The organism is Longimycelium tulufanense (genome assembly GCF_014645795.1).
GTDB lineage: Bacteria > Actinomycetota > Actinomycetes > Mycobacteriales > Pseudonocardiaceae > Longimycelium > Longimycelium tulufanense.
This window is the reverse complement of sequence record NZ_BMMK01000007.1, coordinates 115,344-212,789: the sequence shown is the minus strand read 5'-3', so window position 1 is coordinate 212,789 and position 97,446 is coordinate 115,344. Positions and strand designations below refer to the sequence as shown.

Sequence of the window (97,446 nt, the reverse complement as noted above, 5' to 3'; positions counted from 1 at the left end):
GGTTCGCCAACTACATCCTGCCGTTGCAGATCGGCTCCCCGGACGTGGCGTTCCCCCGGTTGAACGCCTTCTCCTTCTGGCTGTTCCTCTTCGGTGGCCTGTTGGTCATGGCCGGGTTTCTGACCCCGGGTGGGGCGGCCGACTTCGGCTGGTTCGCCTACACCCCGCTGTCCGACGTGGTGCACTCCCCCGGCCCGGGGGGCAACCTGTGGATCGCCGGGCTGGCCGTGTCCGGTTTGGGCACAATTCTGGGCGCGGTCAACATGGTGACCACGGTGGTCTGCCTGCGGGGCCCGGGCATGACGATGTTCCGGATGCCCCTGTTCACCTGGAACATCCTGCTGACCAGCCTGCTGGTGCTACTGGCGTTCCCGATCCTGACCGCGGCCCTGTTGGGGCTACTCGCCGACCGCCTGGTGGGCGCCCAAGTCTTCGCCCCCGAGCACGGTGGCCCGATCCTGTGGCAACACCTGTTCTGGTTCTTCGGTCACCCCGAGGTCTACATCGTGGCGTTGCCGTTCTTCGGCATCATCACCGAGATCATCCCGGTCTTCAGCCGAAAGCCCATCTTCGGCTACAAGGGCCTGGTCTTTGCGACGCTGAGTATCACGGCCCTGTCGGTGGTGGTCTGGGCACACCACATGTACGCCACCGGTGCGGTGCTGCTGCCGTTCTTCGCCTTCACCACGTTCCTCATCGCCGTGCCGACCGGGGTGAAGTTCTTCAACTGGATCGGCACGATGTGGCGGGGATCGGTGACATTCGAGACCCCGATGCTGTTCAGTATCGGGTTCCTGGTGACGTTCCTCTTCGGTGGCCTGTCGGGTGTGCTGCTGGCCGCGCCACCCTTGGACTTCCACGTCTCGGACACCTACTTCGTGGTGGCCCACTTCCACTACGTGCTCTACGGCACGATCGCCTTCGCCACCTTCGCCGGCATCTACTTCTGGTTCCCGAAGATGACCGGGCGCATGCTCGACGAGCGGCTGGGCAAGCTGCACTTCTGGACCACCTTCCTCGGCTTCCACGGCACGTTCCTGGTCCAGCACTGGCTGGGTAACGAGGGCATGCCGCGGCGCTACATCGACTACCTTCCCAGCGACGGGTTCACCACGCTCCACACGATCTCAACGATCGGAGCGTTCGTGTTGGGCCTGTCGGTACTTCCCCTGCTCTACAACGTGTTCAAGAGCTACCGGTTCGGCGAGGTCGCCGACGTGGATGATCCGTGGGGTTTCGGCAACTCGCTGGAGTGGGCCACCTCCTGCCCGCCCCCGCGACACAACTTCACCGAGCTGCCCCGGATCCGTTCCGAGCGTCCCGCGTTCGAACTGCACTACCCGCACATGGCCGAGCGCATGCGGGCCGAGGCGCATAGCGGGCTTCGGGGCGCTCGTGCGGAGGCAGAGCACCCGAAGGCTCCTTCCGAGGCTGCCGCCGACGCCGTGACGCCCGACGAGGACGAGGGCAAGAACCCTGGTGGGGACAAGCAATCCGGCGAGAGCTGAGCTGGTCCACTGCGGACGCCTGTCCGCAGCGGACTTGTCCCCGACCGTCAGGCACCCGACCGGCGCCGGTAGGCGCGGAACGCTACGCCGGCTGACACGAGCAGTAGGACCGTGGTGAACGCGCTGCCCTCGATGCCGAACCCACCACCGGTCAGCACGGCAGCGCTGTCCTCGTTGGTGCGGAAGCTCAGCAGCGACGCCTCGAGCTTCAGGTTGGAAACCGGCACGCCGTAGACGTTCCCCTGCATCCAGTTCCACACCGCGTGGAAGGCACACACGCCCCACAGGCTTCCCTCGGCCAGAGCCCACAGTGCCAGCAGCAGACCAACCAGGATAAGGTTGAGCAGCGGGAACAGGGCGAGCCCGCCGTTGAGGGCGTGCAGCACCGTGAAGACCAGCATCTGGACGATCACGGCCGCGACCAGCCCCCACTTCCGGAACGTCGCCTGCAGCAGATAGCCGCGGGTGAAAACCTCCTCGGTACTCGCCTGGATCGTGAAGCCCACCAGGGCCAGCACGACCGCACCCAGTTGTGCGGCGTGGAAAAGACCGCCATCGCTGCTGTCGAAGTGGGCCTGCCCGAGCAGCACGTTCAACAGGACCGGGACGGACATCAGCACGACGGCCACGGCGACGCCGAGCAGGATCGAACCACCGATCCGTTGTGCGGGCAGGAAACCCACGCTGCTGAACGGGCGCCGCTCCTTCCACCGGACCCACACGAACAGCAGGAGGGCGGGCCCCAGGAACGCAAGGGTGAAGGCGAGCTGGTCGGCCAGCGACATCGACCCACCGCCGACCACCCGCAGCTCGGCACCGAGCAGCGGGACGAGGACGATCACCCCGAGCGTCTGCCCGATGACGAAGGCGAGCACCACCACGAGGATCGCCACGATCGGCCCGGTCGGACGGCGGGCCAGGGACATCCCGCGCAGCAGCTCGCTCGGCAGCGGACCGCGAGTCGCGTCGGGCTGGTCGGTGCTCATGATGCCTCCTGGCGGTCGCGGCAGGGACGAACGCGATCGTCACGATGTCGTCGGCTCCGGCGTTCCGCATCCCCGCCACGCCGCAGGACGTGCCACGGAACCAGCAAGATCACGAGGACGGGTGGCGAGGGTGACCGCTGAAGTTCGGCGGGCAGCGCCTTCGGAAGGCACCCGCGCCACACACGGCCCGGCGACCCCGTTCAGCCGCTGACAAACGAGGTCCGATGCGGCCCGTGCATGCGATCGGGAAACCACCGTTGATGTTCGACATTGTCGAATAGATGCCGGCGGTGGCCGCGGACCGGGTGGCTCGCCATCTGACGCGAGGAGGGCTCGCGTTTTGGGGTGCGCTGCGTGTCGGGCCTTCATCGAGAACATCTCCTCTTGACATCGCGGCGCGTCGGACAGAACACTCGTCGGTGCCGATGTTCGACATAGTCGAACAAGGTTCGAATACGTTGGGGGCAAGTCGAACGGTGCGGGCACCTGGGGGAATGGCGGTGCTCCTACGCACCGTGCACTGGGAGGACTTCTGCGATGGCGTTATCAACCGAACTCGGCCTCGGGCACGTCGAGTTCCACGTCGCCAACGTGGCCACCACGGCCGCGTCCCTGATCAGCCAGTACGGCTTCCGTCCCATCGGCTGGGCCGGTTTCCAAGGCACCAGCCGGGACGGCTACTCGCTCGCCCTCCGGCAGGGCGGTATCGACCTGCTGTTAACCAAGGGGCTCACTGACCGGCACCCGGCAACCAGTTACGTCCAGACACATGGGGGCGGTGTCGCCGACATCGCCCTGTCGACACCAGATCCCGGCGCCGCGTTCACCACCGCGGTGGCCCATGGCGCGCAACCGGTCGCCGGGCCGGCCACGGGGCCCGACGGTCGGGTCACCGCCACGATCGCCGCGTTCGGCGACGTCGTGCACACCTTCGTCCAACCGGCGGAGACCGGCACGGCCGTCCCCGCCGGCTGCACCCCGATGCCGGACGCTGACGAACCGGTTGGCCCGGCCCTGTTCACCGGGATCGACCACTTCGCGGTGTGCCTGGAGCCCGGTCAGCTCGAGCCCACGGTGCGGTTCTACGAGCAGGTGCTCGGCTTCCGGATGATCTACGCGGAGCGCATCACCGTCGGCAGCCAGGCCATGGATTCCAAGGTGGTGCAGAGCGAATCCGGCCGGGTCACCCTGACCCTGATCGAGCCCGACACGACCGCCGACCCGGGCCAGATCGACGACTTCGTCAAGGACCACGGTGGCGCCGGCGTCCAGCACGTCGCGTTCGGCACCGACAACATTGTCCGCGCCGTGGGGCTGCTGCGTGACCGCGGCGTGGAGTTCCTGTCCACTCCCGGCGCCTACTACGACATGCTGGACCAGCGGCTGCGGCCGGCCGGGTACGACACGGCCGACCTCCGCAGGCTGAGCATCCTCGTGGACGAGGACCACGACGGCCAGCTGTTCCAGATCTTCACCCGCTCCACCCATCCTCGGCGGACGCTGTTCTACGAGGTTGTCGAGCGTATGGGCGCCCGTACCTTCGGTAGCGGCAACATCAGGGCGCTCTACGAGGCGGTCGAGGCCGAGCGGGTGCGGCCTGCGGAGCTGGCCGGATGAGCCGGATACCGGTCGAGGACGACTCCGCGGTCACCCGGTTCCACCTGGACGACCTGCAGGTCGCCGCCGCCCACGTCCTGCCCTCCCAGGTGTGGGACTTCGTGGCCGGGGGCAGCGGACGGGAACGCACCCTTGCCGCGAACCGGGCCGCACTGGACCGGCTCTACGTCATGCCACGGGTGATGACCGACGTCTCCGCGGTGACCATGGGAACCGAGTTGCTCGGCACGAAGGCGTCGCTGCCGGTGGCGGTGGCGCCCATGGCCTACCAACGGTTGCTCCACCCCGAGGGGGAGCTCGCCTCGGCCGCGGCGGCCGCCGCGGCCGGCATCCCGTTCACGGTGAGCACCCTCAGCAGCTACCGGATGGAGGACATCGCCGCGGTCGGTGGCGTGACCTGGTTCCAGCTCTACTGGCTCCGGGACAGGGGCCTGGTCACCGAGCTGGTCCGGCGGGCCGAGGACAGCGGGTGCCGGGCGTTGCTGGTGACCGTCGACGTGTCCGAGATGGGGCGGCGGTTTCGGGACCTGCGTAACGGCTTCGCGTTGCCACCCGAGGTTACGGCGGCGAACCTCGCACCCCAAAACGCATCCGGGGCGCACGAGCGTGGCGGCACCGGCTCGGCGCTGGCCACCCACACCCGCGCTCTCTTCCATCCCGGTGTCACCTGGGACGACCTGGCGTGGCTACGGGAACGAACCCGCCTTCCCTTGGTGCTGAAGGGAGTTCTCGATCCCGACGACGCCGATCTTGCCGCGACGTTGGGCGTGGCGGGGCTGGTGGTGTCCAACCACGGTGGCCGCCAGCTCGACGGTGCGATCCCCAGCATCGAGGCGTTGCCGGCGGTGCGCGACGCGGTCGCCGGACGCTGTGCACTCCTGCTCGACAGCGGGATACGGAGCGGAGAAGACGTGCTCAAGGCGCTTGCCCTCGGCGCATCCGGGGTCCTGCTCGGCAGGCCGGTGCTGTGGGGGCTCGCTCTCGATGGTGAGTACGGGGTCCGCGAGGCCCTGTCGATGCTGAGTGCGGAACTCAGCTCCGCGATGACCCTCGCCGGCTGCCCCGACGTCCCGACCACCCGGCGTCTCCGCGTGGTCGCCGACTCCCGGCCCGACGGTTCGGATCGATGGGAAGGAATCTGATGAACACCGTGTCCTTCACCCTCTCCGCCGACGAGGTGGAGTTACTTCCCTCCAACGAAGACGTGCTCTTCTACCAGGAACATGGCTGGTACCTCGCCAAGAAACTGCTGACCGACGACGAGGTGAACACGCTCGTCATCGAGAGCGAACGCTTCTATGCGGGGCATCGTGACCGCGAGCTGCCCATCCATCCGCCGCGCATCGCGTACTGGACCCCGGAGGAAGGAGACCGGCAGCGCCACAACGACTACATCCACTACGAGAGCGACGCGATCCGCCGCATCCTGACCAAACCGCTCATCGGTGCCGTCGCCGCGAGGCTCGCCGGTGCGGAGCTGGTCCGTGTGTTCCAGTCCACCCTCATCTACAAACCACCACGGCCCGAGGAGGAGAGCAACATCGTGCCGTGGCACTTCGACAAGCACTACTGGTCCACCAGCACGTCGGACCGCATGTTAACGGCCTTCATCCCGTTCCATGACTGCGACGAGCAGATGGGCACCATCACGATGGTGGATGGCAGCCAACGCTGGCAGGAGATCGGCGCGAACGACACGGTGACCCGGCACTTCGCCGATCGTGACAAGTCCGAGCTGGAGGATCTACTGCGGGAGAACGCCGCGTACAACGGCACCGAGGTGTGCAAGGTCCCGATGATGATTCCCAAGGGACACATGAGCTTCCACCACTGCCGGACCTACCACGGCAGTGGTGCCAACCGGGCAGCCGCGCCGCGGCGCGCCATCTCGCTGCACCTGCAGGACGGGGACAACCGCTGGCGGCGTTTCCCGCTGTCCGACGGATCGACGCTGACCTACAACCACGACTATGTCGTGCGTCGTGACGAGGATGGCGATCCCGACTACACCGACCCGAACTTCTGCCCGGTGGTGTGGACGGAGCGGACAGCGTGACCACGAACGTCGAGAGCCGCCCTGCGCTTCGCCGGGCCGACCTGCACTCCGCGCTCGAGGATCCGGCGTTGCTGTCGATGAACTTCCTCAACGAGGTGGCGAACCGGTTTCCGGACGCGATCTCCTTCGCGCCGGGCCGGCCCTACGAGGAGTCCTTCGACACCGAGGCGTTGCACCGGTACCTCCACGCATTCTGCAACTATCTGGAAAAGGAGCGCGGCCAGGACCCCGCACAGGTGCGACGGACCCTGTTCCAATATGGACGCACCAAGGGGATCGTGCACGATCTGATCGCCCGTCACCTCCACGTCGACGAGGGGATCGAGGTCGACCCGGAGTCCGTCGTGGTCACCGTGGGCTGCCAGGAGGCGTTGTTCCTGGTGCTCCGCGCGCTGCGGCGCGACGAACGGGACACCGTCCTGGCGGTCAGCCCGACCTATGTCGGGCTGACCGGGGCTGCTCGCCTGCTCGACATGACGGTCTGTCCGGTACGGGACTCCGAGGTCGGGGTGGACCTGGACGACCTGGTCGTGCAGATCCGCGCCGCCCGCGCAGCAGGACTGAATCCCCGTGCCTGCTATTTGGTCCCGGACTTCGCCAACCCGAGTGGCGTGACACTGAGCATCGAGGCCCGGCGGACATTGCTCCGTATTGCGGCCGAGGAACAGCTACTGTTGCTGGAGGACAACCCCTACGGATTCTTCCGTGCCAGCGGTGAGCGAGTGCCCACCCTCAAGGCGCTCGACACCGAGCGCCGTGTCGTCTACCTCGGTTCGCTGGCCAAGACCTGTTTTCCGGGCGCCAGGGTGGGTTTCGCGGTCGCCGACCAGCTGGTGGCGCACGATGACGGCAGCACGAGCTTGTTCGCAGACGAGCTGTCCAAGATCAAGAGTATGTTGACGGTCAACACGGCACCGATCAGCCAGGCGATGGTCGGTGGGAAGCTCCTCGAGCACCATGGAAGCCTGCTGCGCGCCAACTGGATGGAGATCGAGGTGTACCGCCGCAACCTCACCCACCTTTTGGAGGGCTTGGAGAAGCGGTTCCACTCGGCACCCGACCTGGGGTGGAACACCCCGAGCGGTGGCTTCTTCGTGGTAGTGACCGTGCCGTTCCGAGTCGATGACACGTTGCTGGAGCACTCCGCCCGTCGACACGGGGTGCTGTGGACACCGATGAGTCACTTCTACGACGGCGCAGGTGGCGAGAACCAACTCCGCCTGTCGTGCAGCGTGCTCACGCCGGAACAGATCGATGACGGGTTGGACCGACTCGCCAACCTGGTCGACGAGCAACGCTGGTGCGTCGGCGTGGATCAGGAAGGCGAACAGGACGGGTGAACGCGATGACGAGCGCGATGACCGCGATGACCGCGATGACAATGATGTGTGAGGGGAGCCGGTCGTGCCGCTGATCAGGGTGTCGATGTTTCCTGGCCGGACCGAGGAACAGAAGCGGGAGCTGGTCGCTGAGCTGACCGAAGCGTTCCTGCGCACCTGCGGTGGGAAACGTGAAGGCGTGTGGGTTGTGATCGACGAGGTGCCCCGCGAGCACTGGGCGGTCGGGGGCCGACTCTCCTCGGAGCCGAGGGACAGCTGATGGGGGTGGCGGTACCGTCCGGGCTGGGCGAGCGACGTGCCACAGCCTGGACGGTCGCGTTGTTCACGCTGGTCGTGCTGTTGTGGGGCTCGACATGGATCGGGATCAAGCTCCAGCTGGGCACGGTGTCACCGGCGGTCTCGGTGGCCTACCGGTTCCTGCTTGCCGCGGCCTGCCTGTTCGCATGGTGTGCGGCACGTCGGCTCCAGCTGCGGTTCCCGGCGGGGGCGCACGCGCGGTTCGCCCTGGTCGGGTTACTCCAGTACTGCACCAACTATGTGCTGTTCTACTACTCGTCCGAGCACCTGGTGTCCGGACTGGTGTCGATCATCTTCGCGTTGTCGGTCGGCTGCAACATCGTCAACGGGTACCTGTTCCTGGGTCGACGGGTGCGGCCGTCGGTCGTGGTGGCGGCGCTGGTCGGGGTTCTTGGCCTGGTGCTGGTGTTCTCCGATGAGATCGGCGTCACCGGGGCCTCTGGTGCGGCTGTTCTCGGGGTGATCCTGGGCGTGGCCGGGACCCTGTCGTTCTCGTTCGGCAACATCGCGTCGTCGAAGAACCAGCAGGCCGGGTTGCCGATCGTGCCCGCCACGGCCTGGAGCATGCTCTACGGCGGTCTTCTCACGACGGTGGGATGTCTGGCGACGGGCCAGGAGTTCACCGTGGAGTTCAGCGTGCGATATCTGGTCGGACTGGCATATCTGGCGGTGTTCGGGTCGGCGGTGGCGTTCGTGGCGTACCTGACCTTGCTGGGCCGGATCGGGCCGGATCGCGCGGCCTTCGCCACCGTGGTGTTCCCGCTGGTGTCGCTGACGCTGTCCACCCTCTTCGAGGGATATTGCTGGACGGTTCTCGCCCTGCTCGGCGTGGCGGTGGTGCTGGCGGCGAATGCAGCGGTCCTGGTGGGACCACAGCTACGGGCAGCGCTCGGCGCTGTGGCCCGGCGCACGTGATGTGGTCGACGGTGGACGGGCGGTTGTGGACCCCCGGTGCACCGGCTGCCGACCTCGGCCACCCGGCCGCACGTCACGGGTGTGGTCCTGCCCGACCGGACCTTGCCCATTAGGGTCTTCACCGGCGTCATACCGCTCGTCCGCTTTGCTGGTTCGCTGGAGTGGGGGAACGCCGCAGCGCAGCCGTGAGCCGCCCCAGCAGGGCCGTAGCAGGCAGTAGGGCCGTAATAGGAGGTAGCCAGTGACCGAGCCCGGGCACGCCGAGGCCGCGGGGACCAGCACGACCACCACCCCCGCACGCGACGCCCAGCTGCTCGAACGCACCGTGTTCGAGGTCAAGCGGGTGATCGTCGGCCAGGACCGGCTGGTCGAGCGGATGCTGGTCGGCCTGCTCTCCCGCGGCCACCTGCTGCTGGAGGGCGTCCCCGGCGTGGCCAAGACGCTGGCCGTGGAGACCTTCGCTCACGTCATCGGCGGCTCCTACGCACGCCTGCAGTTCACCCCCGACCTGGTGCCCGCCGACATCCTGGGCACCCGCATCTACCGGCAGGGCAGCGAGACCTTCGACGTCGAGCTGGGCCCGGTGGTGGCCAACTTCGTGCTCGCCGACGAGATCAACCGCGCCCCGGCCAAGGTGCAGTCGGCGCTGCTGGAGGTCATGGCCGAGCGACACGTGTCGATCGGCGGCCAGACCTTCCCGATGCCCGACCCGTTCCTGGTCCTGGCCACCCAGAACCCGATCGAGAACGAGGGCGTGTACCCGCTGCCGGAGGCCCAGCGCGACCGGTTCCTGTTCAAGATCGTGGTCGAGTACCCCTCGGCCGAGGAGGAGCGGGAGATCGTCTACCGGATGGGTGTGCAGCCCCCGGCGGCCCAGCAGGTGCTCACCCCGGAAGAGCTGACCCGCCTGCAGGGCGTGGCCTCCCGGGTGTTCGTGCACCACGCCCTGGTCGACTACGTGGTCCGCCTCGTGGTGGCCACCCGGTCGCCGAACGAGAACGGGCTGTCCGACGTCGCCTCCTGGATCGCCTACGGCGCCTCGCCCCGGGCCACCCTCGGCGTGGTCGCCGCCGCCCGGGCGCTGGCGCTGGTGCGCGGCCGGGACTACGTGTTGCCGCAGGACATCGTCGACGTCGTGCCGGACGTCTTCCGGCACCGCCTGGTGCTGTCCTACGACGCGCTGGCCGACGGCGTGCCGGTCGACCACATCGTCACCCGTGTCCTGCAGACCGTGCCGCTGCCGCAGGTGTCGGCCCGGCCGCAGCCGGCCTACCCGGGCCAGCAGCCGGCGCCGCACGGCGCGGCGCAGCAGCACCCGGCGCCCGGCCAGGCGGTGCAGAACCAGGCCACCGCGCAGGGCCAGCACGGTGCGGCACCGGCCAACGTCCAGCACCGGCAGTGACGGGGGAGGGGGCCGCGGTGGCACCCGAGGCGACATCCACCGGGCCGGGGCGTGGGGAGCGGCCGTCCCGGCCGTCCTGGGCTCCTCCGGCGCTGGCCGAGGGCCGGATGGAGGCGGCACTGCGCGCCCTGGAGCTGACCGTGCGCGGCCGGTTGGACGGCCTGCTGCAGGGCAACCACCTGGGCTTGGTGCCCGGGCCGGGCAGCGAGCCCGGTGAGGCGCGGGTCTACCAGCCCGGCGACGATGTCCGGCGGATGGACTGGGCGGTCACCGCCCGCACCACCGAGCCGCACATCCGGGAGACGGTCGCCGACCGCGAGCTGGAGACATGGCTGGCGGTGGATCTCTCGCCCAGCCTCGACTTCGGCACGGTGGCCTGCGAGAAGCGGGAGCTGGCGGTGGCGGCGGTCGCGGCCGTCGCGCACCTGACCCGGGGTGGCGGGAACCGGGTGGGCGCGCTGGTGTCCACCGGCGAGCGGATCGAGCGGGTGCCCGCGCGCGGGGGCATGGCGTACGCGCGCGGCCTGGTGCGGCGCATCGCCGAGCTGCCCCGAGCGCCGGAGGGAACCCGTGGCGACCTGGCCGCGCTGCTCGAGCAGCTGCGCCGACCGCCGCGCCGGCGCGGGCTGGCCGTGGTGATCTCGGACTTCCTCGGACCCCTTGCGTGGGAGCGGCCGTTGCGGGCGCTGGCCGCGCGGCACGACATGCTCGCGGTGGAGGTGCTCGACCCGCGCGATATCGACCTTCCCGAAGTGGGCACGGTGGTGCTCGCCGACCCGGAGTCGGGCAAGCAGCGCGAGGTCCGCACCACGCCGCTGTTGCGGCGGGAGTTCGCGGCCGCCGCCGGGGCACACCGGGAGCGGGTGGCGGGCGCGCTGCGCCGGGCCGGCGCCGGGCACCTGACGTTGCGGACCGACTCGGACTGGGTGGCCGACGTGGTCCGGTTCGTGATGTCGCGGAAGCGGCGCTGGTCTGGAGGAGTGGCTTGATGGGCCTGGCCCTGGGCGGTTTCACCGCCCCGTGGTGGTTCGCCCTGCTGTTGGTGCTCGGTGTGCTTGCGGGTGGGTACGTGTGGGCGCAGGTGCGGCGCCGGCGCAACGTCATGCGGTTCACCAACCTGGAGCTGCTGGAGAAGGTGGCGCCACGGAGGCAGGGCTGGTACCGGCACCTCCCGGCGGCGTTGTTGGGCGTGGCGCTGTTGTTGTTGACGGTGTCGCTGGCCGGGCCGACCACGACCGAGCGCGTGCCGCGCAACCGGGCGGTGGTGATGCTGGCCATCGACGTGTCGCTGTCGATGAAGGCCACCGACGTACAGCCCACCCGCCTGGAGGCCGCCCAGGTCGCGGCACGGTCCTTTGTGGACGACCTGACGCCCGGGGTGAATCTCGGACTGGTGACTTTCGCCGGTACCGCAACGGTGTTGGTGTCGCCCACGACGGATCGCGAAGGTGTCCGGCAGGCGATCGACGGGTTGCGGTTGGCCGAGTCGACAGCGACCGGTGACGCGATTGTCGCGTGCCTGAACACCATCGAGCAGTTCGGGAAAGTCCTTGCCGGGGCGGAGGGCCCGCCACCGGCCCGCATCGTGCTGATGACGGACGGCAAGGAGATGACCGGCACCACGACCGCCTCGGCGGCGGCGCGGGATGCCGCCAAGGCACGGATCCCGATCTCGACGATCTCGTTCGGGACGTCGGGCGGCGTGGTGGACATCGAGGGGAAGCGCGTGCCGGTGCCGGTTGACGACGACGCGATGCGGGAGATCGCGGAGATCTCGGGCGGGGAGTTCCACAAGGCGGCCAGCGCCGAGCAGCTGCACAGGGTGTACGACACCCTGGGGGAGCAGATCGGGTACGAGAACAAGCAGATTGACGCGAGCCGGCCCTGGGTTGTGCTGGGGACGTTGAGCGCCATCGTCGCGGTGGGTGCGGCGTTGCTGACCGGAGGCCGGATTCCGTAGTCATACGGGCGCCTCGGCGGGCGTTGGTCGGAGGGTGAGCTCGACCTCGCAGACGCGGATGACGGCGTTGCGATCATCGTCGAGCCGCCACAGGACGATGCGCCAGCGCGGGTTGCCGGAGTCGTGCAGATGCGGGCGGAGGACGAGGAACTCGGTGGCCACCTCGCGGGCGTAGGGCCCGGCCACGTCGGCGAGCGGTTGGCCGCGCTTGCGCCACAGGTAGAAGCCGTGGTCGTTGACGTCTTGGTGAGTGACGAGCTGACGACGTCCCCGCACCACCCGGAAGAACTCCAGACGATGCCAGTCATGGCGGTACATGGCTGCCTTTCACGGAGCTGAAGGATCTGAGACCGATTTCCGAGGTCTTCGGAGGACTTGCAGCAAGCCCTGAACTTGCTGCAAGGCTGCTACCTTGCAGCAAGATCGGCAATGCCACTTTTGGGGAACGAGTGCCGCTCTTACGGGCGGCCTAGGGTGATCGCTATGACAGGCAGCGCACGTGCACGCGGGCTGGGAGCGGAGCTTCGGGAGCTCCGGCGGGCGACTGGGCTGAGCATGAAGGAAGTCGGGGTTCGGGTCGGACTGTCAGAGGCGACGATCAGCCGTATCGAGACCGGCCTTCGCGAGATCACCGAGGCCGAGATCGCCGCCATCCTGGAAGCCCTTCGCGTCGATGGCGACACACGTGACCGATTGCTGGTGCTCGCTCAGAAGGCCGACGAACCGCGTTGGTGGGAGGTCGGCCATCCCGGGCTCCCTACACAGCTCACTGCGTTGATCGAGTTTGAACGGGATGCCGTGCGCATCGAGCACCTCGCCGTTCTGCGGATCTCGGGATTGCTTCAGACCCCGGACTACAGTCGTGCGATCTTGAGCGCTGCAGGGGTGCCGGCCAACGAAGTCGAGCCACTGGTGACCATCCGGCGAGGCCGGCAGACCGTCCTCGCTCAGGAGGAGCCTCCGGAGTTCCGGGTGATCATCGATGAAGCGGTGCTGCGTCGACCTGTAGGCGGTCGCAAGGTCATGGTTGCGCAGTTACGTCACATCATCACCGTCTCGCGGCTACCGAACGTCACGATTCAGGTGGTTCCCTTCGGGTGCGGGGCGCACACGGGTCTCGATGGCGGCCATGTCTTGCTGGAGTTTCCGAAGGCACGACCGATCGTGTACCTCGAACATCGGAGTTGTGGGTTGTTCCTGGATGATCCCGACGATGTTGCGCCGTTCGTTGAGGCCACGGATAGCCTCCGCCGTACCGCGTTGAGCCCTGCCGAGTCGGTGGGGCTGGTAGCTGCGTGCGCTGACGAGATGGAGGACGGATGAGGGCTTCAGGTCGGGCAAAGTGGCGGAAGTCCACCCGCAGCGGGTCCCAGGGTGAGTGCGTCGAGGTGGGGTACTTACGTCGGCCTGGTTGGCGGAAGTCGAGCCGGTCCAGCGGCCAGAACGGTCAGTGCGTCGAGGTGGCCCACTTGGCCGGGGTCGGCTGGCGGAAGTCGAGCCGCAGTGCTGGCAATGCCGCATGTGTCGAGGTCGGGTACTCGCCTGATCATGGCTGGCGGAAGTCGAGTCAGTCCAGTGGCCAGAACGGCGAGTGCGTCGAGGTCGGTGCCGTCGAGTGCTTCACTGCCCTCCGCGACAGCAAGAACCCGGGAGGCCCAGTCCTCCTGATCAACCCCTCCGCCTTCACCTCCCTCATCCGGAGCGTGAAGGCCGGCCGGCTCGATCTCTGATCCCGTTCAGCGTGCCTCGACCTGGGGCAACCTGTCCGTCTCGCTCAGCGTCACGCCGCGCTCGGGCACCAGGCCGAACTGCACCAGGGGCCGCCGGCCCACGCCTCCGAGCAGCCAGTCGGCGGCCACCCGGGCCCGCCCGGACGGCAGCGCGAGCAGGTGATACCCGCGTGCCACCACCCACGCCAACCTGCCCGAGATCGGCACGTGAAACGGATTGGCGACGGCTTGGCCACCCCCGAGGTCGACGACGAACCCGCGCTCGCGGTACCGGTACCGGCCCGACACACCGTGCCCGAGCGAGGCGGCCACGTTCCGGCCGGCCAGTCGCCCCTGACGCTGCGCGTGCTGCGCCGTCATCGGGGTGGGCTCGTCCGGCTTGGCGGGATCGGGCACCGCCGCCGCGTCACCGGCCGCGAAGATGTCCGCCCGCCCCGGCACCGCGAGCCTGCGATCGACTTCCACCCGCCCCTTGCGGGTGGGCAGCCCGAGCGCGTCGACCAGCGGGTCCGGGCGCACGCCGACGCACCACACCGTGGTCCTGGCCGGGATGTCGCTGCCGTCGCTGAGCCGGACGTGGGTCGCCGTCACCTCGGTCACGGTGGTCTCCAGCCGGACGTCCACGCCACGCTCGCGCAGCACCTTCAACGCCGGGCCCGACAACCGCTCGTCCAGGTTGGGCAGCACCCGGGGCGCCACGTCGACCAGCACCCACCGCACCTCGTCATGACGCAGTTCCGGGTGGTGCTGTAGCGCCTCGCGGGTGAGCAGCTCACCCTGCGCCACCACCTCGGTGCCGGTGTACCCGGCGCCCACCGCGACGAAGGTCATGCGGGCGGCACGCTCGGCGGGGTCGTCGGTCATCGCCGCGAGCTCGAGCTGGCGCAGCACGTGGTCACGCAGGTAGATGCTCTCCGCGATCGACTTGAAGCCCTTGGCGTGCTCGGCCACCCCGGGTACGGACAGCAGGCGTGTCACGGCGCCGCAGGTCACGACGAGGCGGTCCCAACCGAGCTGATGCGGCTGGCCGTCGGCGTCGACCATCGTGCAGGTGCGGTCCCGGGTGTCGATGTCGCGGGCCTCCCCGAGCAGCAGGCGGGTTCGCTGGAGGGTGTTACGCAACGGGACCGCCACCCGGCGTGGGTCCAGCACCCCGGCCGACACCTCGGGTAGGAGCGGGACGTACAGCATGTAGTCCGCCGGGTTCACCGCCACCAGCTCGGCGGCGTCAGCCGGCAGCCGGCGCTCGAGCTCCCGCAGGCAGTGGTAGCCGGCGAAGCCCACGCCGAGGACGAGAACCCGCGGACGACGACGTTGCGGTACCCGGTTGATCGTGGTGCCCATGATGTGACCCCCGGCTCGACTGTCCGCTGCCCCCTGTGGGACTACCCGCGGCCGGCCGGGTGCAAAGCGTGCCCGGCCAGGCCGGGCAGCACGCAGACGTCCGGTTCACCGGATCCCGGCAGTGACGGCTCGCACGAACAGCGGCAGGAACTGCCGCTCCAGCTCGCCGACGGGCAGCTCGTCCGGTTCCACGAGGGACTGCAGGATCCCGCCCTCGCGGATCGCCGTGGCCAGCCGTGCCACCATGACCAGGTCCACCGGTGGTTTCGCGCCGATGTGTTCGAACAGCAGCTCGAGTATCCGCACGATCCTGTCGCGCACCTGTGCCTCGTGCTCGGCGAGTCGGGCTGCCGTCTCCGGGTTGCGTGCGGCGTACAGGGAGAACTCGGTGGACACCAGGTACCACCGGCGTTCGTCGGGGTCGCGCACGCTGGCCCACTCCGTCAGTGCCTTGCCCGGATCCGTGGCGTTCGTGGCACGGACCAGTGCCTCGGTCAGATCGTCCAGGGTTTGCTTGCTGTGCCGGTCGAACAGGGCCAGGAACAGTTCTTCCTTGCTCGTGAAGTTCGAGTAGAACGCGCCCCGTGTGTAGCCGGCGCGGTCGCAGATCTCCTCGATGGACGCGCCGTAGAAGCTGCGTTCGGCGAACACGTCCAGGGCCGCGTCGAGCAGCCTGGCCAGCGTCTCTGGACGCCGCTTCGTCGGACCCTTCGGCATCGTCGTCTCCCCGGTTGAGCACGCTGTTCTGGAGCATGGATTCCACGTGAGTGTATCCGATACCCAGTCGTATCGATGCAGGTGGAAGGCGGTTCGCGATCGCTAAGGTGCGGCTTGACCGTTCTCGGTGTGACATGGGCCATTGGCCTCCGCCCGAAGAGAGGGCATACACTCACGTATCCGATACGGAGACGTATTCGTTGGAGTCCCTGCTGTCCCGAGGCGTCGTGGAGCGGTTGACCGCCCGCCGCTACGGGCTCTGAATACGGGTTGTAGGTCAGCCTGGGAGGGAGTGGACCAAGGCTATGGATGCCGATGTCATCGTGGTGGGTGCGGGCCTGGCCGGCCTGGTGGCCACCTATGAGCTGGTGCGGGCCGGTCGGTCGGTGCTCGTCGTGGAGCAGGAGAACGAGAACAACCTGGGTGGGCAGGCGTTCTGGTCACTGGGTGGGCTGTTCTTCGTGAACAGCCCGGCGCAGCGACGGCTGGGGATCAGGGACTCCTACGAGCTGGCGCTGCAGGACTGGTTCAGTTCCGCCGGCTTCGATCGTGAGCGGGAGGATCACTGGCCGCGGCAGTGGGCGCAGCGCTATGTCGAGTTCGCCGCGGGGGAGAAGTGGGCGTATCTGCACCACCTCGGGGTGCGGATCGTGCCCACGGTGGGATGGGCCGAGCGCGGGAGTGGCACCGCGGCAGGGCATGGCAACTCGGTGCCGCGCTTCCACATGGCCTGGGGAACCGGACCCGGTGTGCTGGAGGTGTTCCGCGACCGTGTCCTGGAGGCGGCCCGGGCCGGTCTGGTCTCGTTCCGGTACCGGCATCAGGTGGACGAGTTGCTGGTGACCGACGGAGCCGTCCACGGGGTGTGTGGGACCGTGCTGGAGCCGTCGACGGCCCCGCGAGGTGTGCGGTCCTCGCGTACCCCGGTGGGGACCTTCGAGTTGCACGCGCAGGCGGTTCTGGTCACCTCCGGCGGCATCGGCGGAAACCAGGAGCTCGTCAGGAAAAACTGGCCCAGCTGGCTCGGCACACCACCCCGGAACATGCTGACCGGTGTGCCCGCGCACGTCGACGGGCGGATGCTGGAGATCGCCGAGACCGCGGGCGCCAACATCGTCAACCGGGACCGGATGTGGCACTACACCGAAGGTGTTGCCAACTGGAACCCGATCTGGCCGAACCACGCCATCCGGATCCTCCCCGGCCCCTCCTCGTTGTGGCTGGACGCGACCGGACAACGGCTGCCCGCACCGTACTTCCCAGGTTTCGACAACATGGCCACCTTCAAGTACATCCGTGACACCGGCTACGACCACACGTGGTTCGTGCTGGACCAGACGATCGTCGAGAAGGAGTTCGCGCTCTCCGGCTCCGAACAGAACCCGGATATCACCAGCAAGAGCCGTACTGCGGCGCTCGGCCGCATCCGCAAGGGGGCTCCCGGTCCGATCGCGGCGTTTTTGCGCCATGGGGAGGACTTCGTGGTCCGCAGCACCCTGCGGGAGTTGGTGGACGGGATGAACGCCGTCACCGCAGAGCCCCTGCTGAGCTACGAGCGGGTCGCGCGGGAGGTGCTGGCCCACGACCGCGAGCTGGGCAACAGCTACGGCAAGGACCTGCAGATTGCCGCCATCCAGATGGCGCGGCGTTTCTACAGTGACCGCCTGGTCCGGGTCGTCAAGCCACACCGGCTGCTCGACCCGCGACACGGCCCACTGATCGCGGTACGGCTGCGGCCGCTGACCCGCAAGACCCTGGGTGGCCTGGAGACCAACCTGGACTCCCAGGTCATCCGCCCCGACGGCAGCACCTTCGACGGCCTCTACGCCGCGGGCGAGGTCGCCGGGTTCGGTGGCGGCGGCGTCCACGGCCACAACGCTTTGGAAGGAACCTTCCTCGGCGGGTGCATCTTCTCCGGCCGCACCGCCGGCCGCGCGCTCGCGCGTGCGCTTGCCTGACGGACCGGGGTGGCCGCACGGCCGCGTCCTCGCGCGGCCAGCCCTTCCCAGCATCCGTACCACTGAAAAGGACATCTCATGCAAGCATCCTTCGCTGCCTACCAGCACGAAATCTACGCGCAGGGACTCCAGGGGCACACTCCCGAGATCACCTGTAATCTCGAGGCTCTGGAAGACGCGGCACGCAGCCACCTGGAGCCCGGCCCGTTCGGCTACATCGCCGGTGGCGCCTCCACCGGCGCGACCATGCGGGCCAACCGGGAAGCCTTCGACCACTGGCGGATCGTGCCCCGCATGCTGACCGGCGCCACCACGCGGGACCTCACTACGACCGTCCTCGGCCAGACCATGCCGGCCCCGATCCTGCTGGCACCGATCGGGGTCAACTCCATCGCCCACCCCCACGGGGAACCCGCCGCCGCCCGCGCGGCGGCGAGCCTCGGCATCACCATGGTGATGTCCACGGCGTCCTCATATTCCATCGAGGACGTGGCCGCCGCCGGCGGCGACGGACCACGCTGGTTTCAGCTGTACTGGCCCGACGACGACGCGGTCTGCGTCAGCATCCTGCGCCGCGCCCGGGACGCCGGATTCACCACCCTGGTGGTCACCCTGGACACCTGGACCCTGGCTTGGCGGCCATCCGACCTCGACCAGGCCTACCTGCCGTTCATCCGCGGAATCGGCACCGCCGTCGCCTTCTCCGACCCCGTCTTCCGCACGATGTTGGACCGGTCACCGGAGGAGGACCCTGTCGGGGCGTCGCTGCGCTGGATCCCCATGATCAGCCGCACCTGCCGTGGCTGGGATGAGCTTCCCTTCCTCCGTCAACACTGGGACGGCCCCATCGTGCTCAAGGGCATCCAGCATGTCGACGACGCCCGCCGCGCCGTCGAGGCCGGCATGGACGGCATCGTGGTCTCCAATCACGGCGGCCGCCAAGTCGACGGGGTCATCGGGTCGTTGGACGCCCTGCCCTCCATCGTCGACGCGGTCGGGGACAAGCTGGAGGTGTTGTTCGACTCCGGCGTGCGCACCGGAGCCGACGTCATCAAGGCGTTGGCCTTGGGCGCCCGCGCGGTGCTGCTGGGACGCCCCTACGTCTACGGGCTCGCCCTCGGCGGCGAAGCCGGGGTACGACACGTCCTGCGATCCATCCTCGCCGACCTCGACCAGACCCTCGGACTCGCCGGATACCGCACCCCCACCGAACTGGGCCCCGACGCTCTCATTAGGGCGCCCCGAGCGTGATGGGGCAGGACGGCAAGATTTTCCGCCCCGTGCCGTGGAGGCCGGGGGCACCGGCCGGAAGATCCCCACACGGGACATAGCAGGGCCCCGGAGCGACCGGGGGGCCAAAACAGTCGCTCCGGGGCCCATTTCCACCGCGCCGGCCCGATACCTCTTGGCGCAGGGGGAGGGAGGTGGGCGCGCTCCCAACGAGGGGAGAGCCGGGCCGGCAGCGGTTGGCTAGGGGGAGGGGACGGGTGTGCCGCGGGCCGCCGGGATGCGCGGCTCGGCGTGTCCCGGCGCCGCCTCCGGCTTGCGCCCGGTGATGAGCAGGTGGAAGTCGAGCAGGCCGGACAGCAGGGCCAGTGGGTCCGGAACGGCCCGGGCACACAGGTAGGCGGAGGCGTTGGCGTGCGGCTGGGCCTGGCAGCCATCGGGGCAGGTGCCGGCGTCCAGGGCGCGGATGACCGCCTCGGTGGCCAGCCACGCCGGCGCGCCGACCACGGCCTGGTGCCGCAGCCCCTGCAGGTACTGGTAGGCGTCGCTGACCAGGCAGGTGTGCACCGGGGTGCCGGTCAGCAGCGAGCGTGCCGTCTCCACCGCCTCGACCACGGCGTCCCACCAGTCCCGGGTGACGGCGGTGGGCAGCTGCCGCAGGCACCAGGCCAGCAGTCGGCCGCTCTCGGCGGACCCCGGTGCGGTGCGGTGCCCGGGTCCGGAATCCGGGTCATCGGTGGCGTCGGCCAGCCGGGGCAGCACGGCGCGCAGCCGGTCCCCCTCGGAGTCGGGCAGGACGTCGGCGACCCCGCGGGCCGCGGCGGAGAGCACGGTGTCGGCCCGGCTCGCGGCCGCGAGGTAGTCCGCCCACGGCCCGTCCATGGCGGGGGAGGCCCCGTCGGGGGTGGGGGTGGCCTCGTTCGTCCAGGTGCGGCCCATCGGGGTGGGGCGACGCTCCTGCAGTGCGACGGGGCCGTGGGCGGACAGCGGGGGAGTCATCGCGGGTCCCTGCTGGCGTGAACGGGGGAGGGGAGCAGGTCCCGCGGGTCGGACAGAGGCGCCTCGCACTCCTTGCGCCAGCTCCCGACGTGCACCCACTGCCGGCCCCACGAGTACGTGGCGAGGACCGTGGGCCGTACGCAGCGGTGGCAGGGCTGGGGCGTCGAGTCGATGTACATCTCTGTCACTCCGTCCGGGGTGGGTCCCGGTTAGTGGGGGAGCGGTGTCGGATTCGTCGGTCAGTAACGAGGCTGCCCCGCACTTGGAGTAAAGACATCCGTCAGGTGGCGGAGATACGGGTGGTGACATCACCACGCTCAGTCGTGGGCGGCCGCCTGCAGCCGGGAGACGGTGGCCGCGAGCTCGACGCGGGAGGACAGCCCCAGCTTGCCCAGGATGCTGGAGACGTGGGACTGGACCGTGCGCCGGGACAGGTACATCCGGTTGGCGATGGCCGGGTTGGACAGCCCCTCGGTGACGTAGCGGGCCACCTTGCGCTCGGTGTCGGTGAGCGCCGCCCACCCCGTCTTCGGCCGACGCCGGGGCGCGCGGATCCCGTGCCGCAGGCCGGCGTCGCGGAGCCGGGCCTCGGCGCGGGCCAGGTCCCACGCCGCGTCGAGCTGGGTGTATCGGTCCAGTGCGTTGCTCGCCGCGTCCCGCGCCCGCGCGGTGTCGCCGGCCCGGGCCAGCAGCACCGCCGCGTGCTCGTAGGCGAGGGCCTGGTAGAGCGGGCGGTTGGCGCGGCGGAAGTGGCCGGCCGCGGCCAGCAGCCGGTCCGGGCTCTCCTCGAGCAGGCCCCGGGCCAGCTCGCCGGAGCCGAGGATGCTGGGCGTGCGTTGCCCGGTCGGGTGGTCGTCCAGGGCCTCGGCGACGATGCGCAGCCGGTCCCGGTCGCCCAGTGCCGCGGCCAGCCGTGCCACATCCGGGCTGACGTGGTGTAGCCGTGCCTGGGGCACGCCGGCCACCCCCTGGTGCCAGGCATCGAACAGCTGGTCGAGCGCCTGCTCGGGGTGCCCCTCCGCCTCCAGGGCCAGCCCCCTGGCCCACACCAGCCAGTACTCGTAGAGCCGGCCACCGGTGCCGGTCAGCGGCGCCGCCTCCGCTTCCCGCAGGCAGCGCGACAACATCGCGAGATCACCCCGGTGCACGGCGATCAATGCCTGCAGCCCGTTGATCCCCGCCCGGGTGACGCCGAACAGGTCGAGGGTCTGCCGGGCGGCCTCCAGCTCGGCCACCGCGTCGTCCCAACCACCGAGAAGGTACCGGGCGACCGCCTTGCCGACGTGGTAGTTGGACAGGTAGGTGCCGCCGATCCCGGGGGCGATACGCATTCCCGCCTCGAACGCCTCGTCGGCCTCGGCCAGCCGGTCGCTGTCCCGCAGGGCGAAGCCGAGCACGATGTGCAGCATCAGCAACTGTTCCGGTTCGGTGTGCTCGGGGCTGGCCCGCCGCCGGCACTCGGCCAGCAGCTCGATCGCCTCGTCATAGTGCCCGGCCAGGTAGCGGATGGTGCCCACGCTCAGCAGGGTCTCCGGGATACCCGGCTCATCCCCGTACGCCCGGGCCGTCTCCTGGGCCCGGTAGGCCATCGCCTCCGCGTCCTCGGTCCGGCCGACGGTGTACATCGTGATCGCGCCGTAGGCCTGCAGCCGGGCCGCCTCCACCGGGCCGAGGCGGCCGGAGGCGAGCGCGAGCTCCACCTCGTGTAGTGCCTCCGGGGAGCCCCCCTCGAAGGCAGCACGTACCAGGACCCACCGCAGTTCCGCCTCCAAGCGCGGATCGGTGACGGTGGGCAGGGTGTCGCGTGCCTCCTGCTCGGCCGCCTTGAGCTGACCGCTGGACAGCAACGCGGTGCACAGCTTGACCCGCAGCGCCGCCGCCCGCTCCTCGCCCGCGCCGAACAGGTTCAGCACCCGGCGCAGCAGCTCCACCGCCAGCGCCGGCGCCCGCGCGATGAGCCGGTCCCCCTCAGTCTCCAGCCAGCCGACGATCGCCTCGCCGGGGGAGGCGGTGCCCTGCAGCAGGTGCTCGGCCACCCGTTCCACCGGTGCGCCCGACCCGGCCAGCGCCTGCCCCGCCTGCATGTGCAGCGCGGCCCGCAACGACGCCGGGACGTCGTCGTAGAGCGCGTGCCGGATGAGGTCGTGCCGGAACACCAGGTGCTTGCCGGAGGTGGTGAGCACGCCTGCGGCGATGGCCTCCTGCAGTGGCTCCACCAGCGTCGTCGGCGGGCGGTCCAGCACGGTGGCCAGGTCGGCGCTGTCGAAGGTCGAGCCGAGCAGGGACGCCATCCGCAGCACGTCGAAGGTGGGGCGGGGCAGGAAGCTCAGCCGGTGCAGGATGGCCTCGCCCAGGGAGGGCGGCACCTCCGTGACGGTGGCCTCGACCTGCCCTTGGCGCGGCTCGATCCGGCCGTCCCGGGCCAGCGCGTCGACCAGCTCGGTGATGTAGAGCGGGTTGCCGCCCGCGGTCCGCGCCACCAGGCCGGCGAGCTCGGGGCCCGGTGGGTGGCCGACGAGCCTGGCGATGAGCTCGATGGTGGCCGGCTCGCCCAGCGGTGGCAGGCGCAGCCAGGTGGCGGAGTGGGCCTGCATGCCGCGCCGGAACTGGTCCAGGTCCGGGCTGCGCGGCACGGTCCGGCAGGCGCCGAGCAGCAGCAGCGGGAGCTGCTCCACCAGCCGGCCCAGCCGGTGCAGGATCAGCAGGCTCAGCCGGTCCGCCCACTGCAGGTCGTCCACGGCCAGCACCAGCGGGCCCTCCGCGCACCAGTCGTCCACCAGGTCCAGTACGGCCTCGACCAGGCCGTACTGCGCGTCGGTGGTTCCGCTGTGCCGGTTGCCGGGGCCGCCGCGGAGCAGCCGCTCGATCTCGGCGAGCCGGGGGTCCGGGGAACCCAGGCCGAGGCCGAGCGCGGTCGCGATGGCCCCGAACGGCAGGCGCTGCTCCAGCTCCTCGGCCTGACTGTGCAACACCCGCAGCTCGCGGTCGCGGGCGCTGGCGATCACGGCGCCCAGCAGCGCGGTCTTGCCCAGCCCGGGCTCGGCCTCGATGACACCGGCCCCGCCACGGCCGGACGCCACCCGCTCGACCAGCTCGCACAGCCGCTCGAGTTCCTCGGCGCGGTCCACGAGGGCGACGGGGTCGGGACCGCGGTACGCCTGCCGGTCGATCGTGCCTCGCTCTCCAACAGCTTGGTCGGCTCCTACAGCGGCGACGGAAACCATCCGGCCGAGCAAGCTCCGCCCCGGTGGAGGGCCGAATCGTCGACCTCCCACAGTAGGCCGTAGCCGGCTGATCGGCCCATATTTCGATGACAGGCGCATTGAAACAGTGGGCGGTGACATCCCGGCGCTCGCTTACCACTGGTTGAGAACCCCGTGGTTGAACCCGAAGAAATTTCATAATCCTGTGGTGATTGCCCGGTCGTGCCGGCGGATCCACCAGGCGGCCCCGGCGGTTCCGCACGCCAGGACCCCGGTCGTGCGGTGATCAAGCTCGACAAGGGGTACACCGGGGGTTGGACAGTGCGGGCGGCGGAAGGAGAGCGGCCATGGCTTGGAATACCGGGCTGCACTGGCAGGAGGGCCCGAATCGGAGGTTGTTCCGCGCCGAGGTCGTGGCGGGCCTGCTCGTCCTGGGCTTCTTCGTGGGGTACTGCGTCGTCGCCTGGCAGCGGGGCGAGCCAGCGTTCCCGATCCTGCTGGTGTTCACCCTCGCCCTGGCCCTGACGTTGGGGGCCGGGCTGTGGCACCGCCACCGTGACCCGCGCAGGTCGGTGCACTGGCGTTGAACCCACTGCCTTGGGCCGACCGGGGGCGCCAGCCGGCACCGATACCGAGATGACCTCCGGGCGGTTGCCGTGTGCTGTCCACTCGCGTCGGTCACCAGGGATACCTACCAGCCGCTGTGCCCGGTCGGTGGGGTCGGCGAACGCTCCGGCGAGGACCAAGTCGCCCCGCTCGCTGGGCCCGTCGAGCCAGCTCGAGGTGCTCCTGGCGGTACTGCGCCCGCCGTTGGAGACAGTCCTCGACCACCTGGTATTCCGGCACGAAGTAGGGCACGTCTCCCTCCTCGTCACGGACCTGTCCGGGCCATCGGGTAAGGATGGCAGCATAGTCGTGTCCGATCACGGAGCCGGCGTCTTCCAGATGTGAGCTCAGCGTCCGGGCTGTCCTGACCCCTACCCGCGTCCGTCAAGTGAGGAGTCGGCGGGCGGTGCCGTCATCGATGACCAGGTCGGTGATGAGTCCGCCCTCGAGCGCTGCGCGGAGGCCGGGCAGTTTGTGGTTGCCCGCGGCTACGCACAGCCGGCGGCGTAGCCGTTTCAGCGTGGACAGGTTCGGCCCGCTGGCCCGCTCGTTCAGCTCGATCCCCGTCGAGGAGCCGTCCCGGCGGAAGAACACCGTGGCGATGTCTCCGGCCACGTCCTGCTGTTTCAGCGTTCGCAGTTCGGCCTTGTTCAGGTACCCCGCACGGTAGACGTGGCTGGGCACGTCGCCCGTGGAGCTGCCGATGCTGAACAACGCGACGTCGGCGCGGCGCTGCAGATCGAGGATGCGACGCACCGAGCGCTCCCTCCACAGCGCGCGTTTGGTGTCGGCGTAGTCGAAGAACGCGGGGACCAGGAACTGCTCGATCCGCGCACCGTACGCCTTGCCGAACCGGGAGAGGATCTCGCTGGCGTAGCTGATCCCGGTCGCCTCGGTGCTGCCTGCCCCGTTGAGTTGGACGATCTGGGAGTTGTGCGTGGTCTTGGGTACCAGGCGACGGCTGATCGCCTCGACGGTGTTTCCCCAGGCCACGGCGAGCACCATGTCCGAACCGAACAGGTTGTTCAACACTCGGGCGGCGACCATGGCGGTGCGTTCCAGCCGTTCCAGTTCGCTGACGGTGTCCGGCACCGGAACAACGTGTGCGGTGATCCCGAACTGTGTGCCGATGCGTTGCTCGATGTTGGGCACGTGTTCGTCCGGCAGGTGCAGCCGGAACTCGATCAGCCCGGACTCCCGTGCAAAACTGATCAACCTGGACACCGTCGACCGGGAGACGCCCATCTCCCGCGCGATGGCCTCCATGGTCATGTCCTGCAGGTAGTGCATCCGTACGGCGCGCACGGCGTCTTCCAGCCTGTTCTCCGCCATCCTGGCCTCCCGCACCGTCGTCCCGACCGATTGTCGCACCAGATCTGCACGATCGTGCACCCCCGCGCGTCCCAGCGTCCGCTCGGCACGTTCGGGAGCAGTGATGTCTGCACGTTCGTGCAGAGAGATTGACCGATAGTTCAGAGCAGGCGCACGGTCGACGAGTAACCGAAAGCACCGGAAAGCGAGGGGTGAGCCGAGATGAAGGCGGCCACACTGTCCCCCCAGGCTCGCGCCGAAGCCCTGCGCGCGATGTCGGAGGACGAACCACTCGACGTGCTCGTGATCGGCGGTGGAGTGGTTGGGGCCGGGACCGCGCTGGACGCGGCCACCCGTGGCCTGCGGGTGGGCATCGTGGAGGCCCGGGACTGGGCCAGCGGCACCTCCAGCCGGTCCACCAAGCTCATCCACGGTGGCCTGCGCTACCTGGAGATGTTCGACTTCAAGCTGGTCCGGGAGGCCCTACTCGACCGTGCCCTGCTGCTGCAGAAGATCGCCCCGCACCTGGTCCGGCCGGTGCCGTTCCTCTACCCCCTGACCCACCACGTCTGGGAACGCCCCTATGTCGGGGCCGGGCTGACCCTCTACGACACGATGGGCCTGTCCCGCCGCAATCCTCGCGGGCTGCCGCGTCACCGCCACTACAGCCGACGCGGCGCGCTGGCGCAGTTCCCGGACCTGCGACCGGACGTGCTGGTCGGTGGCGTCCAGTTCTGGGAGGCCCAGGTCGACGACGCCCGGCACACCATGACGATCGTGCGCACCGCGGTCGGCTACGGCGCGTTGGCTGCCAACCGCACCCGAGCCGTCGAGCTCCTGCGGGACGGACGGCGGGTCACCGGGGCCAGGGTGGAAGACCTGGAAACCGGCGCGCAGTACACGATTTCGGCGCGCGTCGTCATCAACGCCACCGGCGTGTGGTCCGGCGATATCGATGCGTTGGCCGGCGGCCACGACAGTATCCATGTCCGTGCCTCCAAGGGCATCCACATCGTCGTGCCCAGGGACCGGCTGGATGCGGAGAGCGGGCTGATCACCCGAACCGAGAAGAGCGTGCTTTTCGTCGTCCCACACGACCGGTACTGGCTGATCGGCAGTACCGACACCGACTGGGATCTGAACAAGGCGCATCCGGCCGCCACCGCCACCGACATCGACTACCTCCTCGGCCAAGCCAACCGGCTCCTGCGACGTCCATTGACCCGGGACGACATCATCGGCGTCTATGCCGGCCTGCGACCGTTGCTGGCCGGGAAGTCGAGCACGACCGCGAAGCTGTCCCGCGACCACAGCGTCACGCATCCGGTGCCGGGACTGGTCACCGTGGCGGGCGGCAAATACACCACCTATCGCGTGATGGCCGCGGACGCGGTGGACGAGGCCGCCCGGGAACTCGGTGAGGTGCCGCCCTCGATCACCGACCGGGTGCCGCTGGCCGGCGCCGAGGGCTATCCCGCACTGCGCAGGCGGGTACGGGAACTGGCCGATGAGCTGGGAACGACGGAAGAGACTGTCGAGCGGCTGCTCGGGCGCTACGGGGACCTGCTGCCCGAACTGCGCGAACTGATCGCCACCGACCCGGCCCTCGCCGAGCCGCTGCCCGGCGGCCCCGGCTACCTGCGCGCCGAGATCGTGTACGCGGCAACCCATGAGGACGCCCGCCACCTCGACGACATCCTCACCCGACGCACCCACATCTCCATCGAGGAACGCGATCGTGGCCGCGCCGCGGCCACGCCCGCGGCCGAACTCGCCGGCCGGGCACTCGGTTGGACCGACGACCGGATCCGCGAGGAGGTCGCGGCCTACACCGCACGGGTGGAGGCCGAACTACGTTCCCAGGAACAGCCCGATGACACCACTGCCGACCGGGTTCGACGCAGCGCCGCGGAGCTGCTCCCGGTGCCGTGACCGCGTGCGCCAACCCACCTTCGAACACCTCGTCGGCAACGGGCCGGCGAGGTGTTCGAAGGCAGCGATGACAGTGGGTGCAGAACACGACCAAACCCGACGGTGGCGGCTTTGGTCCACGACAACAGAACGTGTTCCGAACTCTTTGTCCGGCCGCTGGGTGCCGTCGGTCGAGCGTGAACGCGTGCTGATCCGAGAAGCTGGGCTAGCTTGCCTCCGGGCGCGGAGCGCTTCGTTCGAGGCGTTGTTGCAACGTGTCGGCGAGCCGCAGCAGCTCCATGGGCAATGGGAAGATGAGCGTCGACGTCCGCTCGGCGGCGATCTCGGTCATGGTGGACAACACCCGCAGCTGCAGCGCGGCGGGGTGCCGTTCCAGGACGACCGCGGCCTGGGAGAGCGTCTCGGCCGCCTCCTGCTCGCCCTTGGCGTGGATGACCTTGGCGCGACGTTCCCGCTCGGCTTCCGCCTGCCGGGCCATGGCCCGCCGCATCGCGTCCGGCAGCTCCACGTGCTTGACCTCGACGTGGCTGACCTTGACGCCCCACGGGTTGGTGGCATCGTCGATGATCTGCTGCAGTTGCTGGTTGATTTCCTCCCGGTTCACCAGCAGCTCGTCCAGCTGCGCCCGACCGAGAATGCTGCGCAGTGTGGTTTGCGCGATCTGCGAGGTGCCCACCACGTGGTCCTCGATCGCGATGACCGAGCGCACCGGGTCGACAACGTTGAAGTAGGTGACGGCGTTGACCTTGACCGTGACGTTGTCCCGGGTGATGACGTCCTGCGGCGGAATATCCATCGTGACCGTGCGCAGGGACACCCGGACCATCCGGTCGACGATCGGGATGATGAAGAACAGCCCCGGCCCCTTGGCCGCGATCACCCGGCCCAGCCGGAAGATCACGCCACGCTCGTACTCCGGCACGACCCGGACCGACGCCCAGAACAGCATCAGGAGCACGGCCAAGCTCACGATCAGGGTGACGGTGGGGTTCATTGCTCCTCCTCCTGTCCTGGCGGGAGGGGCTCGACGAGCAGGGTGAGCCCCTGGACCGCGACGACCCGGACGTGCTGGCCAACCTGCAGCCCGCCGTGCCGGCCGCGCACGGTCCACCACGCGCCCTCGACCTGCGCCCGGCCGGTGTCCGCCGAGACGTCCTGCACCACGGTCTCCTGCCCAATCAGGCCCTCGATCCCGCTGACCGGCTTGGACAACCGCGCCCGCAGCGCCAGCCGTCCGGCGATCAACGCCCCGGCGCCGACGATGATGACCACCGGCCACAGCACCGCCGGGTCCACCGCGAACGGCCCGTCGAACAGGAAGAGCCCGGCCAGAAGCAACGCGATCACCCCGCCCACGGCAAACACCCCGACACCGGGGGTGAACAGCTCGGTGACGAACAACGCGGCGGCGAGCAGCAGCAGCGCCACCCCGGCGAGGTTGACCGGGAGCACGCTCAACGCGACCAGACCCAGCATCAGCAGCACGACGCCGACGATCCCGCCGAGCCCGATGCCCGGGTTGGCCAGTTCGTAGAGGATTGCCAGCATCGCGATCGACATGAACAGGAAGGCCAGGTTCGGATCGGCCAACAGCTGCCGCAACTTGGCGAAGGCGCCCATCTCGAACTCGACGACCGGCGCACCCTTGGTCTGCAACGTGACCTCGCCCCCACCAGCCAACGACACCGTGCGGCCATCCACTGCGGACAGCAACGCACCTCGGTCCGGCACCACCAGGTCGACCGCGTTGAGTTCCTTGGCCTCGTCGGCCGGCACCGACCGTCCCTTGCGGACGGTCTCCTCGGCGAAGTCGGCGTTCCGGCCCCGTTGCTCGGCCACCGATCGGGCGTACGACGCCGCGTCATTGAGGATCTTGTCGCTGATTTCCCCACCCTGCGGGTCCACCGGCGTGGCCGCCCCGATGGTGGTTCCCGGGGCCATCGCCGCGATGTGCGCGGAGAACGTGATCAACGCGCCGGCAGAGGCGGCACGACCCCCGGACGGGGTCACGTACACGATCACCGGGACCCGGGCGCCGAGGAAGTTCTTGATGATGTCCCGCATCGAGGTGTCCAGCCCGCCCGGGGTGTCCATCTCGACCAGCAGCGCCTGGTGCCCGCCGGACCGGGCGGCCTCCAGGGCGTCGACGGCGTGCTCGGCGGTGACCGGCGTGATCGCACCGTCCACCCGGGTCGTGAGGATGCTCTGCTGCTGGGCTGGCGCCGGTGCGGCGGTGGTGACCAGGCCGGCCAACCCCAGGGCCAGCAGGCCCAGGAGCAACAGCATCCGTCGCATCCGTCGGCACAGGGCCATGACTCCGGGCTCCTCGCTGCGGCGACGTGCCCCTCATCACTTAGCGTAAACCCGTGGGCCCGATGTTGCGGGACCAACTATCCGCCCGGTCCGGCCGCCGGACGGAGCCGTCGCGGCTGCGGCGCCGGACGTGCGGCACCGGTTCCTCATATCACTCACATAGGTGAAGATCGGGTATCTCGACTCGCGGTGGACGCGAGGGGGCGAAGAGCGCGGATCTTCGGGGTGAACGCGCTCAGTAATACGCTGTTCGGTGGGAAGCCGGCGGCGGTTGTGCCTCGTCCCACCAACCAGATCCGGCTCCTGACGACCGGCGGTGCCGTGGAGCAGGTCGGCCGCGACGGCGCAGCCGACCCGGCACGGTGCTTGGCTCAGGCCACCTTCTCGGCGCCGCGGATGGCCTTCGTCAGCGACCCCAGGGCGGTTGCCGCGCCCTGGTAGGAGAACCGCGGCTCGCTCTGCCACGGCGTCACCTGCCCCGCGCGTGCGGCGGGAAGCTGTGACCAGGTGGGCATCGACGCCATGTCCTCGGGTTTCAACGACCCCGTCCGGCTGTCGAGCAGGATCACGTCCGCCGCGTACTTGTGGGCGTTCTCCCAACTGACGGGCTCCCAGAAGCCATCAGCCTCCGCCTTCTCCGGTCCGACGAACTCCACGCCGAGATCCCGAAAGTAGCTCAGGTCCGCATAGACCTTGGGATCGGAGACATAGAACATGTCGGTCCGGGCGGAGGCAGCCATCACCTTGATCCCGGCCCTCTCCTTGACCGCGGTGCGCAGCGCCTCGCCGGCACTGTCGAACCGAGCCTTGGCCGCGGTGACCTTCTCCGACTTCAGGTCGGCCCCGAGGGCCTCGGCCAGCTCGGCGTAGCGGCGGACGGGTTCGGGCAGAAAGACCCGCGTCGCGGTGATGGCGAGACTGGGCGCGAACTCGAGAACCTTGTCCTTGCTGGCATCCGGTACATACCAGAGAACTCCGGGCTGGAACATGTTCGTCACCAGCAGATCGGGCTGGAGCGCCGCGTATTTCTCCAGATTGAACTCGCCGTAGGTGTTCCCGAGAACCGTCACCCGGTTGACGTCCAGATCACCGGCCTGCGGGTCCGGGCCGCCGTCCTTACCTCTGGTCGGCCCGAACACACCGACGATCTGGTCGGTGACCCCGAAGTCGTGCAACGCGGCGGCCGCACCGATGTAGGCGACCACGCGCGTCGGCCGGCCATCCGCGGTCACCCTCGTGTTCCGGTCGTCGGTGAACGACCAGCCGTCCCCACGCTCTCGCCCCGGACCGCCACGACCGGTACAGCCCGCGACGAGGGCACCAAGCCCCAAGGCACCGGCCGCGGCGAGCAGGCTGCGGCGGGAGAACGGAGCGAAGTGGATCTGTGGCATCGGCGTCCTACCCCCATCTCTAACGACGACAACGCACCTCAGCAAGGAGATCCACTTGAGGTTAGTCTCGCCTAACCACTGTCGTCACGGTGGGGTCCGTCGCGGTACGGCGGTTGCGCGCCGGCTCAGGCGGAGGCGGCGTTGGACAGCTGCTGGCTCAGCTGCTCGGCGGTGCGGCGCATCAGGGGGACGATGCGGTCGACCGTTGCCTTGGTGAGCCGGCCCTCGGGGCCGGAGACCGAGATGGCCGCCCGGGCCGGCCCGCCGGTCAGCGGCACGGCGACGCACCGCACGCCGATCTCCTGCTCGCCCTCGTCCGTCGCGTACCCCTGGCGCGCGACCTGGGCGAGCTGGCGAAGCAGCTTGTCCCGGTCGGTGATGGTGTGCGGGGTGTAGGCGGGCATCCCGGTGCGGTCCAGGATCGCCGCCACCTCCTCGCGGGGCAGACGGGACAACACCGCCTTGCCCACCCCGGTGCCGTGCGGCAGCACGCGCCGACCGACCTCGGTGAACATCCGCATCGAGTGCCGCGACGGGGCCTGGGCGACGTAGACGATCTCGTCACCGTCCAGGATGGCCAGGTTCGCGGTCTCGCCGACCTGCTGGACCAGCTCGGCGAGCAGCGGGCGGGCCCAGGAGCCGAACTGGCGGCTGGCCATCTCGCCGAGCCGGATCAGCCGCGGGCCCAGCGCGTAGCGGCGGGAGGAGTCCTGCCGGACGTAGCCCAACGCGACCAGGGTGCGCACCAGCCGGTGGATGGTGGGCAACGGCAGCCCCGAGGAGGCGGCCAACTCGGAGAGGCCGGCCTCGCCGCCGGCGTCCGCCAGCTGCTCGAGCAGCGCGAAGGCACGCTCCAGCGACTGCACGCCGCCGCCCGAGCCGCGCTCCGTCTTCTGCGGCGCCACGGCCGTCTCCTCTCGCCAGGGCGAACCTTCGCGCGGATTCTAGGGAGTGCGCGCCGACGTGGCGTGCGCTACACCTACCCCACGCGAGGCTCGCCAGCCATTGACTTCCACGATACAAAATCTAAGCTCCGGATAATAGAAGGATGACGCTCGTACTGCTGAGGAGCGGACCGTGAGCGACCACAACGGCGTGACCGTCGTCGGACCATCCGTCGAGCGCGGGGAGGAGGTGCTCACCGCACAGGCGTTGGCCTTCGTCGCCGACCTGCAGCGACGGTTCGGCCCCCGCCGCGTCGAGGTGCTCGCGGCCCGGGCCGGGCGCCGCGACGAGATCGCCCGCAGCGGACGGCTGGACTTCCTCCCGCAGACCGCCGACGTCCGGGCCGGTGACTGGCGGGTCGCCGAGGCACCGGCCGACCTGCGGGACCGCCGGGTGGAGATCACCGGGCCCACCGAGCGCAAGATGACCATCAACGCGCTGAACTCCGGCGCCCGGGTCTGGCTCGCCGACCACGAGGACGCCAACGCACCGACCTGGTACAACATGGTCGCCGGTCAGGTGAACCTGATCGACGCCATCGAGCGCCGCATCGACTACACCGGCCCGGAGGGCAAGCACTACCGGCTCACCGTCGAGCGCACCCCGGCCATCGTGTTCCGCCCCCGGGGCTGGCACCTGGTGGAACGACACGTGCTGGTCGACGGCGAGCAGGTCAGCGCGTCACTGTTCGACTTCGGGCTCTACTTCTTCCACAACGCGCGCCGACTGCTCGACAAGGGCAGCGGCCCGTACTTCTACCTGCCCAAGATGGAGGGGCACGCCGAAGCGCGGTTGTGGAACGACGTGTTCACCCACGCCGAGCAGGCGCTGGGAATCCCGCACGGCACGATCCGTGCCACCGTGCTCATCGAGACCATCACCGCGGCCTTCGAGATGGAGGAGATCCTCTACGAGCTGCGCGAGCACGCCTCGGGGCTGAACGCGGGTCGCTGGGACTATCTCTTCAGCGTCATCAAGAACTTCCGGGATGCCGGGCGCGACTTCGTGTTGCCCGACCGCAACTCGGTCACGATGACCGCCCCCTTCATGCGCGCCTACACCGAGCTGCTGGTGCAGACCTGCCACAAGCGTGGTGCGTTCGCCATCGGCGGTATGGCGGCCTTCATCCCGAGCCGCCGCGACCCCGAGGTCAACGCCCGCGCGCTGGCCAAGGTGGGCGAGGACAAACGGCGCGAGGCCGGGGACGGCTTCGACGGTTCCTGGGTGGCCCACCCCGACCTGGTGCCGGTCTGCGCCGAGGTGTTCGACGACGTGCTGGGGGAGCGGCCCAACCAGGTGGACCGCCAGCGCCCGGAGGTGTCCGTCACCGCGGCCGACCTGCTTGACGTGGCCGCGACCCCGGGTGAGATCACCGAGCAGGGCCTGCGCAGCGACGTCAACGTCGGCCTGCGCTACATCGAGTCCTGGCTGCGCGGCGTGGGTGCGGCCGGCATCCAGAACCTGATGGAGGACGTGGCCACCGCCGAGATCGCCCGGTCCCAGGTGTGGCAGTGGATCCGTAACGGCGTCCGGCTCAGCAACGGCGAACCGGTCACCGTCGAGCTGGTGCGCCGGATCCTCGACGAGGAGCTGGCCGGGATTTCCGACGAGCTGGGTTCGGCCGCCTTCGAGACCGGACGGTTCAAGGACGCCCGTGAGGTGTTCGAGGAGGTCGCGCTCGCCGAGGACTTCGTGGACTTTCTGACCCTGCCAGCCTACGAGCGGATCGACTGATGACGGTACGGATGTCGCTGGACCAGGAGACAGTGCGCGCCACGCTGGCCCAACTGTCCGAAGTGGACGACGCGCGGTCGCGGCGTTACCCCGGTGACCCGGGCGGCCGGCAGCCGGTGCACACCTGCTACGTGCCCGCGGACCAGGTCACCGCCGACCTGCCGTGCCAGTGGGGTAACACGGCGCTGGCCGCGATGGAGGACCACGCAGCATCCCCCGCGGATCTGGCGAACGCACTGGACCTGCCCGTGGAGCTGGCCGAGGTGGTGCACCCGCGGGTACGCAGCAAGCTCGCCCGCGAGCCCGTCGAGGACTTCCGCGTGGACTTCGAGGACGGCTACGGTGCACCGGGGGACGAGCGGGAGGACGCCGACGCGGTCCGCACGGCCGAGCACCTCGTGACCTGGACCGGCTCGAGCCTGTGCCCGCCCTGGTTCGGCGTTCGGGTCAAGTCCTTTGACACGCCGGTGCTACGCGAACGCAGTGTGCGCACGCTCGACGTCCTACTCACTGCCTTGCTGGAGCGCACGGAGGGACGCCTGCCCGAAGGGTTCGTCCTCACGTTCCCGAAGGTGACCGCGACCGCGCAGGTCACGACGTTGGTGAACGTGCTCCAGCTGACCGAGCAGGCTCTGGGGTTGCCGGAAGGCGCACTGCGCTTCGAGATCCAGGTGGAGACGATACAGTCCATCATGGACCATTCCGGTCGCCTTGCCCTACCGTCCTGGATCGAGGCAGGCCAGGGCCGAGTGAGTGGACTGCACTTCGGTACCTACGACTACACCGCTGCATGCGGGCTTTCTGCGGCCCAGCAACACATGGCGCACAGCGCCTGTGACTTCGCCCGGCACGTCATGCAGCTCTCCGCCGCCGGTACGGGGGTACGACTGTCCGACGGCTCGACGAACGTGCTGCCCGTGGGCGAGGCTACCCGGGTACGCCTGGGTTGGCGTACGCACGCGACCCTGGTCCGACGCAGTCTGGTACACGGCTTCTACCAGGGCTGGGACCTGCATCCCGCGCAGCTGGTGAGCCGGTACGCCACCGTCTTCGCCTTCTTCCGCTCCGCCGCCGAGGCAGATGGCACCCGGCTGCGCCGTTACGTGGAGCGCGCCGGGGGAGCGGTGCTCGACGAGCCGGCTACCGCCCAGGCGTTGGCGATGTCGATGCAGCGCGCCGTGGACTGTGGGGCCATGGAACCCGATGAGGTGGAACACCTCACCGGGTTGTCCGCCGCGGGCCTACGCGCTCTCGTCCACCGCGAACCGCTTCCCACCTCCTGACGCTGGCCCGAACCACTGGGTTGGGGTCGAACTGCCTTTGACTCCAACCCAGTTGTGGCTCGCCGCTACACAGTGGTGGTCGGATGATGGAGCTACCGAACCGACCGAACCTCCGTAGCGTCGGGTGAGGGGACGTCGGGATCAGCCACCGAGCTTGCGAACCGCTTCGGTGTGTGCTCGCCCAGCCTCCACCAGCTGACGCCGTTCATCCGCGTTGAGGGTGTCGGCGTAACGACGAAGCAGCGCAGAAACTGACGCCGGTACATCGGTCTCGAGCACGCACTCGCCGTCGGCAACCGCGATCTCGACTTCCCACTGCTCCGGTGCGGTATGTCGTGGAGCGTCGTCAACCCGTGCTCCCACGGTCTGTCGTGCATCTGAAGGCGTCGCGAGCTCGTAGCCACGTGCCTTCATACATTGACTCCATCGACCGACCACCTCGTGGTATACGGGATCAGCCTCGATGCGATCGAGGAGGTTGTTCCGGACCTCCTGCGGGAGGTAGTAGACGAGCGCGGCCTTGGCGGGGCTGCCGTACAACCGTTCGGCAGCGGCTGCCGTGCACCCGTCGGTCGGAAACGAGTACCGCTGGCCAGTGACCAGATCGATCGATGCGTAGTCTTCCTCCCGGCCGAACAATACTTGGTCGTAGCGCGCCCGCTCGCCATCGGGCAGCGCCTCCACGTAGTCGTCCACGGCGGTGCGGGGTGGTGTGGCACCTTGTTTGTGGAAACCGTAACCGTCACGCCGACGCTCAGCCATGTTCGGCCGCCACCAGTAATCGGGAGCGGAATCCGGGCTCGCCACCGGGTAGTCGAATCCTTCCTTCCTCATGCAGCGCTTGGTCTCATCGAGATCGACCGCTGCGAGCCGCTCCCGTTCTGCGGCGTAGGGTTCCTCCATGGTGAGCAGTTTCAGATCGGCTTCGCCGAGCGTGACGTGCGGATCCTCGACGGGTGTGCTTGCTGGTTGCGCGCCCGTGCAACCAGCAAGCACGATGAGGAGTGCCGCCCGCGTAGCCGCCGCGAGGAGTTTGAGACTCGACATTTCGGTCCCTACGGTCGGGCGATGACGGGCGGCCGTCCGGTACTCAGCGGAACCACTTGTTGGAGCTCGTCCGGTCGTTCATCCACCCGAGGCTGGACCGGCTCTGCCCCTTGTAGATGTTGATACCACGTCCCCTGTAGTTGGGGTGCTGATAGAAGCGCACATGGTGGGTACGACCGTTGTTGTATGCGGATGAGGCACAGTTGTCCCAAGTGCCGCTGCGGCAGTACCTTTCCGGGAAAGCCTGCCAGTTGCGGTTGTTGCCGGCCACTTTTCCGCGATGTCCGCGGAAACCGTGCTTGGTCCAGAAGCACACCCATCCTCTGGGACAGGAGGGTCTGGGTTGGGCCGTCACTTCCGTCTCCTGTGCGCCCGGTGCGGCAGCGGGGCGCTCAGCGGCCGCTGCGGTGACCCCGCCTGCGGCCATGACGAGTGCCATCGCGGCCACCGCCGTGCCACGGGCCGCCCTACCAGCCAGTGCCGAACCGACGCCACGGATACCCATGAGATACAGCTCCTCTCGTGACTTTCCAACGTGAACCCGACCGGTTGGACCCGTCATGACACCGGAACATGCGGGCGGTACTCACGACTCCGGTCGTAGCAAGACGGGTTCGTGCGTGCAGTTACCAACCGGTGGCTTGCTCGGGTGACAGCTCTCCTGCGTACGCATCGGAATCCATCCACCACCCGGTTCCGGCTGTATGCGACAGTGCCTTCACCACTGTGGCCGCTCCATGTGCAGAACGTGTTGTGAGACGGTTGATCTGCTGGTCACCACGGACGAATACGGCGGCTGCGGGAAGCTGCCGGACTGGGGGAGCGTGCCGTAAATGGCGACGAGTATTGGCGTTCTGGGTGAGGTGGAGTGCTGGACCGACGATCGACCTGTCGATCTCGGACATGCCCGGCAGCGGTGCGTACTCGCCGCCCTGGCGGTCGATGTCAACCGACCGGTGTCGTGGCAGCAGCTCGCCGACCGGGTGTGGGGTGAGTCGCTGCCACGCCGGGCCCCGCGTGTGCTCTCCAGCTATGTGTGCCGGCTCCGGCACGCCCTGGGCAGGACGGGCGCGATCGGTATTGAGCGGCGACGGGCCGGCTACGTGCTGAGTGCCGATGCCGAGGAGCTGGACCTGCACCTGTTTCGCCGGTTGGTGGTGCAGGCTCGTACAGCTGACTCGGACGACCGGGCGTTGACCCTGTACGACAGGGCACTGAGCCTGTGGCGGGGCGAGGCGTTCGCCGGGCTGGACAGCTCCTGGCTCAGTTCGGTGCGGGAACGCCTGGGGCAGGAGCGGCTGGTGGCCGAGCTGGACCGCAACGAACTCGGGTTGCGGTTGGGCCGGCACCGGGAGCTGCTCGCCCGGCTGTCCGCGCAGGCCGCCGCACATCCGTTGGACGAGCGATCCGCCGGACAACTCATGCTCGCCCTGTTCCGCTGCGGTCGCCAAGCCGATGCGCTGGAGCACTACCAACGGGTCAGGCGGCGCCTGGCCGACGAGCTGGGGGTCGACCCGGAACCCACCCTGCAGGAGTTGTACCAGCGGATGCTCCTCGGCGACCGGACCCTCGCCGGTCCCATGATCACCGGGTCCTCCCCTCCGTCGCCGGTTCCCCGTCAGCTCCCGGCCGAACCCGCGGTCCTTGTCGGTCGGGGTCCGCAACTGGACCGGCTCACCGCGGCGCGCAACAGCTCTACCCGTTCGTGCCGGGTGGTGATTTCCGTGATTGCCGGTAGGGGTGGTGTGGGAAAGACCCACCTGGCCCTGCACTGGGCGTGCCAGAATATCGACCGGTTTCCAGACGGACAGCTGTACCTCGACCTCCGTGGCTCCTCGCGAAGACCGGTCCCACCGGAGACAAGCGTGCGGACCCTGTTGTACGGACTCGGGGTGTCACCGGACACGATCCCACCGGACATGGATGCGCAGGTCGGTCTGTACCGCAGCCTGATAGCCGGTAGGCGAATGCTCGTCCTGTTGGATGACGCCCACGACACCGCCCAAGTGGAGCCGCTGCTGCCCGGTGCCGCCGACTGCGCGGTGTTGGTCACCAGCCGAAGCCAGCTCACCAGCCTACGTGTGCATGGGGCCCATGCCGTCGATCTGGAGGCGTTGCCCCCTGACGATGCGTGGGAGCTGCTGGTACGGCGGCTTGGTGCGCAGCGGGTGGCCGCCGAGCCCGGTGCCGCAGCCGATTTGCTTCGAGGGTGTGCCGGCATTCCCCTTGCTGTTGGTGTTGTCGCCGCACGCGCAGCGACATACCCGGATCTCCCGCTTTCGGTCTTGGCCGACGAAATGTCGCCGACATCCGCCTAGCCCTCGGACCTCGGCCGGGTCCGGCCCGGCCACCCAGCTGACCCGGGAGGCGGGGACCGCAGCCCAGGAGCTGCCTCCACCGGATGCCCGGCCCGATGCGGGAGACTGGGGCATGGGCTACGAGTGGGTGTCGTTCACGACGGACTACGGTCTGGACGACGGGTTTGTTGCCGCATGCCATGGTGTCCTGGCCCGGCTGGCGCCGCGAGCACGCGTGATCGACGTGACGCACCTGGTACCACCGCAGGACGTACGGCGGGGCGCGGCGGTGCTGGCCCAGACAGTGCCCGCACTGCCGCCGGCCGTGCACCTCGCCGTCGTGGATCCCGGCGTCGGGACCAGCCGGCGGGGGATCGTGGTGGCAACGCCCGGCGGGGTGCTGGTCGGGCCGGACAACGGTCTTCTCCTCCCGGCCGCCGAGGCGCTGGGTGGAGTCACCGCCGCCCACGAGCTGGCCGACCCGACCTACTGGGCGCCCACCGTGTCCTCGACCTTCCATGGTCGGGACATGTTCGCCCCGGTCACCGCCCACCTGGTCCTGGGCGTGCCGCCCATGCGCTTCGGACCGGTCCTCGACGCGGACGACCTGGTTCGACTGCCCGAGCCGGTGGCGCGTGCGCGGCCGGGTCGGCTCACGGCGGAGGTGCTCTCCACGGACCACTTCGGCAACGTCCAGCTCGCTGCGTCACGAGCCCATCTGGCCGAGGCTGGGCTGCGCCCGGGAAGCCCGGTGCAGGTCAGCGTCGGCACCACCACGGTCCCGGCGACCGTCGGTACCACGTTCGGCGATGTCCCCATCGGCGAACTGGTGGTGTTCGTCGACTCGGCCGACCTCGTCGCGATCGCCCGCAACGGCGGCTCGGCTGCGGACTGGCTCGAGACCCACCGGGACCACGACATCATGATCGAGGCGACGCGGTAAGCACCGCGACAACGGTGCAATTTGGGCGGACAGGAGTGGGCGGCCGGGCCCCTGCTCCCGGCGGCCCGGACAGGGGGATCAGGCGCTGGGCACCAGGTCGGCCAGCAGGGCACGGACCCGGCGGTCGATCTCGTCGCGGATCGGCCGGATCTCGGCCGCGGGCTTCCCTGCCGGGTCGTCGAGCTGCCAGTCCAGGTACCGCTTCCCGGGAAGGACCGGGCACGCGTCGCCACAACCCATCGTGATGACGACGTCGGCGGCCTGAACCGCATCGGTGGTGAGCGGCTTGGGGAACTCCCGGGACAGGTCGATCCCCAGCTCCGCCATCACCTCGACCACGGCCGGATTGATCGTCTCGGCCGGTGCCGAGCCGGCCGAGCGCACGGTGACCCGCCCCCGTGCGTGATGGTGCAGCAGCGCGGCGGCCATCTGGGAGCGGCCGGCGTTGTGGACGCAGACGAACAGGACTTCCGGGGTGTGCGACATGGTGCTTCCCAGATTCGTGGCGGTGGCTTCCAGACGCTCGCGTGCGAGCCGGGCGGCCAGTACGGGGAGGTGGCTGTGCACGGTTGCCGCGGCGGCGAGCTCGTTGTGGGCCTCGAGCACACACCCGCGCACGGCGTCGGGGGAGAAGGTGCCGTCGAAGCGACGGGTCAGGTCGGTGACGGCACGCTCGAGGCGGGGGTCGACGTCGGTGTCGCGACCCTCCTCCGGGTCGCGGCAGGAACGGTCAGGATCGTGGGACACGGGTCTCCTCCACGGGCTCGGCGGCGGGAGCGGGGAAGAACCTGCGGGCGGCCAGGGCCGCGTAGACGAGCGCTACGAGGACCGGCACCTCGATGAGTGGTCCCACCACTCCGGCCAGGGCCTGGCCGGAGGCGACGCCGAACGTCGCGACGGCGACGGCGATGGCCAGCTCGAAGTTGTTGCCGGCGGCGGTGAACGCCAACGTGGTCGTGCGCGCGTAGCCCATCCCGAGCGCCTTGCCGAGGGCGAACGAGCCGGCCCACATCAGCCCGAAGTAGGCGAGCAGCGGCAACGCGATCCGGGCGACGTCCCAGGGCTGGGCGACGATCTGCTCACCTTGCAGTGCGAACAGGACGACGATGGTGAACAGCAACCCGTACAACGCGGCCGGGCCGATGCGCGGGAGAAACCGCCGCTCGTACCAGTCGCGGCCGCGCGTCCGCTCCCCGAGCCGGCGGGTGAGGTAGCCGGCCACCAGCGGGATACCGAGGAACACCAGCACCGCCCGGGCGATCTCCCACGCGGAGACGTCGAGCTCGGCCTGCGGCAGGCCCAGCCAGCCGGGTAGCGCGTGCAGGTAGAGCCATCCCAGCCCGGCGAACGCCACCACCTGGAACACCGAGTTCAACGCCACCAGGACGGCGGTGGCCTCCCGGTCGCCACGGGCCAGGTCGTTCCAGATGATGACCATCGCGATGCAGCGGGCCAGCCCGACGATGACCAGCCCGGTCCGGTACTCCGGGAGATCGGGCAGGAACATCCAGGCCAACGCGAACATCAGGGCCGGCCCGACCAGCCAGTTCAGCACCAGCGAGGCGACCATCATGCGGCGGTCGCGGGTCACGGTGTCCAGCCGGTCGTAGCGGACCTTGGCCAGCACCGGGTACATCATCACCAGCAGCCCCACCGCGATGGGCAGCGAGACCCCACCCACCTCCACGGCGCCGAGCAGGCTGCCCAGCGACGGGATCCACCGCCCGGCGGCCAGCCCGACGAGCATCGCCGCACCGATCCACACCGGCAGGAACCGGTCCAGCGTGGACAGCTTCGCAACCACGCCGCGCTCGGCGGCGTGCTGTTCGGTGGCCGTCATGCGGTGACCGCCTCCGGCGTCAGCACCGCGGCCAGCCGGCCCAGCGTCGCCGGCACCGCGCGGTAGTACACCCAGGTCCCACGCCGCTCGGCGGTGACCAGGCCGGCCTCCCGGAGCACCTTCAGGTGGTGGGAGATCGTCGGCTGGCTGAGGTCGAACGGCTCGACCAACTCGCACACGCACGCCTCACCGCCGCTGCGCGCGGCGACCAGCGAGAGCAGACGCAGCCGCACCGGGTCCGACAACGCCTTGAAGACCCGCGCCAGCTCCGCCGCGTCCGCCTCGCCCACCGGCTCGCGGACCAGCGGTGAGCAGCATCCCCCGGGTGCACCAGGCTGTATCGACATGGGCCTATGTTGACAGCTGTCGATTCAGGGCGCAAGCTGTGTCACGCAATATCGATAACCTTCGATAAAGGAGGCGTTCGTGATGTCCCGAGTGCAGCTCGCGCTACGCGTGGGTGACCTGGAGGGGTCCGTGGACTTCTACCGCCGGCTGTTCGGCGTCGAACCGGCCAAGCGCCGGCCCGGCTACGCCAACTTCGCCGTCGCCGAGCCGCCGCTCAAGCTGGTGCTGCTGGAGGGCGAGCGCGGGCAGGAGACCGCTCTGGACCACCTCGGTGTCGAGGTGGAGAGCACCGAGGAGGTCACCGCGGCCACCCGCCGTCTGGCCGCGGAGGGCATGGACACCGCGGTGGAGGAGAACACCACCTGCTGCTACGCCGTACAGGACAAGGTGTGGGTGCACGGCCCCGGTAAGGAGCCGTGGGAGGTGTACGTGGTGAAGGCCGACGCGCCCACCGCGGACAAGGTCAGCCCGGCGGGTCAGCCCCGGGCGGCGGCAGGCTGCTGCAGCTGACCTGGCGCCCGTTCGTGGAGCCCAGGATGCTGGCCATGGCGAGGACAGCGAGGTAGGACCGAGCTCGATTGTCGTAGTGGCGATGCCTCGCCACCGTGTGAGTTGGCTGGCCGCCGCGCTCGGGGATGGTGCGCGATATGCCGCGCTGGCGCAGGTGCGCGCGGAAGGCCCGAGAGCTGTAGCCCTTGTCAGCGATCACATGGTCCGGTCGGGTGCGAGCGTTCCGCACCCGACCGCGGCACCCTGATGCCGACAAGACCGCCTGAAATGGGTGCAGTCGTGTACATTGCCGCTGGTGTGCCAGGATCGACAGCGGTCGGCCATGGCCCTCACTGACCAGATGGATCTTGCTGGTGGGACCGCACGATGCTGGAATCCGCACCAAGATCCTTCGAAGATGGGCGCTAGCCGGGAGGCACCGGTGCCCAGGCCACGCCGTTGATGTGGCTGCCGCCGTCGACGAAGAGCGTGTTGCCGGTGACGTAACGCGCATCGTCGCTGGCCAGGAACAGCGCCACGCCACCGATGTCCAGTTCGGGATCGCCCATGCGCCCCATGGGGTTCTGCTTCAACAACTCCGCGGCATTCTCGGGGCTCGACCTGGCGAACGCCTCGTACGCGGGAGTCGCCGCGGCCGGGCAGATGACGTTGGCGAGAATGTTGTGCCCTGCCCACTCGCGGGCCGCGGTCCGGGTAAGGGTGCGCAGCGCCTCCTTGGCGGTGTTGTACTCGGCCGTGAACATGTGGGCGTTCACGCCGTTCAGCGAGCAGATGTTGATGATTCGGCCACCACCCTGCTCGCACATCAGCGGGAACACCTTCCGCATCGACCAGAAGGCGCTCATGCAGCCGACACGCCAGCCCCGTTCCATGTCCGCGTCGCTCTTCTTCTCGAGTCCGGAGAACGAACCACCGCCCCACGCGTTGTTGACGAGGATGTCCACGCTACCGAACCGCTGCCTGGTGACGTCGACCATGTTCTCGACCGCCGCTCTGTCGGACACGTCAGTGCGGAGGAAGAGAACGTCCACTCCGAAGCCATCCGCCAACTCGGCGGCGGTGCGCTGGCCGGTCTCTTCGTCGATCTCGGCGACCATGACGTTCGCGCGCTCCGCCGCGAACCGTCGAGCGATCCCTCGTCCGATCCCTTGACCCGCCCCTGTCACGATGGCGACCTTGCCTGCCAACCGGTCCATACAGCCTCCACCGCGAAACCGTTCGGAACGGGAACATTCTGCCCTTTGCCCCGTCACCGGCGCACCGCTCGAACGGCCTACTGGATCGGCCACTCTTCTCTGGTGGACCGGGGGAGCGAACGGGTTGCCCTCCGGGTGTGGAGTCTCCGGTCTCGCTGGCGACCACGCCCGGAGAACAACCCGCCCAGCATCGGGATCAGCCCGACTCGTAGAAGCGCTTCTCCCACTTCCGGTGATTCTGCGCACCTTCCCGGATGAAGGGCGTGAACAGGGCCAGGTTCAGCAACATCCAGTTGACCACATTGGCGGGAAACCGGAGTGGCTTGACGAAGTCGACGAACAACACCACGCGTGTCTCGTCGGAGTGATTCCACGCCTCGTGCTCGTACGCGTCGTCGAAGATGAGAACCTGGCCCTCCTCCCAGCGACACACCTTGTCATCGACCCGGATCGCCACCTTGTCCCGCTCGCGCGGCACGATCAGACCGAGGTGGAGCCGCAGCACGCCGTTGTAGGCCCGCGATGCGGTGGCAGGTGTTTACCCGGTTCGAAAATCGAGAACATCGCGGACTTGAAGCCGGGGATGCGCCGGACGGTGTCCCAGGTCCGTGGGCAGCACGTGATGTTGCGCTCCGAGGAGGAGCCGTAGGCGTGCAGGAGGAAGACCTTCCATGCCTGGTCTTCGGTGATCGTCCGAACGTCGGTGACGATGTCCTGGAACGCGGGCAGCTCGTCACGCCGCGTGAGTACACCTTCCAGCTCGGAGCGGATGGCCTGCCACTCCCGCTCGACATCGTGGCCCAACCGAAGACGGTGTTGTCGGGAACCGGTTCGTTTCCCACCTTCGAGCAACGAGTGTTGAGCCGTTCGGCCCACTTGACGATGCGCATCAGCACACGGACGACCAGACTCGGTCGACCCATCGGGGGAATGCCCTCGGTGGAGAATGTTTGTTTGGCGCTGTCCTTCCCGGGCTGCGGAAGAGCCACGCTCGACGCCACCTCCCTACCAACACGTGACGCTGGCTTGCGGCCAGCCGTTGCCGTGACCATCCATGATCCTGCGGCTGGGCGCTTCCCGCGTCGAGATCGCTCAACAGCACTTGACCAGATGATTCGCACGGGGGAATGGCGGGCGGCCGGCCCGGGCGGTCGCGTCGGGCCGGAGGTTGCGGTTCCGGAAATACGGAACCAGTTGGTTTCGAATGGCGGACGGAAACCTCTCGTGTTGGGATGTGGTGTGCGGCACGTGCGGTGACGTGACCGGCGAGGTAACTGGTTGACTCGGAAGCGTCCGTTGTGGACCCCCAACGTGAAGGAAAGCCTGGCGATGACGACTGTTCCCGCCATCAAGCTGACAAACGACGTCACGATTCCCCAGCTCGGACTGGGATTGTTCCCGCTCACCGACGACGAGGTGCCTCCGGTCGTGCGTGCGGCGATCGACGCGGGCTACCGCAGTTTCGACACCGCGGCGTTCTACGGCAACGAGCGGGGAGTCGGCCGGGCGATCGCCGAGTCCGACATTCCCCGGCACGAGTTGTTCCTGGCGACCAAGCTGTGGAACACCGACCATGGATACGACTCGACGCTGCGGGCCTTCGACGCCAGCCTCGACCGGTTGAAGCTGGACTACGTCGATCTGTATCTGATCCACTGGCCCGTGCCTACCCGGGACAGGTACGTCGAGAGCTGGAAAGCACTCCGAGAAATTCATGGCGACGGACGCGCTCGGGCGATCGGGGTGTCCAACTTCCAGGTCCCGCACCTGCAACGGCTGCTGGACGAGACCGGTGTCGTCCCGGTCACCAACCAGATCGAGCTGCATCCCCGCCTGCAGCAGGAAGAGCTGCGTGCGTTCCACGCCAGGCACGGCATTCTGACCGAGGCGTGGAGCCCGCTGGCCAAGGGCGGCGAGGTGCTGGCGAACCCGACGATCGTGACTATTGCGGACAAACATGGCCGCACGCCGGCCCAGGTGATCCTGCGCTGGCACATCCAGCTCGGCAACGTCGTGATCCCCAAGTCCGCCAACCCGCAGCGGGTGCGGGAGAACATTGCGGTCTTCGATTTCGACCTGGATGCCGACGATCTCGCCGCCATCGCCGTCTTGGAGACCGGGGAACGCACCGGCCCCCACCCGGACACCTTCGTCGAGTAAGACGGTCCGCGGGCGGTAGGCGGGTTTCCAGCGGCCCGCCACCACCCGCGACAGCCCTAGTGGGAGTGCAGCCCCCGCCCGCCCGGGTCTGCGCAGCCCAGGGCGAGCTTACTGAGCTGTGGAAGCGCGAATCAAGACCAAGATCGTGGGCTGTGGATAACTTCGGGGGATGGGGACAGGTGGTGGTCCACGGGAGGGCGTCAGCGGACCGGGTCGAGTACGGCGAACGTCTCCGGACCCAGCTCGACCCCGCCCGGACCGACGCTTGCCTGACCATTGGTGAGTAGCACGTCAGCCCTGTCAGGCAAGGGGACTCGGGCAGGCACGGAGCCCAGGTTGCAGGCCACGTACAGCCGGTCCCCACGACCATCGTTCCGATGAAGCACGATCCATCGCCTGGACTCGTCGTGGTCCACAACGAGCCGGTCCAACCAGGGGTCGGACAACGCGGGGCGGGCCCGCCGCAACGCCACCAGCGCCCGATACGTCCCCAACAACTCGGCATGCCAACCCTGGCCGGTCTCCGACCAGTTTAGTCGGGAACGTTCCAGGGTGGCCGGTGCCAGTGGATCGGGCACCTCGGACGGCCCCCAGCCGTGCTCGGCAAACTCCTTGCGGCGGCCCCGCCGCACCTTTTCGGCCAGCTTCGGGTCCGGGAAGGATGCGAAGAACTGCCACGGGGTGCTGGCGCCCCACTCCTCGCCCATGAACAGCATCGGCGTATAGGGAGAGCACAACAGTAGGGCGGCGGCGCAGCCCAGCAGACCGGGGGAGAGGACGGCGCTGAGCCGGTCCCCAGCCGCCCGGTTGCCGACTTGGTCGTGATTCTGCGCGGAGAAAAGAAAACGATGTGCGGGCAGCCGGTGGGTATCCACCGGCCGACCGTGCGTCCGCCCGCGGAAGGATGACCAGGTCGCGGCGTGGAAGAACACCTCGCGCAGGGTGTCCGCCAACGCCTGCAGCGAACCGAAGTCCGTGTAGTAACCCTGCCTCTCCCCAGTCAACGCCGTGTGCAGGCAGTGATGAAGGTCGTCGTTCCACTGCGCGTGCAGCCCGTAGCCGCCGGCCTCCCTAGCCGTCACCAGGCGCGGGTCGTTGAGATCCGATTCAGCGATCAACGTCAAGGGTCGCCGCAAGTGCGCGGACAACGCCTCGACTTCACTCGCCAGCTCCTCCAGCAGGTGCACCGCACGTCGATCAACAAGCGCGTGCACCGCGTCCAGCCGCAGCCCGTCGACGTGGAAGTCGCGCAGCCAGCTCAGTGCATTGTCAATCACGTAACGGCGCACCTCGTCCGAGTCCGGTCCGTCGACGTTCAACGCCGGGCCCCAGATCGTGCGGCCGGTGAAATAGGGGCCATAGTCGGCAAGATGGGCACCGGAGGGCCCGAGGTGGTTGTAGACCACATCCAGCAGCACACCCAGCCCCCGCGTATGGCAGGCATCGACGAACTGCTTGAATCCGTCTGGCCCGCCGTACGGCTCGTGCACCGCGTACCACAGGACCCCGTCGTAGCCCCAGCCGTACGGGCCGTCAAAGGCGTTGACCGGCATGACCTCGACGAAGTCGACACCCAAGCCCCTCAGGTGATCCAGCCGACTGACCGCGGCATCGAACGTACCCGCATCGGTGAACGTCCCGACATGCAGCTCGTACACCACCGACCCCGGAAGCGAACGCCCAGCCCAGGACTCATCCGTCCACCGGAAGAAATCGTGGTCGTAACGGCGCGATGGACGATGCACCCCATCGGGCTGCCACAGGGAACGCGGATCAGGCAGCGGCTGCGGGTTGTCGTCGAGCAGGAAGCCGTAGTCCATCCCCGGGGCCGCGATGGGCACCGTCACCCGCCACCACCCGCGCTCGTCCCGAACCATCTTGTACTCGGCACCGTCCAGCCACAGCCGGACCCGGGACCGCTCCGGCGCCCACACGGTGAAGTCCGTGCCCGTCCGGGGCAGGCCCGAGCCGGCAGGAACGCCCTCGGCGAGCTGCGTCATCACTTCTCCCGGAGCAGCAGGGCAACGGGGTAGTCGACCAGGAGTTCGGCCAACGGCGGCGTCGCTGGCGCCACAGCACGTCCGCTGAGTACGTCAACCCAACGGCCAGAGCCCCACGGAAGCGGAAGCAGTGTGTCCCGCCAGCCACCGGACCGTGCCAGGCCCACCGAAAGCCGGGTAGCCACCGCCACCAGTTCGGCGGCAGGACCGCGAGCGAACGCCACGACATGCCGCGCCGCGACTCCCTCCGCCCACAGCGGTCGGTAACCGTGGAAGAGCTCCGGACGGTTCCGACGAAGTCGCAGCACCCGGGTCGTCACCAGCAACTTGGCCGCTCCCGTCTCGTCGACCGGCGGTAGCCAGCCGTCCGCAATCCGCGCCAGCAACCGACGTCGTTCGTCGAAGTCCACCCGCCGACGGTTGTCCGGATCCACCAGGGAAAAGTCCCACAGTTCGGTTCCCTGGTAGATGTCGGGAACACCGGGCCCGGCTAGCTGGAGCAGCTTCTGTCCCAGGGAGTTCGACCAGCCCGGCTGCTGCAGGCGCGAAGCGAACGCGGCCACCTCGGACAGCAGGTCCTCGTCCTCGTGCACCTCGACGGGCCAGTTGGCCACGGCCGCCTCGAAGTCCGCGTTCCGGTCGGTCCAGCTCGTGCCGAGCTTGGCCTCCCGTGCCGCCTTGAGCAGGTACTCCCGCAGCCGCTCGATCCCGATCGGCCAGGCTCCGAGCAAGGTCTGCCAACCCAGCAGATTCAGCGTCGGCTCGGGAAGCGCGCATCGCGCCGACCACCTGCGCACCAACGCCGAGAACTCATCCGCCAGCTCCGACAGCACTGCGATGCGAGCACGCACGTCCTCCGAACGCTTGGTGTCGTGCGTGGAAAGCGCCGTCATCGTGTGCGGCCAACCAGCCGCCCGTGCCGCCGCACGTTGATGAAACTCCGTGACTTCCACACCGAAACGCAGAAGATCGCCACCGACCTCGTTGAGCGCCACCAGCCGGGGATAGCGGTAGAGCAGGGTGTCCTCGATGCCCTTGGCCATCACCATTCCCGAGGTCTGCTGGATCCGCCGGGCCAGCTCGCCATCAGGAACGGCAAGCGCCGCATCAGCCACGGCATCGATTTCGACGGCGAACTCGGGACGTGCCTGCCGTGCCGTCATGACAGCTTCCTCGAAGTATCCTCGCCCTTCGGGCAGGTAGGAGCGATACACCGGGAATGACGCCAGTACGGCGACGACAGCCTCCTCGGTTCGCTCCCGATCCAGATTCGGCAACAGGGCAGCGATGCGCCGGACCTCAGCACGTAGGACACGGCTGGCCACCATGATCCGGCACTCCCAGCTCAGTCGCCGAGGATCCAGGTCATTGCACTCGGCCACGTAAAGATTGGTCAGCGACTCCTCCCCGGTACAGTCGACGAACAGCCCACACACCTCGCGCAGCGCGTCATATCCGGTCGTGCCATCTACCGGCCACGATGCGGGCAGATCCTCGTCCACCCCGAGGATCTTCTCGACCACCAGCCAGACATCCGGGGCACTGGACCGGAGTCGCCGTACGTAACCACCGGGATCGGCCAGCCCGTCGGGGTGGTCGATCCGCAACCCGGTCACCGCACCATCCTCGACCCACCGCAGCAAGGTCGCGTGTGTCGCGGCAAAGACCACCGGATCCTCCACCCGAACCGCGGCCAGGTCGGTGATGTCGAAGAACCGTCGGTAATTCAGTTCTCGGTTGCCGCGCCGCCACGACACCAACCGGTAGTGCTGGCGCTCGTGGACTCTGCGTGGATCACTGTTACCCGTTCCCGGGGCAACAGGAAAGCGGTGATCGCGGTAGACGAGACAGTCACCCTCGACCCGCAGATCACCCAGCGCGACTGCCTCACCGTCCCCATCGTCGGCCAGGACCGGCAGCAACAACGGGCCGGAATCCCAGTCGACGTCGAAGAAATGCGCGTACTCCGAGCCACGCCCCTCCCGCAACACGTCCCACCACCACGGGTTGGCGGGTGCATCCCCCACACCCATGTGGTTGGGCACGACGTCCACCACCAGCCCCAGAGCACGCTGCCCGAGCCGGGCGGTCAGCAGCCGCCATCCGTCCTCGCCACCCAGCGCTTCCGAAGGCTGCGTTGGGTCGGTGACGTCGTAACCATGGGTCGAGCCGGGCGCGGCCTGGAGCACCGGAGAGACATACAGTGCGCCGACTCCCAGTTCCACGAGGTAGTCGGCGAGCGCTGCGGCATCGCGAAAGCTCATCAACGGACCGAGCTGCAGACGATAGGTGGCGGAGGGCGGCGGCATGGCGCCTCACCCGGTCCGTTCCAGCAGCACGAGGGAGCGCCCGTTGACCGGCAACGCGCGGCCGGCCAGCACCGAGCGCGGCGTGGCGGGGGCTCCGCCCGCGATCACACCGGTCACCTGCCCGCCGCCGCAGCTGAGCACCTCACCGGTGTTCGTGTCGAGCACCACGGTCCACTCACCGCCGTACTCGGCGCTGGGCATCGTGAAGTTCATCGTGTCGTCGTGCGCGTTGAAGCACAGCAGGAACGAGTCGTCTCGGATGCGCCGGCCGTACCGGTCGACGTCCGGAATGCCGTTCCCATTGAGGAACACGGTGATGGAGCGCCCGAACCCGGATTCCCAGTCCTGCTCGGTCATCTCCGTCCCGCGTGGGGTGAACCAGGCGATGTCCCGCAGCTCGTCACCCTTGCGGATGGGGCGGCCACCGAAGAACCGCCGCCGCCGGAACACGGGGTGCGCGCGGCGCATCTCGGCCACGGCGCGGGTGAAGTCCAGCAGGTCCTGGTTCTTCTCCGCCAGCGACCAGTCCATCCAGGAGAGCTCATTGTCCTGGCAGTAGGCATTGTTGTTGCCACGCTGGGTACGCCCCAACTCGTCCCCGTGTGACAGCATCGGCACACCCTGGGACAGGAACAAGGTGGTCAGGAAGTTTCGACGCTGCTGGGAACGCAGCTTGTTGACGGCAGCATCGTCGGTTGGTCCCTCGGCGCCGCAGTTCCAGGACCGGTTGTCGGAATGACCGTCGCGGTTGCCCTCGCCGTTGGCGTCGTTGTGCTTGTCGTTGTAGGAGACCAGGTCGGCGAGGGTGAAACCGTCGTGGGCGGTAACGAAGTTGATGGAGGCGTAGGGGCGGCGGCCGTCGTCCTGGTAGAGGTCGGAGGATCCGGTGATGCGGGAGGCGAACTCGCCCAGCGTGGCCGGCTGCCCACGCCAGAAATCCCGGACCGTGTCCCGGAACTGACCGTTCCACTCCGTCCACAGGGGCGGGAAGTTTCCCACCTGGTAGCCGCCCGGACCGACATCCCAGGGTTCGGCGATGAGTTTGACCTGGCTGATCACCGGATCCTGTTGGACGATGTCGAAGAAGGCGCTCAGCCGGTCCACGTCGTAGAACTCGCGGGCCAGCGTCGCGGCCAGATCGAACCGGAACCCGTCGACGTGCATCTCGCTGACCCAGTACCGCAGCGAGTCCATGATGAGTTGCAGGGTGTGCGGATCACGGGCGTTGAGCGAGTTTCCGGTGCCCGTGTAATCCATGTAGTAGCTGGGGTCGTCGTCGACGAGCCGGTAGTAGGCCCGGTTGTCGATGCCCCGCCAGCACAGCGTCGGACCGAGGTGGTTGCCCTCGGCAGTGTGGTTGTAGACGACGTCGAGGATGACCTCGATCCCCGCGCGGTGCAGCGACCGCACCATCCACTTGAACTCCTGCACCTGCCGCGCCTGTCCACGGGTGGACGAGTACGCCTCGTGCGGCGCGAAGAAGCCGACCGTGTTGTAGCCCCAGTAGTTGGTCATCCCGCGAAGCACCAGCTGGTGATCGTCGATGAACTGGTGCACCGGCATCAGCTCGATCGCCGTCACACCGAGCCGCTGCAGGTACTCGATGACGGTGGGATGGCCCAGTGCGGCGTAGGTGCCGCGCAGCTCCTGGGGGAGCTCGGGGTGCCGGATGGTCAGGCCCCGCACATGTGCCTCGTAGATCACCGTCTCGTCATAGGGTTGACGCGGCGGATGGTCGTCACCCCAGTCGAAGAACGGCGTCACCACCACCGACTTCGGCAGGTACGGCGCGGAGTCCAGGTCGTTGCGGTCCGGGCCGCCGTCCAGGTCGTAGTCGAACAACGCCGAGTGCCAGCACAGCTCACCGGAGATCGCCTTCGCGTAGGGGTCCAGCAGCAGCTTGTCCGGGTTGCATCGCAGCCCCTGAGCGGGATCGTGCGGGCCGTACACCCGGTAGCCGTAGCACTGTCCCGGACCGACCCGTGGCAGGTAGACGTGCCAGACGAACCCGTCGACCTCGGTCAGCCGCACCCGGGTCTCGTGGCCGTCCTCGTCGAACAGACACAGCTCGACCCGCTCGGCGACCTCGGAGAACAGGGCGAAGTTCGTCCCGGCCCCGTCGTACGTCGCGCCCAGCGGATAGGGCGACCCCGGCCAGCGCATCACACGATCTGACGTACCAGACACCCGCCCACTCCGCGCGGCACGCGACCCGGCCCACCGCGAGGTCCACCCGACCCGGTGCACGACCGGAGGCGCGCGGCCGAGCCCGGCGGGCGTCCAGGCCCGACCCCGACATGCCGACGTCTGGATGACACCGCCGGTCCCCGGACACCACCACTGGCAGCATCCGCACCCGTGGACACCGAGCTCGCCCGGCTCGCGGCCGCCCACGGCGTGGCCACCTGGTACGAGAACGACCAGCGGCAGCGGGTCACGGTCGACCCCGACGTGGTCGTCGCCGTGCTCGAGCGGCTGGGAGTGGACGCCGCCACACCGGCCGCCGTGCGCCGCGAGCTGGACGCCGTGGCCGCCACCCGCGAGCCCACCACGCTGCCCCCGACGCTCGTCGTGCGCCAGGGCAGCCACCGCCACCTCCCCGCGGCCGCCGAGCTGCGTTGTGAGGACGGCACCGAGCGCCGCCTGACCGATGGCCTCCCGCCAGACCTCCCACTCGGCTACCACCACCTGACCCTCGGTCACCGGCTGGCCACGGTCATCGTCACGCCGCCGTGCCTGACCCCACCCGCTCGCTCCTGGGGCTGGGCCCTCCAGCTCTACGCCCTCCGCTCCGCCGGATCGTGGGGGATGGGCGACCTCGGCGACCTCCGAGACTTCGCCCGCTGGGCGGCACGGGGCCTGGGCGCAGGACTGGTGTTGTGCAATCCGCTGCACGCGATCACCCCCCTGCACCCAGTTCCCGCCTCGCCCTACTCACCCTCCAGCCGCCGCTGCACCAACCCGCTCTATCTGCGCGTCACCGACACGGCGGCCTATCACCGGGCTGATCCGGAGACTCGTCACCGCATCGATGAGATGCGGCCGAGCAGTATCGAGGTGATCGACTACGACGCGGTTTGGGCAGCGAAGCGCTCCGCCTTGGAGCTGCTGTGGCAGCGCGACCAGCGGCGGTCCGACCAGCACGGGAACACAGCCGACACCGACGCACCTGTCGACGCGGTGGCCGACTTCGCCACCTTTTGCGCGCTCGCGGAGCGCCACGGTCCGGACTGGCGCGGCTGGCCCGCCCCGCTACGCCACCCCGCCAGTTCACAGGTCGCGGCCGCTCGCGTCGAGTTGGCCCCACGCGTTGCCTTCCACGCCTGGCTGCAACGCCAGTGCGACAGCCAGCTCGCCGCCGCCCAACACGCCGCTCGCAATGCCGGCATGCCGCTGGGCATCGTGCACGACCTCGCCGTCGGAGTGGACCCGGGTGGCGCCGATGCCTGGGCACTGCAGGACGTCATCGGCACCGGTGTCACCATCGGCGCCCCGCCGGACGCCTTCAGCCAGCGCGGCCAGGACTGGCAGCTCGCGCCGTGGCGGCCGGACCGGCTGGCCGTCGAGGGCTACCGGCCGCTGCGCGACATGGTGCGTGCAGTGCTCCGCCATGCCGGCGGCATCCGGGTGGACCACGTCATGGGCCTGTGGCGAATGTGGTGGATCCCGCCCGGCGAGCCGCCCGTACGGGGCACCTATGTCCACTACGACGCCGAGGCCATGCTCGCCGTGCTCACCCTCGAGGCACGTCGGGCAGGTGCAGTCGTCATCGGCGAGGACCTCGGCACCGTCGAACCAGCGGTGCGCACCCGGCTACGGCGGCAGGAGGTTCTGGGTACGGCGGTGCTGTGGTTCCAACGCGACGACGACGCCCCGGGCCGGTCACTACTCCCACCCGAGCAGTGGCCGAGTCTGGCCGCCGCCAGCATCTCCACCCACGACCTGCCCACCGCCCACGGCTTCCTGCGCGGCGAGCACGTCCGCGTGCGCGCCGACCTCGGACTGCTCGACGATCCCGCGCGAGAAGCCAGGCAGGCTGCCTCCGAACGGACGGAGCTGCTGGCGTTGCTCCGTGACCAGGGATTGCTCGGCGACGCGCCGACCGACGGCACCATCCCCGTCGACGGCACCACCACAGGGGACATGGTCACCGAGGATGACATCGTCGTGGCCATGCACCGGTTCCTGACGCGTACCCCGTGCCGCCTGCTCCTCGCCTCGCCTTACGACGTGCTCGGGGAGACCCGTCAGCCCAACCTGCCCGGCACGGTCGACGAGTACCCGAACTGGCGGTTACCCCTGCCGGTGACCCTCGAGAAGTTTCGGGAGGATCCCCGGGTACGGCGGATCGCCGGTGAATTGGCGGCTTGGGAGCGGGGAACCCGGCCACGCGACGAGGTCGCCCATGCCCCGTGAACCCGGGCGACGAGGCGCGGTTTCCGCCGCGGAGAGGTCCTCCTCACGCGTTCTCCGGCGGAAAATGGCATGACCTGCCCGTCTATGCTTCGCCGAGTGTTGAACCAGGTGACAGCCCTGCGCTATGTCACGCCGCTGCGTGAAGGCGGGTCGTTGCCCGGTGTCGTCGAGACCGACGACCTGGGCACCTACGTCGTGAAGTTCCGGGGCGCCGGGCAGGGCCGCAAGGCGCTGGTGGCCGAGGTGGTCGGCACCGAGCTGGCCCGCCGGGTCGGGCTGCGCGTGCCCGAGCTGGTGCTGGTCGAGCTGGACCCGGCACTCGCCCCGGCCGAGCCCGACCAGGAGGTACAGGACCTGCTACGGGCCAGCGCCGGCACCAACCTCGGCGTGGATTTCCTCCCGGGCGCCCTGGACTTCAACCCGGTCTCGTTCTCGGCCGAGCCGGCCTGGGCGGCACGGGTGCTGTGGCTGGACGCGCTGATCGGCAACGTCGACCGGAGCTGGCGCAATCCCAACATGCTGGTCTGGCACGGTGAGCTGTGGTTGATCGACCATGGCGCCTCGCTCATCTTCCACCACAACTGGCCCACCGCCGAGAAGGCGGTGCGCCGGCCCTACGACGCCAGCGACCACGTGCTCGCCCCGTTCGTCAACGACCTCGCCGAGGTTGACCGCGAGCTGCGCGACAAGGTCACCGCCGACCTGCTCACCGAGGTCGTCGGCCTGGTGCCGGCCGACTGGCTGGCCGACGAGCCCGGCTTCGTCGGTCCGGACGCCGTCCGCCGTGCCTACGTCGACCATCTCGCGGAGCGGGCCACCGCCTCGGCGGTCTGGCTGCCGGAGGCTGCGGCGTGAGCGGCGAGCGCGACCCCTTCGAGTACGCACTCATCCGCGTCGTGCCCCGGGTGGAGCGCGGGGAGCAGATCAACGCCGGGGTGCTGCTCTACTGCCAGGCCCGCGACTTCCTCGGCGCACGAGTCCACCTCGACGAGACCAGGCTGCGCGCCCTCGATCCCTCGGCGGACGTTGCCGCCATGCGGGCTGCGCTGCGCGCCTGGGAGATGACCTGCCTCGGCGGGGAGGACGCCGGCCCGGCCGGCGCCCAGATGAGCCTGGGCCAGCGGTTCCGGTGGCTGACCGCGCCGCGCAGCACCGTGATCCAGGCCGGCCCGGTGCACACCGGCCTGACCGACGATCCCGAAGCCGACCTGGACCGTCTCCTCGACCGCCTCGTGCGCTGAGGAGGGCCAGTTCGGGGGCTGGCCCTCCCCGGGCAACAGGCCGGTGCGGATCAGTCCGATGTGGACAACGCCCGGTCCGGGGAACGAGTTGGGTCGGTGTCCGCGGAGGCGGGCCGTGGCCCGGTCCGGCCCGCCCATACCACGACCACCAGGATCAGCACCGCACCCGCGCACTGCAGCGGCGAGGGTCGCTCACCCAGGATCACCGCACCGTAGACGAGTGCCGTGGCGGGTTGGACGAGCAGCACCATCGACGTGACCGCGATGGGGAGGCGGGGCAGCGCCAGGGTGACGAGGATCCAGCCGGCAACCTGACCGCTGAAGGCCAGTAGCAGGAGCCATCCGTGCATCGGCCAGAGCGGTGTGAGCTGGAAATCACCCAGCGCGAGACCGAAACCCGTACCCCACAGGCCCGCGGCGGTGGTGGTGGTGAACAACGCCACCGTTGCCGGCCGCGGGCTTCGCGTGGCCCGCCGCAACGTGATCAGGTAGACGGCGTACGCGAGCGCCGCTGCCAGGCCGAAGGCCGTTCCGGCAACCGGATCGTGCCCGTAGGAACCCCCACCGAGCACGCCGGAAACCATGACGAGCGCTCCGAACAGGATCGGCAGCGCAGCCAGCACCCGTCGCTGCGGCGGCTCCCCGAGCAGCCAGCCCGCCAGCCCGACGAAGATCGCCTGCGCATTCACCAGGACGGTTGCGATCCCGGCGCCGACCATGCCGACCGAGACGTTCCACAGCACCAGGTCCAACGCGAAGAAGAACCCCACGAGCAGCCAGAGCGTCCACTCCCGGAACCTCGGAGCCGCTCGCTGGGTCGGCCCGGCGGCCCGGTGGTAGACGTACGCCAGCACACCGAGGAAAGGCAGTGCGTAGAGGCAACGGAACGCCGCCGCCGTCGATGGTGTCGCGTGCGAAAGTCGAACCAGTGTCGCCGAGAGTCCGTTGAGCGCGGCGCCCAACGCCGCGGCGAGCACCCACCGCGACGACGAACCCATCTTTGTGGTAGTGCCCGCCATCAGTGCTGGCGCGATGCGGTCGTGCCACCGACGCGTCGTAGGATGTGTTCCGGAACCGGCACACCCATCGGCACGTGGGGGCACGGCTCCGGTTCCCCGGCTACCGGACGCACCGGGACGACTCCGGCCCACACATCGGGGGAGGAACTGGCCTCCGTGCCGTCGCGCGGTGGTCCGGTACGAACCTTGACCGCGGCCTCGGTGAGATCGAGCGCCACGACCGACACCGCCGCGAGCTCCTTGCGGTTCGGCCGCCGGGCGTAATCCCATGATCCCGGCGCGACGTGTTCGGCGAGGGCCCGCAACCCACGCAGCTTGCCCTCCTCGTCCGCGACAGCACGGCCGACACCGTGAATCACGGCCGATCGGTAGTTGACCGAATGATGGAACACGGACCTCCCGTAAACGATCCCGTCGAGCGCCGTGACCGCCACGCAGATCTCACTCCCAGCCCCGGCGAGCCCTAGACTGTGCGCCCCGGAGGAACCGTGCACGTAGAGAGTGTCACCGTCACGGCCATAGCATGTCGGCAACACAACCGGACTCCCATCGTCGGTAACGAAAGCCAGATGGCAGACCGGTCCCGCGTCCAAGACGTCGTACAGGGCCGCGCGGTCGGTGACCGCACGATCCCTGTGGCGCTTGATCGTACTGCGATCCGTGGGGGACAAGGGGACAGCGTTCATACGACACCTCGTACGGAATGTGGATCTACGACGTTGTGGCGGGATCCGGTCGGTCCATCAGGCCGAGCACATGGCTCACCGCGCGCTCGAACTCCGCGATCCCGCCGGAGAACACGCCCGTCGTGCGGGGATAGTTGACCAGGACATCAGTGAACCCGAGTTCGTGACACCGGCCGACGAGGTCGGCAAGACGCTCCGGTGAATCGAACGGATCGGCAACGATCCTGCTCAGGTTGACCAGCTTCCCGATACGCGCCGAATCCCGGTCCTCCCGGGAGCACGCCTTCTGCAGCCGCTCCAGCTGCTCGGCGAGCACGGCGAACGCCGTATCTTCCGGCTGCGCACCGGGTTGATCGGCGTTGCCGATGGTGACCCAGGTCTGGCCGTGTCGTGCCGCGATCCGCATGGCACGCGGTCCTGCGGCGGCGATAGCGAAGGGGACCCGGGGCCGCTGGACACATCCGGGCACCATCTTCACGTCCACCGCGGCATAGCAGCGGCCCCGCCAGCTGATGGTGTCCTGTCGAAGGAGAACGTCGGAGAACTCGACGAACTCGCGGAACCGTTGCACACGCTCCGCGGGCTCCAGCGGTGTTCCCCCGAGCGCCGTGCCATCGGCACCGGCGGCACCCGCACCCATCCCGAAGATGAACCTTCCACCACTCACCTCGTCCAATGTCATCACGTGCTTGGCGGTCGGGACGGGATGGCGGAAGTTCGGCGACACCACCAGGGTTCCGAGCCGGATCCGGCTGGTCACGGCGGCTACGGCGCCCAACGTCGTCATCGAGTCGTACCACGGGCCGTCGCGGAGCGAGCGCCAGGACAGGTGGTCGAACGTCCAGGCATGGTGGAGGCCGAGTTCCTCGGCAGCGGTCCAGATCTGACATGCCTCGGGCCAGGGGTACTCGGGGAGGATGACAACTCCCAGTCTCACAGCGGCTCCCATCCGACGATGTCGGGCCAATCGGTCACAGCACGGTCCGCAGGACGTCGTCGGCGTTGTCCACCGCCGTGACGTTGCCGAGTTCGATCCCCTGCTCCCCGGGAAGGAAGTAGAGGCCGGAACCGTGCAGGACGATCTCGTCGAAGTTGCCGACCAGACCGCGGTCGACGGCGTTCAACACGCCCGTCAGCCCCATCACCAACGACCACTCACCCAGCGTGCGCGGATCGGCCGGAAGCGCGCATCCCGCGCCTCCCAGCCGATTCCGAACGGTCGCGTAGCGGGTCAGGCACTCGTAGAGCGAGACTACGATGGCCGAACCTCCGTGCGTGGAGATCAGCCGGGTCATCTCCGGTGCCGTCGGCGGGTTGTTTGTGTAGAAGGTTGGTTCGAGGTTTTCCCCCACGCTCCAGGTCGCCTGGGGGAAGTGGGGAGATGCGTCCTGGCACAACAGGCTCGTGGCGGCATCGAGGTGGTAGTCGACCTGGCGATCCGTGCCGACGCCCTCGCGTAGGTAGTGCCGAACCATGTCGCTCGTGGCCATATGCTGCACGAGCAGGAAGCCCGGTTGCGACACGCTGATGCCGACCCGCGCCATTGTGTCGAGACCGTGCTGGTAGCCGAGAAGCCCGTAGGCGCTGGACACGGCGTGCGCGTGCAGCCGTCGCCCGCGCGGCCTCCCACCGAACTCGTGCTCGAAAAACGCCCGGCACGCATCCGCGATCTTGTAGTTGTTGATGTCCAGCGAGTACCAGATCCGGAGGTCGTCCGCCCGCTGTCGGGCGGCTGCCACGAATTCCGTCCCGATCTCCTTGACGTCGCTGGCCGTCCCACCGCTGTAGACCATGACCGGGTTCAGGCGGCGGAGCTCGTCGGACTCGGTCAGGTAGCTGCGCCGGAACTTGTGCAACGTGCTCAGCGGGGTGAGGGTGGCGATGCGCAGCTGATCCGGGGCCACCAGGCCGAGCTGGAGTGCCCTGGCCACCGCGTCCCGTAGCGCGATAGCCTTGTTTCCCGACGACGGGGTGAAGATGAGGATGCGCTCGCCGGTCCGGTGGATGTGGGTGACCGCTCTGGCCACCATGAGCAGCGACGCGGTGGTCTTGGTCGTGCGTGTCGCCGGGTTGCGCATGAGGTCGAGCAACGCCAGGTCGTGGTCCTGGTACGGCCGCACCGGCCGCCACGCCGCACGCGCCACGCTGAAGTATTCCTCCCAGCGGTCATCCAGTTCGGGATAGTCGTGGGCCGGTGCGAATCCCGCCGCGGGTGGGGTCCGGCCCATCCCCGACGACGCGAGCTTGACACCGTTGTAGTACCTCGTGATGAGGCTGTCCGAGTTCGTGGTCCTGATCGTGCTGTTGAAGAGGTCGACAGCTACCTGGGTGTTCGTCACAGGGGGTCCCCTTGTACTGGAAGGGAAGGCGAATTCCGAATATGTCGACTGCTTGAGGCTGTTTGCCGGGACGCTTCCCGGCACGATTCAGTGCGCGTCGCTGGTAGCCATGTCGGCTACGACGGCCGCCCGCCGGCGGATCATGAGCATCGAGCTGGTGTAGTAGTGGGTGCCGCACGTCAGGTGTCCGAGTGCGAACACCTTGGGGCCGGTGGCTCCGGTCGCGCCGAGGACGCGATCCGTGTCGGGATCGACCGCCACGCCACCGTGTGGATGCCGCGAGGCGAGTCCCTGCCCGACGAGACTGCCCACGAGTGCGGTGGCGGAGGAACTGATCACCCCGGTCTCAGGGCGAACGGTGTTCACCACGATGTCCGCCGAAGTGTCCTGGTAGGCGGTATGGGCGAGGAATCCCCGACCGAAGGACCGGACATCGACCAAGCCCCGCCGAACCACCAGCTGGCCCTCGTCCATGGCGGTGAGCAGCCGGGCGGCCGTTTGTGGCGGCATGGGGCTGAGCATGCTGTTGAACGTCTGGTGCCAGCGGGCCAGGAAGCGCTCCCGCTCCCGGGCGGGCATGGCGTGCCAGAGGGTCTCGACCGAGCTGAGCGTCGCCTGGACAACCACGTTCTGCCAGGTGTTGACACCGCTGGCGGCCTGGCGAACCTGTCGCCGGAGACGCCTGTGCGGATCCTCACCGGGATGGAAATCCCGTGCCGCCACGGCGAGGTCAACTCCGTTCGAGACCAGCTCGGCACGGAGCAGGTGGAGCAGACGCGCGCACGTCATCACCGGTTGGTCGTCGAGCGCCGCCCGGAGCGCCGCCAAGGACAGGTGACGAAGCTCCAGGCCGGAGGTCGCTCCTCGCACGGCGGGGAGCAGTCCCTTCCTGGACGCCATGATGATCCGTCCGCGGTGTCCGGTGTGGAGCAGGAACAGCACCGTGTCGACCGCGGTGAGGCCCGTACCGAGTACCAGCACCCTGCAGGTGTCTGGAATCCCCGCCAGCTGCGTCCATAGTGGATAGGGATCAGGAATGAACCCTGGCTCGCCAGCCAGGTGGTAGACGTCGGCCGGTGCACCCGTGCCGGTGCACAGGACGATCCGGTCGAATCCTCGATGCAGTGTCCCGTCAACGGTGCGCAGGTCGAGCCGAGGACCGTCGGTGCGGGCCGCCATGACGGCGCTGTCGACGAGCCGCACCGGTCGGCCACGGTCCGCAAAATCGTTCATCGCACCTGATACGCACGATGCCAGGTACTCACCGAAGATCCTGCGGGGGAAGAAGCCCTTCTCGTCGACCGGTCCGAGGTCGCGGTAGGTGGGCTGGGTGCCGACCCAGCGCACGAAGTGCCGCGGATCGTCCTCCCGGAGGGACATCCGGCCCGCGGGCACGTTCAACAGGGCGAGATCGGTGTCGGGCTGGTAGGCACGGCCCTGGCCCAGGTTCTTCGCCGGCTCGAAGAGCGTGATCTCCAGGTCTCGGCACGATGTTCGGTTGAGTGCGTCCAGCAATGATGCGGCGGCGCCACCGCCGCCAATGATCCCCAGTTTCACGGTGGTTGCTTTCGTGTCGAGGACGTGCGGCCACGACGGGTAACACGCTGGCGCGCACGTCTCGTACTCCGCAACGTCGATATACGAAGCGGTGGGAGGTGCAGTCGGAGAATCTCAGCCCACCGGTGCGGGCTGAGCGAGAAGAGAAGCCGCGGCGGCCACGGCGGCGGCCACGTCACCGTCCGAGGGGTAGAGCAGTGCTCGGCCGACAACCAGGCCACGGACCGCGGGATGCGCCACCGCTGCCTGCCACGCGGCGAGGTCGGTGGCGGTGTCCCGAACGGGTACCCCGCCGAGGACGAGCACCGGCAACGAGGAGGACCCGAAGACAACCTCCGGCTCCGCCGGTGCGGGAAGCTTCAGCCAGGTGTAGGCGGACGTATGCCCGAGGCCCGCCGCGATGCTGGCGGCGCGGGCCAACGGGCCGGCCTCGCGCATGAGCCGCAATGCGCCGTCCTCGCCCCGCTCGTAGGGCAGCGGCTCGACCATGGCCATGCGCCTGGCCGTGGCCAGCTCGGTCACCGCCCTGGCACACGACTCGATCGTCGGTGCCGTAGCGGCGTCGGTGTCGACCAAGCGGAGCAACATCTTCCCACCGTCGAGATTGCAGTCCACGATGGACTGTGCCGAGTAGGCGGTGAAGCGGTCGTCGATGCCCCACTCGGCATCGGCCAGGCCACCCCGGTTCATCGAACCGATGACGACGCGGTCGTCCAGGGCACGGAATCCGGTGATCTCATCGAGGAGCAGCAGCTCCTCGATGACGTCGGGGGTGCCGAGGACGCCGTCCACGGCGGGGTTGGCCAGCGCCACGAGCAGTCGCTCCAGCAGCGACCGGCGGTCCGCCATCGCCAGCGGGTCCGACCGGATGCCGATGTCGCCGCGGGCCGGGTGGTCGGCGGCGACCAGGAACAGCGTGCCCCGCTCCGACAACAGTCGCGGCCGGCGTCGGCGTCGCTGGTAGGCGGCGGTCACGAGCTGCGGCTCGGCAGCCCTGATCCGCAACAGTTCAGCCCACTGCTCGCGTGTGATCACGCCGATCCTCCCCAGGTCGGGAACGGCCAGATCGCGGCCCGTTCCACTGGGGCCGATCCTGCGGTACGAATGTCAGTATGTCAAGACAAAGTCGCTGACGTGGTGTTTCGTGGCGAATCGCGGTGGCGAGCGGGGCGGGTCCGGGGTAACACGACTGCGCGGAGCCGTCTGGAGGGGTGCAAGATCGGCGGAATTCGGGCGGGGCGTGCTGGCCTGCTGTCATGACGTTCTTTCGTCTGTACAACTAGGCTGCGGGCCGCGGGAGCGCTTTGTTGCCGGAAGTCCGGAAAGGGTGGAATTCATGTCGGCAAGCGGCACGTCGTCCCGGCCGGGCGCGGGAAGCCACGCGCGGCCGCCGGGCGGAGGCGCCACGCCCGCCACCGTGCGCCACGGGTGGCCCCGACTGCCGGGGGCCAAGCCGTGACCAACGACCCCATGAACAGGATCGCGTTCGACATCGATCGAAGCAGCCCTGTCCCGCTGTACTTCCAGGTTTCCCAACAGATTGAGCGGGCGATCACGGACGGCACGCTGCAACCCGGCGACCGGCTGACCAACGAGATCGAGCTGGCCGACCAGCTCGGCCTGTCCCGGCCCACCCTGCGCCGGGCGATCGAGGAACTGGTGCGCAAGGGCATGTTGATCCGCCGGCGGGGGATCGGAACGCAGGTGGCTCGCCAGCGCGTCAGCCGTCAGGTCGAGCTGTCCAGCCTCTACGACGATCTGGAGAGCAGTGGTCAGCAACCACGGACGGAGGTGCTGGAGCACTGCGTCGTGGATGCCGGTGCCGCCGTGGCCGAGGCACTCGAACTCGAACCCGGCGCACCCGTGCTGTACCTGGAACGGCTGCGGCTGACCAGTGCGGAACCGCTCGCCATCATGCGGAACTGGCTGCCGGCGAACATCGTGAAGATCACCCGGGCGCAGCTGGAACAGCAGGGTCTGTACCGCTCCCTACGCGCCCACGGGATCTACCCAAAGATGGCGAACCAACGCATCGGCGCACTGTCGGCCAAGGCCAACGAAGCCCGGCTACTCCAGGTCTCTCGCGGAGCACCACTGCTGTCGATGACCCGCACCACCTACAACACCGAGAGCACGCCCATCGAGTACGCGCAACACGTCTATCGATCCGACAACTACGTCATCGAGGTGACCGTGGTCGATCGCTGATCTGACTGTCACGTGGCGCCACGTCGGTTCAGGCGGTGGGGACGACCCGTTCGAGGAGGTGGATGAAGCGGTCCATCGGGGCGCCGTCGCGGCCGTCGGTCATGTTGGCGGCCAGCCGGAACGCGAGCCGGGCCAGCGGTGGATAACGGAGCTGGTGCCGAGCGTAGACGCGGAGGAACCAGTCCTGCCGCAGGCTGCTGAGGAACCAGAGGCCCAGACGGTAGTAGCGGCCATAACGCTGGCGCAGCTCGCGGGGGTAGAGGGAGAAGACGCGCTCGCGGGCCGACCCCTCAGGCCGGGCGAGTGCCTGGGCGGCGATGTCGGCGGCCAGCTCCCCGGACTCCATCGCGTAGGCGATGCCCTCACCGCTGAACGGGTTGACCAGGCCACCGCAGTCGCCGACGAGCATGAGGCCGGGGACGTAGTGCGGGGTGCGGTTGAAACCCATGGGGAGGGCCGCGCCGCGGACCGGGCTGTCCGGCTGTGCGGAGGTGCCGAGTGCGGAGTCGGGAGGTAGGGCCGACAGCCAGTCGGACAGGGCACGCCGGTAGTCGAGGCCGTTGGTCACGGCGGGGGTGTTCAGGACGCCGAGTCCGGCGTTCACCCGACCGTCGCCGAGGTCGAAGATCCAGCCGTAACCGGGCAGCAGGCCGTTGCCGGGGAGGTCGACGTCCAGCCACACCTCCAGGTACTCGTCGGGTGGGCCGGAGCGCCGGTAGTAGCGGCGCAGGGCGATGCCAACCGGGCGATTCTGGCGCCGGGCGAGCCCCAGGGAGAGCGGAAGACGGCCGGAGACACCATCGGCACCGACCACGAGGGGAGCGCGGAAGGTGGTGGAAGTCGGCTTGCCGTTGTCTGTGGAGATCTCGGCGGTCACGCCGATGACCCGGCCGGCGGGGTCGGCGAGCGGGCCGGTCACGGTGACGCCGGTGCGAAGGCGGGCGCCGACCGCACAGGCGCGGTCGGCGAGGAGGTCGTCGAGGTCGAAGCGAGTGCGGGTGAGGCCGAAGCCGGGGTAAGGAGCGAGCTCGGGCCACGCCAGTTCGAGGCGGACGCGGCCGCCGATCGCCCGGATGCCACGTTGCCGGGCCCAGCCCGGGGCGTCGATGTCGACGCCCATGCGGATCAGTTGGGTGACGGCGCGGGGAGTGAGGCCGTCACCGCAGACCTTCTCGCGGGGGAACGCGGACTTTTCGAGGACGAGCACGTCGAGGCCCTGGCGGGCGAGGTGGTGGGCGGTGGTGGAGCCGCCCGGACCCGCGCCGACGACGATGACATCGGCCTGCTCATCGCTCCCCGGAGCTCGGGGCTGGTCCGAGATGTCCACACCGACTCCCTGCACGCGGGCGGAACGGCCTGCGTGCCCGTTGTAGCACCACCCGGGGAAGTGCGCTCCCCCCTGCGGAGTGACGGCCTCGGGGCTGATTGCCGCCAGGCGGAAGGAAGGGAGGATGTTGGCAGAACCAAGCAGAACGGCCCCGGGTGGCGACCTGGGGCCAGGTTGGTGATGGGGGAGGAGTGTTGGTGACAGGGTGAGGACTACCGGGCTTGGTGTGGTGCGGGTTGGAGGTCGAGCACGCCGCTCCGCAGCCGGGCGAGGAAGGCGGACCACTCCCGGGGAGAGAAGGTCAGGATGGCGCCCTCGGGGTTCTTGGAGTCCCGCACCCCGATGATGGGGAAGGCGGACCCCACCTCGACACACTTCCCACCACCAGCACCACCTGCCCCGCAGGTGCGGCTGCTCGTCCGCCAGCTCCCTAACCTGTGCTTGGCCATGTTGGCCCCCTCGAAAGATCATCGATCGCGGCCTGGATGAGTTCGGCCGAGTCGGCTGGCTGAGGGCACGTACACCGAGCTGCCCGAACGTGAGAGTACATCGCTAAACGACCTTGGTGCCCTGCAGGTAGATGCTTTCGCCAGGGCCATCGGTGTACACCCAGAGTGCGTGTGTCGTCTGGAAACTCGAGGATGCAGAACCGGCCATTGATCCCGGGATGAACCCCGAGCGCAAGTGGAAGAACCTGCAGCGTCACGTTGGGCTCAGCGGACATGTCGATGAGATGGCGAAGTCGCTCCTGCCCCTTATCACTGGCACACCGCCCACGGGGCGCCGTAGCACCATCTCGCCGAGGATGACTCGGGGTATCGGAAAGTCCGCGCGCCGCAAGATCTTCTGGCGGGCTGTTCGTGCACGTACTCGCTTTTCCAAGACCCTGCCGGCATTCGGGGTGGGTTCCTCGGAGGCGGCGTTGGTGGACCAGCGCCCCCCCATTACCCGGCGCTACTGAACGCTACTGCTGCTGCTCTCACCCCGCAGAGCGCACGTTCCGCGACACCGGCAACCACGTCCCAAGACGCCGAACGGAGCCCGGACGTCGACGCGGACAGCACGACGCTTCGATCCCCGTTCTGGGTGGTGGCAGCAATGGTGGTGTAGCCGAGCGCGCCACCACCGTGCAAAGGGAGTCAGCGGTTGTGGCCTTCGGCGCCGGCGGTGGTGGCTGGCGAAGCGAGGGCCGGGGGTGCCGTGCTGACCCCCAGGGTGGTGAACCTTTCCGTAACCGCAGCGAGCCCTCTCCCTATTCGCTAACCTCATCTCGGTTCGTGCCGGGGTGTCGCGATGTGTTAGAACTACGTTACATTGCGCGCGTGTTCGGTGTCTGTTACGCGCCGTTTGGGCGTATTCCTAACGTATTAATCCGTCCGTTGATTGGGTCTCGTTATGAGTGACAGGGTCCGTGCGCATTACGGGCAGAATTCGGGTTACTGTCGGTGCGCGCGCCGGTCATGCGGGGGACGGTGGCCGGTGCGTGTGTCGGACGGGATTTTCGTTCGAAGAAGGGGAAGGGGGAGGCCCGCGTGAGGGGCGGCATGCGCCGTCTCTCACGCGGGCACCGTTCGGCCCGTGCCGCCGCAACAGGGCGGCTGCTCGCCGGCGGCAACGTAGGCGTCGAGGGGGTAGGCCACCGCGGAGATCAACGCAGCCAGGAGCTACGCGAGAAGCGGCGTTGATCGAGCGCACGGTGGAGAAGAAGGCCAACCGGGTCCTTGCGGGCCGCCGACTTCGCCGACGCGGGAACGCGGAACCCTCCCCGCCTCTTCGGAGGCGTATCCGGCCGGCCGGAAAAGCGGTAGGTACCCGGGCGGCCGGCACCCGAGGATCACCTCCCGAGAGGTGATGACTGATGGGTGACGCACTGACCCCTGAGCAGATCGAGGGCTTCGTCAGGGACGGCTTCGTGCATGTCCGCGAAGCATTTCCACGATCCGTGGCCGACGCGGCCCGCGCAATTCTCTGGCGCAGGACCGGACTGGACCCGGACGATCCTGCCACCTGGACGCAGCCGGTCATCAGGATCCCCGGTGCGGCGGACGAACCGTTCCGGGTGGCGGCCAACTCGCCTCGCCTGCACGCGGCGTTCGACCAGCTTGTCGGCAAGGGGCAATGGCTACCACGCGGTGGTCTGGGTACCTTCCCGATCCGGTTTCCCCACCCCGACGACCCCGGCGACTCCGGATGGCACATGGACGGCAGCTACTCCGTCGACGGGGAAACCTGGCCCTGGCTGAACATCAGCTCCCGCGAACGGGCACTCCTGATGCTCTTCCTCTTCTCCGACGTCGGTCCGGACGAGGCCCCCACCCGGATCAAGGTGGGGTCGCACCTGGACGTTCCGCCATTCCTCCGGGAGGCGGGGGAAGGGGGCAGGAACATGCTGGAGCTGTGCCAGGAGATGGACGCGGCCGGCAAGCTCGACTCGGACGACCGCCCGCTCGCCCTCGCCACGGGCAAGGCCGGCGACGTCTATCTCTGCCATCCGTTCCTGATTCACGCCGCGCAGCCGCACCGTGGCTCGGTGCCGCGCTTCATCGCCCAGCCGCCCCTCGAACCGACCGGGCCTCTCGAGCCCGAGCGCGCCGACGGTGCCTATTCGCCGGTCGAGCTGGCGATCCGGCACGGACTGGGCCTCGCCTGACCGCGCCGTTGCCGCCTTCTTCTCCGGGAAGCACCCGTCGTGCGTCCACTGGCCACCATCGGGATCAGCAACCCTGGTTCCAGCGGGGGAGAAGCCGTTCCGCCTACCCGCCCACCCGGTGACAGCACTTAGGTCAACGCTTGTTGGAATAGCGAAGACGGGCCTCGGCAAGCTCTTGACAGTGGCCTGCTCCTCTTGGTTCTGTTCTGTGCCGGGAAGGCGTGGTTCTTTGCGCCATGGGCTGGGGGATCGCCGGGACACCCGACCACCTCACCGACCATGCCCGGGAGCACGCCGCATTTCACGATCAGGACCAATCGAAGAACCGCCGAGCGGCACTTCTGCTGTGGGACGCTGATGAAACAGGCGAGGGGCTGGGTTCCGCTGCGGTTCCGGAGATGCCCGATCGGAGGTCATGGCGGCGACATGGTCACACGAGACGGCTACAAGCGATGTCAGGCGCTGGTGGACAGCCTCACGTTGCCCCGGCCCTTCTCGGTGTCCGGTCTGCTGGAGATGCTCGCCCTGTTGCGACGCCGCCCCATCGACGTCCGCACCCTTCCGGCGGGGCACACCATCAACGCCTGCGGTGCGTGGCTGCGGATGGCCGATCGTGACGTGATCTTCGTGGAGGACAAGACGAGCCAGTTCCACCGCGACCACATCGTCCTGCACGAGATCGGCCACATGCTCTGCGACCACCAGAGTGGGACCGCCGGTGTGGGGCACGGGGTCCGCCACCTCGTGCCCCACCTCTCCCCGGGGCTGATCGAGCGCCTGCTCACCCGGGCCGGCTACACCACTGACGAGGAGCAGGAGGCCGAGCTCGTCGCCAGCCTCGTCCGGATCCGGGCGCAGGCGCAGAGCTCCTGGACCGCCACCGGCGTCCTCGGCGAACTCGAGGACGCCCTCGGCATGCGGGAGCGGTGAGGCATGACCGCGACCCTGCACGACCTCGGCACCAGGGTCCTGGTCGCCGGCACGATCGCGCTGTGGCTGGCGCTCGCGCTGCGTTTACCCGGCGCGGTCCGGTCCCGCCCGCAACGCCGCCTGCTGATCGCCGTGGCGGGCCTGGCCGGCTCGATCACCGTCTACCTCGACCCGGTCACCGCCCTGCTCAGCCAGTCCGCCCTGCTGGCCAACAGCTGCGGCATCGTGATGAACGTCTGGGGCGTGCTCAGCTCGGCGTTCATCCTGGACTTCGTGCTGGCCGCGGTCGCGCGTCGGCTGCCATGGCTGGTCTACGGCGCTGCCGCGGCCGTCAGCGTCACCCTGGTGTTGCTGGATACCGAGAGCTCCCCGCAGTCCGGTTGTGTCACCTCGATCGACGTCCCGTGGTACAGCCCGTTCTGGTGGCTGCTGTGCGTCGCGCACGTGGTGGCCGTCCTGCCCTGCGCCGTGCTGTGCGCGCGCTACTCCCGGCACGCCACCACCCGCCCGCTGCGCATCGGCCTGCTCCTGCTGGCCGCGGGCTTCGCCTCCTCGACGGTCTTCTGGTCCGTGCTCGTGCTCGGCTTCCTGCTGACCCGCTCGCCGTGGCTTGGCGCGCTGTTCCCGCTCAACATCGGGCTCACCGCCTGGCTGATGATCGCCGGCGTGTCCCTGCCGCTGCTGGTCCAGGCCCGCCGCCGCTGGCAGGACCTGCGCACGTTCCGCCGGCTCGGCCCACTCTGGCAGGAGCTCGTCGCCGCCGTGCCGCACGTGGAGCTGCCCGAACCTAAGGAGTCGCGGTGGTCGACCGACCTACGGCTCTACCGCCGCGTCATCGAGATCCGCGACGCTCTTCTCGTCCTCCGCGACTACGTGGACAACGGCGTCGTCGACGCCGCGCGGGCGCACGCCAGGTCGGCAGCACCCGGGTCGGAGGACGGCGGAGCACTGACCACCGCGTGCTGGCTCGTCATCGCCGAGCACGCCAAGGCGAACGGGGCCACGCCCCGGCCCGCCGGCGAGGCGGCCGACACCGAACGCACGGCCTCGGACGACGAGTGGGCGCAGGAGGTCCGCTTCCTGGAGTCGCTGGCCCGGGCACGCCGCCATCCGCTCGTGCAAGACTTCGCCCGACAGCACGGCCACGACCAGCCACTGCTGCGGCAGCGGCACCGGGAGGCAACCGATGACGGACGGGCCCACCACACCGGATGACCCGTACAGCACCGGCGCGCTGACCAAGGACTCGCCCACCGAGCGCACCCGCCTGGAGTCCATCCAGTCCAGCACGGACGCGTTCAGCCTGGACATCCTGACCGGGCTCGGGCTCGCCCCGGACTGGGAGTGCCTGGAGTTGGGCGCGGGCGCCGGTTCGATCGCCTACGCCCTGGCCGAGCGATGCCCGCGGGGCCGGGTGGTCGCGGTGGACGTCGACACCCGCTACCTCGACGCCGGCAAGGCGCCCAACCTCGAGGTGGTCCAGGCCGACATCACCGACTCCGACTACGCGCCCGGCCAGTTCGACCTCGTCCACGCCCGGTTCGTCTTCTGCCATCTCGCCGCACGAGACGACCTCGTCGCACGAGCGACCCGCTGGCTCAAGCCCGGCGGGTGGCTCGTGGTGACCGACCCGTACCAACTTCCCGCGGACACGTCTCCGTTTCCCGCCGTCCGTCGGCTCATGGCGGCCTACCAGGACGTTTACGCCACGCACGGTGCCGACCTGACCTGGGCACGCCAGATCCCCAGCTTGTTGGCGCGTAACGGGTTGTCGTCGATCGACTTCGTCGGGCGGCTCGGCTGCATGGGCAACCTCGCGCGGGATCGCTGGCAGCCGCTCGTCAACCAGGTCGCGCCAGCCATGCTGGAGAGCGGGGCGGTGAGCCAGGCGGACATCGACGAGTTCCGGGAACGGCTCAACGACCCCACTTTCATCGACATCCCCCAGTTCATTCTCACCGCGTGGGGGCGGCTTCCATCGACAGGGCAATAACTTCTTGCCCTAACACGTGCCAGGCACCCCCGGCGGATCACTCGCGTTCACCTGGTGGCCGATCACCCGTCATGTCGGACAGGTTCAGTACGCGCCGGACCCGAACCGACCGAGGGGAGAACACCGTGCCACTCAACCGCCGAGATCTGTTGCGCGGGGCCGCCACCGCAGGAGCCCTTGGCGTCGCGTGGCCGCTGAGCGGCAAGCTGACCGTGGCACAGGCCCAGCAGGCCGCCCGCGCGTTGGGAGCCACCTGGGACGACGCCCCGTTCACCCTCGGTGTCGGCTCCGGCGACCCGCTGACCGACGGCGTCGTGTTGTGGACCCGACTCGCCCCGGAGCCCCTCGCCGAAGAGCAACCGCTGCGCGACTCGGTCGAGGTGGAGTGGGTCCTCGCCGACGACCGTGGCCTGCAGCGCCGGGTGGCACGCGGCACCGTGGAGGTCAACGCCGCGCTCGGGCACAGCGTGCACGTTGCGGTGGACGGCCTGGAGCCGGGGCGGCACTATTTCTACCAGTTCCGGGCGCTCGGCAAGACCAGCCGCGTCGGCCGCACGCGCACGGCGCCGGCCGGCCGCGTCAGCAAGGTTCGCTTCGCCTCGGCCAACTGCCAGGCGTTCCACGACGGCTACTACCCGGCACACCGTGGGATCGCCCGGGAGAACCTGGACTTCGTGGTCCACCTCGGGGACTACATCTACGAGCACGGCCAGGTCGGCGGGGACCACATCCGCGACCACGAGGGACCCGAGGTGAAGACCCTGCCCGCCTACCGGCGCCGGCACGCGCTCTACAAGAGCGACGTGTCGCTGCGGGAGGCACACGCCGCGCACCCGTGGTTCATCACCTGGGACGACCACGAGGTGGTCAACGACTACAGCGGGACCCGGCCGTCGCTACGGAGGCGGCGTGACGCCGCCTACCAGGCGTGGTTCGAGCACCTGCCGGTGCGGCCGGACCATCCGACGACACCCCACGTCTACCGGCAGCGGGAGTGGGGCGGCCTGGTGGAACTGTCCATCCTGGACCTTCGGCAGTTCCGTTCGGAGCAGAACCTGCCCAATGGCACGATCCTGGGCGCGGAGCAGAAGTCGTGGCTGAAGCAGCGCATCGACAACGCCGGGGACGCCTGGCACTGCTGGGTCAACTCCATCATGCTCAGCCAGCTTCGCCGGCCGGGTGGCGGCGGCTACATGTTCACCGACCAGTGGGACGGCTTCCTCGCCGAGCGCAAGGAGGTGCTGACCCACGTCGCCAACGCGGGGACGCAGGACCTGGTGGTCATCACCGGTGACTGGCACTCGGCGTTCGTCGACGACATCCGTCCGGACTTCGACGACACGTCGTCCCCGGTCATCGGCACCGAGTTCACCGCGCACTCGGTGAGTTCGGGCGCGTACACCCCGGAGTGGAACGCCAAGAACGGCCCGCTCATGGGCAAGGCGAACCCGCACCTGAAGTACTTCGAGGGCAACCGCTACGGCTACGACCTCTACGAGGTCACCCGCGACCGGTGGAGCACCCACATGCGGGTGGTCGGTGACCGGCGTGACCCGAACTCGCCGGTGACCACGTTGACCACCTTCCACGTGGACCGTGGAAAGGCGGGCTCCTACGAGGACAGGGGCACGATCGCCTCGCCGGCGCAGTACCGTCGCGACACCTGAGCCGCCCGGGTGCCGGAGCCCGCGGGAACGGACGCGGGCTCCGGCGCTGGGTCAGGGCTTGGCGATACTCCGCCGCCCGGTAGCGACTGGGTACGGTTTTCGTGCCCTGACAAGGGCTAAGCGCCGCGTTGCAGGCGCGCCAGCCGTCGACGTTCGAGCAGGTAGCCCACGAGGAGCAGGAACAGGTTCAGCGGGATCAACGTCCGCAGGTCGATCGGGTAGCTCCCGATGTGCGGTACGTCATCGAGGAAGGCCGCGTCACGGTGCGCGGTCCCGGGAAACAACAGGGCGACCGCCAACGTTACCCACCACAGGGCAACAAGCCCGGTGCCGATGTTGAGCCGCTCGAGATCGTATCGGCGCAGCACCCACAGATGCAGCAGCGCGAAAAGGCACAGCCCGGTCGCCAGCTGGATGGTGATGGCGTCGTGGTACTTCGCGTGCGGCGTCCACTCCGGGTTGAACATGTGTGTTTCGTTGAGGTCGTCGTAATACTGCAGCGCCGCGGTCCAGACCGCCACGACCGAGATCACCCACCTACCGACCATCACCGCCTCCAACCGCGTCGTCGGCACGCGGCCACCCAGCTCCGGAGAACTGTGCGTGCGGGCCTGCCTGGGCTGGGATCTCTCCGGCACGCCAGGAACAATCGTGGACAGTGTCGCCGCCGACGAGCTCACCCGCGAGCGGTGGCGCTGCCCGGCGGACACGTCAGGCGATGGTGGCCATCGTGCTCAGGCCCAGCAGGGCGAGCAGGAGAGAGGCGGTCGCCAGGCCGTCCCGAGTCAGATGTTGCGGGGGACCCGCAGCCATTCCTGCTCGACGAAGGAGGTGGCCAGCGCCCACATCAGGGATGCGATGACCAGGCCGCCGATCACGAAGACCGGGAAGACCAGGCCGAAGACCTCGGTACCGGCCGGGGTGGGCAGGGTCGTGTCCACCTGGACCCGCACCGCGGCCATACCGGTGTAGTGCATGCCGGTCACCGCGACCCCCATCACGAAGCCGGCCGCGATGGTCGCCGGCCAGCCCCGCACGACGATCGTGAACCAGATCGCCGCGGTGGCCGCCACCGCGGCGATGAGTACCGACAGCATCACGAGAGTGTCGTTGTAGGTCAGCTTGCCCTGGAACCGCACCGCAGCCATGCCCATGTAGTGCATGGACGCCACCCCGAACCCGGTGATCGGGCCACCGAGGAGCAACCGCCACAGCCGGAACGGGCCCCAGGTCACCGCGAACAGGCCCATGCCCACCACGACCACCGCGATGAGCGCCGACAGCGCCGTGACCGGCGCGTTGTAACGGATCGGCGCCCCGGGGATGGTGAAGCCGAGCATGGCGATGAAGTGCATCAGCCAGATGCCCACGCCGCCGATGGCCAAGGCCCCCAGCGCGGTCCACATCATCTTCTGCCGCGGCTCGCGCATCGAGCGGGCCCGGGACATGCAGAGCAGGCCCAGCAGCGATCCCGTCACTGACGTGAAGTAGGCGAGCACGAGCATCCCGTGCCCCATCGCGAAGTGGTTGACCTCGTGGTTCACAGCAGCGGTTCCGCCTTCCGGTTCCGGCGCCGGGTCAGGGCGTGTGCGACCGGCGCGACGAGGGTGTTCCGAAGGGAGCGGCGGCGACATGCGGTGCAGGTGGACGCCGGCGACGCGCCGGAGAACCGGTGGCCACGGCGAATCTGCGGGAGCGAGCGGTCACCAACGCGACGGGGCGGCCGGGGAGACAACGGGCGGTCCTTCCGGCCACTCCGGGGACGCGGACGGGTAGCGCCGGCGGCGCCAGGAAGTCGTTCCTGACGCTGATATCTCGGTCCTGGCACGGCTGTGTCCGACATCGAGGTCCCCCGGGCGTTGGTCCGAATAGCGGACATAGTTGGGGAGAACGGTTCAACACGTCTAGCCCAATTACCCCACCAGGGGTAGCCGCGCGCTACTGACCAGGAGTAACGACTTGGTCACACCGCCGTTGTGGGCATCGATATCTCATTGACTGGGACGGCTTTGTTGGCGGGAGTATCGGACATTCCGGACGCGCTGTTGTCAGGGCTCGGGCGTGGGATCGAGTTTCGGCGATTCCGGTCGCTAGAACATCCGATAGAGCGCGGAGCCGACCAGGCAGGAGGCGGTGGCGCTGCTGGCGGCGAGGCCCCAACCGATCGGGCCGAGTGGGGTGCAGCCGAAGAAGTGGCTCACCCCGGGTGTCTGGATCACCCCGCCCAGGACGGCGGCCGAGCCCAGGCTGGCCAGCAGCACCTGCCGGTCCAGACCGCCGGTGAGCAGGGTCTGTCCGAGCTGGGTGCCCACCAGGGCGGCCAGGGCCACGGTGCCGGCCCGCCGGGAGCGCCCGGTCAACCGGGCCAGCGTCCAGGCACCGACGGCACTGAGTGACGTGGTCGCCGCCCGCAGGAGCACCTCGCGATTGAGCGCCTCACCCAGCGACGCCTCCGGGCCCTCGCGCAACAGTTCTTCCACCGTCTCCCGTTCCGGGCGCCGCAGCGCGATCGCCATCGCCGGCGCGAGGTCGGTCAGCAGGTTCAGCAACAGGATCTGCCGCGTGTTGAGCGGGGACCGGCCGGTAAGCGCCGCGCCCAGCACGCTGAACGCAATCTCGCCGAGGTTGCCGCCCAACAGGATTCCCAACGCCTTACGCACCGACCACCACATCGCGCGGCCCTCGACCAACGCCGCGATGATCGTCTCCAGGCGGTCGTCGGTGACGACCAGGTCGGCCGCGGCGCGCGCGGCCGGGGTGCCCCGCCGGCCCAGGGCGATGCCTACGTCGGCCAGCCGGATGGCCGGCGCGTCGTTGGCACCGTCGCCGGTCATCGCCACCACGCGCCCCATCCGTTGGTATGCCTGGATGATCCGCACCTTCTGGGTAGGACTACACCGGGCGATCACGTCCACAGTGGGCAGTAGCTCGTCCAGCTTCTCGTCGGGCAGCGCGTCGATCTCCGAACCGGTGACGACCTTGGGTGGGGTTTTGTCCGCGCGCACGGTGGCGGCGATGGCGTCGGCGGTGGCCGGGTGGTCCCCGGTGATCATCACGATCTGCACGCCGGCGTCACGCAGTTTGGCCGCGGCCGGGGCGGCACTGGTGCGCACCGGGTCAGCCAGCGCGAGGTACCCGAGGAACGTGAGCTCGTTCACGAGCTCATCCACCCCGTTGTCCTGGAAGGGATCCCCGTTCATGCCCTCCGGCAGCACCCGCTCCGCTACCGCGAGCACCCGCCGGCCGGCGCCAGCCAAACGCTCCGCACGCGCCCCCAAGGCGCGCCGCGCCCGCGCGTCCAAGCGTCGCCGGCTGCCGTCAACGACATGCTCGGTGCATCGGGGAAGAATCACCTCGGGTGCGCCCTTGATGCTCAGCAGAACCTTCCGGCCCGCCCGGCCGGCCGTGGCGTGGTAGCCGCGGGAGGGCTCGAACGGCATCGCCCCGACCTTGCGCCAGCCACGCACCCCGGTGCCCGGCCGTACGCGTGCCCGCTGGGCGCCTTCCAGGACCGCGCGATCGGTGTGGTGGGCCAGCTCCTCCGGCCGTTCGCCGGGCGGGGTCGCCCGCAGCCCGGCCGCCAGCACCGAACGCAACGCATCGTCCAGATCGGACAGTGCACGGTGGCGGCGGCCGTTGTCGACCTCACTGAGCCGCAGCCGGCCTTCGGTGAGCGTCCCGGTCTTGTCGAAGCACAACACGTCGACCCGTCCCAACGCCTCGATGGTGCGGGGATGACGAACCAGCGCGTTGTGCTCGGCCAGCCGCCGGGCGGCGGCCAGCTGGGCGGCGTTGACCAGGAACGGCAGTCCCTCCGGTACCGAGGCGACCGCGAGGTTCACCGCGGTGCCCAACGTGTCGCGCAACGGGACGCCCCGCAGCAGGCCGGCACCGGCCACGGCCGCGCCCCCACCCACCGCCAGCGGAAGGCTGAGCTGGCCCAGCTCGCCCAGCCGCGCCTCCACCCCGGTGGTCGGCGCGCTCTGCCGGGCCGTGGCCATGCTGCGGCCCACCTCGGTGGCGCTCCCGGTCGCCACCACGACCGCCACCGCGCGCCCGGCCGCGACGGTGGTGCCCTCGTACAGCATCGAGGTCCGGTCGGCCAGCTCCGCGGCCACCACCGGCGCCGGATTCTTGGCCACCGGCAGCGACTCCCCGGTCAGCGAGGACTCGTCGGCCTCCAGGCCGGCAGCCTCAACGAGACGACAGTCGGCCGGCACCACGTCACCGGCGGCCAGCTCGACGACATCACCGGGCACCAGCTGCTCCGCGGTCACCAGCCGGGTCTCGCCGTCGCGGCGCACCTTGGCCCCGACGGCCGAACGGGCCAGCAACTCCGACAGGGCGCGGTCGGTGCGCACCCGCTGCACGCTGCCGATCAACGCCGACAGGCCGATGACGCCGACCACCAGACCGGCGTCCACCATCGAGCCCACGGCCGCCGACAGCGCCGCGCCCCCACCCAGCACCGGCGTGAGCGGGTTGGCCAGCTCCTCCAGGAACGCCGCGCCCAGGCTCGTCCCCAGTGCCGGCCGGCCACCGTTGGCCCGCCAACGGCGCCGCGCCACCTGCGTCGACAACCCCTCGATGGAGGTATGCAGATGCTCCAGCACGGCCGGGGCCGGCATCAGGTGCCACGGTGTGCACACCACGCTCGGCAGCAGCGGGCGGGTGTGCACCTGGTGCGAGCGCCACAACCCGTCGACGTGGGCCAGGGCGGCCCCGATGTTCACCGCGCGCACACTCCGGCTGGCCGGGCGGGCCCGACCCTGCAACGCGCTGACCGCACCGATGCCGCTGGCCACCTGGGACAGCAGGATCCCGTCCCGGTCCACCTGCCGCGCCGCCGCGACCGCCTCCACCACCAGCACCGCGGACTCCAGGTCCGAGCCGAGCAGCACGTGCGCGCCCCAGGGCGGGGGAGTGCCGTCGTGATGCATGCCCAGCCCGCAGTCGGCGGCACCCAGGGCCCGCCGGTCGTGCGACAGCAACACCACGACACGGCCCTCCTGCTGCAGGTGCCGCACGGTGCAGGACAGGCGCCCGTTGTGGGGCACGAGCCCGTCGGCGAAGGCCGCGTTCGGCCGTTGCCGGTCGGTGGCGAGCAGGACGCGCATGTGTGCACGCCGAGCCGCGGCGACCACGGCGTCCAGACCGGGGGTGATTTCCTCGTTCCAGGCGACCACGGCACGCAGCCGGCTCCCCGTGGCCAGGCCCAGCACGCCCTGCGCGCCGCGCCGCAGCAGGCGGTCGCGCGCCCGAACACCCCGCGTGCCACGCAGGTGGAGCTCCTCCAGGGGGCCGAGCGTCCACTTCCCGTTGTGCCGAACGGTGTCGGGGGTGTGGGCGTCGAACAGGTCGTAGGCGCGCTCGGCGATCTCGGTGGGGGACGTGCCGTTGAGCGGGACCAGGTCGGTGAGGACGGACCGGCCGGTGCGCAGCGCGGTCTCGTCCAACACCAGGGTGTCCAGCAGGTCGAGCCGGCGCAGCACGGCCGAGTCGAGCACGAGCGTGCCGCGGCGGGCCAGCACGCGGCCGAGGTGCGCGGCGAAGGCCGCCCGGCCGGTCTCGGCGGCCTTGGGCAGGGCGGCGAATCCCACCGCCATGGCACGCCGCAGGCCCGCGAACGGGACAGCCGCGGTTGCGGCACCGACGCCCGTTGCCAGGATGCGTTGGGCGTAGCGCTCGACGGGGCCATCGGGCAGCGGGCGGGGTCGTGCGGTGACCACCGGATCGGCCGAGGCGTGCTCGGGGCCGCGGATCAGCTCGTCCTCGGTCTTCCGCCACGCTCGCTGTGTCTCTGTGCGCTCCTGCCACTGGGCGAGCCGCTGTGCGATGTCCAGCAGGGTGCCCTCCCCGCCGGCGGCCAGGCCCGCCGCCAGTGCGCCGGTCATGGACAGCAGCGAGCCGGCCCGCTCGTGGCCCCGCAGCCGCATGTCGGCCAGCTCCCGCAGCCGCGGGTGCAGGTTCACCGCCGACACCAGGGCGGCGATCTCGGTGGGCAGTGGCGCGATGTTAGCCAGCCGGGTCGCGCCGGATAGCGCCAGCGCCGCGGCGTCCACCCCGAGGGTGGGCATCAGCCGGGTGCCGCGGGCACCGTCGACGGGAGGGTGCAGCTCGTCCTCGGCGATCTCCTCGGCCGTGCTGGCCGGCGCGGCCTCCGCCCAGGACACGCCGTCGAGCAGGTCGCTCACGGGGGCGGGCGGGTCGGCGAGGGCGACCACGACCCGCGCGATGGGCGCGTTGACCCGGGCCCACGCCACCCCGGGGTGCCGCTCCAGCACGCGCTCGATCCGGCGGCACACCCGGGTCCCGTCGGGCCCGTGCACCCCGTGCGCCTCGATGTACACCCGGCCGGGGTGAGCCCATACCCGACGGCGGGCGCGGTCGTAACGGGCCAGGGCCGAACGGGCCACTCCCTTGAGGACATCACCGACCGCGTCCGCCGGGTCCGGCACCCGTACCCCGAGTAGCTGCATGCTCCCCGTCCTGCCATCCGATCTCGTCGTCCTGGAACGGGGTTCCCATTCGGGCGCGACATCAGGCTCCCCATGCCCGCACCGCCGCGATGCCATCCTCCGGTAGCCCACTACCCGGCGCACCTCGGAGCGGCCGGTCGGCCCATGTCGGGTGATCTCCGGAGGACGGGTGACCGGCGGGCCGGGTTCGAGTCCGGAAAAGATTCATCCGGTACGGGGGCAGACACCGGTGTGACGCCTCGTGCGAGTGTCCGGGAAAACCAGCGGAAATGGTGCTTGTGACGTTTCCGTCACCCCGATGGCTGGTGAGGTCGTCGGATTGCCGTTCGTAATGTTCATGGACGCGGTCACGGCGTGGCCCGGGGCGAGCTCCGTCCCGGGGACTTCGAAGCCGCCCGCGACCGTGCCACGAACCATCGCAACCGCGGAGAAAAGAGGAAACAGACGATGAGAAAGCGGATCGCCGGTGCCGTGGTCGGGCTCGCCAGCGCGGGCCTGCTGGCCGGATCCGGCCTGGCCGGCGCCCAGGAGACGCCGCTGGCGCCCGAGCACCCGCGGGTTGAGGCGAAGATCAGCTTCGTCAACCCGGGTGAGATCGGCCTGCCCGAGCCCTACGGCAAGATTGTGGCCCACATGAAGGACGGCGGCTCGGTCGTCATTTGGGAGAAGAACAACCGGCTGTCCACGCCGTGGACCGCTTACCGCACCTTCTACGCCGATCCGCAGAACATCGAGTACATCGATTTCGACGTCAAGGAAGCCGACCTCTGGCCGGACTACGACGATCTGCTGGCCGAAGGGTCCCGGTTGGCCTACGGCCTGGGTGGCTACGCAATGACCGGGCCGAACGGTTCGGTGAACGTCACCCTCACCTCGGGTTCCTGATCTCCTCACCCCCGAACAGCTCCGCCTGATCTTCGATAAGCGGATCGTCGGCCCGTGCCCGGACCAGCCGGCGATTCACCGGCGCGCCGCACCCGTCCCCGACGGGTGCGGCGCGCTCGCGTGTCCGGCCGTGGGACGCCACGCCGTGGGCCCCGCGCGGGCCCGCACTCCTTGCGGCGGTCCCGCGATCGCCGAGGGTCGGGCTTGACGTGATGCGCACCCCACCGTACCGTCCTATTCCGTAAAGTAGAACATAAATTTCGTAATACGGAATGACTGCGAGGTGAGGGGCAGCGCGCGCATCGCCACACGGCGATGTGGAGCGCGCCCGGAGCCGAGCAACCCAACACGGAAGGACGGCGAGCGGTGTTCCCCTCTTCCTGCCGGTTCGACGTCAACCTGTCGATCCTGTTCACCGAGCTGCCGCTGGCGCAGCGGCCGGCGGCGGCCAGGGCCGCGGGCTTCGACGCCATCGAGCTGTGGTGGCCGTTCGACACCGCGGTCCCCAGTGACACCGAGGTGGATGCGTTCGTTCGCACCGTGCGGGATGCCGGCGTGCAGCTCGTCGGGCTCAACTTCTGCGCCGGTGACATGCCGGGCGGCGACCGCGGGCTGGTCTCCTGGCCGGGGCGGGCGACGGAGTTTGCCGACAACGTCGACGTGGTCGTCGGCATCGGTGAGCAGCTCGGCTGCCGCGCCTTCAATGCCTTGTACGGCAACCGGATCGACGGTGTGGACCCGGCCGAGCAGGACGACCTGGCGGCCCGGAACCTCGCGCTGGCCGCCGAGGCGGTCGCCCGCATCGACGGCATCGTCCTGGTCGAGCCGGTCAGCGGCGCCCCGGCCTACCCGCTCCGCATCGCCACCGACGCGCTCGCAGTGATCGACCGGGTCACCCGCGAGTCCGGTGTGGACAATCTGCGCCTGCTCGCCGACCTGTACCACCTGGCCGTCAACGGCGACGACGTCGAGGCCGCGATCGCCACGCACGCCGCCCGGATCGGGCACGTCCAGATCGCCGACGCGCCGGGGCGCAACGAGCCCGGAACCGGGCGGCTCGACCTCGCCGGACAGCTCACCCGGCTGGCCAACAACGGCTACGCCGGTTTCGTCGGCCTGGAGTACCAGCCCAGCGGGGCGAGCGCCGACAGCTTCCACTGGCTGCCCCGGGACCGCCGGGCCGCCTGAACCACCACGTACGCAACGAAAATCGCGGAGGACGTCGTGACCGCAGTGGGATTCGTCGGCCTGGGCATCATGGGCTCCCCCATGGCCGGCCACCTTGTGGCCGCCGGGCACCAGGTCACCGGCTTCGACCTGGCCACCGAGGCGGTGCGCAAGCTGGCGCAGACAGGTGGCCGCACCGCCGGTAGCGTCGCGGAGGCCGTGGACGGCGCCGAGGTCGTCATCACCATGCTCCCGGCCGACCCCCAGGTGGAGCAGGTGGTGCTCGGCGAGGGCGGAGTACTGGAAGCGGCCAAGCCCGGCACCCTCGTCATCGACATGAGCACCATTCGGCCCGAAACCTCCCAGGCCGTGGCCAGGGCCGCCACCGAGCGCGGGTTGCGCGCCCTGGACGCGCCGGTCTCCGGCGGCGAGACCGGCGCCAGGCAGGCCAGCCTGTCCATCATGGTGGGTGGCGCCGAGGCCGACTTCGCGCAGGCCCGCCCGCTGCTGGAGGCGCTGGGCAAGACGATCGTCCACGTGGGACCCGCCGGTGCCGGCCAGGTCGTCAAGGCCGCCAACCAACTCGTGGTCGGCGGGATCTACGCCCTGGTCAGCGAGGCCATCGTGTTGCTGGAGGCGGCGGGGGTGGACCCCGGACCGGGACTGGACGTGCTCGCCGGCGGCCTCGCCGCCAACCGCATCCTCGACCTCAAGCGGGAGTCGATGATCGCTCGACAGTTCCAGCCCGGATTCCGGATCGACCTGCACCACAAGGACATGGGCATCGTGCTGGCCGCCGCCCGGCAGGCCGAGGTCGCCCTGCCCGTCAGTGCCCTGATCGCCCAGCTCATCGCGGCCGGGCGGGCCATGGGCTACGGGTCGCTGGACCACTCCGCCCTGCTCAGGGTCGTCGAGCAGCTCTCCGGCCGGCCCGCCTGAAAGCCCCCGTCCCCCACAGGTCGCGGGCGGCCGGCCGACGCAACAGCCGGCCAAGCGAAACGCACGGCCGGCCGCCCGCTCCCGAAAGGTGTCTACCACCATGCCCAAGATCCCCGCCATGCAGGCGGTGGTCGAGGTCCTCAAGTCCGAGGGCGTCGACACCGTCTTCGGCTGCCCCGGCGCCGCCATCCTGCCGCTGTACAAGGCAATGGAACAGGACCGGGGCATCGAGCACCTCGTCGTGCGCCACGAGGAGGGCGCCACGCACATGGCCGATGGCTGGGCGCGCACCACCGGCAACGTGGGCGTCGCCATCGGCACCTCCGGTCCCGCCGGAACCAACATGATCACCGGCCTCTACACGGCGATCGCCGACTCCATCCCGATCGTCTGCATCACCGGACAGGCCGTCAGCAGCAAGCTGCACCAGGAGGCGTTCCAGGCGGTCGACATCGTCGAGATCGCCCGCCCGGTCACCAAATGGGCGGTGCAGCTTAAGGAAGCAGCCCAGGCCCCGTGGATCTTCCGCGAAGCGTTCCGTATCGCCCGCTCCGGCCGCCCCGGCCCGGTGCTGGTCGACATCCCGCTGGACGTGGCCAAGCAGGAGATCGAGTGGGACGCCGGCCTCGACGCCCCGCTGCCGGTCGCCGCCGTCGAGCCACACCTGCCCCGGGTGGAGCGCGCCCTGGACATGCTGCTGGCCGCCGAGCGTCCGCTGCTGCTGGCCGGCGGCGGCGTGATCCTGGCCGGCGGCACCGACGAGCTCGTCGAGCTGGCCGAGTACCTCGACGTCCCGGTCCAGGTCACCCTGATGGGCAAGGGCGCCATCCCGGAAGACCACCGGCTGTTCGCCGGCATGACCGGGATCCAGACCCACCAGCGCTACGGCAACGCCTCGTTCCTGGAGTCCGACCTCGTGCTCGCCGTCGGCGCCCGGTTCGGCGACCGGCACACCGGCGAGCTCGACGTCTACCGCGGCGACCGCAGATTCATCCACGTCGACGTCGAGCCCACCCAGCTGGGCAGGGTCTTCGGCCCGGACCTGGGCATCGTCTCCGACGCCCGGCTGTTCCTGCGCGAACTGCTCGCCGCGGCCCGGCGCCGTACCACCGCCCGGACCGCGGGTAGCTGGGTGGAGCGGGTCAACGAGCTGAAGCGGACCCTGACCCGGCCGATGGACTCCGGCGACGTCCCGATCAAGCCCAACCGGGTGTTCAACGAGATCAACCAGACCTTCGGCCCCGACACCTACTTCGTCACCGCGATCGGCCTCTACCAGATCTGGTCCGGCCAGTTCCAGCAGACCTTCCAGCCCCGGCACTACCAGGTCTGCGGGCAGGCCGGCCCGCTCGGCTGGGAGATCCCGGCCGCGATCGGCGTCAAGAAGGCCAAGCCACAGGCCGAGGTCGTCGGCGTGGTCGGTGACTACTCCTTCCAGTTCCTGGTGGAGGAGCTGGCCGTGGCCGCGCAGTACGACGTCCCGTTCGTCCTCGTCATGCTCAACAACGAGTACCTCGGCCTGATCCGCTTCGCGGAGAAGGGCTACGACATGAACTACGAGGTCGACATCCACTACGACGAGTTCGGCTCGGACAATGTCAAGATCATGGAGGCGTACGGTTGCTCCGGCCGCCGGGTCCGCGACCCGGAGGAGATCCGCGGCGCCCTGGAGTGGGCCCGCAAGGAGGCCGAACGCACCAGCCGGCCGGTGCTGGTGGAGGTGATGATCGAACGGGAGGCCGACATCGCCGCCGGTACCCGCATCGACCGGATCATCGAGCCCGAGCCCGTGCCGAACCCGTAGGGGCACCACATGAGCCACGTCGTCATCGCTCCGGACAAGTTCAAGGGGTCGCTCACCGCGCGGGAGGTGGCCGACCACGTCGCCGCGGGCATCGCCGAGGTGACCCCCGGCGTCGAGGTGCGGCGCGCCCCGATCGCCGACGGCGGCGACGGCACCCTGGACGCGGCGGTGTCCGCCGGCTTCCGCCGGGTGCCGGTCCGGGCCGCCGGCCCCACCGGCCGGCCGGTGGACACCGCCTACGCGGAGCGGGACGGCACGGCCGTGGTCGAGCTGGCCGACGCCTCCGGGCTACGCCGCCTGCCCGGCGGCACCAGGGCCCCGCTGACCGCCGCCAGCGCCGGGACCGGGGAGGTGGTGCGGGCGGCTCTGGAGGCGGGCTGCCACACCGTCGTCCTCGGGCTGGGCGGCAGCGCCTGCACCGACGGCGGCGCCGGGATGGTCGAGGCGCTGGGCGGCCGGCTGCGCGACGAGGCCGGCCGGCCGGTCGGGGCGGGCGGCGCGGCACTGGCCCGCGCCGCCGAGCTGGACCTGTCCGGGCTGCACCCGGCGGTGACCACGACCCGGTTCGTGGTCGCCTCGGACGTGGACAACCCGCTGCTCGGGCCGGCCGGGGCCGCGGCGGTCTACGGGCCGCAGAAGGGGGCCAGCCCGGCCGAGGTGGCCCTGCTGGAGGCCGGCCTGCGCCGCTGGGCGGAACTGACCGCCCGCGCGGTCGGCAAGGACCTCGCCGGCGAACCAGGGGCAGGCGCCGCCGGCGGGGTCGGGCACGCCGCACTCGCCGTCCTCGGCGCGGAGCTGCGGTCGGGTGTTGGGTACCTGCTCGACCTGCTCGACGTTCGGGCGCAGCTGCGCGGGGCGCGGCTGGCGGTGACCGGGGAGGGCTCGCTGGACGCCCAGACCCTGCGCGGCAAGGCGCCGGCGGGGCTGGCCGCGGCGGCGCGGGCCGAGGGGGTGCCGGTGGTGGCAGTCGCCGGACAGGTCGCGCTCGATGCCCGCCGGCTGCGGCAGGCGGGCATCGAGCGCGCATACGCGCTGACCGCCCTGGAACCGGACGTGGCGCGGTGCGTGGCGAACGCCGCCGTGCTGGTGCAGCGGCTCGGTGCCCAGATCGCATGCGACTGGCTGCGTTGACGGTCGTGGCGCCGTGACTTCCTGGTCCGCACGGGGAACCAGGACCCGGCGACGCGACATGTCGGGGTGACCCGGCACGGAGCGGGTTCCCGCCTCGACGGTCGGGACGTCCGCTGAGCGGAGGTAGCGGAGGTAACAGCCCCTGAACCGGGCCTGGCCGGGCCGGCCGTAACTGCGTCGTCGACCGGCCGACCGTCCAGGCTCCCCGGGGTGGTCCCGTCGGGCTGGGCCCACGGGTGCCCACACACGATGCCCGTCCCGGCGGTACCACCCACCGCCCGGCTGGCCGCGGCATCGCCGGCCGCCAGGCAGGGCCGGTGAATCAAGGCCAAGCGCCGCGGAGTGGCCCTTGACCCCGGTTCGGGCCGGACATAAGTTTCGTTTCGAGAAAGAGCGATTCCATAAATCGGAATCTTTCAGTGCGGATCAACGTGGATTAGTGCGGATGGAGCGCTCGCGGCGAATCCCACCGCACGGGATACACCAATGGGGAGTGGGATGAACGAACTCGACCTCGTGGTGCGCGCGAAACGGGTGATCACCACCGCTGGCGAGGTGGCCCGCGCCGTGGGCGTGCGGGACGGCCGGATCGTGGCGCTGGAACCCCTCGACGCCGACCTGCCGGCGGCCCGGGTCGTCGACCTCACCGGCGACGAGGCCCTGCTGCCCGGGCTCGTCGACACCCACGTGCACGTCAACGAACCCGGCCGCACCGAATGGGAAGGGTTCGCCACCGCCACCCGGGCCGCCGCGGCCGGGGGCATCACCACCCTCGTCGACATGCCGCTCAACTCCGTCCCGCCGACGGTCGACACCCCGTCGCTGGAGGTCAAGCGCAAGACCGCCGAGGGACAGTGCCACATCGACGTCGGTTTCTGGGGCGGCGCCGTCCCCGGCAACACCGCCGAACTGCGCGGCCTGCACGACGCCGGCGTGTTCGGCTTCAAGTGCTTCCTGCTGCACTCCGGCGTCGACGAGTTTCCCCCGTTGGACGCCGCCGGTGTCGAGGCGGCGCTGCGCGAGCTGGGCACCTTCGACGGCCTGCTCATCGTGCACGCCGAGGACTCCGACGCCATCGACCACGCACCCACCGCCCACGGCGAGCACTACCACGACTTCCTCGCCTCCCGGCCCCGCGGCGCCGAGAACGTCGCCATCGCCCAGGTCATCGAGCTGGCCCGGTGGACCGGAACCCGGGTGCACATCCTGCACCTGTCGTCCTCCGACGCGCTGCCGCTGATCGCCTCGGCCCGCCGCGACGGGGTGCGCGTCACCGCCGAGACCTGCCCGCACTACCTGTCCTTCTGCGCCGAGGAGATTCCCGACGGCGCAACGCAGTTCAAGTGCTGCCCGCCCATCCGGGAGGCCGGCAACCGCGAACTGCTCTGGCAGGGCCTGGCCGAGGGCGTGATCGACTGCGTCGTCTCCGACCACTCGCCGTGCACCGTCGACCTCAAGCGCTTCGACATCGGTGACTTCGGGGTCGCCTGGGGCGGCATCGCCTCCGTCCAACTCGGCCTGCCCGCGATCTGGACCCAGGCCCGTCCCCGCGGCCACTCCCTGTCCGACGTCGTGCGGTGGATGGCCGAGCGCCCCGCCGAACTGGCCGGCCTGCGGCACAAGGGACGCATCGCACTCGGCTACGACGCGGACTTCTGCGTCTTCGCACCGGATGAGGCTTTCGTTGTCGATACGGCCCGGCTGCACCACCGCAACCCGGTCACCCCGTACGCCGGGCGGCCGCTGGCCGGAATGGTGCGCTCCACCTGGCTGCGCGGCACGGAAATCACCGGGGACCAACCGATCGGCCGTCTACTCGAGAGGGGTGCCGCGTGACCGACGCTTCCTTCACCGAACTGCCCGACCTGGCCTCCCGCCGGTTCGGCGGCGGCGTGGTGTTCGCCAACGACGAGCTGTTCGCCGAGCGGGAGAACCTCATCAAGCCCGAGGACGCGGTGTTCCATCCGCACGCCTTCGGCCACAAGGGACAGATCTACGACGGCTGGGAGACCCGCCGCCGGCGCGAGCCCGGGTACGACCAGGCCATCGTGCGGCTCGGCCTGCCCGGCGTGGTACGCGGCGTTGTCGTCGACACCTCGTGGTTCACGGGGAACTACCCGCCCGAGGTCTCGGTCGAGGGCGCCTCGGCGGAGGGCTACCCGTCGTCGGCCGAGCTGGCCGAAGCCGAGTGGGTACCGCTGGTACCCCGCTCCCCGGTGAAGGGGGACACCAAGAACACGTTCGCGGTCGACGTGGAGCAGCGGATCACCCACGTCCGGCTGTGCATCTATCCCGATGGCGGCGTGGCCCGGCTCCGGGTCCACGGAGAACCCGTCGCCGATCCCCGGCTGCTCGACGCCGGGCCGGTGAACCTCGCCGCACTGGAAGCCGGCGCGAGCGTTCTGGACTGCAGCAACAAGTTCTACTCGTCGCCGAACAACCTCATCGCGCCCGGACAGGCCCGGGGGATGGCGGAGGGATGGGAGACCGCACGCCGCCGCGACGGCGACAACGACTGGGTGAGCGTGCGCCTGGCCGAGACCGGTCGCATCACACTGGCCGAGTTGGACACCACACACTTCGTGGGTAACGCGCCCGGCTGGGCGTCCGTGCGTGGCACGACCAACCCGGAGGACCCGGCGGCCTGGTTCGACATCCTGCCCAGGACGCGGCTGCAGCCCGACACCCGGCACCGGTTCCCGGTCGCCGTCGACGAAGTCGCCACCCACGTGCGGCTGGACGTCTACCCCGACGGTGGGATGGCCCGGTTGCGCCTCTACGGAGCGCTCACCCGTGCCGCGCGGGAACGCCTGGGAATCCGGTGGTTCGAACTGCTCGGTGCGGGGCAGGCCCGGGTCGTGCTGACCGATGCCGGGTTGAGCGAGGCCGAGACGGACAAGATCATGGCGGGCCGGCCCCATGGCCGAGCCGAGGCGCTGCGGGACGCCCTGGGGACGCTCGGTGGCACCGGCGAGCAGGTGGCCGAGCTCCTGTTGGGCTGAGCTTCCGGCTGGTGGGTGCGCACGCCCCCCGACCCATCCACCAGCCGGAACCCTACGGTCGGGAAAGGGATGAACCGGAAAACATTGCCATCGGTCGGACAGCACCGTGGCAAGCTCAGTAACGTGGCCGAACTCCGCGCGGTAGCAACCGAGGACCTGACCCCCAAGGAGACAGCCGCCCTGCGCGGACTGCTCGACGACGTCTTCGAGGATGACTTCAGCCAGGAGGACTGGGACCACACACTGGGCGGCTGGCACTTCGTGATTTCGGAGAAGGAACAGCCCATCGCACACGCCTCCGTGGTCGAGCGTGTGCTGACCTCCCGGCGGCGCCGGTACCGCACCGGCTATGTGGAAGGTGTGGGGGTGCGGGAGGACGCCCGAGGGTGCGGGCACGGGCGCGCCGTGATGACCGCAGCCTCCGAATACATCCGGGACAACTTCGAGCTGGGTGCCCTGGGCGCCACCGAGGAGGGCGCGAGGCTTTACCAGAGCCTCGGCTGGCAACGCGTGCTCGGTCCCACCCTGGCCGAAATCGACGGGAAGCCGCAACGCACCCCGGACGAGGATGGCTACATCTTCGTTCTACTCACCCCCTGCACCGGCCCCTTCGACCTGCAGGCGCCGCTGATGTGCGACTGGCGCACCGGCGACGTCTGGTAGCTCCGTCCCCAGGCCTTCGGCGGTACGTGGGCGACCGAGTACGAAGAATGTCGGGGCGGGCCAAGTCCCCGGACATGGCCCGCCCCCGAAGTGGCAGGTTCCGCGCTGACCGTCGCCGCCGAGTTCGGGTCAGCCGAGGTCCCGCTCGTCGACCACGCGACGCAGCTTGCCGCTACCCGGCGTCGTGGCCATGGTCTCGGGCCGCACCGCCTCGACCGCGAAGCTCAGCAGCCCGTCGGTGTCGACGACCTCCCGGAGGTCCGCGTAGTGCCGGAGGAAGGTGGCCCCGCAGTCAACCTCCGGCGGAGTCCGGTCGGCGTCGAGCCGTACGACAACCGACTCCCTGTTCCCGTCGGCTCGGAGCACGATCTGCAGCTCGCCGGCGTAAGCGAGCTCTTCCTCGGCGATTGTGACGAACCTTTGGTAGTTCAGGAAAATCGACGCGATCCGGAACACGTCACCGAACCGGCCCAGGAGCTCGAAACGCGGCGTGCGGCGTCCACAGCCGCAGTCCCCCGCAACCCATCGGCCCAGGTCGCCGATCTGGTATCGGTGAAGTGGCTGGCCGGTCCGCAGCCGCGCAGTGAACACCAACCGGCCGACCTCGCCCGGGCCGACGGGCCGATCCTGTTGGGGGTCGAGGATTTCCAGGGTGTGCAGCCTGGTGAACAGGTGGTGGACCCGGGACTCGGTGTGCGAGCACTGGTGGCCCAGTGGGCCGGCGTCGACGCTGCCGTACACCGCCGACCTGATCAGCTCGATGCCGAACTGGTCGCGCAGTCGCTGCACCTGACGTGGGTTGAAGTGCTCGCCTCCGTAGAAAATCTTGCGTACCCCACCGTATTCCCGCAGGACGTTCGCACCTGCGTCGAACAGCCGCAGCAGATAGGAGGGCATCGCAAACAGGGTGTTCACCCCGTGGCCGGCGATCGTCTCGGCAACAGCGGCGTAGTCGCCCACCGCAGCCATGGGGAACTGCACGGCGCGTAGCGACTCCAGGACCGAGAAGAAGCTGACAAAACCTCCGTAGAGCCCGCCGCCGAAGAACAGGTTCATGGCGCGGTCGGCCGCCGGGTCGAACCCGGCCGCGAGCAGGCCCTCTCCGGTGCAGCGCATCTGCTCGTGGTAGTCGTCGTAGGTGAAGACCGACAGCTTCGGGACACCGGAGCTGCCACCGCTTTTGAAGAACAGCTCCGCGTGACGTGGCTCGACCCGCATGTTCTGGAAGTCGTCCTTGGTCATTACGGGGCTGTCCGATGGTGTCGTTGCCGCAGGAGCGTGGACGAGGTCGTCCAGGCAGCTGTCGGTGACGAACCGGTCGTCCAGGCGCACGCTCACTCGTCGGCTGTAGCGGGGAAGTGCATAGACCCCGTCATGCGGCTCGGTGGGATAACTCTCCAGCATCGAACCGATCGGCGTCACCCGGAGCACACCGGTGGCGAGGAAAGATCGGGCCAGCACCGCGGTGTCGAGCCGGTCAGCGGCGAGCCCCACCGTCTGGAGGTACCGCCGCATCGGTCGCAGGGTCCGCACGATCTGCCTGCGGGGCAGCGGCTTCACCCAGACCGTTCGATACAGCGGTGAGGTGCGCAACTCGGACCGGGAATCAGCCAGGACACGCCATGACCCGGCCGGGTCGCTGTACACCCTGGTCATGCCGAGGTGGGCCTCGAGTTCCGCGACCATCGTCACGTTGCTGATCTCGGCCTGTTCCAACAGCTCGGGTTCCTGCCTGGGAATCCTCGGGCTCAGCGTGGCCAGCTCGTCCGCGAGCTGCTGGGCGAAGGCGAACACCTCGGAAGTGTCCTCGGTGTCGACATAGACCACCTGGGGGCTGGCACACGCCTGTTGTTCGGCCTGACACACCTCATGCGCCAGGGCACGGCGAACCGCCGGGTCCGTCGAGGAATCGGCGGTGAGATAGGCGAAGGAGATCCGCGGGCCCCATTCGACGAGCCGACAGCCGGCGGGCACGTGTTCGGCGACGCTCGACACCGCCTGTTCACCGCCCCACACCGCAACGGTGTCCGCCTGCGTACACAGCGCGTCCAGCCATGCCGTGTTGTGGGAGGGAAACCGCAGGACCACGACGTGCTCGGCGATCCGGCCAGAGGGATCCAGCGCGGCCAGCTCGGCGATCACGTGATGGGTGAAGAGCGTATCGCGGCTGCTGACCTTAGCGATGTTGAGGTTTCCGGCGAGGAGGCCTTCGACGATGGCCAGCGGTCCGACCGTGGCGGAGTTGGCCGGCAACACGTGAACGAGCACACCGACCGGCACCCACGCCTCGAAGACAGGCGTTCGGGCGTCGGGCCGGGCGAGCCGTCCGGCGTCGACGCCGCCCAGCTCGCGGCGGACCTTGCGCTCCAGGTCCTCACGCCGCAGGAACAGCCCGACCTCGGTGAGCGTGCTCGTGACCTCATCCGGGTCGGATCCTGCTGCGAGCAGCGTTTCCCGTAACCGGGCGTGCGTCGAGCTCTCCGTGTCGAGCAACGCGACCGAGAGGCGGTCACACGCGGAGATGACCAGTTGCCGGTCCAACGGGCGTTCCAGCGCGAGATGGACGAAAGAGTCGAGGCTGGCGAGCCGCTGTTCGACCTCGTCGTTCCCGAGCCACTCGCCCTGCCAGAGGTGGTGCATGTCGATCACTTTCCCTTGAGTAGCTCGGCGGCGGCGACGGCACAGCTCCGGTTGCGGCTGATACCGGCCCGGCCGTGGACCACGAACCACGGGGTGGACAGACCGCAACCGCACTCAGCGGCCGGGTACAGTGAGGCCAGGTCCGCCATGACGACGCTCTGTGCGGGCACCGAGGTGACGTAGGGCGAGACGAGCTGGAGAAAGCCGCGCTCACCGAAGGGCAGGGCCCGGCGGTCGGACACGGATCGGATCAGCACACGCGACCACACGGGAACGTGGAAGTTGTGGTTTCGACACTCCACGTACGGTACGCAGTGCTCCACGGAGCCGAAGCCGTCACGAAGCCGCTCGTTCGGGATGCCCAGGTGGTGCTCGACCAGGTCGTAGAGCTCGGTCTTGGCGATCTGCTTGTCCGCGTGGCCCTTCCAGCCCCCGCCGAAGAACACCAGTGAATCCGGGTGTAGCCGCAGCGGCGGCACACCCAGGTCCCGCATCCGCTCCAGCGTGAAATAGAGGAAGGCGGGGAAGCCGAGGATCCGCACCGGCATGCCTTCCTCGGCGAATCGCACCATCGCCTGGATTGTCCCGAACATGTCGAACTCGTGGCCCTGCCCGGTATGGCGTAGGACGTACTCCACGGAGTTCGCCGGTGCGAAGTCGCAGAGGTAGTTGTCGGTGAAGGACGTGCCCAGCTTGAAGCCCGGGGTCGGTTGGTAGCTGGACAACAGGTAGTTGACCGGCTGGTCCGGGGTGATCCACCCGTAGTGGTCGAAGATGAAGGCCACCATGCGTTGCGCCGCACGGATGGTCCACTCGTCGAAGAACATCTGCGACTTCTGACCGCTCGTCCCGGAGGAGGTCAGGTGCAGGGAGACGGCTGCGGGATCGAGCGACAGGATCTCGTGCGTCTTGAACAGGTTGGCATGCACCATCGGGAGCTCGCCGAGACCGTCGATGCTCGCCGGGGACGCTCCTTTGGCGTCCCACAGGCTGCGAAAGAACGGCGAGCGCTTTGCGTGCCAGGTGTTGGCCTGCTCCATCGCCGACAGGAAGAGTTCGTCGACGTCGGTTCCTGCGGCGTACGGGTTGGCGATGTCGCAGAGCCGCTGGACCTCGGAGAGGAGTTGGGGATCGGGAACAGAGATCGGGTTGAGGTACTTGCTCATCTACGTCCTTGTTCATGCCTTCCGGCAGCCATGGGTTCGGGTGGCTGGCGCCACTGGTGCCCCTGGCGGTCAGCTCGCGACGCGAAGGGGAGCGAGGTAGGTGGCGGTCCACAGGTCGAGGTAGTGGGACACGAAGGGCCCGAACGGCCGAGCCACCACCAGCTCGCGGAAGTCCAGCGGCTGGAGGAGACGGGAGAGCACGACGTGGTCCCGGAACAGCTCTCCCTCCCGCCGCATGGCCGGATAGAGCGCGGTCGGCAAGAAGCCCTGCCCTAGGAGCGCGTCGATGTCGGCGGGCCGATCCAGCGGGAGGAGAGCCTCGAGGTAGCGCACGCCCTGCCGGGAGAGGACGTCCACCAGGCTCTCCAAATGGGCGTTCAGTGCGGTGAGGCCCGGGTTTGCGTCAAGTAGGGCACAGTACCCGTCGTTCTCGCCCAGGTTTGCCCGCACGGTGACGGAACCGTCGATGGCCTGTGCGAGCAGGTTGGGGGAGTGGAACGGGTAACGGACCTCTCCGTCGGCGATACCGGTGATGCTGGCCAGTTCCCAGTCCATGGGGCGGGAAGCCACGGTCGGTTGTGGCGGGGTATCGACCACCTCGGCGGGATAAAAGGACAGGCCGGCCGCCCGTTCGGCCGCAGACAGCAGCGAACCCAACGCCTCGGGGAGCGGGCCGTGGGAATGCCGACGACTCAACACACCGTCGGCGAACCGGGCCAGCAGGACGAGTGTCTCGTAACGCTGCAGCTTGCGGGCGTGGGGAAAGATCCCGAGCGGGAGATATCCGTTACGGAGGAACATGATCTGCGGGGCCGGTGACACCGTTCGGGCGGTCGCGTAGACCGAGTCGACCGGCCCGCCGGGCGACAAGGCGAAGTCGCTCAGGCCGGCCACCAGGTGCTGCGCCACCTTCCCGGACCGGTGGTCGGGATGGACGACGACGCCTTCGATCTTGGCGATCCGGCGTTGTGGGTCGATCTCCAACACGGCGGAGCCGACGAGAGACCGGTCCTGGGGTCGGCGGGCTACCAGCCACCGAACGTCCGGGTTGTTGATGAACTTCGCCATCACCACCGGATCCGTGCCCAGCGGAAGCGGGTAGTGAGGACCGTAGACGGCACGATAGAGACGGATCAGCTCGTCGATGTCGTGGGACGAGGCGGATTCGACGATCACTTGGTGTCCTCGGTGACACGATCGGGGGCGGACAGTGATGCCAACACGGCGGCAATCGGCATCGGGCCCAGGAACAGGGCGATGAACCTGACGTTGATCAGGCCGATGCACCAGCCGATCACCGCCACGAACCAGACGGGGCCGAAGTCCCGATCTCGCAGCGCCAACCGGGCGCGCCGTACAGACAGTGCCGGGGCGCTCATGCGGTGCGCTCGTCAACGAGCCGGAGCTGCTTACCGGTGCGCGGGTTGACGGCCAACTCACTGGCGCCGATCCACTCCACGGCCAACGGATGGATGGCGTCGGTCGCGACCTGGTCGGCGAACAGGGGCCGGTCGGCGTCGAGTTGCTTGCGAACGGCTTCGGCCAGTGTGTCCAGGCCCGGGCCACCGGCAACCAGCCGCAGGACGAGCTGGTCCCTGCCCGCCAGGTGCCGTAACACCACCTGTACCCCGCTGATCCGACCGTCGTGGTCGGCAGCGGCCACGACCTCCTGCAGCTCGGTGAGCTGCAGGGCCACCGGACCGACGCGGGCTCCCTCTTCGGAGCGGCCGAGCAGCCGGAACAGGCCGGCGTCCGGGTCGACCCACTCGGCACGGTCGCCGACCGGGTACCGCAGGATCGGCAGCAACCTGCGGGTGAGGTTCGTCAGCACGATCTTGCCCGGCTGCCCGGCACCGGTGATGGGCTGGCCCGTGGTCTCGTCGAGAATCTCCACGACGGTCTCCGGGGTGAAGACCCGGTGCACGCGGGTGTCCTCGCCACCGGTCGGGCAGCCGAGGAGACCTGCGTCCACGCTGGCGTACCCGAGAGAACCGATGACCGCGTTGGGGAACGCCGCCGCTACCAGGGGCTGCTGGTCGGCGAAGAACAGCTCACCACCGAACAGGATGAGGCGGACGTGTGGCAGCGTCCGACCGGCCATGACCAGGTGCTCGGCGAGCGCGAGCACCGTGGTGGGCAGGCCGGCGAGCACGGTGACCGCGAAGTCGGTGATGGGCGAGGCAAGGGCTGCCACCGGGAGCCGGCCACCCAGTTGCAGCTCCAGCACGGCAGGCGCGGCCTGTTCCAGCGACCGCGAGACGAAGGAGAAACTGGCGTAAAGGTCACCGGCATAGAAGAGGTTGGCGACCCGGTCACCGGTGCGCACGCCCGCCGCCGCGATCCCGCGGCCGAAGGCGGCGGTGAAGGTGCGCCACTCCTCGTGGGTGTACACCGCGAACTTGGGGGTGCCGGTGGTGCCACCGCTGCGGAACACCAGGCCATTGGACAGCGGTCCGGTCAGCACCTGGTTGTCGGTGAGGGTGTTGGCGGCCCAGAACCGTTCGTGGTCGACGACGGGGAGATCGGCCAGCCGGCCCGGTGCCCGGCCGAGGTCGGTGTACAACCTCCCGTAGAATGACGAATTCGCTCTTGCGTGCGCGACGAGTTCGGGTAACTTGTAAATAGGCATAGTTAATCCCGGTACGGGGTGGGGGCGGTTCGCGGGGCCGTGCCCACACCAGGTGAAAGGAAGACTTCCGGCGGGCAGGAAGGAACGGGGAGAACCTGTAGGTCATCCCCTGGTCACGTGCTGGCCCCGTCATTAACTATAACACCTTCGTGTCGCGTTCCGGTGCGCCCGTGCGGGCGATGTGCTACGTGACGTAGGGCGTGAACCCGTTGTGTCACCGCGGTCTTCGTGGCGATGTACAGGTGTTCGCACTGTGTTGTTGATCACCTTTTCCCGGTTGGACGTAGTGATTTTTCGGGCAAGTCGGACACGGATCCTGCGGTAATTATGGGAAACCCCGGTCGTGGTGGTTGATCTCCGAAATATTGGGGTCCGTTGTTTTTGGTCATGTGTTGCGGTTATGTCTATTCTGGAGGTTTCGTCGCTGCCGTCCTGCGTGCCGTTGTGTGAATGATCACGGGAGATTCTGTGCGAGGTTTTCCTCGACTCGCGCGTAGCGCGGCGTCCTCGTCGCCAGCCGGTTCGGCGGGGCGGCCGACGGTGTCGTGTGCCCGGCGCCCGCGGGGACCAGCCGGGGCCCTTGTGAACACGATCGCCGACAGTTGCGTGTCTCGACAAGAAGAGTTGTCGGCAGCACCGTACGGACATGCTCGACGTGGCGGTGATCGAGGATCCAGCGGCGGCCGAGGTCACCCTGGACCCGGTGCGGGCCCGGCTGCTGGCGGAGCTGGGCGAACCGGGCTCGGCGACGACGCTGGCCGCCGGGCTGGGTCTACCCAGGCAAAAGGTGAACTACCACCTGAGGGCCCTGGAGCGGCATGGGCTCGTCGAGCTGGTTGAGGAGCGGCGGAAGGGCAACTGCACCGAGCGGATCCTGCGCGCCACCGCGGCGTCGTACGTGATCTCCCCGAGTGCCCTCGCCGAGGTCCAGCCCGATCCCGCCCGCTCACCGGACCAGCTGTCGGCCCGCTGGCTGCTCGCCGTCGCGGCCCGCCTGGTACGGGACGTGGGGCGACTGATCACCGGGGCGAGCAAGGCCCGTAAGCGGCTCACCACCTTCGCGATGGACGGCGAGGTGCGGTTCGCCTCGGCGGCCGACCGCGTCGCCTTCGCCGCCGAGCTGACCGTGGCCGTCACCTGGTCGGCAAGTACCACGACGAGAAGGCCGAAGGCGGGCGGACGCACCGCCTGGTCGTCGCGATCCACCCCAGCGTCCGCACCGGGGACAACACCACCGCAGCGAAGGAGACCTGACATGCCGCGCGAGTTCGAGATGCGCAAGGAGGCCGAGCTCGACGCCACGCCCGAGCAGGTGTGGGAGGCCATCACCACCCCCGCCGCGTGGTTGTTCGAAACCCAGGCGGTTCCCGAGGGGGCCACCGTCGTCGCCTGGAACCCGCCCAACCACTTCTCGGTGCGGCTTCCTGCGGCCGAGGACGGCACCACCCACGCCTTCGAGTACCTGATCGAGGCCCGCGAAGGCGGTAGCACGGTGCTCCGCTTCGTACACAGTGGTTTTCTCAGCGACAACTGGGACAGTGGGTATGAGGACCTGACCAGCCACGGCTGGGACATGTACCTCCACACCCTCGCGCTTTACCTGAAGCACTTCGCTGGCCGGCCTGCCACCTACGTCGAGGCCGATGCACCACCGTCCTCTGCCGCGGAGGAGGCTTGGCCGGTGTTGTTGCGGGAACTCGGCGTCACAGAGCCGCTCAACGAAGGGGACCGGGTACGGCTTACCCCGGAGGGACTCCCGCCGATCGAGGGCGTCGCCGACTCCGTGGCCGAGGGCTGTCGGTTGACCCAGACGGGCACGACGCGCATGTCGCCCCACGCGTCTCGGGTCCCACCATGACCTTCGTCCGCGCCCTGATTAGGGTCTCCCGGCCAACCATGCAGGAAGGCATCGGCGGCATCGTGTTTCGTGCGTCCTCGCGCAGCATTGCGGCCAACACTTCCATGTCGCCTTCTCACATGCCTCCCAGAACCAAGGGGGCGGCTGGCTCGGTTGGTTATTCAGGCGACCACGGACGTCCACGCAGCGCGGTGAGCAGGCGGTCGACGGGGCCGCCGAGCCCCCAGCGCGCACGGAGTTCGGCGACGTGCTCGGGATCCTTCGGCTCGTGGGGAAGGGTGTCGGGGCGGTCGAGATGAACCGGGGAGTCGGTGACGACATTGACGACGCCGGGTGCCGCGGCGAGGTAGTCCTTGGCCGCCAGGAGCTTGGCGCGCACCGCGGGCCTGAGCCGTCGATCCGTCTCGTCATCGGCCGCGGCGAGCAGCGAGGCCAGGGATCCGAACTCGGTGATGAGCCTGGCAGCGGTCTTCTCGCCAATCCCGGCGACACCGGGGAGGCCGTCGGAAGGGTCCCCGCGTAGCACCGCCATCTCCGCGTAGGCGGCACCCGCCCGCTCGCGCGGGAGCCCGTAGCGTTCCGCCAGCTCGGTGGGCCCGTACACCTCGGCCTTGCTCAGGCCGCGACCCGCGTAGAGCACGCGGCCCGGCGTCGGCTCCTCGCGCACGAGCTGGAACAGGTCGCGGTCGCCGGTGACGACCACGACGGGGTCGGTGTCCTCCCGGGCGGCGAGGGTGCCGATCACGTCGTCGGCCTCGTACCCCTCGGCCTCGGCGGTGGCGATGCCGAACGCGGCGAGCAGCTCGAGGATCACCGGGACCTGGGGAGTGAGGGTGTCGGGCACCTCCTCGGCGTTGGCCTCCTCGTCGGCGAGGCGGTGCGCCTTGTAGGAGGGGATGGCGGCGACTCGGAAGTCCGGGCGCCAGTCGGCGTCGAGGCAGGCGACCAGCCGTCCGGGGCGGCGGTCGGTGATGAGCTTCGCGACCATGTCGGTGAAGCCGCGCACGGCGTTCACCGAGGTTCCGTCCGGCGCCTTGATCGAGTCCGGCAACGCGAAGTAGGCGCGGAAGTACAGGCTTGCGGCGTCCAGCAGCACCAGGGGACCGGTCACGGCCACAGCCTGCCAGGCCGGCCCGACACCGCGACTCAGGGACAACGAAAACTGGATGCGCAATAGCTTCAGTGTCAATTAAATCAACTTCCAACATATCCTCAAATGCCGATCAGCAGGCTCCACCAGCCGCAAACGACGTGGCGACCGCCTTGTGCGACTCATTGCGGTCGCGAGGGACCAGGTTGGGTGGAGAACTTCGGTGACAGGCTGAGGCTCAGGACGCAGTCGGCATCGCGTTAACGGCCACCTGCCCGACTCGTCGCCGGGCGGCTGATTACAACTCCCTCACCGGCACCCCACTGAGGGCTGGCGCCAGAGCGCAGCAGAGAAGAGCAGGATCCGGCCTGGCCGAGCGGCGGCAGGAGCCGAAATCCGTGCGAGACCCACGCGGCCGTGTCAGGGAAGCTCTAAACTGCTGTTATGTCAGTTCACATACATGGCGAGGGGAGGGCATCCAAGTCGATGGGTAGTGGGGTCCGGGACCGGATGGTGGCCAGCGCGGTGCGGTTGTT

At 69.2% G+C, this 97,446-nt stretch carries 80 protein-coding genes and 4 pseudogenes (1 of these 84 cut by a window edge); 42 read left to right on the top strand and 42 right to left on the bottom strand.

All coding sequences use genetic code 11. The features are described from left to right. Positions 1–1,508 (top strand): cytochrome c oxidase subunit I (locus IEY55_RS10300; protein WP_189056429.1); only part of this gene is annotated, 1,508 nt, incomplete at its 5' end. 47 nt (positions 1,509–1,555) lie between these two features. Here IEY55_RS10300 and IEY55_RS10295 read toward each other — a convergent pair. Further along, entirely contained in the window at positions 1,556–2,494 is a 939-nt protein-coding gene (locus tag IEY55_RS10295; protein ID WP_189056428.1) for a CPBP family intramembrane glutamic endopeptidase, read from the bottom strand. Between the two features lie 537 nt (positions 2,495–3,031). On the opposite strand from IEY55_RS10295, the gene hppD reads away from it, so the two are divergent. From hppD to IEY55_RS10250, 9 genes are all read left to right on the top strand, one after another. Then, positions 3,032–4,111, top strand: a complete 1,080-nt coding sequence (gene hppD / locus IEY55_RS10290; protein WP_189056426.1) for a 4-hydroxyphenylpyruvate dioxygenase — start codon at positions 3,032–3,034, stop codon at positions 4,109–4,111. After that, on the top strand, positions 4,108–5,253 hold the full coding sequence (locus IEY55_RS10285; protein WP_189056424.1) for an alpha-hydroxy acid oxidase: 1,146 nt from the start codon (positions 4,108–4,110) through the stop codon (positions 5,251–5,253). The genes hppD and IEY55_RS10285 overlap by 4 nt, the downstream gene beginning before the upstream one ends. Then, on the top strand, positions 5,253–6,167 hold the full coding sequence (locus tag IEY55_RS10280; RefSeq protein ID WP_189056422.1) for a phytanoyl-CoA dioxygenase family protein: 915 nt from the start codon (positions 5,253–5,255) through the stop codon (positions 6,165–6,167). Before IEY55_RS10285 ends, IEY55_RS10280 begins: the two co-directional genes overlap by 1 nt. Next, the gene (locus tag IEY55_RS10275; protein WP_373289990.1) at positions 6,164–7,507 is read left to right on the top strand and encodes an aminotransferase-like domain-containing protein; all 1,344 of its coding nucleotides are present in this window, start codon (positions 6,164–6,166) and stop codon (positions 7,505–7,507) included. The genes IEY55_RS10280 and IEY55_RS10275 overlap by 4 nt, the downstream gene beginning before the upstream one ends. 64 nt (positions 7,508–7,571) lie before the next feature. Further along, on the top strand, positions 7,572–7,766 hold the full coding sequence (thmT, locus tag IEY55_RS10270) for a 2-hydroxymuconate tautomerase (RefSeq protein ID WP_189056420.1): 195 nt from the start codon (positions 7,572–7,574) through the stop codon (positions 7,764–7,766). Next, positions 7,766–8,719, top strand: a complete 954-nt coding sequence (locus tag IEY55_RS10265; RefSeq protein ID WP_189056418.1) for a DMT family transporter — start codon at positions 7,766–7,768, stop codon at positions 8,717–8,719. Before thmT ends, IEY55_RS10265 begins: the two co-directional genes overlap by 1 nt. Before the next feature lie 241 nt (positions 8,720–8,960). Beyond that, complete coding sequence (locus tag IEY55_RS10260) at positions 8,961–10,121, top strand: AAA family ATPase (protein WP_189056416.1); 1,161 nt, start codon at positions 8,961–8,963, stop codon at positions 10,119–10,121. Between the two features lie 17 nt (positions 10,122–10,138). Further along, a complete protein-coding gene (locus IEY55_RS10255; protein WP_229686236.1) occupies positions 10,139–11,110 on the top strand; it encodes a DUF58 domain-containing protein in 972 nt (323 codons plus the stop codon). Between the two features lie 5 nt (positions 11,111–11,115). Next, positions 11,116–12,081 (top strand): VWA domain-containing protein, encoded by a 966-nt coding sequence (locus IEY55_RS10250; protein ID WP_189056448.1) that lies wholly within the window; start codon positions 11,116–11,118, stop codon positions 12,079–12,081. Here IEY55_RS10250 and IEY55_RS10245 read toward each other — a convergent pair whose 3' ends face one another. Further along, a complete protein-coding gene (locus tag IEY55_RS10245) occupies positions 12,082–12,399 on the bottom strand; it encodes a hypothetical protein (RefSeq protein ID WP_189056414.1) in 318 nt (105 codons plus the stop codon). A gap of 111 nt (positions 12,400–12,510) precedes the next feature. Here IEY55_RS10245 and IEY55_RS10240 point away from each other — a divergent pair, with 111 nt between their 5' ends. Together IEY55_RS10240 and IEY55_RS10235 are read left to right on the top strand one after the other, a co-directional pair. Beyond that, positions 12,511–13,404, top strand: a complete 894-nt coding sequence (locus tag IEY55_RS10240; protein WP_308424742.1) for a helix-turn-helix domain-containing protein — start codon at positions 12,511–12,513, stop codon at positions 13,402–13,404. Next, positions 13,401–13,811, top strand: a complete 411-nt coding sequence (locus tag IEY55_RS10235; RefSeq protein WP_189056412.1) for a DUF397 domain-containing protein — start codon at positions 13,401–13,403, stop codon at positions 13,809–13,811. Before IEY55_RS10240 ends, IEY55_RS10235 begins: the two co-directional genes overlap by 4 nt. Before the next feature lie 6 nt (positions 13,812–13,817). Here the strand turns inward: IEY55_RS10235 and IEY55_RS10230 are convergent, their stop codons facing one another. Continuing rightward, positions 13,818–15,155, bottom strand: a complete 1,338-nt coding sequence (locus IEY55_RS10230) for an NAD(P)/FAD-dependent oxidoreductase (RefSeq protein WP_189056410.1) — start codon at positions 15,153–15,155, stop codon at positions 13,818–13,820. Between the two features lie 105 nt (positions 15,156–15,260). Continuing rightward, positions 15,261–15,872 (bottom strand): TetR/AcrR family transcriptional regulator, encoded by a 612-nt coding sequence (locus IEY55_RS10225; RefSeq protein WP_189056408.1) that lies wholly within the window; start codon positions 15,870–15,872, stop codon positions 15,261–15,263. A 305-nt stretch (positions 15,873–16,177) separates the two neighbouring features. Between IEY55_RS10225 and IEY55_RS10220 the strand changes: the two genes are divergently transcribed. Together IEY55_RS10220 and IEY55_RS10215 are read left to right on the top strand one after the other, a co-directional pair. Further along, positions 16,178–17,830: an FAD-binding dehydrogenase gene (locus IEY55_RS10220; protein WP_189056406.1), complete on the top strand. Its 1,653-nt coding sequence runs from the start codon at positions 16,178–16,180 to the stop codon at positions 17,828–17,830. Positions 17,831–17,908: 78 nt separating this feature from the next. Further along, on the top strand, positions 17,909–19,081 hold the full coding sequence (locus IEY55_RS10215) for a lactate 2-monooxygenase (protein ID WP_189056404.1): 1,173 nt from the start codon (positions 17,909–17,911) through the stop codon (positions 19,079–19,081). Positions 19,082–19,300: 219 nt separating this feature from the next. Here IEY55_RS10215 and IEY55_RS10210 read toward each other — a convergent pair whose 3' ends face one another. Beyond that, positions 19,301–20,056 (bottom strand): hypothetical protein, encoded by a 756-nt coding sequence (locus tag IEY55_RS10210; protein WP_189056402.1) that lies wholly within the window; start codon positions 20,054–20,056, stop codon positions 19,301–19,303. Positions 20,057–20,373: 317 nt separating this feature from the next. Continuing rightward, on the bottom strand, positions 20,374–23,280 hold the full coding sequence (locus IEY55_RS10205; RefSeq protein ID WP_189056401.1) for an ATP-binding protein: 2,907 nt from the start codon (positions 23,278–23,280) through the stop codon (positions 20,374–20,376). A 326-nt stretch (positions 23,281–23,606) separates the two neighbouring features. On the opposite strand from IEY55_RS10205, the gene IEY55_RS10200 reads away from it, so the two are divergent. Continuing rightward, on the top strand, positions 23,607–23,846 hold the full coding sequence (locus IEY55_RS10200) for a hypothetical protein (RefSeq protein WP_189056399.1): 240 nt from the start codon (positions 23,607–23,609) through the stop codon (positions 23,844–23,846). 403 nt (positions 23,847–24,249) lie between these two features. Here IEY55_RS10200 and IEY55_RS10195 read toward each other — a convergent pair whose 3' ends face one another. Further along, complete coding sequence (locus IEY55_RS10195; protein WP_189056397.1) at positions 24,250–25,197, bottom strand: sugar-binding transcriptional regulator; 948 nt, start codon at positions 25,195–25,197, stop codon at positions 24,250–24,252. Between the two features lie 201 nt (positions 25,198–25,398). Here IEY55_RS10195 and IEY55_RS10190 point away from each other — a divergent pair, with 201 nt between their 5' ends. Next, positions 25,399–27,108 carry a glycerol-3-phosphate dehydrogenase/oxidase gene (locus IEY55_RS10190; RefSeq protein WP_189056395.1) on the top strand — a complete coding sequence of 570 codons (1,710 nt, stop codon included), beginning with the start codon at positions 25,399–25,401 and terminating at the stop codon, positions 27,106–27,108. A 205-nt stretch (positions 27,109–27,313) separates the two neighbouring features. Here IEY55_RS10190 and IEY55_RS10185 read toward each other — a convergent pair whose 3' ends face one another. The 4 genes from IEY55_RS10185 to IEY55_RS10170 all read right to left on the bottom strand — a co-directional run bounded on the left by IEY55_RS10185 (position 27,314) and on the right by IEY55_RS10170 (position 31,717). Further along, positions 27,314–28,102 carry a slipin family protein gene (locus tag IEY55_RS10185; RefSeq protein ID WP_189056393.1) on the bottom strand — a complete coding sequence of 263 codons (789 nt, stop codon included), beginning with the start codon at positions 28,100–28,102 and terminating at the stop codon, positions 27,314–27,316. Continuing rightward, positions 28,099–29,421, bottom strand: coding sequence for an NfeD family protein (locus IEY55_RS10180; protein ID WP_229686234.1), 1,323 nt, complete (start codon positions 29,419–29,421; stop codon positions 28,099–28,101). The genes IEY55_RS10185 and IEY55_RS10180 overlap by 4 nt, the downstream gene beginning before the upstream one ends. A gap of 371 nt (positions 29,422–29,792) precedes the next feature. Further along, positions 29,793–30,812 carry an ABC transporter substrate-binding protein gene (locus IEY55_RS10175; RefSeq protein ID WP_189056391.1) on the bottom strand — a complete coding sequence of 340 codons (1,020 nt, stop codon included), beginning with the start codon at positions 30,810–30,812 and terminating at the stop codon, positions 29,793–29,795. A 125-nt stretch (positions 30,813–30,937) separates the two neighbouring features. Then, positions 30,938–31,717, bottom strand: coding sequence for an IclR family transcriptional regulator (locus IEY55_RS10170; protein WP_189056390.1), 780 nt, complete (start codon positions 31,715–31,717; stop codon positions 30,938–30,940). A 172-nt stretch (positions 31,718–31,889) separates the two neighbouring features. On the opposite strand from IEY55_RS10170, the gene aceB reads away from it, so the two are divergent. Continuing rightward, entirely contained in the window at positions 31,890–33,491 is a 1,602-nt protein-coding gene (aceB, locus tag IEY55_RS10165; protein ID WP_189056388.1) for a malate synthase A, read from the top strand. Next, a complete protein-coding gene (locus IEY55_RS10160; protein WP_189056386.1) occupies positions 33,491–34,774 on the top strand; it encodes a DUF6986 family protein in 1,284 nt (427 codons plus the stop codon). Before aceB ends, IEY55_RS10160 begins: the two co-directional genes overlap by 1 nt. Before the next feature lie 141 nt (positions 34,775–34,915). Here the strand turns inward: IEY55_RS10160 and IEY55_RS10155 are convergent, their stop codons facing one another. Together IEY55_RS10155 and IEY55_RS10150 are read right to left on the bottom strand one after the other, a co-directional pair. Next, a complete protein-coding gene (locus IEY55_RS10155; RefSeq protein ID WP_189056384.1) occupies positions 34,916–35,821 on the bottom strand; it encodes a hypothetical protein in 906 nt (301 codons plus the stop codon). A 43-nt stretch (positions 35,822–35,864) separates the two neighbouring features. Beyond that, positions 35,865–36,260 carry a peptidase inhibitor family I36 protein gene (locus IEY55_RS10150; protein ID WP_189056382.1) on the bottom strand — a complete coding sequence of 132 codons (396 nt, stop codon included), beginning with the start codon at positions 36,258–36,260 and terminating at the stop codon, positions 35,865–35,867. A 394-nt stretch (positions 36,261–36,654) separates the two neighbouring features. Between IEY55_RS10150 and IEY55_RS10145 the strand changes: the two genes are divergently transcribed. Together IEY55_RS10145 and IEY55_RS10140 are read left to right on the top strand one after the other, a co-directional pair. Further along, the gene (locus IEY55_RS10145; protein ID WP_189056381.1) at positions 36,655–38,139 is read left to right on the top strand and encodes an AfsR/SARP family transcriptional regulator; all 1,485 of its coding nucleotides are present in this window, start codon (positions 36,655–36,657) and stop codon (positions 38,137–38,139) included. A 112-nt stretch (positions 38,140–38,251) separates the two neighbouring features. After that, positions 38,252–39,061, top strand: coding sequence for an SAM hydrolase/SAM-dependent halogenase family protein (locus IEY55_RS10140; RefSeq protein ID WP_189056380.1), 810 nt, complete (start codon positions 38,252–38,254; stop codon positions 39,059–39,061). 78 nt (positions 39,062–39,139) lie between these two features. On the opposite strand, the gene IEY55_RS32770 is transcribed toward IEY55_RS10140, so the two are convergent. The 4 genes and pseudogenes from IEY55_RS32770 to IEY55_RS10125 all read right to left on the bottom strand — a co-directional run bounded on the left by IEY55_RS32770 (position 39,140) and on the right by IEY55_RS10125 (position 41,248). After that, positions 39,140–39,547: an arsenate reductase ArsC gene (locus IEY55_RS32770; RefSeq protein ID WP_308424741.1), complete on the bottom strand. Its 408-nt coding sequence runs from the start codon at positions 39,545–39,547 to the stop codon at positions 39,140–39,142. Positions 39,548–39,577: 30 nt separating this feature from the next. Beyond that, a pseudogene (locus IEY55_RS32985) lies at positions 39,578–39,808 on the bottom strand (three-helix bundle dimerization domain-containing protein); the annotation flags it as partial. Then, positions 39,792–40,901, bottom strand: a complete 1,110-nt coding sequence (gene arsB, locus IEY55_RS10130; RefSeq protein ID WP_189056378.1) for an ACR3 family arsenite efflux transporter — start codon at positions 40,899–40,901, stop codon at positions 39,792–39,794. The pseudogene IEY55_RS32985 and the gene arsB, both read right to left, overlap by 17 nt. Then, complete coding sequence (locus tag IEY55_RS10125; protein ID WP_189056377.1) at positions 40,898–41,248, bottom strand: ArsR/SmtB family transcription factor; 351 nt, start codon at positions 41,246–41,248, stop codon at positions 40,898–40,900. The genes arsB and IEY55_RS10125 overlap by 4 nt, the downstream gene beginning before the upstream one ends. A gap of 82 nt (positions 41,249–41,330) precedes the next feature. Here IEY55_RS10125 and IEY55_RS10120 point away from each other — a divergent pair, with 82 nt between their 5' ends. Then, entirely contained in the window at positions 41,331–41,759 is a 429-nt protein-coding gene (locus IEY55_RS10120) for an ArsI/CadI family heavy metal resistance metalloenzyme (protein ID WP_189056376.1), read from the top strand. Here the strand turns inward: IEY55_RS10120 and IEY55_RS32980 are convergent. The 3 genes and pseudogenes from IEY55_RS32980 to IEY55_RS10105 form a co-directional block, all read right to left on the bottom strand. Continuing rightward, positions 41,713–42,252, bottom strand: a complete 540-nt coding sequence (locus IEY55_RS32980) for a transposase (protein WP_373289989.1) — start codon at positions 42,250–42,252, stop codon at positions 41,713–41,715. The genes IEY55_RS10120 and IEY55_RS32980 overlap by 47 nt on opposite strands. Next, entirely contained in the window at positions 42,164–42,955 is a 792-nt protein-coding gene (locus IEY55_RS10110; RefSeq protein ID WP_189056374.1) for an SDR family NAD(P)-dependent oxidoreductase, read from the bottom strand. Before IEY55_RS10110 ends, IEY55_RS32980 begins: the two co-directional genes overlap by 89 nt. Positions 42,956–43,151: 196 nt before the next feature. Further along, positions 43,152–43,831, bottom strand: a pseudogene (locus IEY55_RS10105) (aspartyl/asparaginyl beta-hydroxylase domain-containing protein). 453 nt (positions 43,832–44,284) lie between these two features. On the opposite strand from IEY55_RS10105, the gene IEY55_RS10100 reads away from it, so the two are divergent. Then, positions 44,285–45,115 (top strand): aldo/keto reductase, encoded by an 831-nt coding sequence (locus IEY55_RS10100; RefSeq protein ID WP_189056373.1) that lies wholly within the window; start codon positions 44,285–44,287, stop codon positions 45,113–45,115. 200 nt (positions 45,116–45,315) lie between these two features. On the opposite strand, the gene treZ is transcribed toward IEY55_RS10100, so the two are convergent. Genes treZ through glgX form a run of 3 tightly spaced genes read right to left on the bottom strand, consistent with a single transcriptional unit; the run spans position 45,316 to position 51,587 of the window. Then, on the bottom strand, positions 45,316–47,115 hold the full coding sequence (treZ, locus tag IEY55_RS10095; protein WP_189056371.1) for a malto-oligosyltrehalose trehalohydrolase: 1,800 nt from the start codon (positions 47,113–47,115) through the stop codon (positions 45,316–45,318). Continuing rightward, positions 47,115–49,424 carry a malto-oligosyltrehalose synthase gene (gene treY / locus IEY55_RS10090; protein WP_189056369.1) on the bottom strand — a complete coding sequence of 770 codons (2,310 nt, stop codon included), beginning with the start codon at positions 49,422–49,424 and terminating at the stop codon, positions 47,115–47,117. The genes treZ and treY overlap by 1 nt, the downstream gene beginning before the upstream one ends. A 6-nt stretch (positions 49,425–49,430) precedes the next feature. Further along, positions 49,431–51,587, bottom strand: a complete 2,157-nt coding sequence (glgX, locus tag IEY55_RS10085; protein ID WP_189056367.1) for a glycogen debranching protein GlgX — start codon at positions 51,585–51,587, stop codon at positions 49,431–49,433. A gap of 195 nt (positions 51,588–51,782) precedes the next feature. Between glgX and malQ the strand changes: the two genes are divergently transcribed. The 3 genes from malQ to IEY55_RS10070 all read left to right on the top strand — a co-directional run bounded on the left by malQ (position 51,783) and on the right by IEY55_RS10070 (position 55,081). Further along, positions 51,783–53,840, top strand: a complete 2,058-nt coding sequence (gene malQ, locus IEY55_RS10080; protein ID WP_189056365.1) for a 4-alpha-glucanotransferase — start codon at positions 51,783–51,785, stop codon at positions 53,838–53,840. A gap of 96 nt (positions 53,841–53,936) precedes the next feature. Continuing rightward, positions 53,937–54,695, top strand: a complete 759-nt coding sequence (locus IEY55_RS10075; RefSeq protein ID WP_229686233.1) for a HipA family kinase — start codon at positions 53,937–53,939, stop codon at positions 54,693–54,695. Beyond that, complete coding sequence (locus tag IEY55_RS10070; protein ID WP_189056363.1) at positions 54,692–55,081, top strand: DUF3037 domain-containing protein; 390 nt, start codon at positions 54,692–54,694, stop codon at positions 55,079–55,081. Before IEY55_RS10075 ends, IEY55_RS10070 begins: the two co-directional genes overlap by 4 nt. A 50-nt stretch (positions 55,082–55,131) precedes the next feature. Here IEY55_RS10070 and IEY55_RS10065 read toward each other — a convergent pair whose 3' ends face one another. The 6 genes from IEY55_RS10065 to IEY55_RS10040 form a co-directional block, all read right to left on the bottom strand. Further along, positions 55,132–56,079 carry a DMT family transporter gene (locus IEY55_RS10065; protein ID WP_189056361.1) on the bottom strand — a complete coding sequence of 316 codons (948 nt, stop codon included), beginning with the start codon at positions 56,077–56,079 and terminating at the stop codon, positions 55,132–55,134. A 20-nt stretch (positions 56,080–56,099) separates the two neighbouring features. Next, positions 56,100–56,786 carry a pyridoxamine 5'-phosphate oxidase family protein gene (locus IEY55_RS10060; RefSeq protein WP_189056359.1) on the bottom strand — a complete coding sequence of 229 codons (687 nt, stop codon included), beginning with the start codon at positions 56,784–56,786 and terminating at the stop codon, positions 56,100–56,102. 25 nt (positions 56,787–56,811) lie between these two features. Then, positions 56,812–57,723 carry an LLM class flavin-dependent oxidoreductase gene (locus tag IEY55_RS10055; RefSeq protein WP_229686232.1) on the bottom strand — a complete coding sequence of 304 codons (912 nt, stop codon included), beginning with the start codon at positions 57,721–57,723 and terminating at the stop codon, positions 56,812–56,814. A gap of 34 nt (positions 57,724–57,757) precedes the next feature. Further along, a complete protein-coding gene (locus tag IEY55_RS10050) occupies positions 57,758–59,125 on the bottom strand; it encodes a DUF6002 family protein (protein WP_189056355.1) in 1,368 nt (455 codons plus the stop codon). Between the two features lie 87 nt (positions 59,126–59,212). After that, on the bottom strand, positions 59,213–60,682 hold the full coding sequence (locus IEY55_RS10045; protein WP_189056353.1) for an FAD/NAD(P)-binding protein: 1,470 nt from the start codon (positions 60,680–60,682) through the stop codon (positions 59,213–59,215). 114 nt (positions 60,683–60,796) lie between these two features. Then, on the bottom strand, positions 60,797–61,717 hold the full coding sequence (locus IEY55_RS10040) for a Cgl0159 family (beta/alpha)8-fold protein (RefSeq protein WP_189056351.1): 921 nt from the start codon (positions 61,715–61,717) through the stop codon (positions 60,797–60,799). A gap of 435 nt (positions 61,718–62,152) precedes the next feature. Between IEY55_RS10040 and IEY55_RS10035 the strand changes: the two genes are divergently transcribed. Continuing rightward, positions 62,153–62,890 (top strand): GntR family transcriptional regulator, encoded by a 738-nt coding sequence (locus IEY55_RS10035; protein WP_189056349.1) that lies wholly within the window; start codon positions 62,153–62,155, stop codon positions 62,888–62,890. A 28-nt stretch (positions 62,891–62,918) separates the two neighbouring features. Here IEY55_RS10035 and IEY55_RS10030 read toward each other — a convergent pair whose 3' ends face one another. The 4 genes and pseudogenes from IEY55_RS10030 to IEY55_RS32970 all read right to left on the bottom strand — a co-directional run bounded on the left by IEY55_RS10030 (position 62,919) and on the right by IEY55_RS32970 (position 65,162). Continuing rightward, complete coding sequence (locus IEY55_RS10030; RefSeq protein WP_229686231.1) at positions 62,919–64,217, bottom strand: geranylgeranyl reductase family protein; 1,299 nt, start codon at positions 64,215–64,217, stop codon at positions 62,919–62,921. 212 nt (positions 64,218–64,429) lie between these two features. Further along, positions 64,430–64,666: a DUF397 domain-containing protein gene (locus IEY55_RS10025; protein WP_189056347.1), complete on the bottom strand. Its 237-nt coding sequence runs from the start codon at positions 64,664–64,666 to the stop codon at positions 64,430–64,432. Further along, positions 64,648–64,953 (bottom strand): annotated as a pseudogene (locus tag IEY55_RS32975) (Scr1 family TA system antitoxin-like transcriptional regulator); the annotation flags it as partial. The gene IEY55_RS10025 and the pseudogene IEY55_RS32975, both read right to left, overlap by 19 nt. Beyond that, a complete protein-coding gene (locus IEY55_RS32970) occupies positions 64,920–65,162 on the bottom strand; it encodes a Scr1 family TA system antitoxin-like transcriptional regulator (RefSeq protein WP_373289988.1) in 243 nt (80 codons plus the stop codon). The gene IEY55_RS32970 and the pseudogene IEY55_RS32975, both read right to left, overlap by 34 nt. 913 nt (positions 65,163–66,075) lie before the next feature. Between IEY55_RS32970 and IEY55_RS10020 the strand changes: the two genes are divergently transcribed. From IEY55_RS10020 to IEY55_RS10000, 5 genes are all read left to right on the top strand, one after another. Beyond that, the gene (locus IEY55_RS10020) at positions 66,076–66,867 is read left to right on the top strand and encodes a phytanoyl-CoA dioxygenase family protein (protein WP_189056345.1); all 792 of its coding nucleotides are present in this window, start codon (positions 66,076–66,078) and stop codon (positions 66,865–66,867) included. Between the two features lie 426 nt (positions 66,868–67,293). Next, complete coding sequence (locus IEY55_RS10015) at positions 67,294–67,797, top strand: hypothetical protein (protein WP_189056343.1); 504 nt, start codon at positions 67,294–67,296, stop codon at positions 67,795–67,797. 3 nt (positions 67,798–67,800) lie between these two features. Then, complete coding sequence (locus IEY55_RS10010) at positions 67,801–69,012, top strand: MAB_1171c family putative transporter (RefSeq protein WP_229686230.1); 1,212 nt, start codon at positions 67,801–67,803, stop codon at positions 69,010–69,012. Continuing rightward, entirely contained in the window at positions 68,984–69,790 is an 807-nt protein-coding gene (locus IEY55_RS10005; RefSeq protein WP_189056341.1) for a class I SAM-dependent methyltransferase, read from the top strand. The genes IEY55_RS10010 and IEY55_RS10005 overlap by 29 nt, the downstream gene beginning before the upstream one ends. Positions 69,791–69,915: 125 nt before the next feature. Beyond that, positions 69,916–71,457: an alkaline phosphatase D family protein gene (locus tag IEY55_RS10000; protein WP_189056339.1), complete on the top strand. Its 1,542-nt coding sequence runs from the start codon at positions 69,916–69,918 to the stop codon at positions 71,455–71,457. Between the two features lie 116 nt (positions 71,458–71,573). Here IEY55_RS10000 and IEY55_RS09995 read toward each other — a convergent pair whose 3' ends face one another. The 3 genes from IEY55_RS09995 to IEY55_RS09985 all read right to left on the bottom strand — a co-directional run bounded on the left by IEY55_RS09995 (position 71,574) and on the right by IEY55_RS09985 (position 77,936). Continuing rightward, a complete protein-coding gene (locus IEY55_RS09995; RefSeq protein ID WP_229686229.1) occupies positions 71,574–72,095 on the bottom strand; it encodes a DUF6640 family protein in 522 nt (173 codons plus the stop codon). A 147-nt stretch (positions 72,096–72,242) separates the two neighbouring features. Next, the gene (locus IEY55_RS09990; protein WP_229686228.1) at positions 72,243–73,001 is read right to left on the bottom strand and encodes an MHYT domain-containing protein; all 759 of its coding nucleotides are present in this window, start codon (positions 72,999–73,001) and stop codon (positions 72,243–72,245) included. Positions 73,002–73,547: 546 nt separating this feature from the next. Then, positions 73,548–77,936: a cation-translocating P-type ATPase gene (locus IEY55_RS09985; protein WP_189056334.1), complete on the bottom strand. Its 4,389-nt coding sequence runs from the start codon at positions 77,934–77,936 to the stop codon at positions 73,548–73,550. 447 nt (positions 77,937–78,383) lie between these two features. Between IEY55_RS09985 and IEY55_RS09980 the strand changes: the two genes are divergently transcribed. From IEY55_RS09980 to IEY55_RS09945, 8 genes are all read left to right on the top strand, one after another. Next, positions 78,384–78,821, top strand: a complete 438-nt coding sequence (locus IEY55_RS09980; RefSeq protein ID WP_189056332.1) for a hypothetical protein — start codon at positions 78,384–78,386, stop codon at positions 78,819–78,821. A 366-nt stretch (positions 78,822–79,187) separates the two neighbouring features. Next, the gene (locus IEY55_RS09975; protein WP_229686227.1) at positions 79,188–80,009 is read left to right on the top strand and encodes a hydroxypyruvate isomerase family protein; all 822 of its coding nucleotides are present in this window, start codon (positions 79,188–79,190) and stop codon (positions 80,007–80,009) included. Between the two features lie 36 nt (positions 80,010–80,045). Then, on the top strand, positions 80,046–80,927 hold the full coding sequence (locus IEY55_RS09970) for a 2-hydroxy-3-oxopropionate reductase (RefSeq protein ID WP_189056328.1): 882 nt from the start codon (positions 80,046–80,048) through the stop codon (positions 80,925–80,927). Positions 80,928–81,027: 100 nt separating this feature from the next. Continuing rightward, positions 81,028–82,731 (top strand): glyoxylate carboligase, encoded by a 1,704-nt coding sequence (gene gcl, locus IEY55_RS09965; RefSeq protein ID WP_189056326.1) that lies wholly within the window; start codon positions 81,028–81,030, stop codon positions 82,729–82,731. 9 nt (positions 82,732–82,740) lie between these two features. Further along, positions 82,741–83,862, top strand: coding sequence for a glycerate kinase (locus tag IEY55_RS09960; RefSeq protein ID WP_189056324.1), 1,122 nt, complete (start codon positions 82,741–82,743; stop codon positions 83,860–83,862). A 498-nt stretch (positions 83,863–84,360) separates the two neighbouring features. Next, positions 84,361–85,698 (top strand): allantoinase AllB, encoded by a 1,338-nt coding sequence (gene allB, locus IEY55_RS09955; RefSeq protein ID WP_189056322.1) that lies wholly within the window; start codon positions 84,361–84,363, stop codon positions 85,696–85,698. After that, positions 85,695–86,864: an allantoicase gene (gene alc, locus IEY55_RS09950; protein ID WP_189056320.1), complete on the top strand. Its 1,170-nt coding sequence runs from the start codon at positions 85,695–85,697 to the stop codon at positions 86,862–86,864. The genes allB and alc overlap by 4 nt, the downstream gene beginning before the upstream one ends. 123 nt (positions 86,865–86,987) lie before the next feature. Beyond that, a complete protein-coding gene (locus tag IEY55_RS09945) occupies positions 86,988–87,527 on the top strand; it encodes a GNAT family N-acetyltransferase (RefSeq protein WP_229686226.1) in 540 nt (179 codons plus the stop codon). Positions 87,528–87,656: 129 nt separating this feature from the next. On the opposite strand, the gene IEY55_RS09940 is transcribed toward IEY55_RS09945, so the two are convergent. The 5 genes from IEY55_RS09940 to IEY55_RS09920 all read right to left on the bottom strand — a co-directional run bounded on the left by IEY55_RS09940 (position 87,657) and on the right by IEY55_RS09920 (position 93,896). Beyond that, positions 87,657–90,167 (bottom strand): acyl-CoA reductase, encoded by a 2,511-nt coding sequence (locus IEY55_RS09940; RefSeq protein ID WP_189056317.1) that lies wholly within the window; start codon positions 90,165–90,167, stop codon positions 87,657–87,659. A gap of 5 nt (positions 90,168–90,172) precedes the next feature. Continuing rightward, a complete protein-coding gene (locus IEY55_RS09935) occupies positions 90,173–91,333 on the bottom strand; it encodes a LuxE/PaaK family acyltransferase (RefSeq protein WP_189056315.1) in 1,161 nt (386 codons plus the stop codon). A gap of 69 nt (positions 91,334–91,402) precedes the next feature. Then, the gene (locus IEY55_RS09930) at positions 91,403–92,509 is read right to left on the bottom strand and encodes a GNAT family N-acetyltransferase (protein ID WP_189056313.1); all 1,107 of its coding nucleotides are present in this window, start codon (positions 92,507–92,509) and stop codon (positions 91,403–91,405) included. After that, on the bottom strand, positions 92,506–92,712 hold the full coding sequence (locus IEY55_RS09925) for a hypothetical protein (RefSeq protein ID WP_189056311.1): 207 nt from the start codon (positions 92,710–92,712) through the stop codon (positions 92,506–92,508). Before IEY55_RS09925 ends, IEY55_RS09930 begins: the two co-directional genes overlap by 4 nt. Then, positions 92,709–93,896, bottom strand: a complete 1,188-nt coding sequence (locus tag IEY55_RS09920; RefSeq protein WP_229686225.1) for a phenylacetate--CoA ligase family protein — start codon at positions 93,894–93,896, stop codon at positions 92,709–92,711. Before IEY55_RS09920 ends, IEY55_RS09925 begins: the two co-directional genes overlap by 4 nt. A gap of 712 nt (positions 93,897–94,608) precedes the next feature. Between IEY55_RS09920 and IEY55_RS09915 the strand changes: the two are divergent. Both IEY55_RS09915 and IEY55_RS09910 read left to right on the top strand, forming a co-directional pair. Next, positions 94,609–95,216, top strand: a pseudogene (locus tag IEY55_RS09915) (ArsR/SmtB family transcription factor). A 1-nt stretch (position 95,217) separates the two neighbouring features. Next, a complete protein-coding gene (locus IEY55_RS09910; RefSeq protein WP_189056307.1) occupies positions 95,218–95,820 on the top strand; it encodes an SRPBCC family protein in 603 nt (200 codons plus the stop codon). A 157-nt stretch (positions 95,821–95,977) separates the two neighbouring features. Here IEY55_RS09910 and IEY55_RS09905 read toward each other — a convergent pair whose 3' ends face one another. Further along, positions 95,978–96,931: a 5'-3' exonuclease gene (locus IEY55_RS09905; protein ID WP_189056305.1), complete on the bottom strand. Its 954-nt coding sequence runs from the start codon at positions 96,929–96,931 to the stop codon at positions 95,978–95,980. Positions 96,932–97,396: 465 nt separating this feature from the next. On the opposite strand from IEY55_RS09905, the gene IEY55_RS09900 reads away from it, so the two are divergent. Beyond that, positions 97,397–97,446 carry the 5' portion of a TetR/AcrR family transcriptional regulator gene (locus tag IEY55_RS09900; protein ID WP_189056303.1) on the top strand. The gene runs 520 nt beyond the window's last position, so the window shows 50 of its 570 coding nt (coding positions 1–50); the start codon lies at positions 97,397–97,399; the stop codon falls past the right edge of the window.

Coding starts and splice junctions, on each gene's coding strand:
- IEY55_RS10295 (WP_189056428.1), bottom strand. CDS start 2,494: ATGAGCACCGACCAGCCCGACGCGACTCGCGGTCCGCTGCCGAGCGAG.
- hppD (WP_189056426.1), top strand. CDS start 3,032: ATGGCGTTATCAACCGAACTCGGCCTCGGGCACGTCGAGTTCCACGTC.
- IEY55_RS10285 (WP_189056424.1), top strand. CDS start 4,108: ATGAGCCGGATACCGGTCGAGGACGACTCCGCGGTCACCCGGTTCCAC.
- IEY55_RS10280 (WP_189056422.1), top strand. CDS start 5,253: ATGAACACCGTGTCCTTCACCCTCTCCGCCGACGAGGTGGAGTTACTT.
- IEY55_RS10265 (WP_189056418.1), top strand. CDS start 7,766: ATGGGGGTGGCGGTACCGTCCGGGCTGGGCGAGCGACGTGCCACAGCC.
- IEY55_RS10245 (WP_189056414.1), bottom strand. CDS start 12,399: ATGTACCGCCATGACTGGCATCGTCTGGAGTTCTTCCGGGTGGTGCGG.
- IEY55_RS10240 (WP_308424742.1), top strand. CDS start 12,511: ATGCCACTTTTGGGGAACGAGTGCCGCTCTTACGGGCGGCCTAGGGTG.
- IEY55_RS10235 (WP_189056412.1), top strand. CDS start 13,401: ATGAGGGCTTCAGGTCGGGCAAAGTGGCGGAAGTCCACCCGCAGCGGG.
- IEY55_RS10230 (WP_189056410.1), bottom strand. CDS start 15,155: ATGGGCACCACGATCAACCGGGTACCGCAACGTCGTCGTCCGCGGGTT.
- IEY55_RS10225 (WP_189056408.1), bottom strand. CDS start 15,872: ATGCCGAAGGGTCCGACGAAGCGGCGTCCAGAGACGCTGGCCAGGCTG.
- IEY55_RS10220 (WP_189056406.1), top strand. CDS start 16,178: ATGGATGCCGATGTCATCGTGGTGGGTGCGGGCCTGGCCGGCCTGGTG.
- IEY55_RS10215 (WP_189056404.1), top strand. CDS start 17,909: ATGCAAGCATCCTTCGCTGCCTACCAGCACGAAATCTACGCGCAGGGA.
- IEY55_RS10210 (WP_189056402.1), bottom strand. CDS start 20,056: ATGACTCCCCCGCTGTCCGCCCACGGCCCCGTCGCACTGCAGGAGCGT.
- IEY55_RS10205 (WP_189056401.1), bottom strand. CDS start 23,280: ATGGTTTCCGTCGCCGCTGTAGGAGCCGACCAAGCTGTTGGAGAGCGA.
- IEY55_RS10200 (WP_189056399.1), top strand. CDS start 23,607: ATGGCTTGGAATACCGGGCTGCACTGGCAGGAGGGCCCGAATCGGAGG.
- IEY55_RS10195 (WP_189056397.1), bottom strand. CDS start 25,197: ATGGCGGAGAACAGGCTGGAAGACGCCGTGCGCGCCGTACGGATGCAC.
- IEY55_RS10190 (WP_189056395.1), top strand. CDS start 25,399: ATGAAGGCGGCCACACTGTCCCCCCAGGCTCGCGCCGAAGCCCTGCGC.
- IEY55_RS10185 (WP_189056393.1), bottom strand. CDS start 28,102: ATGAACCCCACCGTCACCCTGATCGTGAGCTTGGCCGTGCTCCTGATG.
- IEY55_RS10180 (WP_229686234.1), bottom strand. CDS start 29,421: ATGGCCCTGTGCCGACGGATGCGACGGATGCTGTTGCTCCTGGGCCTG.
- IEY55_RS10175 (WP_189056391.1), bottom strand. CDS start 30,812: ATGCCACAGATCCACTTCGCTCCGTTCTCCCGCCGCAGCCTGCTCGCC.
- IEY55_RS10160 (WP_189056386.1), top strand. CDS start 33,491: ATGACGGTACGGATGTCGCTGGACCAGGAGACAGTGCGCGCCACGCTG.
- IEY55_RS10155 (WP_189056384.1), bottom strand. CDS start 35,821: ATGTCGAGTCTCAAACTCCTCGCGGCGGCTACGCGGGCGGCACTCCTC.
- IEY55_RS10150 (WP_189056382.1), bottom strand. CDS start 36,260: ATGGCACTCGTCATGGCCGCAGGCGGGGTCACCGCAGCGGCCGCTGAG.
- IEY55_RS10145 (WP_189056381.1), top strand. CDS start 36,655: ATGGCGACGAGTATTGGCGTTCTGGGTGAGGTGGAGTGCTGGACCGAC.
- IEY55_RS10140 (WP_189056380.1), top strand. CDS start 38,252: ATGGGCTACGAGTGGGTGTCGTTCACGACGGACTACGGTCTGGACGAC.
- IEY55_RS32770 (WP_308424741.1), bottom strand. CDS start 39,547: ATGTCGCACACCCCGGAAGTCCTGTTCGTCTGCGTCCACAACGCCGGC.
- arsB (WP_189056378.1), bottom strand. CDS start 40,901: ATGACGGCCACCGAACAGCACGCCGCCGAGCGCGGCGTGGTTGCGAAG.
- IEY55_RS10125 (WP_189056377.1), bottom strand. CDS start 41,248: ATGTCGATACAGCCTGGTGCACCCGGGGGATGCTGCTCACCGCTGGTC.
- IEY55_RS10120 (WP_189056376.1), top strand. CDS start 41,331: ATGTCCCGAGTGCAGCTCGCGCTACGCGTGGGTGACCTGGAGGGGTCC.
- IEY55_RS32980 (WP_373289989.1), bottom strand. CDS start 42,252: ATGCGCGTTACGTCACCGGCAACACGCTCTTCGTCGACGGCGGCAGCC.
- IEY55_RS10110 (WP_189056374.1), bottom strand. CDS start 42,955: ATGGACCGGTTGGCAGGCAAGGTCGCCATCGTGACAGGGGCGGGTCAA.
- IEY55_RS10100 (WP_189056373.1), top strand. CDS start 44,285: ATGACGACTGTTCCCGCCATCAAGCTGACAAACGACGTCACGATTCCC.
- treZ (WP_189056371.1), bottom strand. CDS start 47,115: ATGACGCAGCTCGCCGAGGGCGTTCCTGCCGGCTCGGGCCTGCCCCGG.
- treY (WP_189056369.1), bottom strand. CDS start 49,424: ATGCCGCCGCCCTCCGCCACCTATCGTCTGCAGCTCGGTCCGTTGATG.
- glgX (WP_189056367.1), bottom strand. CDS start 51,587: ATGCGCTGGCCGGGGTCGCCCTATCCGCTGGGCGCGACGTACGACGGG.
- IEY55_RS10065 (WP_189056361.1), bottom strand. CDS start 56,079: ATGGGTTCGTCGTCGCGGTGGGTGCTCGCCGCGGCGTTGGGCGCCGCG.
- IEY55_RS10060 (WP_189056359.1), bottom strand. CDS start 56,786: ATGAACGCTGTCCCCTTGTCCCCCACGGATCGCAGTACGATCAAGCGC.
- IEY55_RS10035 (WP_189056349.1), top strand. CDS start 62,153: ATGAACAGGATCGCGTTCGACATCGATCGAAGCAGCCCTGTCCCGCTG.
- IEY55_RS10025 (WP_189056347.1), bottom strand. CDS start 64,666: ATGGCCAAGCACAGGTTAGGGAGCTGGCGGACGAGCAGCCGCACCTGC.
- IEY55_RS32970 (WP_373289988.1), bottom strand. CDS start 65,162: ATGGGGGGGCGCTGGTCCACCAACGCCGCCTCCGAGGAACCCACCCCG.
- IEY55_RS10020 (WP_189056345.1), top strand. CDS start 66,076: ATGGGTGACGCACTGACCCCTGAGCAGATCGAGGGCTTCGTCAGGGAC.
- IEY55_RS10015 (WP_189056343.1), top strand. CDS start 67,294: ATGGTCACACGAGACGGCTACAAGCGATGTCAGGCGCTGGTGGACAGC.
- IEY55_RS10010 (WP_229686230.1), top strand. CDS start 67,801: ATGACCGCGACCCTGCACGACCTCGGCACCAGGGTCCTGGTCGCCGGC.
- IEY55_RS10005 (WP_189056341.1), top strand. CDS start 68,984: ATGACGGACGGGCCCACCACACCGGATGACCCGTACAGCACCGGCGCG.
- IEY55_RS09985 (WP_189056334.1), bottom strand. CDS start 77,936: ATGCAGCTACTCGGGGTACGGGTGCCGGACCCGGCGGACGCGGTCGGT.
- IEY55_RS09980 (WP_189056332.1), top strand. CDS start 78,384: ATGAGAAAGCGGATCGCCGGTGCCGTGGTCGGGCTCGCCAGCGCGGGC.
- gcl (WP_189056326.1), top strand. CDS start 81,028: ATGCCCAAGATCCCCGCCATGCAGGCGGTGGTCGAGGTCCTCAAGTCC.
- IEY55_RS09960 (WP_189056324.1), top strand. CDS start 82,741: ATGAGCCACGTCGTCATCGCTCCGGACAAGTTCAAGGGGTCGCTCACC.
- allB (WP_189056322.1), top strand. CDS start 84,361: ATGAACGAACTCGACCTCGTGGTGCGCGCGAAACGGGTGATCACCACC.
- IEY55_RS09940 (WP_189056317.1), bottom strand. CDS start 90,167: ATGCACCACCTCTGGCAGGGCGAGTGGCTCGGGAACGACGAGGTCGAA.
- IEY55_RS09935 (WP_189056315.1), bottom strand. CDS start 91,333: ATGAGCAAGTACCTCAACCCGATCTCTGTTCCCGATCCCCAACTCCTC.
- IEY55_RS09925 (WP_189056311.1), bottom strand. CDS start 92,712: ATGAGCGCCCCGGCACTGTCTGTACGGCGCGCCCGGTTGGCGCTGCGA.
- IEY55_RS09910 (WP_189056307.1), top strand. CDS start 95,218: ATGCCGCGCGAGTTCGAGATGCGCAAGGAGGCCGAGCTCGACGCCACG.